This is a genomic window from Luteolibacter sp. Y139 (genome assembly GCF_038066715.1).
Taxonomy (GTDB): Bacteria; Verrucomicrobiota; Verrucomicrobiia; order Verrucomicrobiales; family Akkermansiaceae; genus Haloferula; species Haloferula soli.
In genome coordinates, this window is sequence record NZ_JBBUKT010000008.1 from 1 (window position 1) to 115343 (window position 115343).

Here is a 115343-nt window from a genome sequence, read left to right on the forward strand (position 1 = left end):
TGTCCGGGCTGTTGTCCCGGTTGGTTTCCCTGGCCGGGTTGATTGCCTGCTTGTTCACCACGCTGACCTTGTCCGGGCTGTTGTCCCGGTTGGTTGCCTTGACCGGGTTGATTGTCTGCTTGTTCACCACGCTGACCTTGTCCGGGCTGTTGTCCCGGTTGGTTGCCTTGGCCGGGTTGATTGCCCGCTTGTTCACCAGGCTGGCCTTGTCCGGGCTGCTGTCCCGGCTGGTTTCCTTGGCCGGGTTGATTGCCCGCTTGTTCGCCACGCTGCCCCTGTCCGGGTTGGCTGTCTGCTTGTTCGCCGGGTTCGCCTTCACCGGGCTGCTGTCCCGGTGGATCGCCTTGCCGTGGCTGGTTGTCAGCTTGCTTGCCGGGCTGACCCTGACCTGTGGCTTGTTCCGAAAGCTGTTGCAGTTGATCGCGCGCATAGCGGAGCGCTTGGGCCTCGTCGCCGAGCACGCGCTCGGCGGCGCCTTCAATTCCTTGTGTTAGATCGGCGATGCCCTCGGCTGCGCGTTCGGCGGCGGGACTCTTGGCACCGGCTTGCTCCATTTGCTCGAGAGAACGGGCGATCTGGTTTTGCTCTGCTCCGCGGAGTGCCTCGGAGAGATCTTTGGATACTAGGGGCTCCGCACGTTCCGCGGATTGGGCGGTCTCGCGGACGTTATCCATCAGCTTCTGGAGGTCGTCACGTTGTCGGGCGATCTCAGGTGTGGCGGCCTCCGATTCGCGCAGACGAGGACTACGGGGCGCTTCCTCCTGAGCACTCGATTCGGCGAGCTGCTGCTGTCGCTCCTTTAGAGCGCGGGCGTCTTGTCGCAGGTCGCGAAGTTGTTCCGCCAGTTGCGCGGCGCTGTTCTTGCGGAAATCTTCATGCTCTTGCTCCAAGGTTTCTTGCGTCCTGCGTCCTGCCGCGAGCGCCTCGCCAAGCTTGTTTTCGGAAAGCTGCTCGCTTGCCTGCTGTGCGCGTTCGCGAGCTTCGTCGAGGGCCTCGCTCTTGGGCTGTTGGGATCCGTCGCGGGAGGGGTCATTTGTTTGCTCACGAAGCTGGTCCACATCGGCAAGCAATTCGCGCTGCTGCTCGCGGAGTTGCTTGAGCTGGCGCTCCACCTCGGCGCGCTTCTCGGGTGTGTTGGCTTCGGCAAGCGCGTTTTGGAGGGCTTGTATTTCCTCATTGAGATCGCGCTGGCGTTTGGCGAGTTCTTCAAGCTTGCGGAGCGTGTCCATCGCTTGGGCTGCTTCACCGGCCGGGGTTTCGGGACGGGCCTGCTTTTCGGCCTGATAGGGCGTTTCTTTCTGCTCCAGCTCGAGTTCGTCCCGCTGCATTTCCTCGGAGGATGATGACGATTGTTGCCCGGCGTTCTGGCCGGTCATGATCATCGTCTCCGAACTCATGAGCTGATAGAGATGGCGTAGCGCGACTTGCTCATCGCTGATTGCCTCCTCAAGAGGAGCTGCGGAAGTCTTCTCCTTCGCGCTGGTGAGCTCGCCGAGCGCGTCCTTCATCGCGAGCCGCGCATCGGTCAGATGCTGGCGGACGGATGGGTTGGTCTGCTCCGCTTCCAACGCGGTTGCGGTTTCAATGGCGATTTCCTGCGAGCGGCGGAGAGTTTCAAGCTCATCCGATTCGGGTGGCGTGTCGTTGATTTCTGCGTGATCACGGCGAATCGCCCAAGTGGCGTTGAGGATCTGCGTCTCCGTCTTGATGAGATCTGCGGCACCGCCAGCAGGCTCGCCTTCGGCTCCTGCTTGTTGTTCCTGCTCCCCACCGGGTGGAGCGGCTTGCTGACGGAAGGTCTCGTCGAAGTCGCGGACGCGGACGATGTGGATGTCGCCGTTGACCCGGCGCTTTTTGCCGTCGGGCCCGAGGTCTTCGGCCCAAGCATTCCACATGAGGATGTCCTTTGGCTTCGCTCCGGCTGCTTCAAGATCGATCAGCTCGGAAAGAGGTGCCAGCTTTCCTCCTGCGGCGACCGGAGTTTCAAGCTCGTGCCACTTCTCGCCATCGAGCGTGTAGCGGAGTCCCTGTGTGAGCAGGCCGGTGTCGTCGGTGATCTTGGCTTCGAGGCGGACCTCCTGGATCGGCGTGGCCTTGTCGTTCTTGCGAGGCAGCAGGACCTTCACGACGGGTGCCTTGTTAGGGAGCACCTTGATATCGAGCAGGTCCTTGCGCGAGTTGCGGCGTCCAGCGCTATCAGTGAGGACGAGTTCGTAGCGGGCGCTCTCCTTCGGCGTGAGGTTCGCAAGATAGCGCGCGGGATTGGCGGGGTCCGCGGTGAGCTTCACCGGTTGCTTGTCCTTTGCATTCAGCGTGGCAGTCAGGCCGGGGAGATTCGCCGTGAAGGAGAGTGCGATCGATGTGCGCTCAGGGACTTGGATGGAGCGCGGATCCTTGATCGTCTCCGGCTGCTTGGCGAGGTGCTCGGGAAAAGTCAGCACGGCTTGCGAACTGACCAGCGCGGGAAGATCGAAGACGCGAACCTTGAAGGAACGGCTGCTCCCGCCGGCGGTCACGATACGGTAATCCATCGGCCCGGGGACCGCGGAGAGCCGGGCTTGAAAGACGGGATCCGTAAACGGCCGGGTCATCGGAAGAGAGCGGACTTGCCCCGACTCATCGGTGGTCTCGAGCGATGCCTCGGCCGGGATGTTGATGCCAAAGCGTGCTTGGATCGTCAGAGAGGTGCCGCGCTCGATCTCGATGTCGCCGGGTTCCACCGAAATATCCAGCGGCGTGGCGGCGGCGATCTTTTCCTCTGCCGGGGTGGTGTTGGCGACATGTGTCCCGGTGGGAATCAAGGTCGACACGAGCCCCAGCCCGAACAACGCGATGCCGATGAGATTCAGCGTGCGCAATCCTTTCAGCCGCGGCTGGGGAACGAGCTCGAGCCACTCGTCGCGCTCGGCGGCGGCGACCGACTCGACGAGCAATCGAAGTTGGAGGTAGTTGAACGAGCCTCCTTCGGGATGTTGGTCGAGTGCGGCGAGCAGCGCGGTTCTCAGTTCGGGGTATTTCGTTTCCACCAGCTTCGCAACCTCACGGGGATTGCCCAAGCCGCTGCGGCTCCACCACCAGACTGCGGCAGAAGCGACAGCCAAGAGCGGCAACAAATCCGTGGCCAAGGTGCGCGCTGGAACTCCAGAGCGCCACAGGAGGATGGCGGCGAAGAGGCCCAGCCACCAGGTCACGGCGAGTCCGCCGTGGAGGCGTTGCTGCTGCCGTCGCCGCGCGAGCTCGGCAAGGATGGCGTGCAATCGGCGGATCATGACGTGGCGGGGTTGGCGCGGTTGCCCGCCAAGGCAGCCCACGCGGTTTCAGCGAGATAGAATAATGCGGCGGCGACGAGCAGCCACCAGCCAGTGCGTTGGCGGCTTTCCTGCTCGGCACTGGAAAGGGTGGCGGTCATCGCGTTGGCCTTTGCGATCACCGGTTCATCGAGAGGCAGGCCGAGTGCGCGGAGATCGGCCTCGGGCAAGGGTGTGAGCTCGGATTCAGCGGGATCGATCTGGATGGCGATCCGCCGGTTGCCCGAGGCGTGGATGCCGGGGGCGTCAATCCCGTCGTAACCGACGAAGTAGACGCCGCGACCTTGGCCAGCGTTTGCGATCAGCGAGTGAAGCAGCGGCGCGAACTTGGTTGTTAGGGCGAGCTGGCTATCGGCGGGGCGCCAGGTGGTGGTGAGGACGTGGAGGGTTCCCTTGCCGAGCGGATAGCTCAGCCATGCCGGATCGCCATTGTCGAAGCGGGCGAGCACCTTGCCTGGCGAGACGAGCTTCTCGGGAAGCACGCGATATTTCCAGATACGGATGCCGCTGAAGTCCGAGTAGCGGGGATCGGCAAACGGCGCGAAGACCGGTGACTTGAAATCGATCTCTCCGAAGCGGGCGTGGTCCTTCACTTTTGCTTCGGTCGGTGTGGCATCGGTGACTTGGACGAGATCTTCGAGAACCTTGGCGGCTGAGACATCACGCAGGGTGAGCAAGGCGGTTCCGCCATCCTCAATCACCTTGCGCAAGGCGGAGACATCTCCCGGTTTCCCATCCGTGATGGTGAGCGCGGGGGCTTCGGTGGTAGGCGTGTCGATGATCTCGACCGAATAATCCGCGGTCGGCTGCATGGCACGGTGGAGGAAGTAGGTGGTCTCCGTTGTATCAGTGACTTCGCTGGGACTCGGATGCCAGATCTTCACGACGGGCAGAGCCGAGGTGGTCCACGAAGCTTCGTTGTCGAACGCGTAGTCGTCTCCGGTGAGGGTGACCTTGCCTTCGGTAGGAACTCCCTCGGGCGCGTCGAAGATGGCGCTTTCGCCGGCCGGAACCGAGATTGTGGTCTTCACCGCGGTGCCGCTCCACTCCAGCGTGAACGCGGACTTTGCGGAGCCCGCGGCATTGGTCACGCGGGCGCGCCGGACTTGCTTTTCCGGTGGTAGCATTTGCACGCCGGCATTGGTCCTGCTGTCGGCAGGAGCGGTGGGATGAAGGACGATGCGCAGGGCGTCCGGCCATGATTCATTGCGCAGGCGATCCAGTGTGGAGCCTTTCTGAAAGTCACCGAAGAGGTGGAGGTGAAGCGGTGTGTCCCCGCCGGCCGCGGCGACGGCGGAGAGGATGGCATCGTCGAGATGGGTGGCCTGCCAATCGGCCTGCACCTCGCCGAGCAAGGCCAGCGCGGTGGACTTGCGTTCGCCGGGCACGAGGCCGCGGGCGCGTTCAGGATCTAACAAGATGTGGAGACGATCCGAGAAGGTTGCGACCGCGATCGCATCATCCTTTGGCAACTTCTCGATTTCCTCGCGCGCGGCGGCAATGGCTTTCTCCTCCGGTTCGCCGCGCATGCTGGCGCTGGTGTCGATGAGGATGAAGTGCGTGGTGGCACCGGTGGGCGGGGCGGGGGAGTTTTCCTTTGCGGGGAAGAATGGCCGGGCAAAGGCGAGGACCATCAGTGCGAGTGCGGCGCAGCGCAGGATGAGCAAGAGGATATCCTGCAGACGCGCGCGGCGCTTGGTGATGGGCGGATGATCCTCAAAGAACATCAGCGAGGAGAAGGCGACCGTTTCCTTCGGGCGGTTCTTCCGCAGATGCAGCAGGACCGGCAGCGCGAGGGCTGCCAGTCCGGCGAGGAAGAATGGAGCGAGGAAGGCCACGGTTCAATTCATGAGCTGCTCTTGCGGACGATGCGTTGGCCGAGCGATTGGCGATCGGAAAGGTAGGTGTGGAGGGCGGTCTCCAGCGGCTGGCCGGTCGGCAGCAGGTGATGAAGGATGCCGAGTGTGTCGCAGAGTGACTTGAGGCCCTGCTGGTGCTCGCTGAACTTCTTTAAGTAGCCCGCGCGCAGACGGTCGGGATCGGCGGGCAGGACGCGGCCGGATTCCATGTCCTCGAAGTTCACGGTGGAATCGAAGGTGAAGTGGATCTCGGCCGGATCGAGCGTCTGCATCAGGCTGACGTCGTGTCCACAGGCGGCGAGTGCCGATAGAGGGGCTTTCAGTTCTGTGAGAGGCGTGAGGAAATCGGAAATGACGAAGACCAACCCACGCATGCGGCCGCGGGAGAGGATGGCATCGACCGGGGAATGCAGCGCCGCGCCCAGGCCGAGGGCAGGACGATCCAGCGCGGCGAGGATGGCATGCAGGTGTCCGCTGCGATGACGCGGCGGGAGATAATCGCGTGCGACTTCGTCGAAGGTGAGCAAGCCGATCTCGTCGCCTTGCTGATGAAGGAACATCGCCAGCGTCGCGGCGAGGGTGCGGGCGTATTCGAGCTTGGTGTAGGACTTCGAGCCGTAGCCCATCGAGCGGCTCAGGTCTAATAGGACGTGGCAGCGGACATTGGTTTCCTCGCGGAATTTCCGGATGAAGGACTTGTCGCGGCGGGCGAGCACTTTCCAGTCGAGATAGCGGATGTCATCGCCCGGGACGTATTGGCGGTATTCAGCGAATTCGGCGGAGAAGCCGTGCCGCGGACTGCGGTGGAGGCCTTTCCAGAATCCCTCCACTACCGTGCGTGCGCGCAGTTCGAGGCTGCGGACGCGCATCAACGCCACCGGATCGGCGAAGTTTGATGAGCGCGGGGATGATGGATTAGGGTTCATTATTTCACTCTCGGATCGAGGTGTCCAAGCAAGTCTGGATCGTCAATTTTCCACCAATACTCATTCTTCGTTCTGGGTTGGTGGAATTCGTGGATGGAAACCAAACCGAGAAGTTGAATTGGGTCGTCTGCTAGAAAGTGCCATTCTGCATTCCGAGCATGCCACCATTCCCTTTCCTGCTCGAATTCAAGAGACCATCCTTTGCGCTCAAGGATTACGAGGGCGGTGTTGTAGACGTTCAGGTATGCTCCAATGTCTGGCATCTTGATTCCTTGGATTACGGAAGTGGCACATGCTTGAGCAGGCGATCGACGATACCCTCGGGCGTGACGCCCTCAGCCTCGGCGCGGAAATTCGGTAGGATGCGATGGCGGAGCACGGGATGGGCGAGCGCGCGGATGTCATCCGGTGTGACGTGGGTGCGACCGGCGAGGAGTGCTCGGGCCTTGCCGCCGATGACGAGGCATTGCGCGGCACGGAGGCCGGCGCCCCAGTTTACCCATTCGTTGATGAAGTCGGGGGTGCCCGGGCGGTTCGGGCGAGAGGCACCGACGAGGCGCACGGCGTAGCGGGCGGTTTCCTCGGCGATCGGCACCCGCCTCACGATTTCATGGAATGCCAGCAGGTCCTCGCCGGTGAAGAGCGCTTCGATGGGCTCCGGGCGCTTCGAGGTGGTGCTGGTGACCACCGCCACCTCATCGTCCTCACTGAGGTAGTCGATGCGGATGTCGAACATGAAGCGGTCGAGCTGGGCCTCCGGCAGGGGATAGGTGCCTTCCATTTCCACCGGGTTCTTGGTGGCCAGGACGAAGAACGGTTCTTCCAATGGATAGCGCACACCGGCGGCGGTGACCTGGTGCTCCTGCATCGCTTCTAACAGCGCGGACTGCGTCTTCGGCGGCGTGCGGTTGATTTCGTCCGCGAGGATGAGATTGGCGAAAAGCGGTCCCTTCACGAATTCGAGTCGGCGGCCACCATCCGGAGAATCGCCGAGGATCTCGGTGCCGGTGATGTCCGCGGGCATCAGGTCCGGGGTGAATTGGATTCGGTTGAAGGAGAGGTGAAAGAGCCTGGCGGTTGATTGGATGAGCAGCGTCTTCGCAAGTCCCGGTGCGCCGGTGATGAGCGCATGGCCACCGGAGAGCAGCGCGATGAGCAGCAGCTCAATGACGTCGTCCTGGCCGCGGATGACCTTGGCGAGTTCCTTGCGGATGCGGTCCCGCCCTTCCGAGATGCGGCGGACGAGCTGTTCTTCCGTGGCTAGTGAATCGTTGGCGGTGATCATGAGATAAAGTCAGTGGGTCATCGAATAGACGACGATGTTGATGCCCATCGGAAAGGCGAGCTTCTCGCTGAATTCGGCGAAGTAGAAGGGGTCCTCGCCTTCGCGCTCCCAGCCATCGCCGAGGTCGGTATTCTGGCAGATGATGACCATCAGGCGGCCCTTGGTATCGAAGATGCCGTGGAAGTGGGCACCCTTCGCACCCTTTTCCCAGAAGACGCCGGTGTAGCGTCCGCGGAGGGCGACCTCAATCGCCGGGATCTGCGGCTTCACCTTCATCGGGAAGACCGTGCTGAAGATCGGGTGGTCGAGTTCCAGCTCCTTGATCGGCAGGTCGGGGAAGACCTTTTTCATCTGGTCGCGGGTGTTCTCCCACTCGTCATCGCCCCAGAAGTCATCGATCATCAGGAATCCGCCATTGAGCAAATGCTCGCGCAGGATCTTGGTCTCTTCTTCCGTCAGGTCGAGTGAGCCGGTCTCGAGGGTGTAGAGGAAGGGATACTTCTTCAGTTCGGGATCGAGGATCGGGAGGATGATCGGCTCCGGATTTACGCGAATCGCGGTCATCTGCTGGAGGCGGAACGAAAAGTTCAGGTCGCTGTCCGGGTAGTCCGTCGCCCACTTGTAGTGATTCTCGGGGCGCAAGCGGACGAAGCGGAAGGTGTCGTCCGGAAAACGCGGGTCATTGTGCCAGCGCTCCACGCCATTGCGGTCGCCAAGGGTGGGTTCGCTCCGACGGCCACGACCCCAGCGGCCTTGACCGGAGGAGTCCGCAATGAAGGCGAAGAGCAACAAGCTGGCGATGGCGAGCGCGGGCTTCATTCGGCAGGAGGGAAAGTGGTGAGAAGTTCCAAGGCGGCCTGAAAGCGCGGGTTTTCTTCCAGAGCTTTCAACACCTGCCTACGGGACTCCTTGGGATCGGACTTTCGCAACAGGGTCGCGAGATCGAAATGAAGGCGGCCCGCGTCGCGTGGTTCGAGCGCGAGCAAGGACTCCAGTGACTCGCGGGTGCGCCTTGTATCGCCGGATTCCTTCGCTGCTGCGGCCAGTGTGCGGTAGGCCTTTTCCTGGAAGGGATTGGTCTGGAGCATTTGGTCGCCTTGGGCCGCGCGTTCGGCGGCGGGAAGTGTGCCGCCGAGTTCGAGCAGGCGTGCCGCGGCGTCGGAAACGTTCGAATCGATGGAGAGCAGCTTCGTCAGAGCGGCGCGTTCGCCCTCTTCATCGTTGAGGCCGCGGCAGGCGAGGGCGAGAGACCAGTAGGGATTGAATGACTCGCGGTTGTTCGGTTCGGCGCCGATAATCTTTTCTAACAATGCCTTCGACTCCTTCCATTTCCGCTCTTCGGTGAGCGAAGAGACGAGCATCATGGTGGCGGCGTAGCGCTTGGGGTTCGCTGCCACCCATGCGGCGGGATCCTTGCGATAGGCGACGTATTCCTCGTCATCTAGTGGCTTCCAATCGAGATCCGGTCCGTAGGTGGAGGCGATCTTCTTGGCGTAGTCGAGGAAGGACTTGTCCAGCTCCTCGATCAGCTTGGTGTGGTTGGCGATGGCATCGGCCACCGGCTTGCCATCGGAGAGGTCGGCGAGAATGGAACGCATCGCTCCCATGCCAAAGGTGCGGACAATGTATTCCGCAACGAGCGAGGCGTGATAGTAGCCGAGCATGATGTCCTCGCCGGCGAAGGACTCATCGAGCCGGGTGATCGACGGCACATTTCCATCAAGGAAGCGCTGCCGGAATTCCGAAGTCATGCCCTGGCCCCACCCGGCATGGACCTCCCGCTCCTCGAAGACGCTGATGCCTTCCGAGAGCCAGCGCGGGATGCGATGGCGGCTGGCATCGAGGGTGATGGTGTGCGTCATCTCGTGCCACAGCACCGATTCCCAATTCGAGCGGCCCAAGCGACCGCGGGGGCTGGTCATGGTGATCAGCGGGCCGAAGCAGACGCCGAGGAATGACTCACCGCCGGGCAGCCCGAAGGTGCGGATCGCGAAGTCTTCCTGCTTCGGCAGGATCTCCACCATCATCGGCGCGGAGAGCTTGATGCCGTATTTGTCGGCGAGAGTGTTTTTCGCGCGGGCTGCGAGATTCAGCGCGCGAGTGCCGAAGACGGCCATGTCCTCGGGCGACATGCGAAGGCGGACGCCTTCTTTGTTTCGCACCGGGTAGTCGCGCAGCTTGTCGCGCAGGGTGATGAGATTGAAGGCGGCGACGTTGTAGGGGTCCAGCTCGTGTGCTTGGGCGACATTCTCCCAGCCGGGTTCAAGCTGGCCGAAGCGAAGTTGATTCGAACCAAGCTCGAAGAGGATGGAGGGTGACACCGGATCGAGCTGCCGTGCTTCCTCCAGATACTTGATGCCTTCCTCAAAGCGATACTGTCCTGCCAAGGTCGTGCCGATGATCTCGGGGACGCGTGGGTTCTCTTCGTAGAACTTGTGAGCCCGTTCGATGGAGGCTTTCGCCTCCTTCTCATCATCCTGCACGAGAGCGATGGCAGCGAGATCGGCCCATGCCTCGGGGTGATCCGGATTGATGGCCAGCACCTGTTGAAGGACGTCCTTCGCTTCCTTGAAGGCTTTGCGGCCAGTGAGGAGGGTCGCCTTGTGAAGCAGTGCGGCGGTGTGCTTCGGATTCGCCTTTAGCGCGAGGTCGAGATAGCTTGCGATACCGGGCTCACGGTTAGCCGCGGGGAGTTCGAGGCCCGACTGGTCGAGTCCGAGGTTGAAATCCGGATCGCCGGGGAAGCGTTTCAGACCCTCGCGAAAGTATTCCGCAGCGAGTTGGCGGTCATGATTCGCCAGGGCGAGCTTGCCGAGGGCGAGGTAAGGTTCACGACCTTCGGGGTCGGCCTTTTTCGCCGGCTCCAGCAAACGCTCGAGCACCATCTTCGCATCGACACGGTGATCTAACAGAAGCTCCGCGTAGGCCGCCGTCTTGCGCGAGTTACCCTTGGTCGGGTGGTCCGGCTGGAATCTCGCCGCGCGCTCGGTCAGCGTGGTCGCTTCCTCCACGGCACCGGTCGCCCGGTAGGCGCGAGCAGCTTGCAATGCGAGCTCGGGATCGAAGGCGGCTCCCCGGCCGAGTTCATTCGCGCGCTCGGCCGCTTCATGATACTTGCCGGTCTCCAGCAGCGTGCGGATTTCCAGCGCGGCGAATTCCGGATAGTTGTCATTCACCGGGGTGCCTTTCTTCGCCGCTTCGAGACTGGCTGCGTAGTCACCCTTCAGAAACGCGCTTCGCCCGGCATCGAGGGTTGCGGGATCCTGAGCGATGGCCGCGGCATGCATCGCCGTCATCGCCAGTGCGACTCTCAAGCTGCGCTGAAAGCCTGATTCCCACGTCATAGCCCGAAGGGTAGCACTCGGCATGCGCACGGCACGGAAAACCCGGGCGTACGGGAAAATTCCGGAAAGAGAGAAATCATCCGTGAGAAGAGGCAATTCTCCGGGCCGCATTCCGACAAAGTGATACGCCACCGAAAAGAACGCGGCCCGGGGGACGGCCGCGTTGCTTTTTCGGGGGAGATTCACTCATTCCGACAGCAAGCCTGCTGCCGCTTCGGGGATATCGAAGGTGGTGGAGCCGACGCCGGTGAAAGATACCTTGGTGGTGCGATTCACATCGCGGTCCTCGCCATTGAAATTCATTTTCCCGGTGAGCGTGAGTTCGTAGCCGGTCAGCACGCCATCGGTGACGGTGAAGCTCACCGAGCCACCGGCTCCGGAGACTTCCGGCGGCCCGCCATTTCCGCCACCTTGGCCACCGCCGCCACCACCTCCGCGACGGCCGCCGAATCCGCGGAACGAGATCAGCTCTTTCGCGGTGGCTTCATCGAGCGTTCCTCGGATGCTGCCGTTTTCGAGCTTCACGTCCTTGGCCTTGGAGACCAGGTCTTTGGCGTCGGTGGTGGGTTCGTGGAGGTTTTGCACCATGCGCGCGACCCAGCGGCCGGGGCCTTGCTCTTCGGTATCGGGATTCGGCACGACCCAGGCGCCATCGCGCTGCATGGCGGCCTTGCCCTTGCGGGCGAGGACCTGAAACTCCTGATCGCGGCCTGGCATGGTGACGAGGATGTAACCGCCGCTTCCCTTCTTGCCACTGGTGGTGCGGTCGCCGAAATTGCCGCCGAAGGAGGTCGTGTTGCTCCAGGCGTAGCTGGTGGCCGCGGCGAGTTTCTCGGCGGCGGCGGTGAGGTCAGCCGCGGGATTGGCGGCGGGCTGCTCCGGCGCGGCGGGCGTTTCGGCCGGGGTTGCCGGAGGGGTTTCCTGAGCCGGGGCGACGGCGGTCGCGAGGAGGACGAAGGTCAGCGGGGCGAATCGAAAGGCTTTTGGTTTCATGGCTGGTTGGAGGAAAGGTCCAATGAGATGAAACAGGCGCACCCGGAGAGAAGTTGCAGGGTGTTTTGTCATGAATTTGAAGGGGGAATTCCGGACTGCCTGCTACTCCGGCCACTTGATGTCCGGTGCTGTGCCTTTCCAGAAGGGTTGGCGCGGGTCGAAGATGTCCATGCCGTTGAGCTGGACGTGGCCGTGCTTGTCGACGGGAAGATTTTTCCTAGTCCCATCGACGAAGAGAACCACTGCTTTGTCATCGTAGTTGGCCCGCCGCTCAAAGCACCGCTTCATTGAATTTACGGGTGCCATCAGGACCGGCGAAGTCGGATTGCTGGATGAAGATAGGCCTGCGATGTAAGCAAAAGCGCACTCACCCATTTCCAGTGCATGGCTTCCGCTGATGTTATTGTCAGGCTTGTGCGGGGTAATCGAACTCGGTGCCCAAAAGATCCTCTCGCTCTTGGTTCCAGCTGCGATCAGTTGGCGGAAAATTTCGTTCGAAGACGAGGCACCCAGTGGGAGGGGCGTGCTGGTGGCATCCTTGACGTCTGCGATGGTGGATGCGTTGGGAAAGCTTCCGTAGTCGTTGTCGAAATCAAGAAGGGCGAGATGAAGGCTTTTTGCGTTGTTGATGGCCTCCTGCCGCTCGGGGAATAGACGTCCTTTGAAGAGAAGCGGCGAGAGAAGTCCTATCGACAGTGCAATGGAAAGACCTCCGAAGGCTAAGATGCGGCGAAAGATAGTCTTGGACCTAGCCGCCTCCGGTCCCGCTGGCGGGGCGGGGACATCGGGAGGCGGCTGGGGTGTCAGTTCCATTGGCTAACATTCACCTCGAATGAATCCGGGGGCAAGCTGGCCAATTCACAAGAGCCGCTTGGCCACCTCGCTTTGCACGGGGATCGGCTACTCCGGCCACTTGATGTCTGGAGCCTTCCCCTTCCAGAAGGGTTGGCTGGGGTCGAAGAGGTTCATACCGTTGAGTTCGACTTGGCCGTGGTTATCGACAGGCAAGAGTTTCACGCTTCCATCGATGAAGAGAATCACTGCTTGATTGTCGTATTCCTTGAACCGTTGGAAGCAATGCGTGCTAGGAATCACAGGAGTCATCAATAACGGTGCCGTAGGACCAGCAGAGTTCACATAGGCGAAGGAGCACTCACCCTTTTCCAAGGCGTGGCCGGCGCTGATGTTCTCGTCCGGCTTGCGCGGTGTTGCTGGGGACCATGCCCAAAAGATTTTCTCGGTCTTGTTGCCGGCCGCAATCAGCTGGCGGAAAATCTCATTCGAAGACGATGCGCTTGGAGGCAGGCTTGAGCCTGTGGCGTCATTGACATCGGCGATGGTGGAATCGTCGGGAAAGCTTCCGTAGTCATTGTCGAAATCGATGAAAGCGAGATTGATCTGCTTCGCGTGGTCGATGGCTTCGGTTCTTAGAGAGTAAGGATCGGATTTTCTGATAAGGAGTCTCGAGACGACGCCGAACATGAGAAGGCCGAGAATGGACAGAGTCCCGGCGATGATGATCCATTTCATGACATGTCGCGACCGCATCGCCTCGGGTCCCGGTGGCGGAGCAGGGGCGTCGGGCGGCGGTTGTTGAAGCAAGTCCATGTCGATCTTTTGCTTTCCGGATCGCTGAAACGAAGAGGCCCCTCGACCCTAGAGAGGGAAGAGGGGCTTGGAAAGTCAGAGACTCGCGGCGGATAGCCGCGGCTCGATCACTTGCTCACGTTGAAGCGGAACTCGATCACGTCGCCGTCCTTCACGACGTATTCCTTGCCTTCGATGCGGAGCTTGCCGGCTTCCTTGGCGCCGTGCTTGGTGCCGGCGGCGACGAGGTCGTCGTAGTGGACGACTTCAGCCGCGATGAAGCCGCGCTCGAAGTCGGTGTGGATGACGCCAGCAGCGGCGGGTGCCTTGTCGCCTTCGTGGATGGTCCAGGCGCGGGTTTCCTGCACGCCGGTGGTGAGGTAGGTGCGCAGGCCGAGCAGGTGATAGACGGCGCGGATGAGTGCGGACACGCCGGAATCGGAGATGCCCATGTCGGCGAGAAGCTCAGTGGCTTCCTCGGGGGTGAGGTCCACGAGTTCCTCCTCGATCTTAGCGGAAATGACGACGGCTTCGGCACCGTGCGCTTCAGCGGCGAACTTGCGGACCTTGGCCACCATCGGGTGCGAATCCGGGTCGGCTTGGGCGGCGGCCAGTTCGTCCTCGGCCACGTTGCAGGCGAAGATGGTCCTTTTGTCGGAGAGCAGGAAGAAGTCCTTCATCAGCTCGCGCTCGGTGTCGCTGAGCTGGAGCGTGAGCGCGGGCTTTTCGGCGTTGAGGTGCGGCAGCAGTTTGTCGATCAGTTCGACCTCGGCCTTGGATTCCTTGTCGCCGCTCTTGGCCTTCTTCTCGCGAGAGACACGGCGCTTCTCCATGGCGGCGATGTCGGCGAGGATCAGCTCGGCATTGATGATCTCGATGTCGCGGATCGGGTCGACGGTGCCGAGCTCGTGAATGATGTCGTCATTCTCGAAGCAGCGGACGACCTGGACGATGGCGTCGGTCTCGCGGATATTGGCGAGGAACTGGTTGCCGAGGCCGGCACCTTCCGAGGCACCCTTCACGAGGCCGGCGATATCGACGAACTCGATCGCGGTGGGGACCAGCTTCTGGGAGCCGGAGATCTTCGAAAGCACGGCGAGCCGGGAATCGGGCACGATCACCATGCCTACATTCGGATCGATGGTGCAGAACGGGTAGTTCGCCGCCTCCGCCTTGCGGGAGCGGGTGACGGCGTTGAAGAGGGTGGATTTTCCGACGTTCGGGAGTCCGACGATTCCGGCTTTGAGCATGGCGGGGCGAGGGGTAGGGCATGCCCGGCGGCTTGCCAACGTCCGAATGACTGCTTCCCGCTGAAAATGAAAAAGCCCGGCGGAGGAACCGACCGGGCTTTTCCACGGGTATGAGAGAAGGTGAGGCTACTTCCGGCGGCGCAGGAGGGCGAGCAGGCCGAAGGAGCCGAGAAGGGCAGCGGCCGGTTCCGGAACCACCGTGAAATTGAACGCGTAGTTCGCCGTGCTGTTGTTGATCGTGTGGGTTCCCGAGCCGCCGGTGAAGGTGAAGGGCGCGGTGTAGAAGACCTGGAGCGTGTGATCGCCATTGCTCAGGCCGGTGAGCAAATTGACGTTCGCTCCTTCGCCATACCACCGCTGGTCACCGCCTGCTCCGTTCACGTTGTTTTCGTTGAAGGTCAGGTTGAAGGTCTGGAACGAGCCTCCGTCGATGCGGTAGTTCAGGACCGCGCCGGTGATATTATCGGTGCCGTTCTTGAAGGTCAGCACGTCGCCGCCGCGAAGCACCAACGTATCGCCCACGGTGGGATTGAAGGTGCCGACCGACGACGGGATGCCGTCCAGATCAAGCGTGGGTGCCGTGACATTGATGGGAACGTGACGGTTGTCGTTCAGCAACGTCGTCGCATAGAGCGTCTTGGTTCCATTGACGCCAAGAACGGTGCCCGTGCCGAAAATTCCTGAGGCGGCCGAAGCGACCGGGAGAGTGCCCAGCACAGCGAGGGCGAGGAAAGGGAGGGTTTGGGGTTTCATCGACGCTTTCCGAATGTGGCCGTTTTCTCCAGGGTTTAGAAAAAACGGTCGGAAAAATCGTCGAGGCCGCAAATCACTCGTCCGCGGGCGGCGGAGGCAGCAGCTCGCCGTCCATGATGCCGGCATCTGCGGGGAGCGCTGGCTCATGGAAATCCACGGGACCGCGGAACATATTCCAGAAGCTGTTGCGGCGGGTCTTTTCAAACGCGACCGCTTGCTCCTGCCCGGTCTTCACCGGCTTCAGGTCCTTTTCGCGGACTTCCACGACGGGGATCTTGGGCGGCATGATCTTCGCCATGGTCGCATCGGTCGCGCTGGCAAGGCCGCTGGAAACCTTCGAAAAACCGCCAACGGTGGCGGTCTTCAATTGGCTGACCTGGGCGCAGGAAGCGAGAGACAGGGCAGCGATGGCGCAGCAGAGGGGTTTCATAGGCATCGGGGGATGGCGACCTTGGTTTGCGGCAGACGTCTAGCATCGACGCGCGGAGCTGTCCAAAAGTGAATCCGGCAGCCCCGGGAATGCCCTGATTTCAACGGCTCGCGGCGATGATCTCACCCTCCGGTGAAATTTCACATAGGTGAACCAATTTTCGAAAATCCTCAGCGCCGGGGGACCAGCACGAGGAAGTTCCGCACGGGCTTATTCCAAAACGGGCGCTGGGAGACCGGTCCGCCCGGGACGGACGAGGCCACCCACAGGTCGGAGGAGCGGCCGCCGTCGAGATTGAGGACGGTACGGACTTTCACCCCGCCGATTTCCGCTCCGGCGAGCCCCTGGCCGAGGCTGGCGAGTGAGCAGGCGCCGGTCCGTGCGATGAACCAGCGACTGCCGCCATCCCAGCCGAGGACGCTACGGGCGGTGGAGCTGTCCTGGCTGAGGCCGGAGATCACGTGGCCATTTTCGACGAGGAAGGGGCCGCTCTGGAGGATCTCCGGAGCGCTGGTGGAGTGGCCGCGCCGCTGGAGGGTGAGGGAGGGGCCGCCAATGAAAAGACCTGCGCCGAGCGAGGACGAGTTGTTCACAGGGCTGACCCGCTTGCCGCCCGTGACCACGAGTCCGAGGGGCTTGCCCTCCGGGGTGAAGAAGCCGGCGTTCACGGCGGCGATTCCGCCGAGCTCTCGTCCGGCCGCGGCAGCATCTGGCCACCGCGATCCGGGGCCGCCGGCTTGGTCGGCGATGGAGAGGTGGTGGGTGCGGCTGTCGAACGTGACCGCGGTGATGGTGATCCCCGACCGAGTGACTTCGACGACCCGGGTGGCTTCGGCTGGCTGCTGATGCTGCGGAGGAGGGGTGGAGTGAGAGGTATCAGTCTGGTCTCGAGACGCCGGGGTCTGAGATGCGCCCGGAGGTTCCACAGGGATCCCCGGGAGCGTGACGCTCTCCGTTTTCCGGGTGCCGCAGGCGGCGAGACTAAGAGCGAGAAGCAGCGGCAGGTGGCGAAGCACGAACCGAACGAATACGGATTCGACCAACGGGTCACGCCAGCATTTGGAGATCCGCAGCTTGAAGCAGATGGGAGGCAAACAAGCCATTGCTTAAAGCATTCGTGTCCCGGGGTGGTGGCATTGTGAATAAATTGGGGATAACTCGCGCGAAGTTAATTCAAGCGAACGATTGACTATTGGGTGGTGTTGTTCGCTGTAATTGTTTCAAGCGCATCATTGTGAATTGATGTGAATAACTCTATTACTTTCATAGAGTTATCGAATCTCTATCGTTTATCCGAAATAACTGTGAGCGGAGTGCGACAACAAATGGCTCTAGATCGCCGTTCGACCAACAAGCGATTCAAGCAATTGTGAGGTGAGGCTTCTTGGCGACGGCTGGCGGCGTTTGAAAGTGCGGTGGTTCCGACTCGCGATCCGCCCCGGCGGTCTCGACGTTCGCCCGCCGTCCTCAGCATTGCATCCAGCTCGCCCTCGTTTGTTGGGATGAATCTGCGCTACGAGGTGATCCTCCCGGCCTCCCGGGGCGCTTTCTCCAGGCTGCCAGCTTGGTGAAGGGCCTGCCGTGGAGTCGCTATCGTTTGCCTGAGATGCGGGTGAGCGGGCGCGAAGCCAACACAGCTCGATTCAAACGATCGTTAAGCTGGCTTTTTGGCTACTGCCAGCAGCGTTTGAAAGTGCGGCGGCTCCGACTCGCGATCCACGACGGCGGTCTCGATATTCACAAAGCCCGCCTTCTCTAGCATCGCGGCCAGCTCGCCTTCGCTGAAGCCGAGCCAGACGTCGGCGTAGAGTTCGCGGGCTTGTTCAAACGTATGTTGGAGTAAATCCAGCACCACCAAACGGCCGCCGGGCTTCACGATCCGGAATGCCTGTTGGAGCGCCTTCTCGGGGCTGCCGGCGTGGTGGAGGGCTTGGCTCAGGAAGGCGAGGTCCACTGAGGCGTCGTCGAGTGGCGGCTCTTCGATGTCCCCGAGGCGGTATTCCAGATTCGGCAGCTCGTGCTTCACCGCGAGCTCGCGGCCGAACTCAACCATCTTTGGCGAGAGGTCCACGGCGATCACTTGGTCGGCCTGCCGGGCGAGCATCTGGGCCAGCGTCCCTTCGCCAGCTCCGAGGTCGGCGACCACGCCTTGGTTGGTCACCTTGAGGAGGGCTTCTGCGAGACCCTTCCACGAGCGGCCCGGGACGTAGTCCTTGCCGAATCGTCCGGCGAGTTCGTCGAAATAGGCGCGGGTCTTGTCCCGGCGCTTCCGCTGGAGGTGGCGCAGGGCGGAGGTGTCTTTCTCGACCTCGGGGACCTCCTTGGCGGCTTCCTTGGCGAGCTTGAGGAGGTCGGGACCCATCTCGGAGCGGTAGAAATTGTGCTTCCCGCTGCGTTCGTCGGTCACCAGGCCACCAGCCTTGAGCTGGGAAAGCTGCGTCGAAATCCGGCTCTGGCCCATTCCCAGTAGCTCCTGCAGGTCGGCCACGCTCAGCGCCTCCGCATCCAAAAGGAGCAGGATCCGCAGCCGGGTCGGGTCGGTTAGAAGCTTCAGGGATTTCAGCATTGACGCCATGGCCAACCGGATACATCAACCCATCGCGATTTGACGATACGAAAATTAACCGCCCCAATGAGCACCTACATTTTCTCTTCCGAGTCCGTCGGCGAAGGCCATCCGGACAAAGTAGCTGACACCATCTCTGACGCGATCCTCGACGCGCTGCTTGCCCAAGACCCGAAAAGCCGGGTCGCCTGCGAAACCTTCGTGAAGTCGAACATCGTCGTCGTCGGCGGCGAAATCACCTCCAAGGCGAAAATCGACTACGAGCAAGTGATCCGGAATGCCGTCCGCGGCATCGGCTACACCAACAGCGACGACATTTTCCATGCCGACACGCTGTTCATTAACAACTACCTCACCGGCCAGTCGCCCGACATCGCTCAGGGCGTCGACGCCAAGAAGGCCAAGGGCAAGAAGACCGCCGAGCAAGGTGCCGGCGACCAGGGCATCATGTTCGGCTACGCCAGCGACGAAACGCCGGAGCTGATGCCCGCCCCGATCATGTATGCGCACCGCCTCGGCCGCGAGCTGACCCGCATCCGCAAGAGCGGCAAGGTCAAGTGGCTCCGCCCGGACGCGAAGTCGCAGGTCTCCGTCGAATACGTCGATGGCAAGCCGACCCGCATCGTGAACGTGGTCATTTCCACCCAGCACGCCGCCGGTGTGGAACACGCGGTGATCGAGAAGTTCTGCATCGAGCAGGTCATCAAGAAGGTGCTGCCGAAGAACATGCTCACCAAGCAGACCGAGTATCTCATCAACCCGACCGGCAACTTCGTGATCGGCGGCCCTCAGGGCGATTCCGGCCTCACCGGCCGCAAGATCATCGTGGACACCTACGGTGGCATGGGCCGCCACGGTGGTGGCGCCTTTTCCGGCAAGGACCCGTCGAAGGTGGACCGCTCCGCCGCCTACATGGGCCGCTGGGTTGCCAAGAACGTCGTCGCCGCCGGCCTTGCGAAGAAGGTTGAAATCCAGTTCGCCTACGCGATTGGTCACCCTCTCCCGGTCAGCGTTCACGTTGACACCTTCGGCACCGGCACCAAGCCCGACGCCGACATCCTCGCCGCGGTCCTGAAGGTCTTCTCCTTCAAGCCCGCCGACATCATCAAGCAGCTTAACCTGCTTCGCCCGATCTACGGCAAGTCCACCAACTACGGTCACTTCGGCAAGGATGACGCCGACCTGACTTGGGAGCGCACCGACAAGGTCGCCGCCCTCAAGAAAGCCATCAAGTAACTCACGAACACCATGTCCACTACCTTCACTGACTATAAGGTCGCCGACATTTCCCTCGCGGATTTCGGCCGGAAAGAAATCGAGATCGCCGAGCACGAAATGCCCGGCCTCATGGCGACCCGCGCCAAGTATGGCCCGGAGAAGCCGCTGCAGGGCGTCCGCATCATGGGCTCACTGCACATGACCATCCAGACCGCGGTGCTCATCGAGACCCTCGTCGCGCTCGGCGCCGAAGTCCGCTGGGTTTCCTGCAACATCTTCTCCACCCAAGACCACGCCGCCGCCGCGATCGCCGCTGCCGGTGTCCCGGTCTTCGCTTGGAAGGGTGAGACCCTCGAAGAGTATTGGTGGTGTACCTGGCAGGCGCTGGTCAATCCGGCTGGCCTTGGCCCGGAACTCATCGTCGATGACGGTGGCGACGCCACGCTGCTCATTCACAAGGGCTACGAGCTCGAGAACGGTTCCGACTGGGTCAATACCCCGTCCGGCAACCACGAGGAGCAGGTCATCAAGGACCTCCTCAAGGACGTTCACGCCAAGCAGCCCGGCATCTTCGCGAAGATCGTGAAGGATTGGAAGGGTGTCTCCGAAGAGACCACCACCGGTGTCCACCGCCTCTATCAGATGGCGAAGGCCGGCACCCTGCTGGTGCCCGCCATCAACGTGAACGACTCCGTTACCAAGTCGAAGTTCGACAACCTTTACGGCTGCCGCGAGTCGCTGGTCGATGGCATCAAGCGTGCCACCGACGTGATGATCTCCGGCAAGGTCGGCGTGGTCTGCGGCTACGGCGATGTCGGCAAGGGTTGCGCCCAGGCTCTCCGCGGCCAAGGTGCCCAGGTCGTCGTCACCGAAGTCGATCCGATCTGCGCCCTGCAGGCCGCGATGGAAGGCTTCCGCGTGCTGACCGTCGAGGACACCCTCGGCTGGGGCGACATCTACGTCACCACCACGGGTAACTTCGGCATCATCCGCCTGGAGCACATGGAGAAGATGAAGGATCAGGCCATCGTGTGTAACATCGGTCACTTCGACAACGAGATCGAGATCGACAAGCTCAACAACGCCCCCGGCGTGACGCGCACGAACATCAAGCCGCAGGTGGACAAGTACACCTTCCCTACCGGCGACAGCATTTACATGCTGGCCGAAGGCCGCCTGGTGAACCTCGGCTGCGCCACCGGCCACCCGAGCTTCGTGATGTCCAACAGCTTCACCAACCAGACGCTCGCCCAGATCGACCTCTGGAAGAACAAGGACACCTACAAGGCCGGCGAAGTGAAGGTGCTCGACAAGAAGCTCGACGAGGAAGTCGCCCGCCTCCACCTCGCGAAGGTGGGTGCCAAGCTGACCAAGCTCACCCAGGAGCAGGCAGACTACATCAGCGTGCCGGTGGAAGGTCCTTACAAGGCCGACCACTACCGCTACTAAAGCGCTCCGCTAGTTCCCTTCAAAGCCCCGCTGGTTCGTCCGGCGGGGCTTTTTCTTTGCTGGAGCTGGTTTCTGGGTTCTCTTGATCTCGTGCCGCCGAAAGATCACGAGACCAAGCTGGGAACCGTTCTTGTCCGCAATCCGACCGTTGCCGACATCCCGGCGATCCTGGCGCTTCATCGTCGCTGCTTCCCTCGCGAGAGCGATGCGGGTGGGCCGTGGAATGAGAAGCATCTGCGCTCCCACCTTCATGTCTTTCCAGAAGGGCAGCTGATTGCGGAGAAGGATGGGAAGATCCTGGGGGCTGCTTCGTCGTTGATCGTCTCGCTGGGGCGCAATCCGCTGCGGAAGCACACCTACGACGGCGTCACGGATGCCGGCTATTTCTACAATCACGACCCGCAGGGCGACACGCTTTACGGGGCGGATGTGTATGTGGATCCGGATGCACGGAAGTTCGGGATCGGGGCCGCGCTTTATGCTGCCCGACGCGATCTGTGCCGCCGACTGAATCTTCGCCGCATTCTGGCGGGTGCACGCTTGTGGAATTATGACGAGCATGCCGCCCGCCTAACGCCGGAGGAATACGTCTGGCAGGTGCAGGACGGAAAAATCCCTGACCCGGTGCTCGGCTTTCAGATCAAGCAGGGTTTCGCGGTGCGCGGCATCATGCCGAACTACCTGCACGATCATCGCTCGCGCGACCACGCGGCGCTGATCGAGTGGATCAATCCGGAGTATCAGGCGCCCGCCGAGCAATCGACGAAGGTCCGCGTCGCCTGTGTCCAGTATCACATGCGGAAGGTTGCGGACTTCGATGACTTTGCCAGCCAGGTCCGCTACTTCGTCGAGACCGCGGGAGAAGATTACGGCGCGGAGTTCGTGCTGTTCCCGGAGTTCCTGACGGTCCAGCTGCTCAGCGCGCTGCAACCGCTCGGCTCGCGCGAGGGGATTCGCAAGCTCTCCGAATACACGGAGCAGTTCATCGAGCTGATGAGCGGCCTCGCCCGGCAGCAGGGGCTTTATCTCATCGCGGGATCGCATCCGGTGCCGCAGCCGGATGGACGTCTGGAAAACACGGCGATGATTTTCAAGCCGGATGGCACCTACGCCTCCCAGCCGAAGCTGCACATCACGCCGTCCGAGAAAACGTGGTGGGGGATTTCCGGTGGTGACTCCTTGATCGTGCTCCAGACGCCTAAGGCGAAGATCGGCGTGCTGATTTGCTACGATGTCGAGTTCCCGGAAGCCGCGCGCTATCTCGCTGACCGCGGCGTGGAGATCCTCTTTATCCCGTATTGCACGGACAATCGCCAAGGCTACCTGCGCGTCAGCCTGTGCGCGGCGGCACGGGCGATCGAAAACCAGATCTTCGTCGCGACCGCAGGTGTCGTGGGCAATTTGCCGGATGTGCCGGCGATGGACATTCACTACGGCCGCGCTGCGGTGTTCACACCGAGCGACTTCGAGTTTGCTCGCGATGGCATCCAGGCCGAGGCCGATGCCAACGTGGAGACGATGCTCGTGACCGACCTCGACATCACGGATCTCTATCGCTCGCGCCTGAGTGGCAGCGTGACGCCCGTGACCGACCGGCGGACGGATCTATTCGAGTTCCACAACAAGCTCTCGAACGAGATCATCGCGCCGGGCGTGCAGGAAGGGCACTTGTGATCACAGGCGGCTACGATTCTTCCAGCCACGCCATCAAAGGCCGCAAACGGAAGAGGCAGGTATCCCCGTGAACGAGGTTCTTTAAGAGCGGCATCGCGGAGTGTTCGGAGCGGAACGCTGCGGCCACTGCGGGGCGTTCGGTCTTGTCTAACAAGCGCAGCGAGATCTCGGAGAAATACAGCGCGGCATTCATCCGCAGTTCGGGATGCAAGGGATCGGCTATTACTTCCGCAAGGGATTTGAGAGCCACCTGATAGTTGTGGGATTGCGCTGCGACCGCAGCTTGCAGGACGAGGATGTCCGAATGGCAGCGACCGCCGGGGAAGCGTTTTTCGTGGGCATCCAGTTCCTTCGCCAGCGCCCGCATGGTGGCTTGGTCTGCCTCGGGAGCGGGTTTGAGTCGCTTGTAGCCTCGCGGGATGGGCGAGTCGGGAAAGAAGAAGGCTTCCACTTGGGGAACCGGGTACGCAGCGCGCACTTTCAGGCGCAGCAGACGCAGTGAGGCGGCTTCGGATTTCGGCCCGTTCGGGAAGTCGCGCAGGTATCGTTCCCATGATTCCACGGTGTCATCGCTTAACTCCGTATGGCCATTGTCCTCCACTTGGACGGGTCGGACGCGGTCGAGGAAGGCTAGCCACGGGGCGAGGGGTGCCCATTCGCCGGCAGCAGGAGGAGGCGTGGTCTTCCCCCGGCGGAGCGTGGCGTAGCGGCCGAAGAGATCCGGGGTGATGGCGGGGACTTGCGCTGCAGCGGTCAGGTCATCGAGGTCATCGACCAGAGCGAGCACGTCACCCTCGTCCAGCAGGTGGCGGGTGCGGTTGAAGTCAGCGCGGAAATCGGCGAGCCCCTTGCGGATGGCAGTCATGTCCCGATCCGGAGCAGCGATGAGATTGGCAAAGTCCTTCTGCAGTCGCTTGCCCTCGTCGGTTCCCGGGTCCGGTCTCCACTCGCGCCAGCGCCCCAGCTTCGGATCCAGCGCGTTGGACCGGATCTCCTCGGCGGAGTTGCTCGGCGAGTAGTCTCCCGGCATCCATCTGCCTAGCAAGGCTGGCGGGGTGAAGGTCCACCTGACCGCACGAATAGCCTCGGGGCTGTCAGGGAAATCCTTCCGCAGCCGTTCCACGAGCTTGCGCGACAATCCGGTGGCGTCCGTTTCCGCCGCCCGTGAGCAACGATAGAGGGAGAACTCCGCCAAGCGGAACAGCGCGTCATTGGCCTCCTCCAGCGCGGGCGCTGCCACATCGGGATCGCTGCTGTCCGCCGCGGCGAGGAAATGGCGCAGCGCGTGGTGAAGCTCATCGCGAGAGTCGAGTTCCGCGGTCACGGCTTCGGGCTTGAAGCCGAGAAAGGAGGCATTCTTCCGTCGGAGCTGCTCGAGCTTTTCGTTTTCGCTCTGCGAGTAGTCGAAGAGATCGTGAAGCGGCAAGGTCAGGCGACCGCGCAGCTCCTTCCACCGGCGTGCGATCTGGAGGTGCTTGCGCGCCTTCTGATCGGCAGGCGCCTGGTCTAACAACTCGGTGGCACCGGCGAGGGATTCGACTTCCTGCTGCCAGATCGCCGCGGTGAGGCCGATCCCGCGCGGCAACTCGCCGAAACCGTAGCGCTTTTCGTCATTGGTATCGCCCGCTGGATCCAAGTAGCGGCGGGCGAGGTTGAAGTTCTCGGCGGCCAAGGCACGGCTGCGAACGATCGTCCGCAGGAGCCTCGTCTGGGGATCGCCTTCTGGAAGTCGCGCCAGTGGTGCGGCGAGCTGGTCCAGCGGCGCGAACTGCGCGATGCTATCGATCCATTGCGACGGCTCGTGTTCCGGATGCAGCGGCGCGGTGGGCAGGTAGGTGCCCTCGGGCTGCATGGCGTAGAGCATGAGCAGCGCCTCGCCTGCCTCTCCGGCGTGAAAGCGCGCGATGGCGTGATCGAAGGCGGAGTTCTTCGTGATGGGACTTTCGGGAAACTTGCTCGCCAGCGCTGCATAGGCATCGGCCGCCTCTCGATGACGGCCGAGAGCGGTGAGCGCCAGCGCCCGGCCCTGGATGATCTCTTCGCCTGGTTGGAGCGCCTGTGCCTGGTCGAACAAGGCAAGAGCCTGCTCCACCTCTCCCTCGCGGTAGGATGCCCAGCCGAGGATGAGCAGGGTGAGCGCGTCAGGCTTTGACACTCCGCCGCTCTGCACGATGGCAGCTCCCAGCTCGGTCAGCGACCGCCTGGCCAACGGCTGGGGGCGAATGATCCGGCGGTGAAGGAAATCGAGCGTGTCGCGGTCGCTTTCGAAATTCTCATTGGCGGCAGGCAGGGCTTCCAATGCCTCAGGATCGAGGGCATGTCCGACAAAGAGGCGCGCCACGGCGGGATGCTTCGCCATCAACTCGAAGGGCCAATAGCTGACGCGACCGTCTTCGTCGTAGGCGTATTCGAAGCCCCGGTCTCCTTGGAAGACTTCCGTGAAAATCCGGTCGCATTCCCGGAGGACGGAGCGTGTCACCTCGCGGGTCGGCTGTAGATCCAGCCGGGCAAGTTGCCGGCGCAGGGCTTCGTTGAAATTGTGATGCTGCAGAGCCACGGCGGCGAGCCAACCGGACGCATCCGCGGCGAAGCGGCCACCGGAGTTGACGCAGGACTCGAATTCTTGGGTTGCTTCCTTCAGTAGCTCGTCAATGCCGTCCTGTTCCTCACGGGTGAGTTGCGGTTTCTTCGACTCCGCCTTCGCCAACTCGAGCAAGCAGCGCCCGAGCATCAGACGGGCGGGCTCGGTCCGCGGATGATCGGGGAAGAGGCCGATCATTCCCGTGAACGTATTCCGGGCCTTGGTGTAGTCACCGTAGTCCATGGCGAGGGCACCGATCTGCACCATCAGGTTGGGGTGCAGCACCGCGGGACCTGCCGCCATCTCGTGGTCCAGCCATTCGGAGGCTGCGGCTTGGTTCTTGTTGTAGTCGCGGGTGGCGGCCTGGAAGTCGGCGTCGCTCATGTCCCAGTTCTTGACCGGAGCGCGGACGATGAGTCCGGCGGGATCTCCGAGTCGTTCGAGACGCCACTTCAAGTAGCTGCTGGCACTGCCGAGGGTGGCATCGTCGGCGGCGAGTTCGCGCAATTCGAGGAGCAGGTTCGAGGTGCGGAGGCGGAAGTCTCCCTCGCGGTTGCGCGTGAGGAGGGCATCAATCTTGGAGAGCCGCTCCGCTGGGGTGAGCTTGGGCAGTTCTTCGACGAGAGCCTCGCAGGCGTCGATCAACTGCAGCGAGCTCGCGGCGTCGGCGGGTGCGGGTTTCGTCTCGGCGAAAATATCGCGCCAGCCCTTGCCGGGGATGCGCTGGGGATAGCTTTCGAGCGGGGGTGGTGCCTGGTAGAAGAATGGACCGCAGGCGAGGAGTAGGGGCGCCAAAACAAGGACGCGACGTTTCATGGGAGTGGAGCGGGAGAGGAGTCGTCAAGAGACCACTGGAGTTCACGGCCACCCCGCACGGGGATCAGGCCGGATTCGCTCGCGATTTCTTCACCTACGAGCAAGCGCGGAAAAGATAACACAATATTGTGAGAAAATTTCGGCGGAAGGGGAGTGGTGATTTCGGTGAACTCACCGGGCCCTGTCGCGGTGAAGGTGCCGGCTTCATCCGTGGTCAATTCAAGCCGGTGAAGTGGAGCGCCGGGAGCCAGTGAAAGGTCGCCCGGCCCATCGTTTCGCAGGACGATGCGGCCGTCGCTTTCGAGCTTCGCATGCACGCCGTGAGCGGGAGCTTCGCCGCGCGCCAAGGCTGCGAGATGCGATGGCGAATGCGCGGCACGCAGGCCGGGTCCGGGCAGGCTAAACCAGACGATGCTGCTCGCTCCGGAGTCGAATGCGGTCTTGATCAAAGCGCGCAGGCTATCTTCGTCCGGTGCCCGCCAGACGAGGAGCTGCGATGACTTCAACTGCGTGCCGTAGAGGATCGTGTCGCGTTTGATCCGGTAGCCGGTGCCGCCGGTGAATTGCGGAAGCGTTTCGAGAAAGTCCGCTCGAGCGATGCTCTCCGGCTGCCACTGCTTGAGATGGCCGACGAGCTTGCCGTCGGCCTCGAACAGCGTGAGTCGCTCGAAGTTCGCCAGTCCGGCGCGCCATGGAGTGCGGCAGGATTTCCAGCGGGTGATCCACGATGCGGCCTCGGAGCCGGCCATGGGCTTCGCCTTTCCGGCGACGATGTCCTGCGGGGGATCGGCGGTCAGGTCATAGAACATCGGCACGAGTTCGTCCGCGGCTTCGCCGAGTTGCTTGAATTCGGGTGAATCGATCCAGCCGGCGAGCGCGGTGATCGAGATCTCCTTCAGGCCAAGTTCGCCGCGCAGCTCGCGGAGGAAGGTGGCGTAGCGCGGGAGCAGGCGCACGGAGCAATCGTGGTCGAGCTGGAGCGAGGGCGGGACTTTGTCTTGGAAGTGATGCCGCAGCCACTTCGCGAGCATCGGGGCGGCGTCGGGGCGTTCGAGGACGGCAGGGCCGGGGTCGAGGCGGACTACCGGGATTTCATTCTCTAACAGGGCCTTCGCCTCCGTCACTGGTCGCGGTGACCAAGATCCATCGCGCCAGCCGAACTCGGCGATTTGGCGGTAGAGTCGTCCGCCTGTCGGCACGGAGTCCTTTTCCTGCGTGGTCAAAGCCGACGACCGGTGCCAAATCCAGAAGGCTGGCGTGTGGTCGGGAGCGGCCGGGGAGGCAACGGACGGCTTGCGATCGCAAGCCGCCAGAACGCAGACGATGAGCCCCAGGATGGAAGGGTGAATGCGCACGGCTAGCGCCACTCCTTTACGTAGCGGACCTGCTCCGGTGTTTGGGGCGAGCGGGGATGGCGAACCACCTTTTCCATGCCGGAGGCATAGAGGCGCTGCACTTCATCGAGCGCCGCGGTGGCATCCAGGCCGGATTCCTTCAGCCAGCAGCCGATCACGGTGCCGGTGCGGCCGATGCCTCCCCAGCAGTGGACGTAGCAAGTGCGCCCGGCATCGAGCTCGGCGCGAAGGAGGTCGAGGATGCCGCGCATCACCTGCGGGGTTTCCGGAATGCTCAGGTCGGGGATCTTATGGGAATGGCGCTTCAGGCCTTCGCCGAGTTCGCGCAGGACCGGTTCGTAGGGATCCAGATGATCATCTGGCGTGGTGAGATCGATGAAGGTTTGGACGCCTCTTTCGAGGAGGGACCTCAGGCGATCCTCGGTGACCTCCGGCGCCAGACTTCCCGGATACTCTCCCGCGAACAGGCGGTCGTGAACCTGATAGTGCTGCACGCTGCTACTGATGATCATGGCATTCACTCTGGCCATGGAATCCGGCCATGGAAATGCCATTCGCTTCACCGCGGCTATCTAATGCCAATCCCTCACGTAGCTCAATTGGACCTCCTGCTGCGGTGAGCGCGGGTAGCGGGCCTGCTTCTCGGGATCCATGTGGGCGCTATAGAGACGCTGCACTTCCGCCAGTGCGGCGTCGCTGTCCATTCCGCGTTCCTTCAGCCAGCAGGCGACCACGGTGCCGGTGCGGCCGATGCCGCCCCAGCAGTGGACGTAGCAGGTGCGGCCGGCGTTCGTTTCCTGATGCAGCAGATCGAGGATGCCTCGCATGACCGAGGGATCTGCTGGGATGCCCATGTCGGGAATCGAGAACGAATGCCGGACTGGTTGGCTGCCGGTCGCAGCGTGGATGTCGGCGAAGTGTTGGTCGTAGGGGAGGAGGCCGAGCGAGCGATCCTCCTCGGAAGTCAGGTCGATGTAGTTGAGGACGCCTCGGGCCGCGAGTTCGAGCAGGCGGGTTTTTGTGAGGTCTTCGTCGTGATCGTGTCCGGGATACTCTCCGGCGAAGAGTGCGGGTTGGACGGGGTAGTGGCACACCTTCACGGCTCGACTCTGACGATGGAATCCGGCCATGGAAATTCCATTTGCGCGGCGGGCTCTCAGGAGGCATGGTCCGGCCGTCAGCAAAGGGGGCGTACCGGTTTCGACGGGATGTTCAAAGTGCTGGCTGCACGTGGAGGTTGATCGGCTGGCCTCCTAAAAAGCCGTTCAAAACAAATAAATGCAGACTCTAACGAGCTCGCACTGGCTGCTTAATTGACAGCCACGCCTGAACCCCGACGCCTACTGAGGGGGACGGCGAACACTTAGCAGGCTGGCCAGGAAGCCGGGGAACCGGGCCTTTTGGTGAGATCAAACAGGATCCTAGGAAAGAAAACGCCGCCGACGGGCCGAAGCTCTCCGAAATACCAGACCGTCGGATAAACGTGTAGATGCCTGTGCTAAAGACGTTTCGGACACGGGTTCAACTCCCGTCGCCTCCACTCTTTCGATCCCCCTTCGTTCCGGCGAAGGGGGATTTTTTGTGACTGGATGTAGGCCTTTCAGATCCGTCCTTTGCCAGGTTGGTGGGGCTTCGGCGGGGCGCTGCCTGCCGGACCGGGAGGAGAGAATCACTCCAATAATTCCACTATATAGGCATATGGGAATAGTGGAGTTCGGTGGCTGGGCCGCAACTTCAGGTGAGTCCAATTCCCGCCCGGAATTATCCTTCCGGGAAAGCGATCTCCCGCTAGATTGGCCCTTGCCATGTCCGAGTCGCCCTCGTCGCCGCCTCCTGTTCCACAGAAGAAGTCCTGTCTCGTGCCGGTATTGATCGGCATCATCGCCGTGCTGGTTGCCGTCATCGGCGTGATCTGGTGGAACAATCGTCCGATCAAGCCGGTGCAGCTCAGCGCCGAGGAGAAGATGGTGGTGCAGCAGAAGGTGGAGGCGATCCAGCAGGTGGAGAAGGGGAGCGCTCCCACTCCGCCAAAGCCGGGTGAGCCGACTTATGAGAAGGGCAAGAAGGAGATCGTGCTTACCGAGCGCGAGCTCAATGGCCTGCTCAATGAGCACACCACCCTCGGTCAAAAGCTGAAGCTGGAACTCGCCACCGACGCGGTGCACGCGCGGTATGAGACGGATCTGGATCCCGACGTGCCGATCGTCGGCGGCAAGAAGCTCAAGGCGCGGGCGCGCTTCATCGTAAAGACCGCGGAGGGCAATCCGAGCTTGGTGCTGGATGATTTCACCCTGTGGGGCGTTTCCCTGCCGAACGAGTGGCTCGGCCAGCTCAAGGGGAGGGATATCCTTCGCGAGATCCTCGGCGGGAAAGGTGGCAGGATCGCCGGGATTGAGGAAATGACGGTTTCCCCAGGTGAACTGAGGATCAAGCTGAAGGAGTAGTTGCGGCGGGGTGCCGAAGTATCCGGCGAACCTACCGGCCGAGCGGGATGAATCCCGCGTTCCCAGTAAAGAAAACGGCGGACAGTGAAGTCCGCCGTTCTGCTATGATCTGATGTTTCGTGCAGCCGCTTCTCAGCGCTCGTCGATCGGGGTGATCGGCAGCGGTCCCTGAGGGCCGGTGTAGAGCGTCAGCGGGCGATACAGGCGGTTGTCGCGGAGCTGCTCCAGCACCTGCGCAGTCCAGCCGGAGGCGCGGGCGATGGCGAAGATGGGGGTGAAGAGGTCGGTCGGGATGCCCAGCGAGTAGTAAACGGTGGCCGAGTAGAAATCGACGTTGGCGTTGAGGCCCTTGCGGTCGCGCATGATTTCGGCGATGCGCTCGGACATCTGGATCCACTTCGGCTCGCCGAGTTCCTCGGTGAGCTGCACCGCCAGCTTGCGGAGGTGGGGGGCGCGGGGGTCGAGCACCTTGTAGACGCGGTGGCCGATGCCCATGATCTTCTCCTTGCGGGTGAGACGCTCCTCCACCCAGGCATCGACCTTATCGAGCTCGCCGATGCCTTGGAGCATGTGGATCACGCCTTCATTGGCACCGCCGTGAAGGGGGCCTTTCAGGGTGCCGATGGCCGAGGTGACGGCCGAATACATGTCAGAGAGGGTGGCGACGGTGACGCGTGCCGAGAAGGTGGACGCGTTCATGCCGTGGTCGGCGTGGAGGATCAGCGCGACGTCGAGGGTCTTGGTGGCGACGTCGGTCGGGGCTTCACCGGTGATCAGGTAGAGGAAATGGCCGGCTTCGCTGAGGTCGGTGCGGATCGGCGGCAGCTCCAGGCCTTGGCGGAAACGGTGGAAGGCGGCGACGATCGTCGGGATCTTCGCACAGATGGAGAGCGCGATGGCGGAGTCCTTCTCGAGGTCCGGCGTGCCAATGGTGGCGCGCTTGTCGTAGAGGCCGAGCATGGAGACCGCGGTGCGGGTCACATCCATCGGGTTCGCGTCCTTTGGCGCGGCCTTGAGGAAATCGATCACGCCATCCGGCAGGCCTCGCTCGGCACGCAGGCGGGCTTCGCCATCAGCGAGTTCCGCGCGGTTCGGCAGGCGGCCGCGGTGGAGGAGGTAGACGACTTCCTCGTAGGTGCAGTTTTCGACCAGATCTTCGATGCTGTAACCGAGGTAGCTGAGGCGGCCTTCGGCACCCTCCACGTTGCTGAGGGCGGATTCATTGGCGATGACTCCTTCGAGGCCTTTGGCGTAGTCGGTCATGGAAAGCAGGGGTTACGGGTCGGGTACGGGTGCTGAATTTGCACGGAAGAAAGCGGGTCCGCTGGGGGGCTGGCAAGGGGAGAATCCGCGGTGGGGCAGAATGGCCGGTGGGGAAAGGGTCTGGGCTGGATTGCGGGTTGCGGGGCGGGCGGATTTCCGGATGCTCGGGGGCGTGCCGGACGCCGCCCGATTGTTCATAGAAAGTAGCACTCCCCGTGCCTCGCTGGCCCTGCTGCGTGGCAGCGCGGTGGTCCACGAGGAGACTTTCACCGGCGACCGCAGCCACAATGCTCTGCTGTTTGCCCCGCTGGAGCGGGCGCTGGCGGTGTTGGAGACCGGCGAATCGCTGGCCGAGGTGGTGATCGGCACCGGTCCGGGGAGCTACAGCGGCACCCGGGTGGGAATCGCGGCGGGCCAAGGTGTAGCGCTGGTACATGGCTGCCCGGCCGTGGGGCTCAGCTCGCTGGTGGCGGTGCCGTCGGCGAGACCGGGGGCGCTGGCGGTGGGGGATGCCCGGCGCGGGAGCGCGTGGCGTGCGGGATTTGGCGAGGAGCCGGAGCTTTGCGGCGTGGAGGAGCTGGCGGAGGAAATCCGCGGGGTTTTATCGGGGGGGCACGCGGTGTTTTCGTTGGAGACGGTGGGGAAGGTCGGGCTGCCGGGGGATCTGGCGGAGCGGGTTTTGTTGGAGCAGCCGACTGCGGCGCTTTTGGCGAAGGCGTGGCTGGGGCTTTCAGCGGAGGAACGGGCGAGGCTGGCAGCGCTGCCGGTGCAGCCGGCTTACCTGAGGCCGCCGCATGTGACGGAGGCGAAGGGCGGGCATCCGCTGTTACGAAAGTAGTCGCTTCCAAGCCGTGACCATCGAGGCGGTCCACTGGAACTTCCGGGCGGTCTCGCGGATCAGGAAGGGCTCGTCGTTCACCGAGATCAGTTCGAAATGTCCGCCGAGCTTCTCCTTCAGCCAGTCCAGCGTGCTGCCCTGGGGCCAATTCTGCGGTGGCGTGTATTCGCCGAGCCAGGTGCAGGGCGTGGCGATCACGAGTTCACCACCGGGGCGCACCAATGACGGCAACCGTTCTAACAAGCGATCCGGCTCGGTCAGGCGGCACAGCAGATTGGCAGCGTGCACACGGTCGAAGTTCTTGAGGTCGGCGCGAAGGTTCATCGCGTCGCCAGTCTCGAAGCGAACCTGGTTCGGCGGCAGGCCTTCCGGCAGACGCGCGAGCAGGGGCGTCCGCTTGTGGGCTTCATCGAGGCGGGCGTAGGGCAGGGGAGCGCCTGCCATCGCAGCGGCGGCGCGGACGAAGTTCTGGGAAAAATCGATGCCGAGCGTTTCCTGCGAACTACGAGACATCTCGTAGGTGGAGCGGCCCACCGCACAGCCGAGGTCGAGCGTGCGTTCCACCGTGCCGGGTGAGAAATGCCGGGTAGTCCGCACCGCGAAGTCGAGTGCGTCCCGCATGCCGGCGGGAGCGGACCCGGGCAGGATCTCTTCAGCGGTGCCGTAGTGGAAGAGCAGGTATTCCGAGAGCAGGCGCTCGGTTTCGTAGGGATTCGAATTCGCGCTCACTCGTTCAATGGACAGGTGTTTCACCGGGTTTCGCCGCGGCTTCGTCGTAGTAGAAGTCGGCGTCGTCGTGCTTCGGCACGGGGATGTTGAGAATCTTCATTTTTCCGATCGCGCGATGGCGGCAACCGGGCCGGATCATCACCGCGCTGAGCGGCTTCACCGGGACCTGCTCGCCATCGAGTTCCAGGAAGCCTTCGCCCTCTAACACCACATAGATCTCGGTGGTCTTCAGGTGGTAGTGGCTGGTCGGCTCATCCTTCACTTCCAGGTAGTGCGCGGAGGCCGGGGCGTCCGGCAGATCGACAAAGGCCCGCCGGGTGGTGCCGCAGCAGCAGGCGATTGGCGGCAGCTCCGCGAGGTGGACGGGGTGGTAGCGTTTCATGGGAAGGGAGGCTCAGTCCGGCTGGCACCATGGAATGGTCGCGGAAACGCTCCGGCACAAGGGGCATTTTGCGAACATTTTGCACAAGTTTGATCGCCGTTTGGCGCACGCATTCCCAAGAATGGCTTCCATCGCCACGGAGCATGAATCCGCTCCGCCCCAACGCATGAAAACCATCCGCTCATTGGTCCTGCTTTTACTGGCGATACCCCTCGCGCTCTGTCCTGCGCAGGAAGAAAATCCCTATCTCACCCAATCCGCACCGAAAGCCCCCGCCGGCCCCGGCGGCGATAGCTTCCTCACCCTCACCGAGCACATCATCGTTCCGTCCGACCTGTTGGACTCATGGCTCGCCAACCACTCGATGGCAAAGGACGCCAGCGAACTCCGCACCGCTGCCCAGAAGTGGATCGAGGAAGGCACCGCCACCATCGATTCCACCGCGCTCACCGCCGGCACCGTCGGGCCGTCGCTTGCCAACGAATCGATCGTCGAGCAGATCTACGCCACCGAGTACATGCCCTCTCCATCCCCTGAGGATTGGACCTTCGCTACATCCTTTGAGACCCGGAACTGCGGCTACTCGATCGATGGAAACTCGGTCCGCGAGCAAGGCGAACTCGTGGTCCGCGCCGAAAACTACTTCGTCCGCATGCTCCCCCATCGCGCCTACGATCGGGTGAGCGAAAAGACTCGCCAGCCCGACGATATCTTCATTCCCCGGTTCCGCTCGATCGCGACCCACCAGGCTCTCGCCGGTTTCGACGAGTCATACTCCGACGACCCCTTCGCATCAGCGAGCCCGCCTCCCCGCACCAAAACCCGCCCCAGCTATCCAGCGGGAAAAACCCATCTCGCCCTCCGCGTCGATGAAGATCTCCCCGAGCCCGCCATCAAATGGCCACTTGAGGAGAAGCGTGACGATGAAGCCGCCGATCCCCTCCCTGAGGATCGCCCGGTACGCCTGATCTTCGTCCGCAGCGACAAGATCGACAGCCCACCGGAGAGTACCGAGCCGCTTCCAGCGGACTACCAGCTTTCCGTGAAGCTTGTCTCCGTGGATCACCTTACTCTCTCCGCTTGGCTTCAGGGCCGCGACTTGGCAACAGCGGCCAAGGAAATGAACGAGGTCATCGAGACATGGAACGAAGATGAAAAGGTCAACCTCATCAGCACCCTGACCGGTGGCGTCCGGAACGGAACCAGAACCTTGCTCGAGGATATCAAAAAACTGGAATACCCCACTTATTATAAGCCCGGCAAGCGCGAGCCCTCGGCCGATGGAAAGTCCACCCAGCTGGGCCTCGCCGTCCCGGGAGATCTCGAAACACGGAACCTCGGCATCAGCCTCGAAACGGAAATTTCCCCAGGTGCCGGTGACCCGGTGATGCTCCTGTCCTTACGCCGCGTTCTCCTCGGCTGCTACACCGTCCATCATCGGGTCCTCCGCGATGGGGAATGGATCGCGGATATGACCATGCCCCGCTTCTCCGAAAATAACTGGCTGACTTCGCTGCGTGTGAAGAAAGGAGAGTGGATGTTCGTCGGCAGCGGCTCCGGCTTTGGAGAAAAGGGCGAACTCGATCCCAGTCGCGCGGTGCTCGCCTTCGTCAAGGTCGACTAACAGAAGCACGAAACCACCGAACCCCAACTACCCATGAAAACCATTTTCTCATCGGTGCTTCTGTCCCTGGCGATTTTGCTCGCGCCCTGCCCAGCACAGGAAGCGAATCCCTACCTAGGCCAACAGGAAGAAAAAGCCCCTCTCGGCCCCAGCGGCGATAGCTTCCTCACCCTGACCGAGCACGTGCTGGTCCCCGCAGACCTGCTCGACTCATGGCTCGCCGGCAATCCCACGAAGGAGGATGCCAGCGAGCTCCGTGCCGCCGTTCAGCGCTGGATCCATGAAGGAAAGGCAACTTTGGATCACTCGGCTCTCAGCGCTGGCACCGTGGGACGAGTGTTCCGCAATGAGTCGACCCTTGAGCAAATCTACGCCACCGAGTACATCCCACCGTCATCGCCCGAGGAGTGGGCAGGGCCCACCTCCTTCGAAACCCGGAACATGGGCTATGGCAGCAATGGAGACGCCGTCCAGAGAAAGGGCGAATTGACAATCCGCCAGAAGGCCGAGCTCTGTAAGATCATGCTGCCTCATCGCGTGCCCGACAAGGTAAGCGAAGAGAGCAGTCAGCCTGGAGACATCTTCGTTCCAAACTTCCGCGTCTTCTTTGCCGGCCACGCTCCGTGGACAAGGGAGGATAGCCCGGATGACACTTTCGATGCAGAGTTGTTCCAGCGCCACAGAAAGAGTGCCCCCCCGAGCTATCCGGCGGGAAAGATCTACCTCGCCCTCCGCGCTGATGAAGACCTCCCCGAGCCCATCGTCAAAAAATCGCCAGACGATAAATCCGCGAGCGAAGCTCCCACGCCCCTGCCCGCAAATCGTCTCCTGCGTCTGATCTTCGTCCGAAGCGACATGACCGGAAGCACTCCCGGAAGCAGCGACCCCTTGCCAACCGACTACCACGTTTCCGGGAAAATCATTTCGGTCGACCACCTCGCCTTCTCCGATTGGCTCCAAGGCCGCGACCTCGCCACCGCTTCCAGCGAACTGGACCAAGCCCTCGAGACATGGAACGAGGACGGCAAGGTCAAGATCCTCCGCAACATCTCGGGAGGAGGTCGGAATGGAACGCGAACGTCGCTGAGTGACATCAAGGAAGTGATCTACCCCACCGAGTTCGAGCCCGGAAAACGGGAACCCGGAGCTGACGGAAAATCCACACAGTGGGAATTCGCTTTGGCCACCGCCTTCGAAACACGAAATGTGGGCGGATCTCTCGATACCGAGATCGAGTCCGATGAAGGCGGTCCCCTGTTGAACTTGGCATTCGACCGCGTGGCGCACGGCGGCTTCTCGGTTCATCACCGGATTCTGCGCGATGGAGAGTGGGTGCCAGACATCACCATGCCCCTCTTCTCCTGCAACAATTGGAATACCTCGCTGCGCCTGAAGCGGGGCGAGTGGATGCTCGTCGGCAGCGGCTCCGCCTTCGGTGAAAACAGCCAGTTCGACCCGAGCCGCGTCGTGCTGGCCTTCGTCAAAGTCGAGTGACATCCACCTGATCGAATGATGTGATGATTGGAATGCGAAACGCTCCTCCACCCTGGGCCTGGACCCTCGCGGTCTCGGCCCTGCTGGCTGCCATGGTGGCAGGGGCGGGCATCGTCATGGCGCGGAAGGTGGAGCACTTCGCCGAGAAGCCGCCGGGCAACCGGGTGGACGATTCCTTCCGCGAGGTCGTCCGCCGGATTGATGCCATGGAGCAGTTCTGGGAGCAGGCGATCGCGAGCGAGGCCGAGCGTATGTTGGGTCGCGGCATGGATGCTGAGGACTCCCGTGTCGCGGGGGTCGTCCAGTGCTCGTGGCTCAATCCGAACTTCAATGACCCGGAGCGATCCCAGAAACGTTTTGATGGCGGATCCATCGAGTGGCGGCCGGTGCTCGATCGCCAGGCCAAGGGCGAACCGGGAGAGTGGAAGTTCTCCGACAAGGACATGGCCTCGGGTTCCGGCTGGATCGAGACTCCGGGGCGTCCGCTGGCATGGCGCATGGCGAATGGCCGCAATGCCGTCGTCCTTCAATTGGATCCGGTGGCAGCCGTGCCGCTCGTGTTGGAAGACCTGGCGAAGCGGAACATCTTGCCTGAGGATGAAGCGGGCTCGCTCACATGGACCAGCCCGTTTGGCAAGGCATGGCACACCTCCGGCGAACCCAATCCCACGGGCAAGCCGGATGAAATCCTACGCCACGTCTCGCGCTTTGGCGATTGGGCATTGATGCGCCACTATCCGGTGCGAACGGTTGTCAGCTATCGCATGCCCGTCCTTGCCGGAGCGTTCTCCATTTCCGCTCTGCTGATCGGCGGAGCGGTCGCAGTCGCCTCGTGGCAGCGGAAGGCGATCCGCCTGGCGGAAGAGCGGGTAAGCTTCGTGAACCGCGTCTCTCACGAACTCCGCACGCCTCTAACAAATCTGCTGCTGAATACCGACCTCGCTCTCGATGGCTTGCCGGTCGAGGATGCCAAGGTCCGCCGTCGCCTCGGCCTCATCCGCGAGGAGACATCGAGGCTCTCGCGCATCGTCGATAACGTCCTCGCCTTCGCCCGCATCGAACGCGGTACCGCCGAGTCTCACGCCACCTATTGCAATGTCGGCCAAGTGGTTGGTGAAGTCCGCGAGAACTTCGCTCCGCTCTTCCAGCGCAAGTCCATCGTATGCGACTATGATGAGGTGCCCGACGAGGAACTCCGCCTCGATCGCGATGCCCTCTCGCAGATCCTTTCCAACCTCCTCTCGAACGTCGAGAAATACGCCGGTGAAGGAGCTCGCGCCACCATGCGCTTCACCGTCGAGGCCAGCACCCTGCTCATCGAAGTTGAGGACGATGGGCCCGGAGTGCCACCCGATGCACGCCGTCGCATCTTCCAGCCCTTCGAACGAGCTGGCAGCCGCGTCGATGAAGGCGTCAGCGGCACCGGGCTCGGCCTGGCCATCAGCCGTGAACTCGCCGAGCGGATGGGCGGACGGCTGGATCTGATGGATGCCAAGCGCGGCGCGAAATTCCGTCTTGTGATTCCGATGGGGGAAAGGAGCCACGCATGACCATACTCGTTGCCGAAGACGATGCCGTAACGCGCGAGGCGCTCACGGAGCTGCTCCAGAATGATGGTCACGAGGTGCTCGCCGCCCGCGATGGGCGCGAGGCGCTGAAGCTCTGGAAAAGCCACCGTCCCGGCCTCGTGCTGCTGGACATCATGATGCCGCATGCGAGTGGCTACGAGGTTTGTCGTAGCATCCGTAGTGAGGACCGCCGCACGCCAGTGGTGTTCCTTTCGGCGAAGTCGGAGGAGGTGGACGTGGTGTTGGGACTCGAACTCGGGGCGGATGATTTCTTGAGGAAGCCGTTCGGAAAGCACGAGCTATTGGCGCGGGTTCGCGCGGTCTTGCGCCGTTACGAGGAACCGGGTGAGGGGGATGAGCTTTCGTTCGGAGGCTGGAGCGTGTTTCCGAAGCGCCTCGTTGCGCGACAGGGGGAGAGGGAGATCGAACTGACGGTGCGCGAGGTGAAGCTCATTGCCCTGTTAGCCAGGCGCCGGGGCGAGGTGGTGACGCGGGACGAGTTGCTCAATGAGTGCTGGGGCCTCGAATACTATCCGGAGTCGCGCACGGTCGATCAGCATGTGCTGAACCTGCGGAAGAAGGTCGAAGCCGACCCGTCGAAGCCGCTCTTGATCGAGACCGTGCGCGGGGCGGGCTACCGGTTTCCCTGATGGATGAGAGTGAGAGCGGCGACGCCGTCAAGATGCGCGACTGACGCCGCCGCTTTCACACAACCGAAATGGGATGACAAGAGTGGCGATGCCGCGCCGGATCGCGGACATCTGCCGCACTTGGTAGCAGGCCGAAGATGAGAAACCGGTGAGTCACGTGCGCTCGCTTTGGAGTCGTTCAAAGGAGCTGGCTCATCAATCTCTCATGAACCGTCCGGTAAGGTTCGCACGGCTCTGTGCGCTACCACACATGACTCCTGAATCTTCTTCTGCTGCCGACATCGCTCACTTTCCACGCCGCCTTGAAAGCGCGGCTCCCGCCAGGGAAAAGCTCGATCATGTCTTCGCCAAGGAAGGCTCCGGCTCCGCGGATTTCACCTTCAATTCCGAGACCGCCGCCGTCTTCGACGACATGGTCGACCGCTCGGTCCCTTACTACTCGGAAATCCAGCGCATGTGCTGCGAGCTGGCGGCAGACTTCGCCACTCCGGGCTCGAATCTCTACGACCTCGGCGTTTCCACCGCCACCACCTTCCTCGCCCTTGATGGCAAGGTCGACCCGTCCATCCATTTCATCGGCGTTGACAACTCCGCGCCGATGCTCGCGGAAGCGACCGCCAAGATCAAACGCTCCGGCACCACTCGCCCGATCCAGCTCATCCATGGCGACCTCCACGAAACCCCGGTCATCGAGAACGCGTCGGTGGTGATGCTGGTCCTGACGCTCCAGTTCATCCGCCCGCTTTACCGCGAGCGCATGATCCAGCGCATCTACGACGGCCTGAACAAGAACGGCTGCCTGATCCTGGTCGAAAAGATCACCACCGAGAACACCGTCCTGAACCGCCTCTTCATTAAAAACTATTACGACATGAAGCGGCGCGTGGGCTACTCGGACATCGAGATTTCCCAGAAGCGCGAGGCCTTGGAGAACGTTCTCATTCCTTATCGGCCTGAGGAGAATTCGGCGCTCTTGAAGCAGAGCGGCTTCCACTGCGTGGAAGAATTCTTCCGCTGGTATAACTTTACCGGCGTGATCGCCCTGAAATAATCGCGGCCCTCTCATGAACCTCGTCTACCTCTGGGGCAGCTTCCTTTTCAAATATCGCAACACCGTCTTTCCGGTGTTCCTGGCGATCCTGTTCGTGATCTTTCCGCCGGTGCTTTACGGGGGCACGCTGGATAGCGATTTGCGGCTCGACCTCGTCGGCATCGGCCTTTGCGCCCTCGGCCAAATCATTCGCGGCGCGGTGATCGGCTTCGCTTACATCAAGCGCGGTGGCCTGAACAAGAAGGTCTACGCCGATACCCTCGTGACCAAGGGGATCTTCGGGGTGACGCGCAATCCGCTCTACGTCGGCAACCTGCTGGCCGCCGCCGGCATTCTGGTGGTCCACAATCATCCGATGGTTTACCTGATCGCGGGCCTGTTCACGCTGGTCTCCTACCAGGCGATCGTGCTCACCGAGGAACGCTTCCTGCGGAACAAGTTCGGCGAGGAATTCGAGCAATACTGCCGTGAGGTTCCACGCTGGCGGCTGAAACTTTCCAGGCTCCGCGGAGCCACCGACGGGATGACTTTCCAATGGGGGAAAGTGATCCTGAAGGACTACAGCACCTGCTGCACGTGGGTGGTGATCACCACGCTGCTCTTCATGTATGAGGGCTACCTCTACGGCGGTGGAACCGGCTCCGGCCGCCTGATCATCGGCGCCATCCTGCTTGCCGGTGCAGGTGCCTTCAGTCTGGTGGTCCACTCGATCAAGAAGAGCGCCTCGCGGAAGCGTGCCGCCCAAGCCTGAGCCGGTCGCCGGAAAAGGAGCCCGGGCGCGAAACGGGGCTTGGAATGTCCGGCGGGGAAAGCAGTCTCCGGCCCGTGCCCAGGAGACCAACCGATGTCCTGAAAATCTTCGCCTATGTGGCTGCCGCGCTCGCCTGTGGCGCGCTGCTGGCCCCGTGGCTTTATCAGGCTGGCAAGAACCTGGCTGAGGCCAAGCCGGCATCCGGTCCGCTCAAGTTCCTGGCGTCCGCTGCCGGGCGTGCGGATTTCCCGACGTTCTTCAACCGTGGCACCCTGCTTTCAGCGCTGGTCCTCATCTTCCCGCTGACCCGCTGGCTGCGTGCCGGTCAGACAGGGGTCCGCTATCGCGACACGCCGTGGTCGCTGCGCCGCCCGGACGAGAGCGTGGTGCTGGACCAGGGGCAGCCGCTGCGGCGGAATCCGCGGGGCTGGCGGCAGCTTGGCATGGGATTCCTGCTCGGTGCGGGTCTACTGCTGCTTGGCGGCTGGGGCATGGAGCAGGCGGGGTTTTTCGTGTGGAAGGACGCGGCGTTTTCCACGCAAGGGGTGCCGAACAAGTTTGTGGGCAGGGTCGAGCTGCTCAAGGCGTTCAAGACCGTGTTGCCCGGGGCGATGATTGTGGCATTGATCGAGGAGACCTTGTTCCGCGGGGTGCTGTTAGGGATCTTCCTGCGGGCTCTGAAAGCGGTGCCGGCGATCGTGCTGCTGTCGCTTCTGTTCGCGTTCGTCCATTTCCTGAAGCCACCGGACGGAGTCAAGATCGTGAATCCCGGGGCGGCTGGTGCAGGCTTTGAGTTGTTAGGCATGATCCTCAGCCAATATGCCGAGCCGCTGTCGCTCATCTCACGCTTCACGCTGCTGGCGATGGTCGGTGGGACGCTTGCCTACGCCCGCTACCGCACGGCCTCCCTGTGGCTGCCGCTGGGCATTCACTTCGGCTGGATCGTGGGTGTCGGTCTTTTCAAGGCGGCCACGTGGCCGGTGGTCGGCTTGCCGGAATCCGCACACTGGTGGGTGGGGGCCAGCCTGCTGGAGGGCGTGCTGCCATTGGGGATCGTCGCCATCACCGGCGTGATCGTTCACTTCGTGACGCTCAGTCCGCGGCGGGCATCGCAAGCGTGAAGCGGAGGCCATCGCCGGACTTTTCCGCCGAGAGCGTGCCGCCCATCGCGTGGGCCGCATCACGGCTGAGGGTGAGGCCGATTCCCAGATGCGATGCGGCATCATGACGCGAGGATTCGCGGCGGAACAGCGGCTCGAAGAGACGTTCGACGTCACCGTTGTAGTCCTCGGCAGGATTGGAAACGGAGATCTCGATATCGCGCTCCGTGTGACGGCCGGTGAGGCGGATCTCACTGCCATCGCTCGCGTAGGAGACGGCATTATCGAGGAGATTGTTGAAGACGATCCGCAAGAGTGCGGGATCGGCGGGTGCCAGGAGCGGCTCGCTGCCGAGCTCGTCCTTTATCTCCAAGCCACGTTCCCGGGCACGGTGGGCGAATGGTTCCGAGCACTCGCGAAGCAGGTGCGTGAGATCCACCGGCTGGTGGGAGGTGGCACCTGATGGCTGGCCGATCCTCGCCAAGGCGGAAAGGCGCTTCACCAGCTCACCCAGCTCGTCCGCTGTCTTCTGGCAGGTCATCAGATGCGTCGCATAGGAGGCGGCATCGCGTGTCTGGGACAGGGCCAGGTCCGTGGTCGCCCGCAGGCCGGCGATCGGTGTCCGCAGCTCGTGGGCCGCGTGGCGGATGAAGTCCCTCTCGCGCTGGCGGATCAACGCCACCCGCTCTAACAGGACATTGAAGTGCGTGGCCAGGCTGGTGAGTTCGGAGGGCAATGCCTCGGGCAGCTCCAGCGGTTCATCCAGCCGGTGCTCGGCGCGATCCTTCACTTGCAAGGACAGCTGGTGGATGGGGCGCAGCGAAGAGCGGATCGCCCGGTCGATGAGCGCGAAGCCGATGCCCAGGGTGAGAACTCCACCTCCGGCGAGCATCCATCGCAGGCGCTCCAGCGTTCGGCGGATCGGTTCGCCATCGCGCGCCACCACCAGGACCTGGGGAAGTGTTTTCGGATCGATGACATTGCCCCGCTTCGTCATGGCATCCACTTCGTCCTGCAGCACGAAGGGATAGACCCTCAGTCCCACGGCCCGCGCGTAGTGACCATCGGGAAGTTGGAGGCTGCGCATCAAGGGCGCGCCATCGACGCCAGTGAACCGCGGCAAGTCACGGTGGCCCAAGGCCGGTGAACGCGTGGTGGTGCCGTGGACCTTGTCCCAGAATTGGAACAGCGTGTCCTCGGTCAAGCCGCGGTTGGTGCCGATGCCTTCCTGCCACTCGTAGTTGATCGCCTCGTTTTCCAATTCCACCTGGTTCGCGAGGATGGCAGCGGTATCCCGGATCGAGTCATCGAGCTCCTGATAGAGGCTCTGCCGGATCATCAGGTAGACGCCCTCCGAGAGCAGCGCCAGCAGGAGTCCGATGCCGATGCCGCAGCGGATCCGCAGGGAACGACGGATCGAGGGAATGCTCATGGCTTCGATACTTCGAGGACGTAGCCTTGGCCGCGCCGGGTTTGGATCAAGTCCGGCTCCTTCGCGGCATTCAGCTTCTTGCGGAGGTAGCCGATGTAGACGTCCACGGCATTGCTGCTGCCGCCGCTGCCGTCTTCGAAGACGTGCTCCCAGATCTCCGTCCGCGAGACCACCTCGCCGGCCCGGTAAGCCAGATACTCCAACAGGCGGTATTCCAAGGCGGTGAGCTCGATGTCGCGGCTGCCCCGTTTCACACCGCGGCGCGAGGGATCGATCTCCAAGTCTCCGATCGCGATGACGGGGGATTTCTTGCCAAAGCTGCGCCGCAAGAGGGCCCGGGTCCGGGCCAGCGCCTCGGCGAGCGGGAAGGGCTTCACGAGGTAGTCATCCGCGCCGGCATCGAGCGCTTCCAGCCGGTCTTCCAGCCCGTCCCGGGCGCTGATGACCAGGATGTGGATCGGGTTCCCTTGGGCGCGAAGTTGCCGGAGGATGGTCATGCCATCGACGCCGGGGAGCATGAGGTCGAGGATCACGAGATCATATTCGCTGCCTTCGGCGGCCCAGAGGCCTTCATCGCCGGTGGCCTGGCTGTCGACGAGGTAGCCGGCTTCGCGGAGGAATTGGCAGAGTCCCTCGCGCAGGGCGGTGTGATCTTCAATGACAAGCAAGCGCATCCGGTCCCAGCGAAGCAGGCCCGGGCGTCATCCTGCAACTCCCGAGTTTCTCACAAAGTCGTCATGAGACCGCCGGATTGCCGGTGGACCTCCGAACCGACCTCAGCCAAGGCCTTACGCGGAGGGGTGGTTGGCGAGCTCGAAGCGGAAGGTGAGAACTGACTTCTCCTCGCTCCAATCGAGCTCAATCGATCCTCCCAGCCGTTGTGCAATCTCCCGTGCCAGTGCGAGTCCGAGACCGGCTCCGCCTGTATTGACCGAAGTCTTCCGTCCCCGTTGGAAGGGGCGGAAGATCCGCTCGGCATCCTCCGGATGGAAGCTGCGGGCGTCATTCGCTACCGTTAGAACGAGGCCATCCGGGCCCGGTGAGGCCTCGATCCAGATTCGTCCGCCATCCGGACTGTGCTGGAATGCATTCTCAAGCAAGATGGAGACGAGGACTTTGAAAAGCCGCTCGTCCCCGATGAGGAGCAATGGTTTCTCCGGCAGGGTCACGCCCAGGTGCCGGTTGCCTTGATGCCGCTCTTCCTCGCCGATGAGATTCCTGAGGACGGCGATGGGATCAAAGGGCTGCCGGACGATATCATCAATGCCGCCTCTCAACCGCGCGAGGCTCATGAGGCTCTCCACGGTCCCCCGCATGTCGCGGGTCACCTCCAAGGCGCGCCGGATCCGCTGGCTGAGGGTTTCGGCGTCACGAGGCCGGGAGATCGCTTGCTCGAGAACGGCGTGTATGCCCGCGATCGGCGTACGCAGCTGATGCGCCGCGCCGAAGGCGAAGTCCTTTTCATGGGCGCGGGCCGTTTCGACCTTCTCCAGGGCGACCCGGAATGCCGAGGCCAAGGGAACCAGCTCGCGCGGCAAATCCGGAGGGATCTCGGGCAAGGGAGTGGCCACCTCGGTGGATCGCTTCAAAAGTGATGATGCCAGCCGGTCCAGCGGGCGCAGCGTCCAATGGGTGATCAACAGGATCGCCAGCCACACGGCAAGGAGTGTAAGCCCTCCGCTCCAGAGCAGATCCCGCTTCGTTTCATCAAGCCGGTATTCGAGGCCGGTGGTCTCCCGGGCACAGACGATCACCTGTGGATAGTCACGGGGATCGAGGATATTGCCACGCCGCCGCATTTCATCGCGGCCGTATTCATTGGTGAAAGGCAGATGGAGGAAGCCGATCGCGCGCAGCGGCTTGCCATTCGCCAGATGGAGATCCTGATAGACCGGCTGGTTGATTTCACCGTGGAAGAACTTGAGATCCGCGGTTCCCAAATCGGGGGACCGGCTGGTGGTGCCGGTCTTGAGATTCCAGAATTGGAACAGGCCTTCGATCCCGAGACCCGCAGTGGACTGGAGCGCCTCCTCCCATTCGTAGATGACGCCTCCGGCTTCGAGCTCCGCGGATTTCGAGAGCAGGATCGCGGAATGGAGCAGCTGCTCATCGAGTTCCTGGCGCAGGGACCGCTCGATCTCGCGATACATGGTGACCTTCGAGAACAGGAGCACTCCGGCGATCACCAAGGTGCTTCCGAAGATGAGCCTGACCCGGATGGATGGGTTTTTCATGCGGTCTCCGCCGAGATCACGTAGCCGAGTCCACGGATGGTTTGGATCAGGTCCGGCTCGCCACCGGCATTGAGCTTGCGGCGGAGGTAGCTGATGTAGACGTCTACCTTGTTGCTATTGCCACTGTCGTGATCCTGATAGACGTGCTCGCCGATCTCCGCGCGGGAGACCACCTGGCCTTCGCGATGGGCGAGGTAAGCGAGGATGCGGTATTCGAGGCGCGTGAGTGAAATCTCACGTTCCGCCCTGAAGGCGCGCTTTCGCAACGAATCGATGATCAGGTCGCCGATGCGGATCGTGGGTGACTCGCGATCGTAGCGGCGCCGCGTCAAGGCCCTGACCCTGGCAAGCAGCTCGATCAGTTCGAACGGCTTCACGAGGTAGTCGTCCGCTCCGGCATCCAGTCCATCGACCCGCTGCTCCACGGCATCACGCGCGCTGATCAGGATGACGGGGGTCTTGTCATGCTGCTTGCGAAGGCTTCGCAGGATGGTGAGTCCATCCACCTCGGGGAGCATGATGTCCAGAATGATGACCTCGTATTCGTGGTTCTCAGCGCTCCACTGTCCTTCGTCGCCCGAGCCGTAGTCGTCGACCACATAGCCCGCTTCCCTGAGGCATTCGCGGATGCTCTCACGAAGCGGAAGGTAGTCTTCGACGAGAAGGCAACGCATTGTTAACGAGCGAAGATCGTAAGGAACCGGCGATTCATTGCAACTTCGATCCCTTCCGCAGGGCTCACTTAAAAACGGAGAAAGTTGGAGAATCTCACCGTTTTCTAATCCTCGCGGTGATACTTCCGATTCGAAAGGAACGAACAGGTGCGCTGCTTAACAGGATAGCGCACGCGGCGTCCTCCGAACCAGGGGTGGGGAGGAGGGCGCCCCCCTGTTTTCCCTCACGCTTTTTGGGGGGACGATTGGCGAGGCACTCGTGTTTTTGTTGCCGCCGTAGTTTGCCACCGAGGCCGGCTGTTCGCTGGGAGCGAACTGCGCGCTGAAGAACGGCGAATGATGCCGTGTGCCGAATAATCGAGCTGGTTAGGACTCGGAAAATCAACGCTCCACTCTCGATGATGAGATTCAATCTCATTAATTTCCGAATTCTAATCACTTTCTAATGATTGGGCGGCTACATCGGCGGGCACACCAAATGAGCCTTCCGTCAGAACAAAACAGTCTCCGTTCGTTCCGCCTGCCCGAGGGGTTTGCGATGACTTCCCTTCTCGCGCTTACTCAGATTCCTGCCGCCCATGCGGTCGAAAGCGCTCCAGTGAAGGATGAGAAAAAGCCTGAGGAGTTTTCGGATCTTGTGGTGCAGGCCGACCGGGATAAATCGCTCTACAAGCCGGAGAAGATCGCTTCGCCCAAATACACCAAGCCGCTGGTGGACGTCGCCCAGACGGTGACGGTGGTGCCGAAGGAAGTGATTCAAGAACAGGGGGCGACCACGCTTTCCGAGGTGCTTCGCAACGTGCCGGGCATCACGATGCAAGCTGGCGAAAACGGCGGTGCCCACAGCACCGCGGGCGACATGTTCACCCTGCGTGGATTCGATGCGGCGAACAGCATCTTCACCGATGGCGTCCGCGATGACGGCCTGATTTCACGCGACACCTTCAATCTGGAATCCGTCGAAGCGTTCTTGGGGCCTGCGGGTTCGGACGTGGGTCGCGGCACGGCCGCTGGATACGTCAACATGCAGACCAAGGTGCCGATGATCGGGAATGCCTATGCGGGATCCACCGCATTCTCAAGCGGCGACCGGATGCGGAATACCATCGATCTCAATCAGAACCTCGGTCTCGGCAAGGAAGGCGATTGGCTCGGTGGGAGCGCCTTCCGCCTGAATGGACTCTATCAGTTCGGCGGTGTCGCCGGCCGGGATGAGGTGGAGCGGAATACCTGGGCGATCGCTCCGTCGCTTGCCTTCGGCCTCGGAACCCCCACGCGGGTCATCTTCCAGTACCAGCACGTGGAGCAGAACAATATCCCTGACTACGGGATTCCCGCGTATCGCGGCCGGCCATTGCCGGGGATCGATCACGAGTGGTTCTACGGCTACGTCAATGGCGACTTCGAGGACACCACCCAGGACAGCTTCACCTTCCGCATCGAGCACGATTTCAACGAGAACCTGAAGTTGCGCAACCAGACGCGCATCAACTCGACCAAGCGGGACGACGTCAACAGCGGCCTCCAGTATTTCCCGTCGACCTACGTTCACACGACTCCGACGAGCGGCTTCCCGAATACCGTCCGGGTGCTGCGCCAGAGCGATATCCGCGAGAATGAGATCTTCTCGAACATGACGACGCTGAATGCGGCGTTCGACACCGGATCCTTCAAGCATGCGCTGGTGGGCGGACTGGAGTTCACGAGCGAGAAGCAGGATGGCTACCAGTATCTTCCTTCGTCGCTGGGTGCGGTGATCGATCTCCCGGCGCCTTACGTTCCGAATCCCTACATCAATCCGCCGGGCTACGCGCCGCGGCTTGACCCCAGCTTCCACACGCGGGGCACGGTCGAGAATGTGGGTCTCTATGTGTTCGACACCGTGGACATCACCGATCGCTGGATGCTCAGCGGCGGCATCCGCATGGACAGCTACGATACGGACTACATCTCCCGCGCCACGGTCACCAGCGGTGGTGCACTGGGTGCGGTCACGGGGCCTTTCAGCGCCTCGGACGAAGTCTTCAGCGGCAAGGCGGCGCTCAGCTACAAGCCAACTGCGGACAGCTCGGTGTATCTGGCCTATGGCCGCACAGTGACGCCTCCGGGCACGGCGAACTTCTCGCTGAACAACACCACCAACGCGGGTTCCGGAGCGATCACCAGCAACGCGAACATCAATAGCGATCCGCAGGAGTCCACCAACATCGAGCTGGGTGGGAAATGGGATGCCCTGGATGCAAAGTTGAGCCTTACCGGTGCGCTCTTCTACACCCGGAACGAGAACACTATCTATCAGAACGATCCCACCGACCCGACCTCCTACTCGCAGGACGGGGCGCAGGATGTGTATGGTGCGACGATCGGAGCGGCGGGCTCGATCACGGAGAACTGGAATGTCTTCGCGAATGCCACCTATCTGGACGCGACGCTTGATCAACCCGGAGCAACCACTGGCACTCCGGCGATCCCGATCGATGGCAATCGCCTTACCCGCACGCCGAAATTCTCCGGCACTGTCTGGAGCACCTACAAGCTGCCCAAGGGCTTTACGGTCGGCGGTGGCATCCGCTATCAGGGGCGCACCTACACCAGCACCAGCAACCTCATCGATACGGCAGCCTATGCCGTGCTCGACGGCATGGTGCAGTACGACGTGAACGAGAACATCAATGTCCGCCTCAACGTCTATAACCTCCTCGATCGCGAATACGTCGCCAGCTCCGGTGGCGGTGGTGGCCAAGGTGGTGGTGCCGTTGGCAATCCGGCCACGGCGACCGGCGGACGCGTGAACATGGGTCAGCCAATCTCCTTCATGCTGAGCACGAACTTCTCTTTCTAAGGGTAACCGGCTGTAGCTGCGAAGCGGACAAGGAGACTCATCCTTGTCCGCTTTTCTGTAGCCGGGAGAGTCGCAGGTCGGCGGCTTTCAACGCGTCGATGATGGCGAGTTCCTTCGCATGATCCTCAGGCTGCAAGGTGGAAGACGCACCGCGCACGAGGGCGTCATCGAGTCCTTGCTTGATCGCCACGGCTGCGGCTTCGAGAAAGCGCGGATCATCCCGGGGTGCTCCGGGTGTTGTCGCAGGATCAAGCGATTCCAGGATGAATTCCGAAAGGAAGTGGGGTTGGCAAACGCGGTAGATCCTCAGGCCGAGGACAAACAATTCGAACGCGATGGTCCGGAAAGCGCGGATGTCACGGGCTGCCCAGTATCTCTCCAGCGAGAGCGCATCCTCGACCGTGTCGCTCGCCTCGGCGATCCAATCGCCGTTTTCCGCCGGGGTGCCATCTTCGAGTGACTTGACCAGTGCGCGGCACAAGAGGTGGCGGGCATGAAGTCCGACCTCTGCCATCGCGGGATAGCGGCGTTCGTTTGCCCGGGTGATCGCGATCAGCGCCCTGGCATCCGTTTGCGCGAGGGCCGTGTCGCCGATCTTCGAGAGATGTAGTAGTCCGCGGTGGAGCAGCGCATGGCAGCGCGTGAGCAGATGTCGGTCCGAGCTACTGTCTGCCAAGAGGTCGATGCCGCGGGAAAAGCAGGCAATCGCTTCATCCGGGGATCCGGTTGCGAGCCCGCGATTCGTCCAGGCGAGTGCCTTTCTCTGGAGGAGGTCGAAGCCATCGCCGGGGCCGATGTGATCAAGCTCGGTAATGGCCAGGTCGTAAGCTTCCCGGGCTTCCCCGGTGGGGCCATGCAAGCGGGTCAGGGCATCGCCGCGATTCATGTAGGCGGCGGCCAGTCCCCAGCGCGTGCCGGGGTAACCTTCCAAGGGAAGCCGGGAGCGAATGCCGATCGCGGCGTCGAAAGCCTCAAGGGCACTGGCGACATGAGCGGGTGTGGCCAATGTTAGATCGCAAATGCCGCGGTTCATCAAGGCATCTGCCAGAGTCTCCTTCGCGGCGACGCTTCCGGTGTCGAAGGGCTTCGCGATTTCAACGGCCCTCGCGAGATAGGGAAGAGCCTCGAATGGCTGGCCGTGATCGCGGAGCAGGATTCCCAGCGTCACGAGACACTCCGTGAGTTCATGCAGGGATTCGCTCCCTTTTTTCTCCTCCAAGGCTTCGATCATGGCTCCGACCTGACCGATTGCTTTCCGCAGATCGTCGGACTGAAGCGGGAACTCTGCATGGCGCCATCGTGCAGGAGCGGACACGGGGTCGATTGTCGTGATCCGCACGGACTCTACAACTCCGGGGAATCAATTCCGGAGAGATCCCGTGGAAATCTCATGATGAGCTTGGTGGATTGCCGCCGCGCTCCAGGAGTTGCCGGAGCAGCTCGGTCTGGATGTTCTGGATTTCCAGAAGGCGCTCGCCGTGGTGGTGGAGCAGGTGATCGAGCTTTTCGTGGAGGTGACGGATCTCGAGCTCGGCCTTGAGATTGATCTGATAGTCCTGCTCGGCGCGGCGGCGGTCGCGCGCTTCGCCGCGGTTCTGGCTCATCATGATGACCGGCGCCTGGAAGGCGGCGAGGCAGGAGAGCAGCAGGTTCAGCAGGATGAAGGGATAGGGGTCCGGCGGCTTGGCGATCATGATCGCCACGTTCAGCAGAATCCAGCCGAAGATGAAGGTGCCGAAGATGATGATGAACTTCCAGCTGCCACCGAAGCTGGCGATGCGGTCGGCCAGGACATCGCCGAAGGTGCGCTTCTCAAGTTCCTCGGCATCGTCCGGACGCTCGGAGATGATCTCGTGCTCGCGGAGACTGTCGATGACGTTGCGCTCGAGGTCGGTGATCTCGCCGATCTCCTCGCTAAGTGCTTCCTCGACGAAGGCGGCTTTCAGTTCCGGAAGGATGTCCCGGGCGATGCACTCGCCCATGCCGAGGTGGGGATGCTTCTTGCGGATGAATGCCAGCAGCGAGGGGCGGAGCGAGGCGCAGGGGATGCAGTCGCTCGCTGGGACCGTCTTTCCGGATATGGCACAGGTGCGTGTGGCGGAGGAGTCGGTCATGAATCTGTTAGAATCAGGTCTTGGACAGGGTCTTGCGCAGGCCGCCACCGATGAGAGCGGTGGCATCAAGCAGGGCCGGGGGCAGGGACCAGGCGCTGGGCACGGCGATGTAGCGCGGCAGCCACTCGGGATCGAACTTGTCCTTGAAGGAGCGCAGGCCCTGGAAGTTGTAGAAGCTTTCGCCGCGGTGGAAAATGCGCGCGGCCATCCGGTGCCACAGCGGTGCGAGCGCGTGGGTGGAGAGGCCGGACAGGGGAGCCATGCCGAGGTTGAAGTGTTGGTAGCCCTGCTCGCGGCCCCACAGCATCAGCTCGATGAAGACGGCTTCCATGACACCCTGTCCCTCTGGCAGCGAGCGCATGAGGTCGACGGAAAGTTCCGCCTTGTCGGTGGTCTCCCAGATATTGGTGAAGGCGATGACCTTGCCCGATGCGTCGCGGACGACGGCGCAGGAGAAGCGCTTCACGTAGTCGTCATCGAAGCGTCCGAGCGAGAAGCCTTTCTCGCCGGCCTTGTGCTCGCCGAGCCATGCATCCGAGATCGCGCGCAGGGTGGAGAGTTCTTCGGCGACCTTGGCCTGAGGCCACATTTCAAAGGTGAGGCCGTCGCGCTGGAAGCGGCCGCGGGCCTTGCGCAGTTTCTTGCCAGTGCCGCCCTCAAGGGTGAAGTCGCCGAGTGGCACGCGTGCTTCCTCGCCGAGCTTGAAGAGCTTGAAGCCCATGTCCACCAGGCGCGGCATCTCGGAAACGGAGATCTGATAGAAGACGGGACGCCGGCCTTCGTTCTGCGCTTGTTCGACGAACCGCCACAGCAGGTCATCCGCGGCTTCGGAATCGCCGAGCGGGTCGCCCATGACGATGCGGCTGCGGCCCTGGTCGGCATGCATCAGGGCGCTGCGGCCATGACGGGAGACGGTGAACTCCTTGTCGTCGAGGTAGGCGAGGGCGGCGTAGGTGTGATTGCTTTCATGCACCAGCCGCTCGACCGTTTCCGGATCGGTGGGCTCGATATTGCGCGGGCGTCCGGGACGCAGGGCCTGCGCGATGGCGATGAGGATGAAGACACAGCCCGCTCCGACGGCGGCACGCATGAAGCGGGGGACATCGCCATCCATGGTGAACTGCCACCACAGGTGACGGTCGTAGGGGACATGGCGTGCGGAAAAGAAGCCCAGCCATACCGCGACGCCGACCAGCGACAGCAGCATGAGCCACCAGCCAAAGGTGAAGCGCTGAGTCCACAGCGGGGCCTGGCGGTGGAAGTAGCTGCGGAAGGGAACGAGGAAGGAAAGCATCACCGTGAGCAGCACGGCCTCTTCCCAATCCAAGCCCTTCACCAAAGAGAACGGGATCGCCGCCGACATCAGGACGACGGTGAGCCACCATGCGGCCTGCACGCGGCGCTGCAGGCCACGGGCTAACAGAATCAGCAGGGCGCCCGCGAGACTCGACATCAGGTGCGATCCTTCCACGAAGGGCAGCGGCACCCAATCGGCCATGCCTTCACGACGTGCCGGCTCCATCGGGGTATTCGCGGAAAGCAGCAGCATGAAGCCGCCGCCCAGTGCCATCAGGGAAGCGAGCCGTGGTGCGACGAGGCTCCAGCCGCGGATCACCAGCTTGCCGCCCTTTTGAATGGCCGTCTGCCGCAGCCGCATCTCGCGGATGCCGAGCATCAGGATCGCGATGAAGAAGGGCAGCAGGTAGTAGAGCAGGCGATAGGTGACCAGCGCACCGGCCAGCACCGGTGCGGCGATGGCTGCCCCGAGCGCCTTCGTGATGGTCAGCTCCAGCACGCCCACACCGCCCGGGACGTGGGTGAAGGCGGCGACGGCCTGGGCGATGACCACGATCGCGACGAAGGACGCCGCGTCCATCGGCATGCTGCCGGGAAACAGCGACCACATCGCGAGCCCCGCGCCCAGCCAATCGATGACCGAGATCGCCAGGGTGAGCAGCGCCAGCGGGGGCGATGGCCAGCGCAGCCGCGAGGCGCGGATGTCTTCGACAGGATGAGAATGGTCTTCGTCAGTGGGCTCGGCGGGCGGGGGGGGCTGCGCAGGCCTGCCCCAAAACAGGCCACCGAGAACCGCGATGAGCGGCACGGCCATCAATACCACGCCGATGCCCTTTGCGGCGCTGGCCGGCAGCCAGTCGAGCGGCGGGGAGGCGAAGGTGAGCAGCACGCCGCACAGGAAAATATGACCCGCCCAACCGGCGAGGCCGCCGAACATCATGATCTTCCCGACCTGGGAGACGCTCAGCTCCTGCGATGCCGCGAAGCGCATGCGGATGCTGCCGCCGCCGAGCACGGTGCCGCCGGCATTCATGCTGAAGGCGCTGGAGAGATACGAGATCCACGCATCCCGCCACGGGTGACGCAGCGGATGACCGAGCCAACGCTCCGCGATGAGTGTCAGCCCCGCATTTGCCGCATAGCTCAGGGCAGTGAAGCCGAGCGCCATCGCCAGATGCTGCGGGCCGATGCGTGCCAGAGCATCATCCAGATCCGTGAGGTGAAAGCCGGACCACTCCTTGTGCAGGCCGTAGAGCGCCCACGCGCAGACGGCCACCCACAGGACCGCGCCGAGACGGGTCAGCCGCGCCTTCCAGACGGGAGGCGTTGCGGCTTCAGTCAGATCCAGCTCGTGAGTCAGCGACGGGTCTCGAGGGTCCATGCGATGGCTTCGTCCAGCTTGGCTTGAAAATCCGGTCCAGCGCCACCCATATCATGAGGCTTTCCTGGAAGCTTGAAGATACGGTGGGGAACGGAGATCCTCTCAATCCAGTCCGTGTCATCCATCGGATCCAGTCCGGCGGCGAATTGGGCGACGGCCACGCCGGAGAGCTTCTTGGCCATGTCTTCCAGGGCGAAGGTATCGGGACCGCTGGGGTCGGCACCTAGCAGGTCCCCGGTGGTGATGCCGTAGCGGGCGTGGGTGCCGGGTGCGGCGAGGAGCAGGCCGACGAGGTTTTCCGGCCGGTCGGGAGAGGTGGCGGCGGCCACGGATTGCTCCGCGCCGGTGGACCAGCCGCCATACCAGACCGGGATATCGTCATCCGAGTGGGTGCGCTTGATCACGGCTGCCACGGCGGCATTGAAGCCTTCCTCGAGCTCCTTCTGGCCGTATTTGCGGGTATCGGCGAATTTCCGGCAATCCCAGCCGCCGACCGCATAGCCCTTCTCCATCAGGTGCTTGGCGGTGTTTTCCTCCCAATACGACCAGCCGCCGTCGCCGGTGCCGACGATGACGATGCCGATCGGGGGCTGGCCATTGGTGAAGCACGGGACATCGAAGGGCCCGCCTGCGAGGTTCAGGTGCAGCATTTCACCGCTAGCGGCGACATTCCGCGGCAGCAGCAGGTGCAGGATGAACTTCACCAGCAGCGCGACCACGACTGCCAGCAGCAGCCAGAGCACGCGACGCCATTTCGACTTTGGTTTCCCCTTCATGAAAAATGGTTCAAAGGATGGTCCACACGAACAAGCCGCAGGCAACGGCAAGAATGGTCAGGCCTAACAAGAAAACACCATCCGCAAGTGACTCGATGCGGTGCATCCGCCGTGAGTGTCGTGCCCGTAACACGGCGTAGCTGAGAAAGCAGGCGACCAGGAAGACCATGGCACCGACGGCGATCAGGTCATCCACGATGGTCTTGAGCTGGCCGGTCTTCGGAAACGAGCGGACCACGCTGATGATGGTCAGGCACAGGCCCACCATCACCGAGGAAGTGGTGAAGATATGGGCGGCGATGCCCCGCTCGCGGGAGCCGTCGCTTTCCTGCGAACGCTCGTCTTCGGTCATGAAAGAACCCCGGTAAACGCCCGGGGCACGAGAGTAAAGCGAGGCTGGCCGCAAGATTTTTCCGCTAATGACGGGTTGGCTCTGTGTGTGGGTGTAGATTGTTGAATTGGAGCGGAATGTGACGATCTTGTCGATTCGTGAAGCGGAGCGCGGAGTTTCCCCTTGGCGCGCTAGGCCCGCATGCCTCACAGCTAACACGTGTCCTCGCTTCTCCACCGCACCGGGCCGTTTGCCCACCGGAATGCGCGGCTTTATGTGCTTTTCACGGTGCTCTACAATGCGCGGGCGTATTATCCCGTGCTGGCGGTGTTTTTCGTGGATCTGGGGCTGACGCTGGAGCGCTTCGTCTTCCTGAACCTGATGTGGGCGCTGGCGATTTTCACGCTGGAGGTGCCATCGGGCGCGCTGGCGGACACGCTGGGGCGGAAGAAGCTGATGGTCTTCGCCTCGGTGCTGATGGTGATCGAGATGACGATCCTGCTGTTCGCGCCGAAGAATGGCGGGACGCTGTTGTTCGCGCTGTGCATTCTGAATCGCTTGCTCTCCGGCACGTCCGAAGCGGCGGCGAGCGGGGCGGATGAGGCGATCGCGTATGATGCGCTGCCTGAAGAAGGCCGCGACCAGGCGTGGGATGAAGTGCTGTCCGCGGCGATGCGCTGGCGTGCTGCGGGTTTCCTGATCGCGATGGCGCTCGGTGGCCTGCTGTATGATCCGGTGTGGCTGGCGAAGCTCGGTATTCACATTCCGGTGGAGATCGCGCATCGCTTGCCGGCGGCGGTGGTGTTTTGCCAAGGCATCGCGTGTGTGATCATCACATCGCGGCTGGAGGAAACGCCGCGGCATGAGGAGGGGACAACGGGCGAGCGCTGTCGGACGGCATTCCGGTTGACGATGCAGACGGCGAAGATGGCATTCACGACGAGGTCGATCGCGGTGGTGATCGTGGGTGGGCTTCTGATCGATTCGGTGGCGCGGAACTTCGCGACGGTGAACAGCGAATACTTCCGGCTGATCGGGATTCCGGAGTGGGCGTTCGGGTTCATCGGGGCGGCGACGGGGTTGACGAATTTCTTCGTGCCGGAGATCGCGCGGAAGCTGAATGCGCGCTTCTCGCCGCTGGGGGTGCTGGGAATTGCGGGGGCGCTCGCGGTGTTGGCGCTGGCGCTGTTGGCACCGGCATGGCCGTGGTTTGGCATCCTGCCGTCGATGATGCTGATGACTTTGTTAGGCTTGGTGGGGTTCACCGTGAGCCGGCATCTGCATGGCTGTGCGGACTCATCGCAGCGAGCGACCTTGCTGAGCGTGCGCGGGCTGGCATTCAATGTCGGCTACGGCTCGGTGTCGCTGGGGTTCTCGCTGCTCTTGGCGAAGATGCGGGAGGTGCATGGGGACGATGCCTTCCGTCAGGCGCTGCTATGGCAGCTGCCGGTGATCGCGGTGGGGATCGCGCTGTTCTTTGCGTGGGCTTGGCGGGTGAAATCGAAGTCGGGTCGCTAGGCGCGCGGCATTCTTGTCAGCGTGGCCGGATCCTGCTTGTTTCACCGGGATGGAAGGATCGATCCGGAAGCCTCTGGCACCTTGGTTAAAAGGGGGTGCGCTGGGCGCTGCTGTGTTCTCGATCTTTTGGGCGGGTGTCATCTTCGGCTCCAAGCGGGAGCGAGCCGCTCAGGCCTCCGTGCGGTTGGCTTCCTCGAAAGCGGAGCATCAAGTTCAATTCGCCAGCGAGGATCGTGACCGCAATCCGCCAAAGCGAGTCGAGCGCTCGGATAAAGCGCCGCAGAAACGCAAGTCAGTGGATGCGATTCTGGCCGAGTTCAGCGGTCTCCGCGAACGCCTGACAGGACGCGAGCTGGAACAGGCCCAATTCACTCTCATTGATGAAGCCAAGAGCTCGCTGCGAGGCGAGGACGCCTTGAGATTCCTTGAGGAGCTGATGGCGCACGGTTCTGACAATGCGGTCGTCTACGGGATCCAAATGTGTGCGATGGACATTTTACTCGGCGACCTCCCCAAGGGCCTCGAGTTGATCTTGGCCAAGGAGGCCAATCCGGACAACCTGAAGCTGGCCAGGGCAGCAGGTTACGGTGTTTCGTCCTGGGGGCAGTATGACGTGGGGAAGCTCCTGCAGGGATATCCAGACTCGAAGCTCAGGGACGCGATTGTAGCTGGCTATCTTCAATCCCGGGCACGATCGGGCAATATCTCGGCAGAGGACGTCCGGAAGTTTTGGACTCTGGTCGAGCAAGGGCTGGCCCGAAACAAGGATGTGTACTCGACCTTGGCGGAAGCCGGCAAGGATACGGACTTCGCGGGTATCCTTGCCAAGGCGACCCAGCTCGATGAGGGGCAGCGTGCCGAGACCTCCCGGGCTGTGGTCGCTGGTTGGTCGCAGGAGAATCCGGCAGCTTGTGCTGTCTTCTTGAAGGGGCAGATCGGGCAGCTTGCCGGTGGCGACAATCAACCGGCGAAAGAGCTCGTGCAGCAGGTGGAGTTGCTAGTCACTAACTGGGTGCCCAACAACTCGCGGCAAGCTGCCGAGTGGGTGAGTTCCCTGCCCGCCGGTGAGTTCTATGATGCCGGCGCAGGAAGGCTCTCGATGAAGCTGATGAGCCGGAATCCCGAAGAGGGACTGGCGTATGCGTCATCCATTTCGGATCCGGGGCTCAAACGGAGTGCGCTGGAACTTTCCCGGGACTGGGCGAGCCGTATGAATGATGCGAACTTGCTCGAGAAGGTGAACGGACTTCTTTCCACACTCCCGGAGGGCGGGGAAGAAGCCGAGTAGACATCCGGTGGCTACTTCTTTCCCGTGCTCGTCAGCGCCAGCACGATCAGTCCGACCACGATTCCTGCGGCCAGCACCAGCCAGAAGCCGGGAGCTTTGATGACTTCTTCGGGAGGACTCATGCCGAAGATGGCGACCAAGGTTGCCAGCGGGAAGAAGGTGGCCACGAGACGGTTCAGCTTGCGGGCCTCGATGGCGGCTTCATGAGCGAAGCGGGATTGTTCCTCGGTGTTCTCGGCGAGGGCGAATTCCATGCCGTCCTTGGCATCGGTGGCGACGAGGTCGATGGCTCGATCCAGGTCGACTGCGCGGTCGCGGAAGTTGATGAGGCGGCGTTCATCGGGTCGGGCATCGCGCGCTTCTTGCATCACCGCGAGCATGTTTCGCGTGGCACGCAGGAGCGGGTTCACGTGCTTCATGATGTCGAAGTACTGGCGCGGCGATTTGGCGGCCTCCACGGCGGTATCGAGCGCGTGGATGGTCTTCGCGTAGCTCTCCATGTGGGCATCGAGCGCGGCGAGGCCGCCGCCCTCGGGCGAGCTTTTCCACTCGCCGGTTGGCTGGCCCCAGATGAGGACCGCCTTGCGGACTTCATCGTCCTCGGGTTCGGGTGGTTGGTGGAGGATGAGGAGCAGGTGGCCGTCCTCATCCATGAGGCGCTGGCGGCCGGCGGCGTCACCGAGGCGGCGGCGAATCGATTCAGGGAGTTCCCATGACTTGGGAATGAATGCGGGTTTCTTCGTTTCCACGTGTCCCGGTCTATCCGGCCGGGCGTCCGCAGGCAAGCGCGCGACCATTGGGAGAATCGGGGGTTTTTCCCATGGTGAAGCTGCTCCTGTTCTGTTTGTCTCTGATGCTCGCGACCCATGCTCCGGCGAAGGTGGTGCGCGACCTGCCGTATGCGGGGAAGGGGAGCGGTCCGCTGCGCACGCTGGACCTGCACACGCCGGATGAAAAGCGCGAGAAGCCGCGGCCGGTCTTTATACTCATCCACGGTGGCGGCTGGCGTGTGGGCGACAAGTCGAACGGACACTTCGCCGAGCCGAAGACGCAGTGGTTGTTAGATGCGGGCTATGACGTGGCCTCGATCAATTACCGGCTCTCACCCGCGGTGGAGCATCCCGCGCATGTGGAGGATGCGTGCAAGGCGATCGCGTGGGTGCAGGGGCACGCTGCGGAGTTCGGCGGCGATCCGCAGCGGATCTATCTGTTAGGCCACAGTGCGGGTGCGCATCTGGCGGCCTTGGCAGCGGTGGATGTCGAGAGGTTGAAAGCCGCGGGTGCCGATCCGGCGGGGATCATGGGCGTGGTCTTGTTGGATGGTGCGGGGTATGACATTCCGCTGGAGTATCCCTCCCTGCGCGAGGGCTCGGTGATGCAGAAGATGTATCGCGATGCCTTCACGAGTGATCCGGAGAAGCAACGCAATGCCTCGCCGGTGTATCGGGTGACGGTGAAGCCGCCGCCGTTTCTGATCCTGCACACCACCCGTCGGTTGGATTCGCCGCGGCAGTCGAAGCTGCTGGCCGAGGCGTTGCGGGAGAAAGGTGGAACTGTCGAGGTGGTGCCGGTTCCGGGGAAGAACCACGGGACCATCAATGCCGACTGCGGCAAGCCGGGTGATCCGGTGACGGTGGCGATTGAGAGGTTTCTGGCGCCGAAGGGGAAGTAGCGCTCACTACTTCAACCGCTCCAGCGCGCGCTGCTTGCCGGGGCTGTCTGGCAAGGCTTCCACCCACTTTCTCGCGGCGGTGGGATCAATGCAGTTCCACGTGGCGGCGGCATTTGAAATGGCAGCCTCGCGGAGATCGCCTTCAGGCAGGCCCTCGACATGGGTGATCGCTGCTGATGGGTCCTGATGCGTCCACACGATCATTCCCGTTTGGAAGGCCTGATCGCGGCTGGCTTCTTCAGGCAGGGCTTGTGCCCATGCGACTGCTTCCGGTGCATTCTTTTGAGCCCAGGTTTCCACGATCGCGGGAGCCCATGACCGGCGCAGGGCCAGAGGTTGGCGGTCGAGCCATTCGCCGACGACGGGGCCATAGAGGAAGGGACCTTCGGCAAAGCCGGTGGTGGGAACTTCGGGGATGACGCCGAGACGAGTGACCTCCGCTCCCAACTTCTCCAAGGCCGGTCCCCAATTTTCCGGACTGCGGGAAGGGATTTCCCCGAGGACATGCTCCATCCCGGCCTTCCGTGCCTCTAGGTTTCCCTCGCGGGCGATTTCCTGGAGAGTCTCTTCCGGGTGGTCCTCCAATCTCTTGAAAAGCGTGGATCGCGACCCGCCCTTGCTCCGCTCATAGTTGGCAAGGGATGCAGCGGCGGGGTCGGGTATGGATTCAGGTTCGGGATCGGCTCGATCTGCGATGAAGGCGGCCTCTTTTTCGGACAATTTCCAAAGTTCGTGAACCTTGTTCCGCAGGCCGTCGTCGCTGAGGCATTCGAGTAAGTTTTCTCCCAAGCGCCTGTCGATCCAATCGTCTTGGTCAGACGGCCCGGCTCCGGAACTTGCCTCGGGGTTCTTGACCCGAATCGTTTGGCCGAACAATTGATCCAGGTAGTGAAGCTGCCATTGCCTCGGCTTCGAGCGGATCACTTCAGCGACGAGCTCCGGCTCGGCCTGCTCGCCATGCTTCAGGGCTTCGCAGAGGCAGTCATTCGCGCGGTAGTTCGACTTGGAGAGGAAATAGCGGATCGCTTCGGCTGGCTTGGCGTCCGCCCAGGCAGCGGCGACCAGGTTGCAAAAACTGCCACTCGAGACGGGATTGATGAGGAGTTGGTCCAAGGCTGCCACCGGGTCGGTCGCCGCGATGCGGGCGGCATCATCGTCCGTATAGCTGCGCCCGAACGTGGTCAGTAATCCGGCGAGCGGCATCGCCTGCTTCTTGTGTTCCCACCGTTCGCTCTTCTCCAAGACAGTGTCCGCCAGCGCATTCATGCGCTGCTGGCGGCGTGTTTCGCGATGGGCCTCGACCGCGACTGCGACCGGGGGCGATGCCGATGCGGAGGACTTCGAGGGCAGCCACGATCCTGCGGCGAAACCCGCTACTGCGACGGCGAGCATGCTCCAAGGTTTCATGGCGTGGCGAACTCCCGGTTGATGCGTTCCTGCCAGTGCTCCTGTTCTCCGGGAGGCAGGGTGGCCACGATTTCTTGCAAGGACTCGAGTGTCTTCGGATCGTGTGCAAGCCGCAGGTCCATGCCGAGCGCGTTGAAGACGGTTTCCAGTGAGTGGCGACGCATGTCCGGATCGTGAAGCGCGGCTGCCCATGGGGCGGCTTGCAGCGGATCGGTATCGGCGGTGGCCGTGACGATCGAACGGATCGCTGCCTCGCGGGCGGACCCCTCCGCTTGGACCGCGATGGCTTCGGCGGTCGCGCCCGGGTCATCCGAGAATGCCTTTCCGCAGACCGCTTCCCAATCGGCAGGGGTTGCCGACGCATCGGTGGCGAGATGCATGAGGGCTGCCTGCGAATCGGCGCTTGCCCAATTGTGGTAGATGTCCGTAACCGGTTCTGCCGACTGACTGGCAGAGCGGGCATAATCGAGCGCGGCGAGAGGATCGGTTTTGACGAGTTTTTCGACCGCCCGGCCGACTAGGACATCCCGCACCGATCCTTCGGGCAAGGTCGCGATCAGGTCCGGCAGGGCCTCGGTGTCGGGCCAGTCCCGGGGAAGCAAGGAGACGGCTTCAACGATGTCATCTGCGTGGCCAAGCTTGCGGGCAAGCCATGGAATGGCGGTATCGGGGTCCTGGCCCGCCCATGACTCGAAGGCCCCCCGGCCGGAGTGCCAGAAGTTCCGGGCGGGGATGATATCGAGGTGGTGGATCGCCTCCGCGGCATCGGTGTCCATGAGGCCTGCGAGCAACTGGGACTTGATGCCGGCAGGGGACAGGAACTCGAAGTTCCTGATCGCGTCCGAGTAGTTGCTCAGAGCGTGGGGATCGCCTGTTTCTGACCCGGGCCGGACTTCCAGATGGGGGAGGATCAAGCGCTGGAGGCCTTTTTTCTCGGTCGCGGGATCGACGGCTCCGAGGATGGCCCATGCCTTGGTGAAATCGGTGAAGGCCGCGACGGAGGCGATCCTGCCGAGGGATTCGGCACGCATCGTTGCATCGGGAATGACACGGGCCGCTTCCTTGGCGGCGAAGTCGGGATCGTGGAAGGCGAGGCTTTCCAAGATGAGCTGGATCGAGCTGTTCCGGGCATTGCCGACGGGATAGGCGTCCGCGATGAGGTCCATCAGGGCTGGCCGGTAGTGCTCGTGATGGCCTTGGATGAAATGGGAGAGGCCGTCCAAGCAGCCCGCCGGATTCTCTTGAGCGGCCAACCATTTCTGCACGGAGGCGGGATCATACATCCAGCGGCCCCAGAGCAATTGACCCCGCAGGGCATAGAGGCCGAATCGCTTCAGCCACGCTTCGGCAGCATCAGGATCCTGACTGGCGAATTCAGCGAAGCGGTTTGTTTCGTTCTGGAAATGACCGGCGGTGATGACATCGACTGTGGCTCCGGCGGCGAGTGCTTCTTCCAAGAAAAGAAATGCCTTTGCCATGTCCTTTTGGAGCGCTCCGTTCACCAGCGCCGTCCACTCGGTGGCCGAGGGAGATGCCAGTGCGGCACGTGCTGCGGTGGTATCAAACGCGGCCCATTCCTCCAGGGCGATGTTGCGTTGTGCGCCTTCGGTGGAGGCGAAGGCCCATGCGGCAGATGGGTCTTTCTCGAACCAGCAGGAGAAGAGGCCGTGCCATGCCTTGTCATCGAGTTCGGGGACTTTCGTGAGGCGGGTGGCGATGTCTGCGAGCTGGGTGCTGTTAGAATCAGTTAGATGATCGGCGAGCCAGATACGGGTGGCGAGGTCGTCCATGCCCTCGGGCATCGGGGGCATAGATGGGGCGGCTGATGCGGAACTCCCGTCTGTTGCCTTGGCGGACTCGTCCTTCGCTTGGCGCACCATCCAGCCCGCGAACATAGCGAGGATGAAGCAGCCGATGAGGAGCAGGGGACGGGGAAGCATGTGGAGCAGCTCATGGTTGCCAGAGCGTGCGGTGAGGGGCAAGGCGGGAGAGAAGGCAGGGAAGGAGATCAGGCGTAGGCGCGGTGGTGACACCGCGGAAGCTGTGGGCGAGGCGGGCTGCTCGGGACCACTCCGCATTCTCACGAATGCGCCTACGGTTAGAAACTGAAGCTCAGCGTTTCCGCAGCTCGATTCCCTCGGGCATCCAGCCCTTCGGCATGCGGGTGATGCTGCCGGGCTGGGCTGGCTCTTGCGCGGTTGGCTGCTGGGGCTTCGTGGAAGAAGGGGTCGCGGCGTGAGTGGCGGGCGCTGGCGTGGAAGCGGGCTTGGTCGCGGCGGTCGCTTGGGACGCGGGAGGGGCGGCGACGGGCTCGACCGCGGAGGTCGGGGTGATCGCGGGGGCCTCTTCCGGGGCGGCTGCGGATGCCTGCGCGGTTTTCGGAGCGGGTGCCGGGAGCGCGGGAGGCGGCGGAGGGATGATGCCGGAGGCAGAGCCGGATTCATCCGCGGGGAGGTAGGCCATTTCGAGGCCGGGGGTGGAGGTCATGGCGACCCGGCCGCCCTTGCGGAAACGGGAGGTCACGGCGACGTCCGAGATCAGGATCGCGAGGAAGGCGGTGCCGAGCAGCAGCTGGAAGGACGCCAGGACCCGCGCGGCGAAGCCCTTGATCTCCGCATCACCAAACATCGATCTCACCACGATGCAGCCGAGGCCGCCGGTGAGGGGACCCCAGAGGAAGGGATCGGCGAATTTCGCGGTCTTTCGCACCCAAATGCGGACGCCGCTGAAAATCAGCGCGATTCCGCAGATTGCTAAAATGATTGGGACGAGAAGCGTTTGCCACATTGCGGTCTGACGAGGGGTGCTGGGCCCGCGCGGCGACTTGCAGGTGAGAGAGGTTTAGTTCGTTTGTTGCTGATTGGCAATGGTCAAAGATACCAGATTGTTCGCTTTTACTTATGGAGTCATTAGAGTGACGGGTTGAAATGAAGGCTCCGAATGCAAGCTGGCGCTAAAAAGTTTGGCCGCGGAATCACGCTGGAGAATGCGAAATTTGAAAAAGGAGGGTTAGTGGCACCCGAAAAGCCGCCTCGTTCAAGCCGACAGGCCTCGCCTCAGGGCCGCGGCCGCAGCTGGATCCCTTCCGGTTTCCAATCCTTCGACATCCGCTCGATGGTGCCGGGCTTTTCCGGAGTCCGTGGTGCTGCGGTGGCTGGCGGTGCCTGGCCGGCTACAGGAGTCGGCTGGACTGCGGCGACTGGCGGGGCGTCCGGAGGGATGATCGGGGCGGCGGGGGCGGATCCGTCTGCGGGGAGGTAGGCCATTTCCCGCGCGGGCTCGGCCTCGCGGGGAGGCTGCTTAGCGAAATAGACGGGCCACACGCCGAGGAAGAAGAACATGGCAAGCATGAGCGTGCCGAAGAACATCTGGAATAGCGCCACCATCCGCGCGGGGAAGCCCGTGATCTGCTCATCACTGTAGAGAAATCCCACGATAAAGCAGCCGATGCCGCCGGTGAGCGGCCCCCACAGGAAAGGATCCGCCACCCGTGTGGACTTGCGGATCCAGATCCTGATGCCATTGCCGATGGGGACGATCCCGAGCACGAGCAGCAGGACCATTTTCCAGTTGGTGAGGACGGCAGGCAGGGTCACGGGAGCCTCTGCTTAGCCCCATCGTTTGGTGATGACAATAGTCGATCTGAGTTAAGTGATCCGGCTGGACTCACTCGAAGTAAGTATCCTCATGCCGGTACGGCGGGGCGCAGCAGCAGAGGAAGCGCAGGGGCTCGGTGGCGGTGATCTGGTGCCACGCGCCGGCGGGGATGAGGATGGCATCGCCGGGGCCGACCTCACGGGTCTGGCCGTCGATTTCCATGGTGCCGCGGCCTTCGAGCAGGAAGTAGAATTCCTCACTGTCCCGGTGCCAATGGCGCTGGGTCGAGCCGCCGGCAGGGATGGTCGCCTCGGCCAGGCTCTGGTTTTTCACCGGGGCATTGGCCGAGTCGAGGATGCTGCGGATGGTGGAGCCGTCCTTGGTGGTGAAGGGTGGTTGCTGGTCGAGCGCGCGGATTTCCATGCGCGGGATTCGAGCGTGAAATCAATCGCCGAGGAAGACGAACTCTTCCGCCATCTTGTTCAGGGACAGGCGGGCGAGTGGCAGGGCCTCGGCGAGTTCGCCGAACATCTTCCGCGGGGCATCCTGCGGGGCGGCGCGGTTGTCCGCGGCGTCGCGATAGGCCCGGCGGGCGAAGTCCTCGTAGAATTCCACGCCCGGGGCACCACGGCGCTGGCAGCGGCGATTGATGAAGCCGGGGAAGAGTCCGGTCAGCACCAGGAATTGATTTCCCGCCTCGAGCTGCAGGTGGAAGCGCATGCGGCCGTGGGCGGACTGGAGGATGGCGACGAAATCGGCCGCATGGGTCAGCCCGGCGGGCAGGCTGCGTAGCGGATCGCCGGTATCACTGGCCAGGCGCTGGCACATGACGCCCGCGACGTAGTCGGCCACGCCCGGGTCATTGATGCCCGCATCCAGGAAGGAGTGGCGGACCAGCACGTAGAAATAAAAGGCGGGTGATACACTCAGGGCGGCGGTCGAGTCGATCAACGCGCGCAGCACGTCCTTGAGGTCCAGCATTTCCCTGAGGGCTTCCGGGTCTTCCCAGAGAGTCCACAGGTGACGACGTTCTCCGTGGGGCGAAAGAACGGCGGTGAGGTAGGTGAAGTCGGACGGGGTGAACCGGTCGCGGCAGGAAGGGATCCACGAGCTCATAGCACCCTTCCTCCTAGCAAAAGCGGGGCCGAAATGGAGGAAAAAGTTTAAGGTGTCTTAACTATATTCCCGTAAGGTATTGAATATTAAAAAATTAAGGGGTTTCACAAAGTTGCAGATCGGGCTTGCTGCCTGCTTTTCTAACCCCTACACCCCGCGGTCTCGCGTTCAGCGCGAGGTAAACCACCGACACGAAACCATGACCCGGAATAAAAAGTCCGTGGCCCTGGCCATCGCCGGAGCCCTAATGCTACCATCCTGCTCCACGCAGGCTACCGCCTCCAACCGGTTCGCCGGTCCGACGGAGTGGAAGGTTTCGTCCGTACAAACGGGCCAAGCTTCCTGGTATGGAACCCGCTGTAATGGCGGAACCCGCACCGCCAGCGGTGAGCGTCTCAGCAACAGTGCTGCGACCGCCGCTCACAAGACCCTGCCGCTGGGCACGCAAGTCCGCGTGACCAACATGTCCAATGGCAAGTCCGAGGTGGTGCGTATCAACGATCGAGGGCCCTACACCAAGGGCCGTGTGATCGACGTCACTGAAGGAGTCGCCCAGCGGCTCGGCTTTTTCTCGCGGGGCGTCGTCTCCGTGAAGGTCGAGGTGCTGAAAATGGCGGACGAAGGCTGATTTGATCGGGTCGATCCACAAAGGATCGATTGGATCGTCTCAGAACCAAACACTAGCCAGACCCCGAAGGTTCGCCCTTTATCAACCTGCCCTCTCCCGGAAACGGGAGGGGGCTTTTGTTTGGATGGGGGAGGAGGTGGAGCGATTGCCCGGTGATCTGCGACAGACCCGTTTTCAAGCGCCGAAGGTGCGGCAAGCCCTCAGCCCCGGCCAGCGGCCGGGGTCACCGGTGCAGATCATCCGGAGGGCTGAAGGCCCGATAGATCGTGAAATGATCGAACCGGCCTCGCCGAATCTCGCGACCCTTCAGGCCGCCGTCACTCGCGCATCGATCACCCCGGCCGATGGCCGGGGCTGAGGGCTTGTCGCACCTTCGGCGCTGAAGAGATCCACAGATCGGCGCCGATGGGCATGACGCAGGGGAGGCGGGGCCAGCGCCGCAGGGCAGGCCTCCCGATTTCGAGCCCCCACGAGTCCAGCCTTGATCCGGAAACCATGATTATCCCAATCTCTTCACCATAACTTGATTTAGCCAATCCGCAGCCGAAGTTCGGGGGCCAGTCACCCTGCCCCTGGCAAGCTGGATTCACCCCAACTGCAGATCGCCGGCCTGCGTCGCCTCAAGCCGCAGCCCCGGGCGACCCACGACACCCCGACAACGATGAGCACCCACTCTCTCCGTCCGCTGCTTCTCCTGCTCGCCTGCTTCAGCCTGATTTCCGGTCTGCGGGCGGCCATTCCGGCCATCGCGGCGGGAGACTCCCACAGCCTGTTCCTGAAAGGCGACGGCAGTGCCTGGGCCTGCGGAAAGGGGAGTGAGGGCCAGCTCGGCAACGGCTCGAGCGTGAACATCAGCTCCCCGGTGCAGGTGTCCGGGATGACCAGCGGCGTGGCGGCCATCTCCGCCGGAAACGCCCACAGCCTCTTCCTGAAAAGCGATGGCACCGTCTGGGCCTGCGGAGCCAATAACCAGGGCCAGCTCGGCGACGGCACCTCGACCACCCGCAGCACCCCGGTGCAGATCACCTCGCTGAGCGGAGTCGAGGCGATCGCGGCGGGGTATCGGTTCAGCCTGTTCTTGAAAACCGACGGCACCGTCTGGGCCTGCGGGGACAATGGCAACGGCCAGTATGGCAATGGCAGCCTCTCCTCCCTGAGCACCCCGGTGCAGGTGATGACCGGCGTCCAGGCCATCGCCGCAGGAGGAGGGGAGAATGGCTGCTACAGCTTGTTCCTGAAAACCAACGGCAGCGTCTGGGCCGCTGGGGAAAATAGCTCCGGCCAGCTCGGGGACAATAGCACCGGCGACCGCATCACCGCGGTGCAGGTCTCCGGGATGAGCAGCGGGGTGACCGCCATCTCGGCGGCAGAGGCATACAGCCTTTTCCTGAAAAGCGACGGCAGCGTCTGGGCCTGCGGATCGAATGCTTCCGGCCAATTCGGGAATGGCACGTTCACCAGCTCCAGCACCCCGGTGCAGGTCCAGACCGGCATCCAGGCGATCGAGGCAGCCTACCGGCACAGCCTGTTCGTGAAGACCGACGGCAGCGCCCGCGCCTGCGGATACAATCAGAGCGGCCAGCTCGGTGATAACTCGAACATGACCCGCCAGACCCCGGTGCAGCCCACCGGGATGACGAGCATACTGGCCATCTCCGGAGGTGGCGGCATCTCGGGAAGCCACAGCCTGTTCATGAAAAGCGACGGCAGTGCCTGGGCCTGCGGACTCGGCAGCAATGGCCAGGTCGGCGACGGGACTTTCAATTCACGCAGCATCCCGGTGCTGGCCCTTCAGCTCGTCGATACCCCGGTCGTCATCGCTCCCAGCGCGACCGCGATCACGGCCACCACCGCCACGCTCGGCGGGAGTGTCTACAGCACCGGACTCAGTGCCGCCACCGCGCGCGGTGTGGTGCTCGCCGCCACCGCGACGAATGCGAATCCGGCGATCGGCGGCAGCGGTGTGACGAATCTCAGCACCACCGGCGGCTCCGGCGCTTTCACCGTGAATGCCACCAGCCTGGTGCCCGGCACGGCCTACAGCTTCCGCGCCTACGCCACCAATAGCCTCGGCACCGGCTACTCCAGCACGGTCACCTTCACCGCGCCCAGCAATGTTGCCACGCTCTCCAGCCTTTCCCTCGATGTCGCCGCGCTCTCGCCGTCCTTCAATAGCGCCACGCTCTCCTACACGGCCACGGTGCCTTACTTCTACTCCAGCGTCACTGTCTCTCCCACCCGCACCCAGGCAAATGCCACCCTCACGGTCAATGGCACCACCGTCGCCTCGGGAAACAACATCTCCATCCCGCTGACCACGGGGAGCAATACCATCACCATCGTGGTCACGGCCCAAGACGGGACCACCACGCGGACCTACACCATCGCGGTCACCAAGCAAGGGCTGCCTCCGGTGATCTCCACCCAGCCGCTCAGCCGGAGGGTGAATCCCGGGTCGCCCGTTTCCTTTAGCGTCGCCGTCACCGGAGATGGCCCGTTCACCTATCAGTGGAAGAAAAACAGCACGAACATCCCCGGTGCCACCGGCAGCACCTACAGCATTGCCAGCGCCGTCGCCGGAGACTCCGGTCCCTACAGCTGCTACGTCACCGGATGGGGCATTGCGATTACCAAGCCGGCCATCCTTGTCGTGGGTCCTTATAATTCGGCGCTGGAAGCTGCGGCGATCTCGGCAGGTCATCCGCAGAATGGATTGTCGCACTGCCTGTTCCTGAAGACCGATGGCAGCGCATGGGCCAGTGGCGGGAACTTCAATGGCCAGCTCGGCGATGGCACCACCACCCTTCGCAATATCCCGGTGCAGGTCTCAGGAATGACCAGCGGCGTGAAGGTCATCACCGCAGGATACGCGCGCAGTTTCTTCCAGAAGGCCGACAACAGCGCATGGGGCTGTGGATTGAATGACCTCGGCCAATTCGGCGACGGCACCGTCACCCCTCGCAATCCCGCCGGGCAGGTGATGACCGGCGTGAAGGCCATCGCGTCGGGGAAATTTCACAGCCTGTTCCTGAAGACCGATGGCAGCGTCTGGGCCAGCGGAGGAAACACCCACGGCCAGCTCGGCGACACCACGAACACCGCCCGCAATCCCCCGGTGCAGGTCTCAGGGATGACCAGCGGCGTGACCGCCATCGCCGCCGGAGGATCGCTGAATGGCGGCCACAGCTTGTTCCTGAAAAGCGATGGCACCGTCTGGGCCTGCGGTCTCAACAATCGCGGCCAGCTTGGCGACAGCTCGACCACGAATCGCAGCACGCCGGTGCAGGTCTTGAGCGAGGTCCAGGCGATCGCCGCGGGCGGACCGCAGGGTCAGGATGCCGGCCACAGCCTGTTCCTGAAATACGATGGCAGCGTCTGGGCCTGCGGGGACAATAGCTTCGGCCAGCTTGGCGACAGTGCCTCGTATGGCTCCTATCAGTTCGCCCCGGTGCAGGTATCCGGGATGACCGGCGTGCAGGCCATCGCGGCGGGCAGCACCTTCAGCGTGTTCTTGAAATACGACGGCACCGTCGGGGCCTGCGGCGACAATGGCGCCGGCCAGCTGGGCGATGGCACGAACACGACTCGCAGCACGCCGATGCAGGTGCCGGGCATGGCGAATGTCCAGGCCATCTCGGCGGGAGAATACGACACCCTGTTCCTGAAGACCGATGGCTTCGTCTGGGCCTGTGGCTCGAATTCCTCCGGCCAGCACGGCACCGCCGGGAATACCAATCACAAGTCTCCCGTCCAATCGCTGCAACTCATCGTCTATCAACCGGGCGCCTGGCAGCAGTCGAACTTCGGCGCTAATGCCAGCAACGAGTCCATCTCCGGCTGGGACGCCGATCCCGACCGCGATGGCCTGCCCAACCTGTTAGAGCGCGCCTTCAATCTCCCGCCGCTCACGCCCAGCGTCCCCATCGTCACCCCCACCGGCACCTCCGGCCTGCCGCGCATCTGGGTCACCCAAGGCCCCGGCGGCCCGCTGCTCAATATCCAATACCTCCGCCTCAAGGCCTCCACCGACCCCGTTGGCCTCACCTACTTCCCGCAGTTCTCCTCCGCTCTCGGCGAAGCCACCTGGACCGCCGCCACCGGCACTGAATCCGTCGCCTCCATCGACGCGAATTGGGAACGGGTGACGATCACCGACACCCTCAGCGGCACCACCCGCTTCGCGAGGGTCAAGGTGGTGATCCAGCCGTAGTGGGCTCCTGAGTTTCGGGTGCTCGCATGCTGCTTTTGCGGTGCGCTCGCCGTAATAATTGTGGCCTCTCGGGAGAGGGCTTTTGATTTCTACTCAAGGTACAGCTGCTCATTCATCAAGTGCGAGCTGAGAATTGGCAAACTGCTGAAGCCAGAAGCCGTGAAGCCTGCCTTGGCGATAGTCTCCCGCTCCGGCTCGCAGATCACGGATTCGGTCGCGAGCGGTTGAGGTTAGGTCTCGAAACGCCGCGTTTCTGTTCGCGGCACTATATCGAGTGAGGAGCTGCCTGCCGATGAGATGAGCCTTCAACCACCCGTCTCGCCGAGAATCGACAATGAACTCCTGATTGTCCTGTTCGGTCACCGCAAATAACACCTTCAGTTGCGCTGTATCAAGAACGATGAATCCATGCTGGTGAGCTTTCTCGCCGTAAGGAAGCTGTTGCACCTCCACCAGTAAAAGGAACCCGTCGGGGCGCAGGACTTTTGTAACCTTGCCTTCCTCTCCAAAAAGCCCGTTCCAATCCGAGGGGTGGATCTCGTGGAGGACGTTGCACATCACCACGACGTCGAATGATCCAGCGTCGAACCGGGCTCTGAGTTCCGTCGCATCGTGGAATAGGCGACCCTCGGCGTCTCCGCAGAGCCTCGAAATAGCGGATCTACATTCACTGGCATCGCTTGCGGAGGGATCGAAAGCTACGTAGTCAATCGAGCGTCGGACCTCCTCAGTCCAGCTTTCAGCAAGCTCGGATGCAAGGCGCCCTTTTCCGGCCCCAAAATCCAAAATGCGAAGTGAGCCACGTGTCTGTCGTAGGCGGTCGAACATTTCGCGAATCTGATTGGTCTGCGGGTCGTCTTCCCTGTGATCGACCGTGATCGGAGGGACCAGGCATTCAGCAGCATAGCGATTGCTCGCGAGTGCGAAGGGAAGGTCGAGGAAGGAGGCCAATTGCTCTCGCCTCTTCTCCTCACCCAGCAGTCCAGTGAGAACTTTTTCGGGGGTGCTGCCTGCCTTGCCGATTGTGTTGCCCTCCATCCACCAGATTGAAGACGCATCGACAGATGCGAGAAGCGGTACGGAATGGGTCGCAATCCAGAGTTGGCCGTTTCCAATATGTGATTGTACTGCCTCAATCATATCCAGCAACGCGGCCGGATGAAGGTGGTTTTCCGGCTCGTCCATGAAGATGATCAGATCGTTCAATCTTGCTCCCTGCGCGTGGATCGCAATGCAGAGCTGTACGATTACTGATTGCCCTGCCGATAGATTGGTGCTGCCCAAGGGAAGTCCAAACAGGCAGGCTTCACCGTTCACTGACCTAGTGATTTCGGTATTTAGGAATTGCCTCACGATCAGATTGAGGCGTCCAAATTCCTCTTTGGCTGCCGTAACTTCATCGCCCGATATCGTGGTGGCAGGGTGGGTTGCCTCCCAATATCGATCCTGAACGTTTTGGATTTTGGAGAAGCACCCACGCGAAAGGTGAGCTATGCCAGGTAGTTCTACCTTCTTTGATTGGGTCAGGATGTCTCCCTTCGCAAGTTGGCTCGGATCAGTGAGACCAATTTGTGTGGGTACGAAAGGAACTATTACCGGGCTTCTGTCTTCGCTCAGCTCGAATTGGCGTCGGTACTTGAGTTCGGCTTGAGCCTTGATAAGGGCATCAAAGAAGTCCTTATGGCGGGCAGGGTTTCGATTCTGCGCCAATGCATCGGTAAAACTTTGGATGCGCTGTTCAATGGGCGTGATTTTGAGCAATTTCTTGGTCGCAATCGTGATCGTGTTAAGGAGCCGCGATTTGCCTGCGCCGTTGCGACCAGCGATCACCACGACCTGCCCAAGATTGTTCATCCTGATGGGGCCGAGATTTACATCTGGTAAGGCAGGCAAGTCGATAGATATGAATTTCATGAAGGGGAGGATGCCGAGCAGATTTCAGCCCGTAGATTATTGGTTACTAGAAGGGTTGCAAATCTTTACCCAACGTTTGAAAGACGTAGGTAGTTCAGTTGAGCTGCCCGCAGTGGCGTGTGAAATTCATCCACCAAAGGATCGATGAGTTGTCCCGGGTCTCCAAAGAGCAAAGAGCACGCAAACCCCATTATTAGAATAATGGGGTTTGCGTGCTCCTTGGTTTGCTCAAAGCGCAAGCAGCAAACCAAGGCGCAAAACGTCAGATGACTTCTTGCGGCTTGCGGTCTGGGAGGCAGACCCAGGTGAGGTTCTTTCCACCGCGCGGGTTCTTTTCCGAATAGGTGTCGATCAGTTCTAGGGCCTTCGCTTCGGAGTAGGCGGCTTCTACGGAACGCAGGCCGCAGTGGTGATCGCGGGCGAGTTGTTCTAGCAGGGCTTTGCGTTGCATGTCTCCGGTGGTGACGGCTTGGACGACGTGGTGGGGACCGACCTTGCGGGACTTGGTGTTGCCCTTGGTGGCTTGGCCTTCGCTGATGAGGGTTTCGGCTTCGTGGGGGGTGACGGGGAGCCAAGCGGGGCGGGAGGGGTTGTCGGTGCGCTTGATGAGGTAGCGGTCGGTGTAGCGGCCGTCGGGGTCCTTCCAGCCGGTGGTCTTGCGCTTGCTGACGTGGAGGCAGTGGAGGCCCTTGGTCTTGGTGGGGGCGAGGGTGAGGATGGAGCGGGGGACATTGGCGACTTCGCCGCCGCCGATGCCGGAATAGGTGAGGTCCATGTGAAAGAGTGAGCGGAGGCCCGGGCTGTCCGAGGGCAGGAATATCGTCGCTCCTTATTTTGCTCGCTCGGCCATTGCAGCCGGGGCGCGAAACCGGGAGGCTGGGGCCGCATGAGCGAGATTCCCGATGCCATGGAGCCGAATGTCGCGGCTCGTCCGTTTGCCATGATCGTCGCCGCGGTATTCGCGGTGCTGTCGACTTCTCTCGCTGGCGGTGCGCAGGAGGTGGAGGCGAATGCGAAGCATGGGCTGCGTGCGGATTTCTACAGTAGCTCGGAGAGCAAGCCATTCGACCGGCTGCGCAAGATCACGACCCATAGCGGCATCGCTTTCGCGGATCTGGTGCCGGAGTTGCGGCAGGTGGTGGGGACGTCGGATTCGACGGCGATCCGATGGGTCGGACAGATCGCTGCGCCGGGCAGTGCCGACTACACCTTTCATCTGACGGGCGATAACGGTTTCCGCCTTTGGATCGACGGGCGCTTGATCATCGATCACTGGCTGCCGGATTGGGACAAGGAGCAAAGCAGTGCGCCGGTGCATCTCGACGCGGGATCGAAGCACGAGATCAAGGTGGAGTATTTCAATGTCGGTGGTGGGGCGAGCTTGAGGCTGTCGTGGTCGACGCCGGATACGCCGAAGGAGACTGTGCCTGCGGTGTGCTTCTACCTGCCGGAGCGTTTTTACACGGTCGCTGATCTCAGGTTTTATGTGGATGATGTTGTCGCCCTTCAGCGCAACGCGACGGTGGGCAAGGCGATCGGGTCGTATCCGCAGGCGGCGATGGATGCGCTCACGCTCGCGATCGACAAGGCGAAGGCGCTCCAGTCAGACGAGCGCGTGGCCTCCGCGGGGATCGGCGAGCAGATCGATGCTCTGAAGACGGCGCGCGATGCCTTCAAGCGATCCGTGGTCAAGGAACCCTACGATGGGGTCGGCACCGGCAACCCGGTCTTGCCCGGCTATTGGGCGGATCCGACGGTGTATTACGACGCGCCATCCAACGCCTTCTATTGCTTCGCGACGGTCGATGGGGTGGATGCCGGTTGGCAGCATGATCCGCACTATGCGGTGTCGAAGGATCTGGTGAATTGGAAGATCGTGCCGATCGACTTGCCAAAGGTCTGGCCGCTGCCGGTCGCGGGGAAGCCACGTGCGCTGTGGGCGCCGAGCATTGTGCGGAGCACGAAGAATGACCGCTACTACCTGACCTACTTCATCGAGGGCAGCACCTACATCGCCTCGGCGGATAGCCCGATGGGGCCGTGGAAGAACGCGACCACCGGAACGACGGCGGAGACTTGCCGGCTGAGCGACGGCTTCGATGCGCAGCTGTTCATCGACTCGGATGGCGAGATGTATCTGAGTCACGCTGCCTCCGAGTTCAAGCTGTCCCACTTGAACGTGGCGGCGGATGGCATGGTCTCGGTCGACAATGGCCACCCGCAGGCGACGGAAGGCGACGCCTACAAGTTCAAGACGATTCACCGGATCCGGGTGTTCGGCGAGGGGACGGCCTTGTTGAAGCACGGGGAGAAGTACTACCTCTTCTACGCCGAGTTCGGCAGCCAGAACTATTGCGTGAAGTATGCCACCGCGCCGTCCGTCTGGGGGCCTTACACGGAGCAGCCGGGATTCGTGATGGAGCGCGATGCGGTCCGCGACATCCTGGGGCCGGGTCACGTGAGTCTATTCGAGTATGGAGGCGATACCTATATCGGCTACCATCGCCAGCACTTCCCATTCGTGGATTCGAAGCGGCAGACCTGCGTCAATCGGATCACCTTCACGGGAGATTCGGTCGGCTTGGATGTGCAGAACCATTCCGGCATGCGGGCGGGGAATGGGGCGCTGGAGCAGCTGGTCGCCAAGGCGCTTGGGGAACGTGAGGCGAATTTGGCGCTTGGGAAGGTGGCCATTGCTTCGAGCGTGTCCGACTACAAGGGCGGGGAGTTTGCCGATGAGCCGTTCGCGCCGATCCCGGGGTTCTATAAGGCGGGGTTTGCGGTCGATGACAATTGGGGCACGCGATGGATGGCGGGCACTGATCAAGCGACGCCGTCATCGCTCATCGTCGATCTTGGTGCCGACACGGAGATCGGGAGGACGGAGACGGTGTTCGAGCATGTGAGGAAGGTGTATCGATACAAGATCGAGAGCTTGTCGCAGGCCGATGCCGCGGACGTGAATGCGGCGAGCAAGTCCGACCGGTGGGCGATCTACGCCGATCGTAGTAACAACGCGCAGAAGCAGTCGCCGGTGGTGGACTCGAAGCGGGTGTCGGCGCGGTATCTGAGGATCACGATTCTTTCGGCGGATCTGCCAACGGCGAGGGAGAGCACGAGTCCGGGGCGGACGGATTATCTGGATCGGGTGAGCGTGGTGGAGTTCGGGGTGTTCGCGAAACCTTGAGGCGGGAATCGTGGGGAAGGCGGTCTCGTCATATGCCTTCGTGACCGCGCTGGGACCAAGGCCGCGAGACGCATGAGGCGTCCATTCAGGACGCGATGGTCGCCGCATATCCACCCGGCACTCTCGTGCCGGGCTTTTATGAGCCGTCGCGTTGCGACGAAGAGTTTGCCTGAAACGGGCCATTGCAGCCGGGGCGGAAAATAGGGAGGGTGAAGCTGCATGCCCGAAGCTCCTCCCGATTCAGCCGAGCTTCCCGAACCAGTTCCGGAAGATGCGGCCGAGGTCGCGCGGATCAGGATGTGGAATCGCTTCTACAAGATCGCGGTGATCTGGATGATCGGCTGGGTCGGGTTGATCCTGGAGAAGATGTTGAAGCTCGATAGCGTGGTGGACGGGCTGCGGGAGGGATTCATGAAGCGAGCATTCGTAGCGCTGCTCCTGCTTGTCGTGACGCTGCCTTTGGGATGGCTGGGGGCGAGGATTGGGTCACGGGAGAAATGGCGGAGGTGGCGGCTGTGGTTCACGTTTGCGCTGCCAGCGCTCTATGTGTTGGCAGTGGTGGCTTGGGCGCTGCATGGGCGGTATTTTCCAGAGGGGAGATTCAAGCGGGATACCGGCGTGGAGTTTCCGCGTGAGGGTCGAATGGAGCGATGTGTTTTCGACGATGGATACGGCTTCTTCGACGAGTGGGGACGCACTTACGACTTCACCTGTCCGGCGGCGGAGACGGATCGAATGGTCGAGGAGATGAAGCTGAAGAGAGAGTCGTGGAGTTACGTCTGGCCGACCCCTCCGCCACCGTCGAGCGGGTGGACCAGCTACGACACTTGGAATGGAATCGGGGCGCATGGAGGGATCAGCGTCGTGTTTCAGGCGGATGGCTCTCACACGAAGGTGCATATTCTCTGCTATGGGGGGTATTGAGGAGGTGTCCTTTGCTAAGGCAGCCGGGGAGCGTTCTGCCGGCCTGGAGACCGGCGCTCCCAGAAGCAGGTGCCCTAAAACGACCAATCCAACCACCCGCCGGAAGGAATCTCGCGAGAGATCGCGCGACCGGCAGGAGATTGGATTGGATAGCGGGTCTTGCGACCCAAGTTCTCCCCCCAGAGAACAGCTTTTATTGGCAGGCCGCGTGCCAGATGCGGGCAGCGGGGTGTAACCTGCGGAAGGCGAGTGGCTTAAAGTTTCGGACGGGGGAAAAGGATTGGCGGTGGATTGCTATGGCCTGAAATAATTTCAGGGATCGGTGAAGTTCTTACAGGGTTCTTAAATTTCTTTCAGGCTTCTTAAGCACCCGCGGTGAGGATCAGGTAGGCGGCGGAGTGGGGCAGGAGCAGGAGGAAAAGGCCGAGCGCCAGGGTCCTCAGGGAGGATCGGAAGGTGGAGGAGGCGGGGCCCTTGCCGCGGAGGTGGAGGAAGCCGAAGTAGAGGAACAGGAGGGCGAGGTAGAGGCCCAGCACCTCGAGCGCGGGAAGGCTATCGCCGGTCCAGCGGGCGAGGAGCTTGCCGCCGATGAAGCCGCAGGCGGTGATCAGGACGGCGATGGCGGTAAGCTCGGGCAGGAACAGGGTGGGGGCGGTGGCTGTTGCTGCCGTGGCTCCGGTTTCGGGAGGACGCGGAGTCTCCCAGGCAAGGGAGGTTTCCGAGGGGTGAGGGGCTTGGACGGGGAGCTCGGGGAGAGGACGGGCCTCGGTCCAGGGCTTGAAGGTGGGATGAGCTGCCGGGACGGCGTCCGCGGGGCGTGCGAGGTCGTTGGACGGGCCCATGGCATCGTCCATGGCGTCGAATGGATCCGAGGGCAGGGGGACGACTGGCTTGGCGGGCGACTGGAGCTTTTGCCGCCTGGTGACCGGGGTAGCTTCCGCGGCAGGAGAGATGATGAGATGAATGGGGAGGTCTGAGGCTCCGCCTCTCTCCACGAGACATGCTTTTCGCGGCAGGACCTTGAGCGGTCTGGGTGGCGGGGAGCCGGTGGGGCGGTGCATGTCCGGGTGGGGAAAAGGTTCCTTCTCACTCCGGGGAAAGACTGCCGTCCATGCCCAACCTTCACCGCCGGGGGGGCCTCCGGAGAGACCATCCGCCCGACGGTTTGGTTGTTGCATTGCGGGGCCTTTCAGCCCCAGTTCTCCCCCCAGAGAACAGGAACCTTCTGGCACCCGCGATGCCAACTATACCGACATTTCCTCAGCGCTTCATGTTCAACGAAATGCAGAAACAATTCGTAGATCTGCGCAGATGGGGGTAATTGAAAACTCTGTATGATTTTCAACATATACGGAAAATCATGCAGGAGATGCGTTTTGCCTGACTGGGGCTAATGGGGTGATTAGCGGGTTTCGTGCGGATTGACCGGGTGGTGCAGGCGCGGTGGTGGGGCCGTGGGAGACGGCTTTGCGGGACCACTCTGCATTCTCACGAATGCGCCTGCGTTGGGAGGGAGTGTGGACGTGCCATCCACACCGCGTCGACGGAACGTCGACAACCCTTATGGGCCTTACTTCAGGCCGTGGCGTTCGAGGAGGTTGTAGACGGTGCGTTCGGAGACGCCGAGTTCGCGGGCGGTGCGGGCCTTGTTGCCGCCGGTGCGGCGGTAGGCTTCCAGAAAGGTTTCGCGCTCGAGTTCGTGGAGGGTGCGGACCTTGCCACCGGCGTTGGCGGCGTGGCCGTCGCGGCGGGATTCGAGGAGGGGAACGAGGTCCTTTTCGCCGAGTTCGTTGCGGTCGGTGAAGGCGGTGGCACGTTCGAGGACGTTCTCGAGCTGGCGGATATTGCCGGGCCATTCGTAGGCGGCGACGGCTTCGCTGGCGGCGGGGGAAAGGGTCCAGGTGTGGGTGCCGCGGCGGGCGGCGATGCGGCCGAGGATGGCGGCGGTCAGGCCGGGCAGGTCGTCCTTGCGCTCGCGGAGCGGCGGGATGTGGAGCTCGATGATATTGAGCCGGTAGTAGAGGTCCTCGCGGAAGCTGCCGTCGGCGACCTTTGCGTGCAAATCTACATTGGTGGCGGCGATGACGCGGGCATTGGTGCGCAGGATCTTGCTGCCGCCGACGCGGAAGAACTCACGGTCCTGGAGGACATTGAGCAGCTTCGGCTGGAGCTCGGGCGGCAGGTCGCCGATTTCATCGAGGAAAAGGGTGCCCTTCGAGGCTTGCTCGAAGCGGCCGGCGCGGGTGGCCACGGCTCCGGTGAAGGAGCCCTTCTCATGGCCGAAGAGCTCGGACTCCAGCAGCTCGCGCGGCAGGGCGGGGCAGCTGACCGGGATGAAGTCCTCATTCGCGCGCGGGCTGAGGCGATGGATCTCGCGGGCGAAGTAGGTCTTGCCGGTTCCGCTTTCACCGGTGAGCAGAATGGTGCTGTCCAGCGAGGCGGCCTTTTCCATGCGGCGCAGCAATTCGCGGACGCGGGCGTCGGCACTGCGCAGGCCATCGGCCGGGGCGAGCTTGGCACTGGCACCGGTGACGGCGATGACGGGCCCGGAGCGATCCACACGGATCTGCCGCAGCAGGTCAAAGAGGCGCTTCAGCTCGAATGGCTTCGTCAAATAGTCGGCCGCACCGGCACGCAGCGCGCGCACGGCAGTCTCGGCGTCATTCAGACCGGTGAGCATGATCACCGGCAGGTCCGGCTGAGCAGCGCGCAGGCGCTCCAGGGTCTGCAAGCCATCGATGTCCGGCAGGCCATGGTCCAGCACCACGGCCTCAATGCTATCGTCCAGCGCGTCCAATGCGCCCATGCCGCTGCCAGCGGTGCGTGGGCGCCAGCCATGATCCTTCGCGGCGATCACCAGCAGACGCTGGATGGTTTCGTCATCATCAACGATCAAGAGGTTCGCGTGGTCTTCTCTGCTTAGAGACATCAGGATCAGTAAGGTGGGTGGGCTTCAGGGCTTGTCCAGCGAGGGATCGTAAGGTGCCGAGAAGCGTTCAAGGTGACAGGAGGGAATCTACGCATCAGAAATGACGCGTTTGAGAACTTTTAACAACGTTTCTGCGCTGCATGGCTTAGGCAAAAAGTGACGGACGCAGCTGCTTGCCTCTCGCGCACGGGCGTCGTGACCGGTCACGCCGCTGGAAGCGATGATTTTCACATCGGGGTGAATCTCCACGAGCGCACGGATCACTGCGGCTCCGTCCATGCCGGGCATCATCATGTCGGTAATGACTACAGAGATCTGCGCGTGATGCTGGAGGAAAAGTTCTAGCGCTTCGTTGCCATTTGCCGCGAGCAGGACATTGTAGCCGAAGGATTCCAGCGTGCGGCCGGTGACGCGGCGGATGAATTCCTCATCGTCGGCAATGAGCACCGTCTCGCCATCGCCGCGGGGCAGGGGGCCTTCGCCTTGATCGGGAGCAGTGTCGCCGGTGCCGGGGAGGCCGGGCAGGAAGAGATCGAAGCGCGCACCGCGGCCGGCCGGGCTGGCGGCACGGACGAAGCCACCGTGGCTCTTGATGATGGCGAGCGAGGTGGGCAGGCCGAGGCCGGTGCCCTTGCCAACCTCCTTCGTGGTGAAGAAGGGCTCGAAGATTTTTTCAAGGTGCTGCGTGGGGATGCCGGAGCCGCTGTCTTCCACGCTGATGCGGACATAGGGGCCGGGCTTGGCATCGGGCTCGCGCGCGGCCTCGCGGGCATCGAGGTCGAGATTCTCGGCGGCGATGGAGATGCAGCCGCCATGGGGCATCGCATCGCGGGCATTCACGCAGAGATTGATGAGCACCTGATGGAGCTGGGTGGGATCGCCCTGGAGCGTCCACAGGCTGCGGGGCACGCGGATATCGAGCGTGATGTCCTTCGGGAAGGTATCGCGCACGATGTTCTCCACGTCGCCGACGAGTTGGCGGGCATGGATTTCCACGCGGCGGCCTTCCATGCCGCGGGCGAAGGAGAGCACCTGGCTGACCATGTCCGCACCACGCCGCGCGCTGCCGGCGAGTGTGGCTAACAGCTCGCGGCCGCGTTCCGAGGTGACTTCCGAGTGCAGCAGCTCGATCGACATGCTGATCGGCGCTAGCACGTTGTTCAGGTCATGGGCAATCCCTCCCGCGAGGGTGCCGATGCTCTCCAGTCGCTGCGCGCGCAGGAACTGCTGCTGGAGCTTCCGGTGCTCGGTGATGTCGGTATTGATCGCGAGGATGTACTTCGGTGCGCCGGTCGGATCATGGAGGAGTGTCCAGCGGCCTTCCACGGTGATCTGTCTGCCATCGCGGGCGAACTGCTGGAGTTCACCGAGCCATTCGCCGGTTTCCAGCACGGTGCGGCAGGCGTCCTTGAATTCGGTGGTGTCGCGATAGAGCAGCGTTTCCACCGAGAGCCCGAGGGTTTCCTCCGCGGTCCAGCCGTAGAGGCGCTCGGCGCTCTTGTTCCAGTAGGTGATGCTGTGATCGAGCTCGCGGACCATGATGGCATCGCGTGCTTGATCGAGCAGCGATGCCTGTTCGCGGATGCGTGCATCGGCGAGCTGGCGATCGAGCTCGGCGGACGCGCGGGTGGCGAAGATCTGGAGCGTGGATTGCACCAGCGCGGTCTCTTCCAGCGGTGTCTTGAAGAGCACCACCATGACGCCGGCGACCGTGCCATCGCGATGTCGCAAGGGGATGCCCGCATAGGCATGGATGCCATAGACGACGAGCAAGTGATCTTCCGGGAAAAGCTCCTGCACGCCTCGATCGAAGATGCAGACCTTGCCCTCGGTGACGTTTTCACAAGGCGTGCCGTAGAGGCTGTAGGTCACGTTCTCCTCATGCTTGCCATCCATCACGAAGGAGAGCGTGGTGATCGAGAGCTCGGCGGGATTCAAGCTGCCGATCACACCGGCGTGCGCGCCGAGTGCCTCGACCATGTTCATGGTGAGCAGGTCGAAGAACTCGGTGCCGGTGCCGGAGGTGACGGCCTGGGCCACTTTCAGCACGATCTCCTCGGTGCGGCGCATTTCCTGCCGCGAGCGCAGCGTGCCGATGCCAAACGCGAGGTCGTCCGCGAGCTGGCGGAGCAGGTCGATCTCATCATTCCCGGCCTGCAGGACTTCCGGTGCGTAGAGCCCGAGTGTGCCGAAGACGCGGTCGCCATCGCGTAGCGGGAGGAAGATCACGCTGCGATAGCCGCGGTCGGTCGCCTCGCCCAACCAATGGAAGAACGCATTCTCCAAGGTGATGTCGCGGCAGACGATGATCTCGCCGGTGCGGATCGAGCGACCCGCAGGGCCTCGTCCGGTCGGGCAATTTTCATCCCATGTGAGGAGGATCTTTTCCAGGTAGCCATCCTCGGCTCCGGCCCATGCCATGGCCTCGATGCTCTTTTGCGAGTCATCGCGCGCGTAGCCGACCCATGCCATGCGGTAGCCGCCGGTATTCACGGCGACGCGGCAGATCTCCTCTAACAACTGATGCTCGCTGGTCACGCGGGTGACCGCTTCGTTGGAGGCGCTGAGCATTTGCAGCGCACGATTGAGGCGGGCCAGGTCCTGCTCGGCTTCCTTGCGCGCGGTGAGGTCGGTCATGCCGCCGACCATGCGGATGGCGCGGCCGCCTTCATCGCGGATCACGAAGCCGCGATCGAGCACGTAGGCATAGCGGCCATCGGCCTTGAGGAAGCGGTATTCGTCCGACCAATGCTCGCCGCCTTCGGTGATGATGCGGCGGATGCCGGGCAGCACGCGCCGGGCATCGTCCGGATGAATGCGGTGATACCACGACTCGGCGGACGGCTCGATCTCGCTGCGCTTGAAGCCGAAGAGCGTCTCGAAGCCCTCGTTCCACCAGATCTCATTGGTGGCGAAGTTCCAGTCCCACACCGCATCGTTGGTGGCGCGGGCGACGACCTCGAAGCGCTTGCGGGTTTCGCGTGCGGCATCCTCGGCACGCTGGCGTTCGCTGCCTTCCAGCGAGAGCGAGACGAGATTCGCGACGGCGGCGGCGAAGGTCTTTTCATCGCCGGTCCAAGTGCGGATGGGGCCGACGTGCTCGCTGCACATCACGCCCTCGATGCTGCCGCCGAGATGGATCGGCGCGTCTAACATCGAGGTGATGCCCAGTGGCAACAGGTAGTTGTTGGAGAACTCAGAGGTGCGCGGATCGGTCATCGCGTCGTCCGCGGCGATCACATGCGTGTCCTCCATCGCTTGGAAATACGCGGGGCAGGTGCCGGAGGTGATCACCATGCCGCTGCTGTGGCGATGGCTCTCCAGTTCGTAGAGATCCACGCAGCGGATTGCTTGTCTGTCGGCGGTGTAGCGCCAGATGCTGACGCGTGCCACGCCGAGCGCCCGGGCATGGCCCTCGGTGATGCGGTGGAAGGAGCTCTCGTCGTGATCCAGCGCGAGCGGCGGCATGTCGGTGAGGGCGATCAAGGCATTCCGCTGCCTCACATAGCGCTCCTCGGTGGCGCGGGCTTCATCCTCCGCGCGCTTGCGCTCGGTGGCGTCCCGCATCACGCCGACCTGATAGGCGACGCGGCCCTCGGCATCGTTCACGGGCACGATGTCGACTTCCAGCCACAGCTCCTCGCCGTTCTTCTTGAGATTGAGCAGTTCCGCCCGCACCGGATCACCGCGCATCAAGGCGAGGCGGATGCGGTCAAGCTCGGCACGCTGGGTCTTCGGACTCTGGAGGAAACGCGGCGACTTGCCGAGTGCCTCCTCGCGCGTGTAGCCGGTGACGCGGGTGAAGGCATCGTTGACGAAAAGGATGCGCGGCTCCGGTTCATCCCAAGCGCCGGCGTTGGTGATGATAACCAGGTCATTGATGCGGGCGACGCTGGCCTCTAACAGCCGCAGCTGCTCGCGGGACTGGCGCTGCGTGGTGACGTTGCGGAGATAAACCGCCAGCCCTTCCTCCGAAGGAAAGGCGCGGATCTCGAACCACTGGCCGAAGGGCTGATAGAAGAACTCCTCGAGAACGCCGAGCCGGCCTTTCTCCATCGCCTCGCGATAAGTGCGTTCCACGGCCGTGCCGCGCACATCGGGGAACAAGTCCCAGATGACCTGACCCAGGACTTCGCCACGCTTTTGCCGCAGGATGTCCTCGGCCTCCGAGTTCAGGTAGGTGAACTGCCAGTCGCGGTTCAGGGTGAAGAAGGCATCGGTGATGCTTTCGAGCGTGGCGAGCAATCGCTCGTTCAGATGAAGTGCCCGGTGCTCGGAGGCCTTTCTCAGCGAGATGTCCTGGAAGGCGCCCTGGATGCGGCGGATGGTGCCATCGGCATCCCGCACGGCTTCGCCGCTGGAGCGCACCCAGACATGGCGGCCCTTGGCGGTGATGAGTTCCGCTTCTTCATCGAAAGGCTCGCCGGTGCTTACGCAACGCTCGAAGGCTTGGAGGATGCGCTTGCGCGAGGCTTCCTCATAGAAGGCGAATGCCTCGTCTCCGGTTGGGATATAATCCGGTGCCGCCTCGTGAATCGCGCGGACTTCATCGGACCAGGTGATGAGCATTTCCGGGACGTCCACTGTCCAGCCGCCGAAGCGCGCATTGCGGCCGGCGATCTTCAGCAGCGTCTCGTCCTGGCGTGATTTCGCAGCAGCACGTCCGCGTTCGATGGCAAGCGCCACCAGCTTGGCCGCGGACTCGGCGCGGGAGAGTTCGTCGGGGTGGGGGAAGCGATGCTCGCGGTGATAGATGCCGAGCGTGCCGAGGACCTGTCCCGCGGTGGAAAAGACCGGCACCGACCAGCACGCCAGCAGGCCATGGCGGATCACCAGCTCGCGGGCCGAGGCCCAGTCGGGATGAGTGGTGATGTCCGCGATCAAGACCGGCTCGCCACGGGCCGCCGCACTGCCACAGGAGCCGAAGCCATCCAGGATCGGCAACTGGCGTGCCGCTGCGGTGAATTCCTCCGGTAGCCCCGGTGCCGCTGCGAGCGTCAGGGTGGTGCGCTTTTCATCCGCCAGGAAGATCGAGCACAGCGCGCCATCATCCGACATCTCCTCGATCCGCCGGGCGATCCTCTCTAACACCTCCTCCAACGGCAATCCCGAGAGGATCAGCTCGAGCGCTTCCGCCTGACCGGCCCAGAAAGCCTCCCGCCAAGGTCGTTGCGGGCGCTCGCGGTGATGTTCTTCAGGTAGGTGGCTCATGGAGTGCGGGACGCCTCTCTGGGGGGAGTTCCCGCCGGGATTTCCCGGAAAGTTTGTTAGAAAGTGTCAGGGTGCGCGGCCGGTCTGCGCCACGCGGTGCAACAATCGGGTGCGGGGCATGCCACGGACGGCGCAAACATGCAAGACCCGCTCGGCGAGGGGGGAATTGACGGGGGATGGACGAAATAGTCCGGGATGATGAAAACTGTAAAAAATGTCAAATACTGCCATTAAAAGTATTTACTTTGACCAGATTGGGCCGGTTCTGATACGCGTATTTGTCCTACATCTCAGAAATGTAGGACGGAAACCCTCGCAAAAATCCTCGAACCCAAGACCCATGACCTCCAGAGCCTCCCTTCAGGCGCTGGCGTTGCTTTGCACCGCTGCGCCCGCCTCCTTCGCCGCGAATCTTTACTGGGACAATGTCGGCGGCACCGCCAACGACTGGTCCGGAGTTTCCAACTGGTCGACTGTCGTCGGCGGTGGAACCGATCCCGCGGCCGTGCCCGGTGCGAGTGACCTGGCGATTTTCAGCGCCTCGACCGTGGCCGCCGCGCAGACGGTGAATTTGAATGCCGACCGCCCTGTGCTCGGCTTGAGCTTCACCTCCGGCCAAGCGCATTCGCTGCTGGGCGGTGGCACGAACCGGACGCTGACGACCGGCGCCAGCGGCATCGATAAGACCGGAGCGGGCGCGATGACGATCGGCTCCGCGACGGCTGGCCAGCAGGTGGCAATCACGATCAGCGGCGCGCAGACCTGGTCGAACAGCAACAACACCGGCGCGATCGTGGTGCAGAACAACATCACGCCGTTGAGCGCGGCGGCAGGCACTGTCTTGACGCTCGGAGGGACGAGCACGGCTGCGAACCAGATCAACGGGGTGATCGCCAACAACACGGCGACCGGCGTGACCAGCATCGTGAAAAGCGGTGCGGGCCAGTGGGGACTGGGTAATACGACCACCGCGGTGGCGAACACCTTCACCGGCGGCGTCACGATCAACGCGGGCACGCTGCGCATCGAGCGGCCCACCGCAGCGGCGACGCTGACCACGCTCGGCACCGGTGCAGTGACGGTGAACAGCGGAGCGACGCTTCATTTCTTCACCGGCAGCTCGGCGAACAATCTCACCCATGCAAATGCGATCACGCTCAACAGCGGCACGATCTTCTTCGAGGATGGCAATACCGTGCTGTCCGGCACGGTGGGTCTAACCGGGAACAACACGATCCGCGGCCGTTGGGATGACAAGGACCTGACGATGTCCGGCATCGTTTCCGGCAACGGCGGCATCACCAAGATCAACACCACCGCCACAGGTGCGGTGGAATTGATCCTGTCCGGAGCGAACACCTTCTCCAGTGCCTCGACCGGTGGCGTGCTCACGGTGAACGGCGGCTATGTCCGTCTCGCCAATGCCAACGCGCTCGGCAACACGCCGACGATCTTCGCGAACAACACGCAGGCGGCCTCGACGGTCGGCGTGAGGCTTGCCGGTGGCATCACGATCGGCTCCGGCCGCACCCTGATCCTGCGCAATGGCACCAACGTGGCCAACGACCAGCGCGCCGCGCTCGACAACATCACCGGCAACAACACGTGGGCCGGCTCGATCGTGGTGGAAAGCCCGGTGGCCGGCGTGCGCAACCAGACGCTCACTTCCTCCGCGGGCACGCTCACGATCACCGGCAATGTCTACAACAGCAACGTGCTGCCCTCCGCGGGGATCTTCCTGCGCGGTGCGGGCACCGGCGTGATGAACGGCAACTTCTACCTCGGAAGCGCCCAGATCGCGAAGACCGACGGCGGCACGTGGACGATCAACTCCACCGGCAACAACCAGGGCTCGACGACCGTCGCGGTCGGCAACGTGGTGCTGAACAACACCAACGCGCTGGAGCCTAACAAGCCACTGGTGCTCGGCCAGGGCGATGCTCAGAACGGCACACTGACGATCAATGCCGGCTTCACGCAGCACTTCTCGACCATCGATACCGCCACCGGCACCAATGGCGCGCATGTCATCACCGGTGCGGGCTCGCTGGATACCGGTTCTTCGCCGGTGACGGTGACCGTGGTCGATGGCACCGCAGCGGATGACCTGACGATCGCTTCCGGTGTGATTGGCACGGGTGGCATCAGCAAGGTGGGCCCGGGTGCGCTGGCGCTGAATGGCAACACCGTGAATGCGCCGTTTGCAGTGAGCGCGGGTGCGATCGGTGGCAATGGCACCTTCGCCAGCAATCTTTCCGTGAACTCCGGTGGCACGCTTCGTCCCGGCACCGCGACCAGCGCGGGCACGATCAATGCCAGCACGCTTACCCTGAACAGCGGCGCGCTCGCCGTGAACCTCGGCACGGGCGGCAATGACTTGATCAACGTGACCAGCCCCGGCGGCCTGAGCAAGAGCGGCACGACCACGATCAACATCACGCCGCTCGGCACGATCAACACGGCCTCGACGTTCTATCCGATCATTTCCTACACCGGTGCCTCGCCGGGCACCTCTGGTCTCGCGCTCGGTGCCTTGCCCTCGCGTGTTGCAGGCAGCCTGACGGACAATGGTTCGGCGATCGGCCTCACCGCGACCAATGATCAGGTCCGCTGGGTGGGCAATCTTTCCAATACCTGGGACGTCAACACGACGCAGAACTGGCAAACGGTGACAGGTGCCGCCGCGACGAATTACCTGCAGGGCGACTCGCTGCTCTTCACGGATGCGAGCTCCAACACCTCGATCTCGCTCGGCGTGGCAGTGACTCCGGCGCAGGTGGATTTCCAGAACACGTCCGGCGGTCCGGCCTACACGCTGTCCGGTGCCGGCTCACTGAGCGGCGGCATGAACTTCATCAAGAGCGGCACCGGATTGGTCACGCTCAATGGCACGGCGGCTCATTCGTATAGCGGCACCACCACGATCGGTGCGGGCACGCTGGCGGTGAGCGGAGCTACCAGCAGCCTCACCGGCACCAGCGGCGTGGATGTCGCGTCCGGTGCGACGCTGCGCTTGTTCTCGGCGAATGCGGACTTCGGCTTTACGCGTCCACTCAGTGGCGCGGGCATCGTGGAGATCGATGCGAATACCAGTGGCACCGCCGGTGCTCGCAATGTCACGCTCACGGGCACCAGCCCGGGCTTCAGCGGCACGCTGCGGCTGAATCCATCCGGGAACCTCGCGGCCAATGGCAGCTTCCGCTTGAACAGCGTGACGCAGGGAGCCCTGGGCACTGCTTATGTGGAAGTGAACCCGCGCGGCCAGCTGTGGGTCAGCGGCACGGTGGGGAACAATGCCACCATCAGCGGCTACGGTTATCAGGAAGCTGGCGGCGGCACGGCAACCGCCGTGGCGACCGGAGCCGATGGCAGCTCGCCGACTCTTCCGAGCGGCACCTATGCCGGCAATAGCGGCGTCGGTGCGATCCGTCTCGATAACGCGACGATGACGGGCAATATCCTGCTCTCGGGCGATTCGAAGATCTCGGCGCTCAACAACACCGGCACGCTGGCGGGAAATCTGAGCAATGTTTCCTCGAGCGATGATCTGGTCGTCGGCGGTGGCAACAACGGCACCACCATCCAGCTCACCGGCAACAACTCCGCTCTCGAGCGCATCTGGGTGAATGGTGGCGGCACCACCGGCACCAACACGCTCGTGGTGGGCAACAACACGACCACCGGCACGCTCGGCACCGGCGATGTGGTTCTGTTCCAGGATGCATCGGCTGCGGGCCTGCGCGTGCAGCGCAGCGATGGCTACTCGATGCCTGCGGGCGTGAACGTCATCGCCGCACGCGATGCCACCGCGACCAACCTGACCAAGTCCTTCCTGCATGCGAACAGCACCGGCACCGGACTCACCATCGGCGGCCTCGGCTCGAACATCATCGACCTTTCGGATGGCACCAATGGTGGCACCGTGAGCGTCGGCACGAATCTAACGGGTGCCATCCTCAACATCAATTCCGGCACCACGATGGAAACCCGCAGCTTCTGGGTGGGTGAGGCGGCGAACAACTCCGCCACGGTCAACCAGAACTCCGGCTCGGTGGCGCTCAACGGCGTCAACACCGATACCAACAACAACCTGCGGCTCGGCCACTGGGGCACGGAGACGTCCACCTACAACATGGCGGGCGGCACCCTGACCTTCGGTTCTCCCGCGCCTGCGACCACGCCTTCGGCCACGGGGGAACTCGCCGGCGGCATTTACGTCGGCGTCGATGGAACCGGCGTCTTCAATCAATCCGGCGGCACGGTTTCCACGAACTTCGTGGTGCTGGACAACCGCGGTGACACCGCCGCCGGCACCAACATGCCGACCGGCATCGACCAGTTCAACATCACCGGTGGCGCGCTCGAACTGAAGTCTGCCTACGGCCTCATCGCCCGCAATGGCACCACCGCGATCAGCTTCGGCGGCGGCACCGTCCGCAACACTGCGGGCGATGGCACGGACGTGGCGATTAACGGCATCGTCGGCACCTCGGGCAACACCACGCTCGATACCGTCAATGCCACCCGCAAGATCAGCCTGATGAACAACATCACCGGCACCGGCACGCTCACCGGCACCGGCGGCGGCACGATCAACCTGAACCCGGACAGCAATGCGACCCGCACCGGCACCTCGACCGGCACCGGCACGCAATCGATCACCGCAAACCTGGCGGGCTCGAACCCGGTGGCCAAGCAGGGCATCGGCACCACCACCCTTGCGGGAACGAACACGCTCACCGGTGCGACGGCGGTGAACTTCGGTCGCCTCAATCTCACGGGCACGATTGCGAGTTCCGCGCTGACCGTGGACAATGGCGCCTTGCTCGGTGGCGAAGGCACCGCGGCCTCGGTCACCTTCGGTGCGACCGCCGGGGATAGCACCGATGTCTTCATCGACGGCCTTACTTCCGGTGCGCTCACGTCCACCGGCGCGTTGACGGTGAATGGCACGCTCTACGTCAATCTGAACGGCACGCCTGCCAACTCCGGCACCATCACGGTGCTCAATCACGGCGGCACTACGGCGACCGCGTCGAACTTCCTCCTGATGGACGCCGCGGACTATCGCTCGAGCACCTTCAACGTGACGGCGAACAAGGTCACGCTGGACTACTCGAAGAAGGATCTGGTCTGGGATGGCAGCACCGACACCTGGGAAATCGGCGGGGCTGACAACGACTGGAACAATGCTTCTAACGACAACTTCTTCACCGGTGACAAGGTGACCTTCGGGGACAGCTTCATCTCGGGGAACCAGACGCTGTTCATGGCCGGCGCGCTGAAGCCGAGCTCGGTGGTCTTCTCCGCGAACACCTTCGACTACGACCTGTCGGGAACGCCGGGCAATGGCATCGGTGGCACGGCTTCGGTCAGCAAGACGGGCGATGGCAACTTGACTCTGGGCGGTGACAATACCTTCACTGGCGGGCTGACGATCTCCAATGGCACGGTGAACCTTTCCTCCGCGACGGCCCTCGGCGCGACCGGTGGACAGATCACGGTGACCGCCGGTGGCCAGCTGAACATGAAGGGCTTCAGCCCGGCTTCCAGCGGCCGCAATTACTCGCTAACGATCGCGGGCGACGGCTCCGATGGCTTTGGCAATGGAGCGATCACGAACGACATCGCCTCCGTTGCCGTCAATTCGGGCCTGCAGAACCTGACGCTGAGTGGCAATGCGACCGTCGGCGTCTACAGCGGCACGCTGCCGAATGGCAACCGCCTCGACTTCGGCGTGGGTGGTGCGATCAACGGCAACGGCTTCATCCTGACCAAGACGGGTGACGCCATGGTCGGCCTGCGCGGTCCATCGACGAACATTTCCTACATCGTCGCCCAGGGCACGCTGCGTGCGGAAGACAACGACCTCGCGTTCGGCAATGCGGTGCAGGTGAATACCGGAGCCACGCTCGACAGCTGGACCAACCGCACCTTTGCCACGCCGGTCACCTTCAAGACCGGTTCCACGTTGCTCTCCTCGAGTGGCACGGCGAACTGGACCGGATCGCTGGTGGTGGAAGGCGACCTCACCCTCGGTGGCGCGGGCAACGTCAACCTCACCCAGCCGCTGATCGACGTCGGCACCGGAGTGCTCACCAAGAGCGGTGCCGGCACGGTCATCCTCTCGTCGGGCAACTTCTTCAACCGCAAGGTCAACGTCACCGGCGGCGTCCTGCGGATCCCGACCGATGATGGGCTCGGTGTGGCTCCCGGTTCTCCGGTGGCCGACTCGCTCACCTTGCAGGGCGGCGGCAAGATCCAGGCTGGCAATGCCACCACCGGTGTGGACATGACGCTGAACACCAACCGCGGGATCACCCTGCCTTCCGGCGATGGTGGCTTCCAGGTGTGGACGGGTTTCACACTGAACTACGCGGGCGCGGTCACCGGTGTGGGTAACTTCGCCAAGGCCGATGGCGGCACGCTGAACTACACGGGCACCGCTTCCCACACCGGCGCCACCAATTTCAGCGCGGGCATCACCAACCTCAACGGCGCGTCGATCCCGTCCACCAGCGGCTTCAATGTGACCGGCGGCACCACGAACCTGAACGCGGGCTCGGTGGTGACGACGGCTGGCATTACCAGCCTCGGCACCGGCACGCTGAACATCGCGGGCGGTTCGCTGACCACGAGCAAGTTCATCGTGGATGACGGAGCGAATACCTCGACCACCGTCAATCACACGGCTGGCTCGGTGACCATCACCGGCAACGTAAATACCAATGACAACCAGGCGTCGTTCCTCTTCGGCCACTGGGGCGGGGGCAACCTCGGCACGTATAACCTGAGCGGCGGCACGCTGACCTCGCTCGCTGCGGAGATGAGCTTCGGCTGGGATTCCACCGCATCGGTCTTCAACCAGACCGGCGGCACCGCGAACCTGCTGGGCGTCGACTTCGGCAACGGCCGCAACAACAACGCGGTCTACACGCTGAACGGCGGCCGACTGAACCTGGGTGCCAATGGCATGACCACGAATGGCAACAAGTCGTTCAACTTCGGCAGCGGCACGCTTGGAGCCTTCGCCGATTGGACGTCCGGCCAGGCGCTCTCGATGAGTGGCACGGTCACGCCATCGACGATCAACACGCTCGATTCGGTGGACGGCACCACCGCGCGCAACGTCACCCTCAGCGGCTTGCTTTCCGGCAACGGCGGACTGGTGAAGAGCGGCGCGGGTGTCCTGACACTCAACCGCACCGGGGCGGCTTCCAATACCTTCTCTGGCGGTCTTACCGTCAATGCGGGCACGGTGAAGCTCTTCGGCAACAACGACGGCGCCAGCGTCGCGGGCTCCGGCACGGTGACCATCAATGCCGGTGCCACGGTGGAGGCGAACAGCGCCAACACCCTCGGCCTCGGCACGGGCGCAGCGCTCGCACCGGTGGTGATCAATGGCGGCTCCTTCCTGGCCGACCAATACAGCCACATGAACTCCATCACGATGACGGCCGGCACGGTCGGGGTGCGCACGGGAGTCACTCAGGTGGATGGCCTGGACATGCGCGTTCGCAACACCGTCAACCCGGCGGTGACGAGCCTGGCCAGTGCCTCGCTTGCATCGATCAGCTCGAAGATGACGCTCACCAACAACCTCACCGTGACGGTGGCGGATGGTGCGGCGGCGACCGACTTGCAGGTCAGCGGCGTGATCGTCGGCGGAGGCACCTTGACCAAGGCGGGCACGGGCACGCTGGAACTTACCGGCGTGAATACCTACACCGGCGCCACCAGCGTGAACGCCGGCCTCCTGAAGGTGAATACCGGCTCGCTCGGCAATACCGCCGTGACCGTGGCTACCACCGGCACGCTCGGTGGCACGGGCTCGATCGCTGGTGCGACCACCGTCCAGAGCGGTGGCACGCTGGCTCCGGGCAATAGCGCGGGCACGCTGAACTTCGGCTCGACGGTGAACCTCCAGACCGGATCCACCTATGCGGTGGAGATCACCGGCGCTGTCACCTCTGACAAGGTGGTGGCCACCGGAATCCTCACCGCCAATGGCACCATCGCCGTGACGCTGAATGGCTACACCCCGACGGGTGGCGAAACGTTCGACATCGCCGATGCTGCCAGCATCACCGGCACGCCGACCTTCGACTTCAGCGGTGCGGTGCTTGGCGGCGGCCTGACGTGGGATACCACGGCATTCGCCACCACCGGCGTGATCAAGGTGTCCGGCGGCAGCGATCCTTACACCGCCTGGGCTGCGCTCTACGGTGCGACCGGTGGCAAGGCCGGCGACGATGACAACGACGGCGAGAACAACCTGCTGGAGTTCGCCACCAACTCGAACCCGGTCAGCGGCACCTCCCGCTCCCGCGCCTACGGCAGGATGCACGTCCTCGGTGCCGAGAATGTGCTGACCTACACCGTCGCGGTTCGCAAGAGCGCGGTCTTCGCCTCCGGTTCACCGGATGCAAGCAAGCGCGAGGCGACCAAGGATGGCGTGAAGTATTCGATCGAGGCGTCCAACGAGGTGGGCATCTGGAACGTGGTCGTGGTCACCGAGCTCGCTCCGGTGGATGCGGCTGCGGTGCAGGCTGCCTTCAGCCCGGCGCTGCCGACGCTGGATGCAGATTGGGAATGGCACACCTTCCGCACGGATGGTGGCGCCCCGGCCGATCCGCGCGACTTCGTCCGCTTGAACGCGACCCAGGCACCGTGACCTGACCGGGTCTAACAAGACCTTGTTTCACTCCCTGCATCCGGCGACGGGTGCGGGGAGTTTTTTTTGTTGGGATAGGAAGGCGGGCGGTTTTCACGGGGAATGAGGGGATGGATGGACCGCCTTGACCGTCCACCGTGCAAAGGATAGTCACTTGACCGCCGTGTCCCCGTCGCCGTTGCCTCATGATCCCAAGAAGCGGCGGAAATTCTCAATGCCCCTCCCCATCGTGCTTGTGGCATTGGCCGCCATCGTTGGCGTGGCCATCCTGGCCGCGACTGGTGGTGTCGTTGTTGGTAAGATCTATCGCGTTTTCAATCCCCCGACGAAGCCGGACTACTACGAACCCGGGAGCAGGCAGGCGCCACAGCGGTGAATCATCGGCCAAACGGTGCCGCTGGCTTGGGCACGACGATTCGCTGAGCCTTTACGGGAACTTCTTCCAAGCCGGCTCCGAAACGAAGCGGAAGTAGCAGCTTCTGCCGCTGGCCAGCGGGATCACGTCGGTGAATTTAGCCTGCGTCTGGCCATCCGCAGTGGTGATCGTGGTGCGGGTCGAGCTGACGTCGCGCCAAGTGATCAGGTCGTTGCTCGCTTGGGCTCCGACGAGCATCCGGTCATCCACATACTTGTTGATCTGGACCCGGACGTAGGGGATGCCGCCGGTCGAGGAGAAGAATGGAGTCGGTGCAACGTCTGCCTTGTCAGGGGCGGTGCCATTCCAGAGCTCGAAGAAGTTCGCCATGCCATCGCGGTCGGGATCGGCATCGAAGCCGACGACCGCGGGATCGGTCTGGCCCTCGAAGGGTTTCCCCGGACCGGTGAGCAGGAGGCTGACGGCAGCGCCATTATCCGCCGGAGGGGGATCGTAGGTGATGACCAGTTGGGCGTCTGCGAAGGTTACTTCCTTCTTGGTGGCCAGGCGGGTGGAGATCGCCAGGCCGAACTTTTCCGTCAGCTGCGTCGAAGCATTGGAAAGGTTCCGGCTGAAGAGGGTGCCATCATGGACGGCCTCGGCCGTGAAGGTGGAGCGTGCGAGGGGGATGTCCTTGGCGGTTTCGCCGACGTTGCCCGTGTAGTACCAGAGGTAGGTATAGCCGGTGTCGGTGGGGAGGAAGCCGTTCTGAGCGGCTCGGAATTCCATGCTGTGCATCCCGAGCACGACGCCAGGGGGAATCTGGAATTCCATGCGTGCCTCCGACTCAATGGCTGCGTCGGCGGTGCCCATGTAGCCATTGCTGTAGAGCCGTGGCTGCTTGTCCTGATAGACGCCGCCGGAGAGATTCTTGACCGTGTAGGCGACGCTCGGGCGGATCACGGTGGTCAATGGCTCCGCTCCGGCCTGGGCGAGCAGCCAGGCTGAAATCATGCCGATGCCACGGCAGACGGGAGGGAGGAGGCAGGGCTTCACTGTGGCTACGATGTGATTCCGTAGGTCGGTAGCAAGGGGAAATTGCCCGAACGGGGGAGCTGAGACTCTAACTCCTGGTCTCGCTCCGGGGCAAGCCTGTCAGTAAGGATACGCAGTCCGCTTCACGGTGACCCGGAAGAACCGGCGCTTGGTGGCATTCGGGATCGCTTCGTTGTAGAAGGCGGTGAAGGTCTTCAGCTCATTCGGGAACAAGCCGGTGGCGGACGACTGCGCGAAGAACAGCTGGCTGCCGGTGCCCAGTGGCGTCCACGTGGTCCTGTCGGTGGAGGTCTCGACCCCGTAGGTGAGATTCTGGGTGGCACTGATGAGCCCGGTGCCATTCGCGATGGTGGAGCCGATGGTGGGGATGGTGAACTTGAACTTGTTCTCGGACAGCGGGAAGCCGGCGGCGGGTAAGGCCGGATTCAGGATCTGGATGCCGGCGGTGCTGGAGTTGAAGGCATAGTCGATGAGGTCCTCGCGGCCGTTGCCATCCGAGTCGCGCTCTTCATCCGGGAAGGCGATGAAGGCGGCGGTGGGGCTGTTCTGGTAGAGCAGGTAGGGCTTGTCGTTGGCATCGAAATGGAGCCCGCGCACCTCGGCGATGGCGCTGGTTCCTTTCACGGGATAGCTGACGTCGAAGGGATCGGTGCCCGCGCCCGGCTTCAGGTAGTTGAGCTTCTTGCTGATGCCGTCCGACCAGACGATGCGCTGCTTGTTATCCGGGCCGGGCTTGCAGATGATGCTCGTCGGCAGGCTGAAGCCGATGTTCTGGATGGGGTCGGTCAAGCCCGCTTGCTTGAGACTCCAGAAGCCCTGCTGGGCTTGCTCGGCGAAATAGTAGACGCGGTCGACGCCGCCGAGCCGGTTGCCTGCGATGGCCTCGGCGATGTTGGCGCCGGGCGTTTGATTTCCGTCGCCCGCCGCATTGACGATCAGGTTATTCGCCACGCTGACCCGGAGGAGAGTGGTGGTCGAGCCGGTCTTGAACGAAGCGTAGATCTTGCCAGCCCCGCTTCCCGACGGGAGCATCGCGGTCTGCCGGATGAACTGGCTCAGCGTGGTGAGGTCCACGGCAGTCGCCCGTTTCCAGGTGCCGGAGGCGGAGCGGAAGGCGTATCCGAGCTTTTCCGTGGTGGTATTGGGGTTCCCGACGTAGGCGACGTGGAGGCCGTTCCCCGTGTCCAGCGCGGCGCTCAGTCCGATCGAGGAGATCGGCATGGTGTTGTCGATGATCTCGCTGATCGTGGCCGTTCCCGCGGCGTTGAAGAAGGTCATCCGCAGGACGTTGTTGTGCGGGGCGATGAAATAGATGCCGTTCACGAACGGCACGACCACGCCCTGCTTGTTCATGTTGGAGAGGGCGGTCGCTGCGCCCGTGGTCCAAGTCGGCGGGCCGCCCGAGAGGTAGCGGTAGTTCACCTTGGCCGTCGTGCCGGTCGCCTTCACCAGGACCCGCGGATTCTTGGAGGAATCGGGGTGGAAGTACCAATTGCTCTCAACGCCCGTGGTGGCGCTGGCCAGCTGCGCGGTGCGCCAGGTGGAAATGTCGACCTGCGCCTGCGCCGTGAGGGTGGCGAGGGCCGAAAGGAGCAAGAGTCGGGGGAGACGGGAAATCACGCGGCACGGCCTCTCAGGAAGACCGGCCGCGTGCAAGGCCGCAGGCGGGAATTTTGCTAACTGACACTCAACTTGCCCGGTTGCGGAACGCACTGCGGGCCGCTTCCGTCGTATGGGCGTTTCGCTTCAAACACCTGGCGAGGCACATGCCCGGTGAGGAGTGTGGACGGAACGTCGACACTCCTTATTTCCGGGGCTGTGCTGTTGATGCTTAGCGATCCACGCGGGCCGAGCCGCCGCCGACGAGTTTCTTAACCTCATCGACCGTGGCCATGGTGGTGTCGCCGGGGGTGGTCATGGCGAGTGCGCCGTGGGCGGCACCGTATTCGACCGCCAGCTGGGCGTCATTGAACTCCATGAAGCCGTAGGCGAGGCCGGAGGCGAAGGAGTCGCCGCCGCCGACGCGGTCGTAGATTTCGAGCTTCGGGCGGTGGGTGGCTTCGAAGAACTCGCCGGCGTGCCAGCAGACCGCGCCCCAGTCATTGATGGTGGCGCTGTGGACATCGCGCAGGGTGGTGGCGACCACTTGGAAGTTCGGGAAGTCCTTCACCGCGCGCTCGATCATGTTCTTGAAGTTATCCACCTCGATGCCGGTGATGTGCTCGCTCACGCCTTCGACTTCGAAGCCGAGGGAGGCGGTGAAGTCTTCCTCGTTGCCGATCATCACGTCGACGTACTTGGCGATCTCGCGGTTCACTTCCTGAGCCTTCGCCTGGCCGCCGATCGACTTCCAGAGGGACGGGCGGTAGTTGAGGTCATAGGCGACGATGGTGCCGTATTCCTTGGCCTTCTTGCAGGCCTCGATGGTGAGCTCGGCGGTGGTTTCCGAGAGGGCGGCGAAGATGCCGCCGGTGTGGAACCAGCGTGCGCCGTGCTTGCCGAAGACGTCATCCCAATCGACATCGCCGGGCTTCATCTGGCTGGCGGCGGTGATGCCGCGGTCCGGGGTGCCCTTGGCGCCGCGGATGCCGAAGCCACGCTCGGTGAAGTTCAGGCCGTTGCGGATGGTGCGGCCGATGCCATCGAAGGGCTTCCACTGGACGAAGCGGGTGTCCACGCCGCCCTGCAGGATGAAGTCCTCGATCAGGCGGCCCACGTCATTGTCGGCGAAGGCGGTGACCACGGCGGCGCGCTTGCCGAAGCAGCGGCGCAGGCCACGGGCGACGTTGTATTCGCCGCCGCCTTCCCAAGCGGTGAACTGGCGGGTGGTGCGAACCCGGCCGTCACCGGGATCGAGACGGAGCATGATTTCACCCAGCGAGATGATGTCGAACTGGCAGGAAGCGGCGGTGCGGAGGGTTAGAGACATGAAAGGCGGAAGTTTTCAGTGTTCAGTTTTCAGGAAAAGGCAGGGAGGCGGTTTCTTTGGAAATTGAAATTAAGGAACCGGCTTACTCATCGGAAGGAATCACGCCATTGGCACAGGCGATCGGGCCGTTGCCAGAGAGGAAGTTGAGGAGGTTATCCAGCGACTTCTTCGCCTGGCGCGGCACGCTCTCGAAGGTCCGGGAGCCGATGTGCGCGGTGACGATGACCTTCGGGTGAGAGAGCAGGGGATGATCGGCCGGCGGGGGCTCTTCTTCCATCACATCCGTCCCATAACCGGCAAGGCGGCCGGAATCGAGGGCTTCGAGAATCGCGGCGGAATCGGCGAGCTCGCCGCGGCCGGTATTCACGACGTAGGAGCCCTCCGGCATCAGCGCGAGACGCTCGCGATTGATGAGGTGGTGGGTCGCCGCATTCAACTTGGTGTGCGGGCTGATGATATCCACGGCGGAGAAGAGCGACTCGACCGTGTCATGGCGGATCACGCCGTATTGCTGGGCGATATCGTCCGGCCAGAAATTGCCGAAGCCGTGGATTTCCATGTCGAAGCCGTGGGCGCGGCGGGCCATTTCCTGGCCGATGCGGCCCATGCCGATGAGGCCGATGCGCTTGCGCCAGAGCTCGTGGCCGGTGATGCGCAGCCAGTTTCCCTGGCGGGTGGCGTTGACGGTTTCGACGAGGTTTTTCTGCATCGCGAGCAGCAGGCAGAAGGTGTGCTCGGCGACGGTCGTGTGGTTCACGCCGGGGGTGAAAAGGACGGGAATGCCGAGTTCCTTGGTGGTGGCGACGTCGATCTTGTCGAGGCCGATGCCGTATTTCGAGATCACGCGGAGGCGCGGCAGGCTTTTCTCAATGACGGCGCGGGTGATGGCGTCGTCGCCGCAGAGGAAGGCGTCGAACTCACCGGCGAGCTCCAGCATCCGGGCCTCGCTCAGCGGGCCGCGTTCGCGGACGATTTCAAAGCCCTGGCTCTCAAGCTGGGCGTGATGGGGGCCGGGAGTGTCCTGAAAGCTGCAAGTGGTGAGTAATACGCGGGTCGGCATGGCGGTCGGGGAGGATTTTTGGGGTGACGAAGCTGTCATACAAGTGGGAATTCAGCCATCGTGGGAAAAGGGTTTCTGCATCGACGGTGTAATTACGTGAATTTTACATGAAGAAGGCAGTCAAACGTCGACATCACTTATGGCACATGAAAGAATCCGCCTTGTAAATCGTTCGTAACACCGTTCCAACTTCCCGCAATGAAGGCGTTAACTCCTCCTCGCCTGTTAGCTGCGACCGCAGCGACATGTTTACTTCTCCCGTCCTGCGAAAGGAATACGGAGGCGAAGAATGATCCCCAGTGGTGGCGGCTCGAGGCCGAGCGCTCCGACCTGGCGAGCCAAGTCGAAGTCTGCGAACTGAAGCTCTCCAAGGTGAAGGGCGGGGACCAGGGCCTCGCCGGCTTGCAGGCGGACGTGGCGCGCAGTGTCGCCAAGCGTCGCGAGCTGGCGGCGCAGCGTGATGCCCTCCGGGATGAGATCTCGATCGCCCGGGCGGACATGGATGCGACCAAGCTCGAATGGATGCGCACGGCCCGCGCGGCAGCCACCGGACGCGAGTTTGCAAAATTCACCGGAGCCCGTGGACGGACCTATGAAAACGCCGTCATCACCAAGGTGACCGACGTGGGCGTCGAGTTCCGCCATGCCACCGGCACCGCACGGCTTGCCGCGAACGATCTGACTCCGGCCCAGCACGATATGTTCGGCTTGGACTCCGAGATCGCCGGAGCGGCGATCCGCGAGGAGCAGCAGGCGGCGCTGGCCTATCACTCGTATGTCGACGAACGCGTCGCCGCCAATGCGGAGACCGAGCGGGCAAATGAAGAGGAACGCGTGGCGATGGCGCAGGAAGCGGAGCCCGCTCCCGTGGTCGCCGCCACCCCGCGGATGTCGTCTTTTTCCCCTACCTCCTTGCAGTCGTCCTCGCGTCTGGGCGACCGGACCAATCGCTACAGCGGCAGCGATACCACCATCTGGTATTCCGGCTACAGCCGTCCCTCCTATCGCTACTACAGCGGTGGCTCGGCGGTCCGCTCGACCCCTTCGGTCGGTGTGCTCTATGATCCCTACTCCGTGGATGGCAGGCCGCCGCGCGTGAATGCGCCGACCTACAACTACACGCCCCGGGTCTCGACCCCCAGCACCGGCACGAGCTCGTCCTCGGGCAATGTCATGCGTTCTCCTTCTTCATTTACTCCCTGATGAAATCCGAAATCACCCTGGGCCTCCGTTGTGCGGCTGCCCTCGTCTTATGTGTCGCCCTGAACTCCTGCGGCGACGACCCGGAACTGGTTCGCAAGCGCGAAGAACAGAAAGCTGAAATCAGCAAGCTCCAAGGACAGCTCTCTGTCCTCAAGGAACGACTGGACCAGATCCCCGAAGGGGACAAAACCGCCAAGATCGAAGAGCTGAAGCAACAGGCCGACGACAACCGCGCCAAGATTGCCTCGCTGGAGAACGAGGTGGAGGCACTTGGCAAGGAAAAGGCCCAGGTCGAGAAGGACCACGAGAAATACAAGCACAAGTACATCGCCAAGTAGTCGGGACTTCATCGTTTTTTCCAACCTCCTCATTTTTCCATGGGCTTTTCAGACCTCCTCACCAGCAGCCGCGGTCCCGGCGTCATCGGTACCCTGCTGGCTCTCCTCGTCCTCGTCGGCTTCGGCACCCTCTATCTCTTCGCCTTTGATAAGGAATTAGGGGGCGGCAAGAAGACGATCGCCGCCGTGATCCGCGATCAGGGCATGGAGATCGACAGTCTCCACATCGAGATCCAAAACAAGGAGCAGCAGATCGCTGACCGGGAACTCGCCAAGACCAAGGCCAAGGAAGCGTCCGAGCTGAGCAGCCGGAATGATGTCCTGGTCAAGCAGATCGCGGAACTCACCGCGTCGCAGGCCGCGGCCGACGAAGCTGTAAAGCAAGCCCAAGCGAATTGGGAGAAGTACAAGGATGAGTATCGCAAGTCCGAATGGGCTGCCGCCGTCGGGGAAAAGCTGCCCGATTTCACGACTCCGGCCGGCGTGGTCTTCACGAAGGTCGAGATCAAGTCGGTGAGTCACACGGGGGTGAAGATTTCCCACTCCAATGGCGTCGGCGAGATCGAGCCGAAGGACTTGCCGCCGGAACTTTTCGACCGCTTCCAGTTCGACATGGCCGCGAACCAAGCGATCAAGGCGGCGGAAATTGCCGCCCGGGATACCCACATCACGAACGTGGAGTACACCACTCTCGATGAGAATCGTGCGGCGAAGAACGCGCAGGCTGCCGATCTGGAGCAGCAGAATTTCTTCCTGGCGGCCGAGGTCAAGAAGGCGACGGATGGGATACTCCTCAACCAGCAGGCAATCGCCAACCAGAAGGCCGCCATCCAAGGCGAGAAGATCAAGAACATCAGCCACGCTCCGGAGATGGCGGCGAGACTGAAGGCGATGGAGGTTGCGGCTGAGAAAAACAAGAACTCCATTCCGGAGAACAAGAAGAAGATCAGCGACAACGAGAAGAAGATCAAGGACCTCAAGAAAGAGGTTAAGGACATCAACGAGAAGATGAAGAAGATCGAGGCTGACTACAAAGCCAAGAACGAAGGTCAGACTTCAGCTCCTCAGAAGTAATTTCAATGCTCACGGAATCCAGTGACCAGTCCGGGACGGTAGGCTTCCTGGTCGGTATCATCGTGCTGGTGTTTGCCGGCATCTGCTTCTCCATGATGGTGGACAAGCGCTTCAAGTTCGCCACTGGCAAGGCCGATCTGGAAGCGGCGATCTTGGATGAGGGGCACCAGTTGGAGGACTTGCGCCGGCAGGAGAAGACCGCCCGCGATGAGCTGGAGCAGAGGGGCCGGCTGAAGGACCAGCCCGCCGAGCTCGAGAAGGCGAAGCAAGCGGCATCCTCAACTACCGAGCAGCTCAAGGAACTGCGCGCGCAGCAGGCGTCCCTGGCCGAGGCGGTCAAGGCGGAGAAGTCGGAGTTTGCGGCGTACCGCACCACTTACCGCAAGCAACTCCGGCAGGCGGCTGCCGGGGAGAAGCTGCCGGAACTCCAGGTGATGAGCGGGAAGGTCTATCGTGATGTCACCATCCGCCGCGTGACCGCGACCGGGATGGAAGTATCCCATGCGCAGGGGAGCTCGAGTATCGCTGCGGATGACCTGGCGGATTCCTGGCGCGAGCGCTTCCAGTGGAATGCCGAGGAAATCGCGGCGGCCCTTGAGGAGGAAAAAGCGAACGAGCCGAAGCCTGACGCACGCCCGGTGCCGGTGAAGCAGCAGAAGCCGGAGAAGGGATTTTCACCGGCAAAGCAAGCGCAGCAGGACGCGGAGAAGAAATTCGCCTCGCTCCGGCGCGACATGGCGGAAGCCAAGCGCCGGCTGGATCGCGCTGAAACGGAAGTTTCCCGTGCCCGCAATGAGGCGCTGACCAACAAGGGGAAGACGGTTCCGGGGAGCCTTGAAACGTGGCCCGAGCGGATTACCCGGCTGGAAGCTGCCAGTGAAGCCTTCCGGGCCCAGTATGTGGATGCCCGCGGCAAGCTGACGGCGGCGTCTCCCGACGACGCCGCGCTGCGCGACAATGCCCCCGAATAAGCGGAGGGTGCTCTCAGGCAAGCGTCAGGCGGGAATCGCCTTCAAGCTTGGCCGTGAGGGTATCCCAACCGCCGGGGCGCTGGAGATTGAAGACATTCAGGTAGAGCGTCACCACCTTCGGATCATAGGCACCCACCAGGGTGTCCACGGCGCCGTCCAGCTTGGCGGCGTCGACTTCCGTCGGCAGGTCGCCGGTCACGGAGCCCTTGCCATCGTGCTCGATGCCCATGGCATCGCAGAACTTCGCCAGCATTTCCTGGTTGCCGGCCATGAACCATGCCTGGAGCAGGTGCTCGCCGATGGTGTCGCACTGCTTGCTGCGCAGGGTCTTCAGGATCCACGCGTATTGCTCGCCCAGCGGCTTCTTTTGGATGAAGACGAGGCGCAGCTTCTTGCTCTGGGCCAAGGTGGCGACGGCGGACTTGTAGACATTCCGGTCGTTGTCGCGGAACCAGTCGAGCATCTGGGTGACGAGGGCGGGATCGGCGGCGTTGAAGAGTTCGTGTGCTTTCACAATACGGTGGAAAATCGGCTGGCAGGGACTCCACGCGATGCCGCCGGAAATGCCAAACACGGATTTACGCAAAATCCTCGTTCCGAACGCGGTAGGAATCCCCACTTGCGGGTGCATTTCCGCACTTTCTAGTCTCCACGACCATGTCCACCCACCATCCCGAACTCTGGAAGACGCTGCGCTGGTTCGCGCTGCTGGTAGCCGTCGTGTTGCTGGCGTGGCTGGGGATGCGGACCTTCGAGCGGGGAGTGGGCGGCACCGTGAACGGATTGGAGAAGGTGCTGGGTGCCATTACCAACTCCAGCACCCACATCGTGGAGGGACGGGCGGAGATTCTGGAGAAGTCCGAGATCACCGAACTCGCGCTGGTGGAGATGAAGATGAGTACCACCCGCACCTTCGAGAACGAGACCTTCGTTTTGAAATACTTCTCCGGTGGCAAGAAGCGGCTGATCATCCAAGGCGAGTATCGCGTCACCGCTGGCTATAAGCTCGAGCCCGGGGTGTCCTTGCGAATGGACGGGAATACCCCGGTTGCGAAGTTCCCGAAGCCTGAGATCTTGTCGGTGGAGCTGATCGACTATCAGCCCTTGAGTGAGGAAAGCGGGTGGTGGAATGGCATCACACCGGAAGACCGCTCACAGCTCCTGCGAGAGCTGCGCCAGCAGATGAAGATCAAGGCCCAGGAGAGCGGTGTGCTCGATATGGTAGAGAGCACCTTGCGTACGCGCCTGAAGGATTTGTTGGGAACCGGCAATGTGCGGGTGGAACGAGCGGAGAATTGAATGATCCGGCAGAGCTCGCGCCCTGCCGGACCGATGCGTGGTGATCAGGCTCCCACTGTCACCTTGGTCCGCAATGCCTTCGCCGCGGCGACGAGATTCTCCAGCGAGGCCTTGGTCTCTTCCCAACCGCGGGTCTTGAGACCGCAGTCAGGGTTCACCCACAGACGCTCGGCGGGAAGCACGTCAGCCGCTCGCTCTAACAGGGCCGTCATTTCTTCCACCGAGGGCACGCGCGGCGAATGGATGTCCCATACGCCGGGGCCGACGTCCGAGCCGATGCCGCCGGCGGTGACGGCATGCAGTGCCTCCATGCGGCTGCGCGAGGCTTCCAGCGAGATGACGTCGGCTTCCAGTGCTGCGATGGCGCCGGCCACGTCGTCGAATTCCGCGTAGCACATGTGGGTGTGGATCTGCGTTTCGTCGCGGACGCCGGCGACCGACACGCGGAAGGCGCGGACCGCGGCGTCGAGATAACTTTCGCGTTCGGCGGCATCCAGCGGCAGGCCCTCGCGCAGGCCGGGCTCGTCGACTTGGATGAACTTCAAGCCGGCGGCTTCCAGGTCCACGACTTCCTGGCGGATTGCCAAGGCGAGCTGAAGCGCGACCAAGGCCCGTGGAAGGTCATCGCGCACGAAGCTCCACTGGAGGATGGTGATCGGCCCGGTGAGCATGCCCTTTACCGGCTTGTCGGTGAGCGCCTGCGCCTTCGCGCTGACGTCCACGGTCATCGGGCTGGGGCGGACGATGTCACCCCAGATGACCGGCGGCTTCACGCAGCGCGAGCCGTAGCTCTGCACCCAGCCATTCGCGGTGACGGCGATGCCCTCTAACATCTCGCCGAAGAACTCGACCATGTCCGTCCGCTCGAATTCGCCGTGGACCAGCACATCGAGGCCGAGTTCTTCCTGAAGGCGGATCGTTTCGCGCGTCGCGGTATCGAGCCCGGCTTCGTAACCGGCGACATCGAGCTCGCCCTTGCGATGGCGTGCGCGCAGGCGGCGGATCTCGGCGGTCTGCGGGAAGGAGCCGATGGTGGTGGTGGGGAAGAGCGGGAGCTTGAGCGTCTGCCGCTGGAGCTTGAGGCGTTCTTCCAAAGGGCGTCCACGGTTGGCGGCGGCTTGATCCAGGGTCGCCACCGCGTCGCGGACCTTGCGGATCTTCACTCCCGGGTGAGCGCGGCGCGATGCGAGCGCAGCCCTGGCGGCGGCATTCGCATCCGGCTTGGCGTTCTCCGCGGCGACGGCGATCAGTTCGCCGACCTTTTCGCGAGCGAAAGAGAGCCATGAGCGAAGGCCGGAATCGAGCGACGTTTCCGCATCCAAATGATGCGGCACATGCTGGAGGCTGCACGAGGTGCCCAGCCACAGCTGTTTCTCGCGGAACGAATCCGCCAACGCGCGCAGCACCTCGATGTCCGCACGCCAGATGCTGCGGCCATCGATGAGCCCGAGCGAGAGCGCACGATCCTTCGGGAAGTTCGCATGCAACCATGGCAGGTCTGCTGCGGCGCGAGTGGCATCGACGTGCAGTCCATCGAAACCCAGCGCACAGACTCGTGGCAGGGCATCGCCGAGGCGACCGAAGGGCACGGCTAACAGCAGCTTTAATGGGGCGGCAGGGCGCAGCTCATCCCATGCTTCTTCAAGCGCCGAGAGCACCGCTTCATCACGACGGCTGGCAAGGATCGGCTCGCTGATTTCCACCCACTCCGCACCGGCTTCGGCGAGTGCTTGCAGGAGTTCGCGATAGACCGGCACCAGTCGTGAAATGAGAGACAGCGGATCGCCGCCTTCCATCTTCGAAAGCGCGAGGAAGGTCACGGGGCCGATCACCACCGGCTTCGGCGTGAAGCCTGCGGCAATGGCTTCCTTCGTCTCGCGCACGGCTTTGTCCCATGCGAAGCGGAAGCTTTGTTCCGGCTGAAGCTCGGGCACCAGGTAGTGGTAGTTCGTGTCGAACCACTTGGTCAGCTCCAGCGGCACCACGTCCGGCGCGCTACCCTGGCGGCTGCGGCCGCGGGCCATGCGGAAGTAGCGCTCAAGCGTCATCGGCGACTCCGCCGGGCCGAAGCGCTCGGGGATCGCGCCGAAGGTGCAGGCGAGATCGAGCATGCCATCGTAGAGGCTGAAGTCGTTCGTGGTGACGAAGGAGAGTCCGGCCTGCTCCTGCCAGTGGCGGAGGCGCAGTTCCTTCGCAAGGTCGTCGAGACCCGCGGCATCAAGCTTGCCGCCCCAGAAGGCTTCGAGCGCTTGCTTCAGTTCGCGCTTCGCGCCGATGCGCGGGTAGCCGGAGACGTGTGTGGTTGCATTCATCGTCGCGCAGCATGGGGAAATCCGGGTCATGAACAAAACGCGGGTTCTTCACGGTGATTGGCCGTTGCATTCATGATGGGGCTGTGGGAATGCTTCCGCGTGCTGGAGATCCGCCACCTCGATTCCCTGATCGCCCTCGCTGAGACCGGCAACCTGACCCGTGCCGGTGAGAAAGTTTCGCTCAGCCAAAGCGCGCTGTCCCACCAGATGCGGGGGCTGGAGGAGCACTATGGGCTCGATCTCTTTGAGCGGAAGACCAGCCCGCTGCGCTGGACCCGGGCGGGCGAGCGGCTGTTAGTGCTGGCCTATGAGGTCAAGCGGCTGGCCCGCGATGCCGAGCGTGACCTTGCGCGGATCGGGCAAGGGACTGCGGGTACGCTGCGGATCGCGGTGGAGTGTCACTCGTGTTTCGACTGGCTGATGCCAGCGATGGATTCGTTGCGCGAAGGCTGGCCGGATGTGGAAATGGACATTGTCTCCGGCTTCCATCCGGATCCGGTCGGCTTGCTCGATGAGAATCGGGCGGATCTGGTGATTGTTTCCACGGCGAAGCGGCGGAAGGGCATCGAGCATCATCCCTTGTTCGAATACGACATGCCCGCGCTGCTGGCGCACGATCACCCGCTGCGGGAGAAGCCGTATCTAACGGCCCGCGATTTTTCGCTGGAGACGCTGATCACCTATCCGATCCCGGACAATCGCATGGACCTGTTCCGCCAGGTGCTGGAGCCGGCAGGCGTCGAGCCGCGGGAGCGCCGCACCACCGAGCTGACGGTGGCGATCCTGCAGCTCGTGAAAAGCCGCCGCGGGATTGCCGCGCTGCCGCGCTGGGCGGTGCAGCCATATTTGGAAAAGGACTATGTGGCCGAGATCCCGATCACCGCGAAGGGCCTGCGCGCCTCGCTGCACGCGGCGACCACCCGGGAGGCGGCGGGGCAGGCCTTCATGCAGGAATTCATTGAGACCGTTAGAGTGACGGCGGCGAAGCAGTTCGACGGGATCCGGCTGTTGGACTGAGGAGCGGGCGTGGCCTGCTTGCGTCTTGTCAGGCTGCGGAGGCCCGGCTTTCCTTGGCGCGTGCGATGGCTTGAACGGATCGAAAGACGCTTGGACTGGCTCCACTTCCCGGGCTTGTTCAAATACCTGACCTTCCTCGGTGTGATCGCCTATGCCTTCCAGTGGACGGGGAAGGACATCGCCGAGATCTTGGAGTTCGACTGGGACAAGATCCTCACCGGTCAGGTGTGGCGGCTGTTCTCATTTCTTTTCGCCCCGATCGGGCTGCAGAGCTTCACGGCGTGGGGAGTGTTCATGCTGTTTTTCGCGGTCCAGTTGGCCTTCATGATCAGCGACTCGCTGGAGGAAGCCTGGGGCACCACGCGGACCACGCTTTATATCCTCTTGGGATGGGGTGGCCTGCTGGTCGTGCAGCTCCTGCTATCCCTGTTGGTGGGCTTCTCATTCTCCTTGCCCTGTGGGCTGCTTTTCTCGGCATCGATGTTCTTTGCCTTCGCTACCCTGTATCCGAAGGTGGAATTGATGATCATGTTCATTCTTCCCGTGCAGGTGCGGATCCTGGGGTGGATCGGGGGGATCGTCATGCTGCTGACGGTGATTACCAGTCCTTGGAGCTTGGTCCTGATCTTTCCGGCGATGCTGCCCTATTTGCTATGGGTGCTGCCGGACGTGATCCATGGCCGCAAGTCGCTGGTGAAGGCGGCCCAGCGCCGGCGGAAATTCCAAGTCGCCAGCCGGCCCGAGGCGCTGGCCTTCCACCGTTGCGAGTCCTGCGGGCGGACCGAGCGGGATTCGGAGGATCTGCAATTCTACACGCTGCCTGACGGCAAGGAATACTGCCAGGAGCACCTGCCGCCGCAGGCCTGAGCGTGTTTTTTCCCGTGCAATCGGCGCGGTCCTCGGTTCCCTTGCCCGCACATGGCACTCGATTCTGTCACGATCCGCGCTGAATTCCCGATCCTCGCGCAGGAGGTGAATGGCCGCCCACTGGTCTATCTGGACAATGCGGCGACCACCCAGAAGCCGCTGGCGGTGCTGGATGCCTCACGCCGCTACTACGAGGAAATCAACGCGAACATCCACCGCGGCACCCACCATCTGGCCCGCGCCGCGACCTCGGCCCACGAGGCGGCACGCGAGACCGTCGCCAAGCACCTGAATGCCGCCGAGACGGCCGAGGTGATTTTCACCGCCGGCACCACCGACTCGATCAATCTGGTGGCCTCCATTTTGACCCTGTCCCCGGGGGATGAGGTGCTGATTTCCACGCTGGAGCACCACTCGAACATCGTGCCCTGGCAGATGCTGTGCGAACGCAGCGGCGCGACCCTGAAGGTGATCCCGGTTCACGACGACGGCACGCTGGATCAGGAGGCTTTCCGCGGGCTGCTCACGGAGCGGACGAAGGTGACGGCGTTCAACTGGATCTCGAATGCCTTTGGCACTGTCAATCCTGTGCTCGAAATGGTCGCCGCTGCGAAGTCCGCGGGCTCGCTGGTCTTGATCGATGCCGCGCAGGCCGCGCCGCACCTGGCCATCGACGTGCAGGCGCTCGGTGCCGATTTCGTCGCATTGTCCGGTCACAAGGTCTATGCGCCGACCGGGATCGGCGTGCTGTGGGGCAAGCGTGCGGTCCTCGATGCCCTGCCGCCGTGGCGCGGGGGGGGCGAGATGATCAAGGAGGTGACCTTTGAGAAGACCACCTACAATGAGCTGCCTTTCAAATACGAGGCTGGAACGCCGAACATTGAGGGCGCGATCGCCCTCGCGGCGGCGCTCGACTTTGTCCACGGCATCGGGATCGAGGCGATCTCGGCGCATGAGAAGAAGCTGATCGCCGCTGCGGCTGAGGGCCTTTCGTCGCTGCCGGGGGTGAAGCTTTACGGGCCGGCCGACCGGGCGGGGGCGCTTTCGTTCGCGATCGAGGGGGTGCACCACTACGACCTCGGGACATTGATCGACCAGATGGGTGTGGCGGTGCGGACGGGCCACCATTGCTGCCAGCCGCTGATGGCGCGCTTTGGCATCACGGGCACCACGCGGGCGTCCTTTGCGGTCTATAATACTGCGGAGGAGGTCGAGGCTCTGGTGACGGCGGTGGACCGGGCGTGCAGTATGCTCCGCTAAAGTTAGGGATTTCCTTTGGCAGGGGACTTGCCAAAGCTGTGCGGCATGAAAGTGCTGTTCCCCCTGCTGCTGGGACTTCTTTGCTCGCTGCCCGCCTCCGCCCACAATGAGGTCACGCCGTTTCCGAAGGTGGTGCAGGGAGGGGTGCCCATTGCCGGGCTGACGTCCACCGAGCCGCATGCATTGATCGTCTATCGGATGGAGGTGCCGGTCGGCACCCAGCGCCTGACCGTGACCACCAATGGCGGCAGTGGAAATCTGGATCTCTATCTGCGGAGGAATGTCTATCCGAGCTACAATGGTGGGGACGCGGACTATAGCTCGGCCTTTCCGGGAACCCGCCAGCGCATCCAGGTCGATTCGCCGCAGGACGGCGTTTGGTACATCGGCGTCCAGGGATCAGAGACCGGCTACAGCGGCGTGCAGATGCTGGCGGTGACGAAGCTGGTGAAAGGAGCGCTGTCCAACGTCACACTGACTCCGCCACCGGGCATCTACACCGGCGGCACGACCTGCAAGCTCGCGGCCAAGGGCGGGACGATCCGCTATACGCTCGATGGCAACGACCCGACTGCCGCGTCGCCGGTCGCACCCGCCAGCCTTTCCATCACCGGGGACACCACGGTGAAAGCCCGGATTTTCGCATCCGACGGCCGTGAGGGACCGGTGGCCGAAGGTTTCTATCAAGTCCATCCCACCGGCGAGGTCCGCGAGCTGGACAGCCTCGGAGTGGTCCATCATTTGGGCAGCGCGAAGGGTGGCCGCCACCTGTTCAAGATCGCGGTCGGCGCGGGCGAAAAGCTGACGGTGATTTCGGAAGGCGGGAAGGGGACGTCGACCACCTCCGTTCGACATGGCAGCATCCCGCCGACGGGGAAGCCGGCCAAGGGCGATACCTCTTTCATTCGCGGCACCACCCGCGTGACGATCCCGGAGACTGAGGCCGGCGACTACTTCATCGCCATCGATGCCTCCACGGCCTACTCGGGCCGCTCGGTGATGGCCTATGTCGCCGGTGACGGCGCGGACCTGATGCCGTGGGGCGCGGTGCTCGATCCCTATGTGAGTGTTGAGACCTTCGATCCCGTTTCGTGCGAGGTGCAGGAGGGAATGATCGATGCCGGCGAGCGGCGCATCCTCCGCTACACCACCGAGATCCGGAATGTCGGCGGGCAGGACATGGTGATGCCCGATCCGGTGGGTAATCCATTCTTCGAGTATCAGGAGTGCCACGGCCACTACCACTTCAAGGGCTTCGCGTCCTCGCGCCTGCTCGACCTGCAAGGCAACGAACTGAAGGTGGGCCGGAAGGTGAGCTTCTGCCTGCTCGATACGATCCGCTGGGACCGCGCGTCGGCAGTGCGGCCGCGTTACCATTGTGATGCACAGGGCATCCAGTCGGGCTGGGGAGACGTCTATGACAGCGGTCTGCCGGGCCAGTGGATCGAGATCGGCGATCTGGCACCGGGTGACTATCAGCTCGAACTCACTGTGAATCCGGATGGCATCCTCGCGGAGACGAATTACGAGAACAACCGGGTGGTCATTCCGGTCACGATTCCCGAAGGGGAGTAAGCCCCGGCTAACGGTGATACGGTTCGCCGCGCCTCAGCGTGGCGACGCGGTAGAGCTGTTCCAGCAGGACGACCAGTGCCAGCTCGTGCTGCATCGTCAGGCGGGAGAGCGACCAGACGGCATCGCAGGTCCGGCGCAGCTCTTCCGTGTGGCCGTCCGAGGCTCCGATCAGGAAGCTGACGGCCTTCACGTCGCCGCGCATTTCGAGGCTGGCGAACTTGTCCGCCCATGCCTGGGTGCCGAGCACTTCGCCGCGCTCGTCCATGGCGATGCGGAAGTTTCCCGCCGACCGCTCTAACAAGGCGGCGGAGACCGTCGCGGAGTCGCCGGCCTTCAGATAATCCAGTTCGTAGCTGCCGTAGCGGCCCAGGCGCTTGAGATACTCTTCCACGCCGCTCTTGGCGTAAGCCAGGGCAGGTTTTCCGGCGGCGAGGATGCGGACGCGCACGGCGACAGGATTTCCGGAGGTGATGACCGGGTCAACCCGCTTTCCCGCTTGTCCCGGCGGGGGCTTTCGGAAAGAACGTCTGTGGATGAAACGCCTCGCCTTGCTGCCTTTCCTGCTCGCCGCTGCCTCCTGCGCCAATCAAGAGGAACACACCGAGGCCGCCCAAGGCCGCAAGATGATGTCGCTGTTGGAGAAGTTCGACCGCTTCGACTACAACGGCAATGGCAGCCTGACCCGCAAGGAGATCGACCAAGGAGTCAGAGAGGCCGGTGCCGGCACGACGAAGCTTTCCCCGGCCGAGCTCGATACGATGATGAAGCACTACGACGTCAACAAGGACGGCAAGGTGACTCGCTGGGAAGCCGAGCGCGTGATCGACCTGCCGGTGCCGGAGGTTCATTGATCCGGACGCCAGATCCGGACAAACTCCGAAAAGAAAAAGGGCGCGAATCCATCCGGATCGCGCCCTTGCTGTTTTCAGAGTCTTGCTTAGCGCACGCGCTCGAGCAGCCACGTGAGCAGCGTATCGATCTTAAGGCGCTCCTGCTCCATCGAGTCGCGGTGGCGGATGGTGACGGTGTCCTTCAACTCAGGGCCGTTTTCGCCGATGGTGTCGAAGTCGACGGTGATGCAGAAGGGAGTGCCGACTTCGTCTTGGCGACGGTAGCGGCGGCCAACGGCGCCACCATCATCGTAGAAGACATTCATCCATGGCTGGAGCTTCTTCTGGATCTCCTTGCAGATACGGACTTGCTCCTCGTTCTTCTTCAAGAGCGGGAAGATGCCGACCTTGATCGGGGCCATGCGCGGGACGAAGCGGAGCACCTCGCGGGAGTCATCCTTGCCCTTGTCATCGGTGAGCTTTTCCTCGGCGTATGCTTCGCAGATCATCGCGAGCACCGTGCGGTCGCAGCCGGCGGATGGCTCCACGACGTGAGGGAGGAAGCGCTCCTTGGTCTCCTCGTCGAAGTATTCCATCGTCTTGCCCGAGCCCTTCTGGTGGACGCCGAGGTCGTAGTCGGTGCGGTAGGCCACACCTTCCAGCTCCTGCACGCCGAAGGGGAACTCGTATTCGATATCGTAGGTCTTCTGCGAGTAGAAGGCGCGCTCACCATCCGGGATGTCGAGGATGTGCAGCTTCTCGCGCGGGATGCCGATCTCGGCGTAGAAGTTCAGGCGGGCTTCCAGCCACTCATCGGTCAGGCGCAGGCCATCTTCCGGGCGGCAGAAGTATTCGATCTCCATTTGCTCGAACTCGCGGCTGCGGAAGGTGTAGTTGCGCGGGTTGATCTCGTTGCGGAAGGACTTGCCGATCTGCGCGATGCCGAAGGGCAGCTTGATGCGGTTTGAATCGAGCACGTTCTTGTACTGCACGAAGATCGACTGCGCGGTCTCCGGACGGAGATAGGCGTCGGAGGACGGATCGTTGTCGTCCGCGGAGGCACCCATCTTCGTTTTGAACATGAGGTTGAACTCGCGCGGCTCGGTCAGGAGGCTGCCATTGTCCGGATTGAAGGAGGTGGTGCCGGTGACTTCCTCGCGGCGGTCCTCGATGAGCTCGAGCTCCTTCGGAGAGATCTTCTTGTCCGGCATTAGCTCGCCGTAAAACTTGCGGGCGGTCTTGTGGGACTCGATCGGGTCCTTGCCCGGAGCCACGAGGACCGCGAACGGGCGCTCAATGCTCCAGCTGGTCGCCTCGTGCTTGGCACCCTTGAAATAGACGGCGGTGCCATCCTGAGCGGGCACCTGGTCGGCGCGGAGACGGGCCTTGGAAAGAAGGCAGTCGCACATCGGGTCGCTGAAGCTATCGAGGTGACCGGAGGACTTCAGGACCTGCGGCATGGTCAGGATCGCGCCGTCCATGCCGAGCACGTCATCGCGCTCCTGGACGGTCTTGCGCCACCAATATTCCTTGAGGTTGCGCTTCAGCTCGGCACCCAGTGGACCGTAGTCCCAGCAACCGTTGAGACCGCCGTAAAGCTCGCCTGCTTGGAAAATGAAGCCGCGGCGTTTGCAGAGGGAGACGATCTTCTCCATGCGGGCGGGGTCGGTGCTGTCCTTGTTGGCCATGTTCGGTTGCGGTTGGGGCGCGGATGGAATCAGGCGGCCCGCCGGGCGGCAAGGCGGGATTCTGCCCCGCTTTCGCCCGCGGCGGGTTGCGCGGGGCCGGCTTTTGGCTAGCGTCGGAGCCTGATGAAACGGTCATTCGGTGGATGGGGCGGAATCCTGGGGATCTTCTTGGCGGCGACGGCGGTCTTGCCCGCCGAGACGGCGAAGCTTGAGGAGGTGGCCTCATTTGGCCGGAACCGGCCGATCGGAATGGCCGTGGCCTCGGACCCGAACCGGGTCTTCGTGTCGTTTCCCCACCAGGACCCGTTTCTCTACGCGCTGACGGAAATCGTGGGCGGCGAGCGCCGGCCCTATCCCGACGAGGAGTGGAACAAGCGCCTGCTGGAGAAGCCGGAGAGCCATTTCGTGAACGTCCAGGATCTCTTCGTGGACGGGAAGAATCACCTGTGGGTGCTGGACTCAGCGCCGGGAGCGGCGGCTTCGATCTTCGGCAAGGAAAGCGGGCGGACGGGTGGCTATTTCAAACTGGTGAACATCGACGTCGCGAGCAACTCGGTGAAGCGGGTCTATGACTTCCCCGATCTGCCGAAGGACAAGAGCGGGCTCAATGACGTGTGCGTGGATCTTGGACATGGGCTCGCCTACCTGTCCGATCCGGGGCTGAAGGCGATCGTGGTGCTGGATCTGGAGAGCGGCAAATCGCGGATTGTGCTGCAAGAGCACCCCGCGACGCTGGCGACGCCGGGATTCAAGCTGCACCTCGATGGCAAGGACGTGGAGGATGGCGAGGGGCACCCTTTCTCCTCGAACGTGAATGGAATCGCTCTAACAAAGGACGAGAAGCATTTCTATTTCCGCGCGATCAACCAGACGAAGCTCTACCGCATCGAGACGCGCTATCTCGCGGACGCGGCGCTTTCGTCGGAGGATCTGGGCAAGCGCGTGGAGACCGTCGCTGAAACCGGCGTCTGCCACGGGATGGTGGCGGATGCGAGAGGCTACGTGTATTGCACTGACTCGGCCGATAAGGAGATCAGGTATGTGACACCGGATGGGAAGGTGAGCACGTTGGTCAAGGATGACCGTCTGATCTGGCCGGATTCGATGGGCATCGGCTCGGATGGCTATCTCTACCTGACCTGCGCGCAGATCAACCGCTCGGCGAGGTACAATGGGGGAGGGGACAAGGTGGAGTATCCGTATCGAGCTTATCGCGTGAAGTTGCCGTGAGCCGTTGCTTTTCCGGTCGCGAGGTTTCAAGCTCCGCTCATGACCCGCTGCCCTTGGCTCCCCGTCGATAAGCCGCTCTACGTCGAGTATCACGACACCGAGTGGGGCGTGCCATCGCGGGATGCGCGCTACCTCTTTGAGATGATCAATCTGGAGGGTGCCCAAGCTGGCTTGTCGTGGTGGACGGTGCTCCAGAAGCGCGAGCGCTACCGTGAGGTCTTCCGGAACTTCGAGCCGGATGAGGTGGCGAAGATGAAGGATGCTGCACTGGACAAGCTGGTGCTCGATCCCGGCATCATCCGTCACCGCGGGAAGATCTTCGCGGTAAGGGAGAACGCGAAGGCATGGCTGGCCCTGCGCGAGCGTGAAGGGGATCCGGTGGAGTGGCTGTGGAGCTTCGTCGGCGGGAAACCGAAGGTGAATCGCTTCAAGGTGATGTCCGACTTCCCGACCCAGACGCCGGAGTCCGATGCGCTCAGCAAGGCGCTGCGCAAGGCGGGCTTCAATTTCGTCGGGTCGACTACCATGTATGCCTTCTTGCAGGCCACCGGCATGGTGAATGATCACACGGTGACGTGTTTCAAGAAGAAGGGATGATGGCCTTCGCGGAGGTAATGTGAGGAGTGTGGACGTTTCGTCCACACCGCGTCGACGGAACGTCGACACCCCTTATCATATACCCCTCACCACGTGTAGTGCGCCGTGTAAGTGACCTTCTTCTCCTCGTCCGGCGCGAGCTTCACCGTGAACTCGATCTTCTGCGCGTCCTTCTTCTCGAACTCCGCGGAAGCATCCTCGATCTTCCATTCCAGCCAGCGCCACAGGTGCTCGCGGACGATGATTTCCTTCGGCTCCTTCGAACGATTCTTCACGGTGACCTCGACGGTTTCCTTCAGCCACTCCGCCCGGTCATCGAGCTGGAAGTTGGTGATCTTCCGCTCGCCGACGAGGTCGAAGGCATTGCCGGTATAGACCGACACGGTTTCATTGCGCGGCGTGTGGTCGATGTCGTTCTCGCCGACGAACTCCAGGTTTCCGTCCTGACTATCCGATCGATAGCAGCGGACGCGGCCGGCTGGCAGCGGCACGCCGAGGCCATTCGCTTCGTCATTCTTGAACTCCCAATAGATCGCCACGTCCTTCGGGAACTCCTGTCCTTGCATCGGCTGTGTCTGTGGACCACCGCGTCCGAAGAAACGCATGGAGGCGGGATCATAGACGTATTTCTTTTTCGCCTTCACCTCGGGGGCGCGGAGGAATTCGACCTGCTTGGTTTCCTTGTCGCGGATCGTCAGCGGCCGCTGGAGCGTGTAGAGGTGGAAGTCATCGAAGGCTTTTTCCTGCACGGCGGGAGCACTGTCCTTCAGGCTCATCCGCATGCTCTTTTCCATTCGGTCCATAGGGGCGTTCGGCTGGACGATATTCACTTCGCCGGCCACGAGCTTGACCTTGGCCTCGTTGAATCCGGTGCCGCTCTGGTTGTTCACGGTGACCCAGCCGGTGAGCGTGACGGTTTCGCCTTTCTCGGGTGCGACGAGGTTGTAGTCCGCTTCCCAGGAGAACCCGTTACTGAGGTAGGAGAGCTGGGCATCGAACTTGGCGTCGGCTTGGCTCTGGATCTGCCAGCCGAGGGTAG

At 62.7% G+C, this 115343-nt stretch carries 84 protein-coding genes, 1 other RNA gene and 1 pseudogene (1 of these 86 running past the window's edge); 35 read left to right on the forward strand and 51 right to left on the reverse strand.

Translation table 11 applies throughout. The features are described 5' to 3' along the window. The 14 genes and pseudogenes from WKV53_RS18730 to WKV53_RS18795 form a co-directional block, all read right to left on the reverse strand. Positions 1-3269, reverse strand: a pseudogene (locus WKV53_RS18730) (hypothetical protein); the annotation flags it as partial. Then, positions 3266-5146 carry a BatA domain-containing protein gene (locus WKV53_RS18735; RefSeq protein WP_341406316.1) on the reverse strand — a complete coding sequence of 627 codons (1881 nt, stop codon included), beginning with the start codon at positions 5144-5146 and terminating at the stop codon, positions 3266-3268. The pseudogene WKV53_RS18730 and the gene WKV53_RS18735, both read right to left, overlap by 4 nt. An 8-nt stretch (positions 5147-5154) precedes the next feature. Then, positions 5155-6093 carry a DUF58 domain-containing protein gene (locus tag WKV53_RS18740; protein ID WP_341406317.1) on the reverse strand — a complete coding sequence of 313 codons (939 nt, stop codon included), beginning with the start codon at positions 6091-6093 and terminating at the stop codon, positions 5155-5157. A 277-nt stretch (positions 6094-6370) separates the two neighbouring features. After that, positions 6371-7378, reverse strand: a complete 1008-nt coding sequence (locus tag WKV53_RS18745; RefSeq protein ID WP_341406318.1) for an AAA family ATPase — start codon at positions 7376-7378, stop codon at positions 6371-6373. A 9-nt stretch (positions 7379-7387) separates the two neighbouring features. After that, on the reverse strand, positions 7388-8197 hold the full coding sequence (locus WKV53_RS18750; RefSeq protein WP_341406319.1) for a DUF4159 domain-containing protein: 810 nt from the start codon (positions 8195-8197) through the stop codon (positions 7388-7390). Further along, positions 8194-10722, reverse strand: a complete 2529-nt coding sequence (locus tag WKV53_RS18755) for a tetratricopeptide repeat protein (RefSeq protein WP_341406320.1) — start codon at positions 10720-10722, stop codon at positions 8194-8196. Before WKV53_RS18755 ends, WKV53_RS18750 begins: the two co-directional genes overlap by 4 nt. Positions 10723-10908: 186 nt before the next feature. Next, a complete protein-coding gene (locus WKV53_RS18760; RefSeq protein ID WP_341406321.1) occupies positions 10909-11715 on the reverse strand; it encodes a hypothetical protein in 807 nt (268 codons plus the stop codon). A 102-nt stretch (positions 11716-11817) separates the two neighbouring features. Continuing rightward, positions 11818-12003: a hypothetical protein gene (locus tag WKV53_RS18765; RefSeq protein ID WP_341406322.1), complete on the reverse strand. Its 186-nt coding sequence runs from the start codon at positions 12001-12003 to the stop codon at positions 11818-11820. 612 nt (positions 12004-12615) lie between these two features. After that, positions 12616-13245 (reverse strand): hypothetical protein, encoded by a 630-nt coding sequence (locus tag WKV53_RS18770; RefSeq protein WP_341406323.1) that lies wholly within the window; start codon positions 13243-13245, stop codon positions 12616-12618. Between the two features lie 185 nt (positions 13246-13430). Beyond that, positions 13431-14552: a redox-regulated ATPase YchF gene (gene ychF, locus WKV53_RS18775; protein ID WP_341406324.1), complete on the reverse strand. Its 1122-nt coding sequence runs from the start codon at positions 14550-14552 to the stop codon at positions 13431-13433. Positions 14553-14678: 126 nt separating this feature from the next. Continuing rightward, positions 14679-15305 carry a hypothetical protein gene (locus WKV53_RS18780; RefSeq protein ID WP_341406325.1) on the reverse strand — a complete coding sequence of 209 codons (627 nt, stop codon included), beginning with the start codon at positions 15303-15305 and terminating at the stop codon, positions 14679-14681. Positions 15306-15378: 73 nt separating this feature from the next. Next, positions 15379-15735 carry a hypothetical protein gene (locus WKV53_RS18785; protein WP_341406326.1) on the reverse strand — a complete coding sequence of 119 codons (357 nt, stop codon included), beginning with the start codon at positions 15733-15735 and terminating at the stop codon, positions 15379-15381. Between the two features lie 170 nt (positions 15736-15905). After that, positions 15906-16751 carry a phosphodiester glycosidase family protein gene (locus WKV53_RS18790; protein WP_341406327.1) on the reverse strand — a complete coding sequence of 282 codons (846 nt, stop codon included), beginning with the start codon at positions 16749-16751 and terminating at the stop codon, positions 15906-15908. Positions 16752-17389: 638 nt separating this feature from the next. Then, positions 17390-18310 carry an ArsR/SmtB family transcription factor gene (locus WKV53_RS18795; protein WP_341406328.1) on the reverse strand — a complete coding sequence of 307 codons (921 nt, stop codon included), beginning with the start codon at positions 18308-18310 and terminating at the stop codon, positions 17390-17392. A 57-nt stretch (positions 18311-18367) separates the two neighbouring features. Here WKV53_RS18795 and metK point away from each other — a divergent pair, with 57 nt between their 5' ends. The 3 genes from metK to WKV53_RS18810 all read left to right on the forward strand — a co-directional run bounded on the left by metK (position 18368) and on the right by WKV53_RS18810 (position 22642). Continuing rightward, positions 18368-19537 carry a methionine adenosyltransferase gene (gene metK / locus WKV53_RS18800; RefSeq protein ID WP_341406329.1) on the forward strand — a complete coding sequence of 390 codons (1170 nt, stop codon included), beginning with the start codon at positions 18368-18370 and terminating at the stop codon, positions 19535-19537. Positions 19538-19549: 12 nt separating this feature from the next. Beyond that, entirely contained in the window at positions 19550-20968 is a 1419-nt protein-coding gene (ahcY, locus tag WKV53_RS18805) for an adenosylhomocysteinase (RefSeq protein ID WP_341406330.1), read from the forward strand. A gap of 90 nt (positions 20969-21058) precedes the next feature. Next, positions 21059-22642, forward strand: coding sequence for a GNAT family N-acetyltransferase (locus WKV53_RS18810; protein WP_341406331.1), 1584 nt, complete (start codon positions 21059-21061; stop codon positions 22640-22642). Positions 22643-22652: 10 nt separating this feature from the next. Here WKV53_RS18810 and WKV53_RS18815 read toward each other — a convergent pair whose 3' ends face one another. From WKV53_RS18815 to WKV53_RS18830, 4 genes are read right to left on the reverse strand one after another with little or no spacing between them, the layout of a single operon-like run. Next, complete coding sequence (locus tag WKV53_RS18815; protein WP_341406332.1) at positions 22653-26039, reverse strand: tetratricopeptide repeat protein; 3387 nt, start codon at positions 26037-26039, stop codon at positions 22653-22655. After that, complete coding sequence (locus WKV53_RS18820; RefSeq protein WP_341406333.1) at positions 26036-27394, reverse strand: DUF3142 domain-containing protein; 1359 nt, start codon at positions 27392-27394, stop codon at positions 26036-26038. The genes WKV53_RS18815 and WKV53_RS18820 overlap by 4 nt, the downstream gene beginning before the upstream one ends. Before the next feature lie 2 nt (positions 27395-27396). Next, positions 27397-27906, reverse strand: coding sequence for a protein-tyrosine phosphatase family protein (locus tag WKV53_RS18825; protein WP_341406596.1), 510 nt, complete (start codon positions 27904-27906; stop codon positions 27397-27399). A gap of 60 nt (positions 27907-27966) precedes the next feature. Next, positions 27967-28494 carry a protein-tyrosine phosphatase family protein gene (locus tag WKV53_RS18830; protein WP_341406334.1) on the reverse strand — a complete coding sequence of 176 codons (528 nt, stop codon included), beginning with the start codon at positions 28492-28494 and terminating at the stop codon, positions 27967-27969. 85 nt (positions 28495-28579) lie between these two features. On the opposite strand from WKV53_RS18830, the gene ssrA reads away from it, so the two are divergent. Then, positions 28580-28937, forward strand: a transfer-messenger RNA (tmRNA) gene (gene ssrA, locus WKV53_RS18835). A gap of 262 nt (positions 28938-29199) precedes the next feature. Next, positions 29200-29838: a hypothetical protein gene (locus WKV53_RS18840; RefSeq protein WP_341406335.1), complete on the forward strand. Its 639-nt coding sequence runs from the start codon at positions 29200-29202 to the stop codon at positions 29836-29838. 132 nt (positions 29839-29970) lie between these two features. Here WKV53_RS18840 and WKV53_RS18845 read toward each other — a convergent pair whose 3' ends face one another. Continuing rightward, complete coding sequence (locus WKV53_RS18845) at positions 29971-31101, reverse strand: citrate synthase (RefSeq protein WP_341406336.1); 1131 nt, start codon at positions 31099-31101, stop codon at positions 29971-29973. Positions 31102-31273: 172 nt separating this feature from the next. Between WKV53_RS18845 and tsaB the strand changes: the two genes are divergently transcribed. Then, positions 31274-31939, forward strand: coding sequence for a tRNA (adenosine(37)-N6)-threonylcarbamoyltransferase complex dimerization subunit type 1 TsaB (tsaB, locus tag WKV53_RS18850; RefSeq protein WP_341406337.1), 666 nt, complete (start codon positions 31274-31276; stop codon positions 31937-31939). Here tsaB and WKV53_RS18855 read toward each other — a convergent pair. Beyond that, complete coding sequence (locus tag WKV53_RS18855; protein ID WP_341406338.1) at positions 31928-32668, reverse strand: methyltransferase domain-containing protein; 741 nt, start codon at positions 32666-32668, stop codon at positions 31928-31930. The genes tsaB and WKV53_RS18855 overlap by 12 nt on opposite strands. A 4-nt stretch (positions 32669-32672) precedes the next feature. Continuing rightward, positions 32673-33050, reverse strand: coding sequence for a cupin domain-containing protein (locus WKV53_RS18860; protein ID WP_341406339.1), 378 nt, complete (start codon positions 33048-33050; stop codon positions 32673-32675). A gap of 166 nt (positions 33051-33216) precedes the next feature. Here WKV53_RS18860 and WKV53_RS18865 point away from each other — a divergent pair, with 166 nt between their 5' ends. From WKV53_RS18865 to WKV53_RS18895, 7 genes are all read left to right on the forward strand, one after another. Further along, positions 33217-34674, forward strand: coding sequence for a hypothetical protein (locus tag WKV53_RS18865; protein ID WP_341406340.1), 1458 nt, complete (start codon positions 33217-33219; stop codon positions 34672-34674). Between the two features lie 33 nt (positions 34675-34707). Continuing rightward, entirely contained in the window at positions 34708-36168 is a 1461-nt protein-coding gene (locus WKV53_RS18870) for a hypothetical protein (protein WP_341406341.1), read from the forward strand. Positions 36169-36200: 32 nt separating this feature from the next. Further along, a complete protein-coding gene (locus WKV53_RS18875; RefSeq protein ID WP_341406342.1) occupies positions 36201-37718 on the forward strand; it encodes a sensor histidine kinase in 1518 nt (505 codons plus the stop codon). After that, positions 37715-38386, forward strand: a complete 672-nt coding sequence (locus tag WKV53_RS18880; protein WP_341406343.1) for a response regulator transcription factor — start codon at positions 37715-37717, stop codon at positions 38384-38386. The genes WKV53_RS18875 and WKV53_RS18880 overlap by 4 nt, the downstream gene beginning before the upstream one ends. Positions 38387-38636: 250 nt before the next feature. Continuing rightward, a complete protein-coding gene (gene cmoA, locus WKV53_RS18885; protein ID WP_341406344.1) occupies positions 38637-39437 on the forward strand; it encodes a carboxy-S-adenosyl-L-methionine synthase CmoA in 801 nt (266 codons plus the stop codon). 13 nt (positions 39438-39450) lie between these two features. Next, entirely contained in the window at positions 39451-40188 is a 738-nt protein-coding gene (locus WKV53_RS18890) for a methyltransferase family protein (protein WP_341406345.1), read from the forward strand. Between the two features lie 74 nt (positions 40189-40262). Beyond that, a complete protein-coding gene (locus WKV53_RS18895) occupies positions 40263-41309 on the forward strand; it encodes a CPBP family intramembrane glutamic endopeptidase (protein ID WP_341406346.1) in 1047 nt (348 codons plus the stop codon). Here WKV53_RS18895 and WKV53_RS18900 read toward each other — a convergent pair. The 4 genes from WKV53_RS18900 to WKV53_RS18915 all read right to left on the reverse strand — a co-directional run bounded on the left by WKV53_RS18900 (position 41281) and on the right by WKV53_RS18915 (position 45628). Then, positions 41281-42720, reverse strand: coding sequence for a sensor histidine kinase (locus WKV53_RS18900; protein WP_341406347.1), 1440 nt, complete (start codon positions 42718-42720; stop codon positions 41281-41283). The two genes, WKV53_RS18895 and WKV53_RS18900, sit on opposite strands and share 29 nt — an antisense overlap. Continuing rightward, complete coding sequence (locus WKV53_RS18905) at positions 42717-43394, reverse strand: response regulator transcription factor (RefSeq protein WP_341406348.1); 678 nt, start codon at positions 43392-43394, stop codon at positions 42717-42719. Before WKV53_RS18905 ends, WKV53_RS18900 begins: the two co-directional genes overlap by 4 nt. Positions 43395-43508: 114 nt before the next feature. Then, positions 43509-44954: a sensor histidine kinase gene (locus WKV53_RS18910; RefSeq protein ID WP_341406349.1), complete on the reverse strand. Its 1446-nt coding sequence runs from the start codon at positions 44952-44954 to the stop codon at positions 43509-43511. Then, positions 44951-45628, reverse strand: coding sequence for a response regulator transcription factor (locus WKV53_RS18915; protein WP_341406350.1), 678 nt, complete (start codon positions 45626-45628; stop codon positions 44951-44953). Before WKV53_RS18915 ends, WKV53_RS18910 begins: the two co-directional genes overlap by 4 nt. Before the next feature lie 538 nt (positions 45629-46166). Between WKV53_RS18915 and WKV53_RS18920 the strand changes: the two genes are divergently transcribed. After that, positions 46167-48470 carry a TonB-dependent siderophore receptor gene (locus WKV53_RS18920; RefSeq protein ID WP_341406351.1) on the forward strand — a complete coding sequence of 768 codons (2304 nt, stop codon included), beginning with the start codon at positions 46167-46169 and terminating at the stop codon, positions 48468-48470. Between the two features lie 37 nt (positions 48471-48507). Here the strand turns inward: WKV53_RS18920 and WKV53_RS18925 are convergent, their stop codons facing one another. The 5 genes from WKV53_RS18925 to WKV53_RS18945 form a co-directional block, all read right to left on the reverse strand. Beyond that, positions 48508-49701, reverse strand: a complete 1194-nt coding sequence (locus WKV53_RS18925) for a tetratricopeptide repeat protein (protein WP_341406352.1) — start codon at positions 49699-49701, stop codon at positions 48508-48510. 157 nt (positions 49702-49858) lie between these two features. Next, positions 49859-50584: a DUF1003 domain-containing protein gene (locus WKV53_RS18930; RefSeq protein WP_341406353.1), complete on the reverse strand. Its 726-nt coding sequence runs from the start codon at positions 50582-50584 to the stop codon at positions 49859-49861. A gap of 13 nt (positions 50585-50597) precedes the next feature. Continuing rightward, entirely contained in the window at positions 50598-53261 is a 2664-nt protein-coding gene (gene mprF / locus WKV53_RS18935) for a bifunctional lysylphosphatidylglycerol flippase/synthetase MprF (protein ID WP_341406354.1), read from the reverse strand. Continuing rightward, positions 53237-54037, reverse strand: a complete 801-nt coding sequence (locus WKV53_RS18940; protein WP_341406355.1) for an AcvB/VirJ family lysyl-phosphatidylglycerol hydrolase — start codon at positions 54035-54037, stop codon at positions 53237-53239. Before WKV53_RS18940 ends, mprF begins: the two co-directional genes overlap by 25 nt. A gap of 10 nt (positions 54038-54047) precedes the next feature. Further along, positions 54048-54389 (reverse strand): hypothetical protein, encoded by a 342-nt coding sequence (locus tag WKV53_RS18945; protein ID WP_341406356.1) that lies wholly within the window; start codon positions 54387-54389, stop codon positions 54048-54050. Between the two features lie 198 nt (positions 54390-54587). Here WKV53_RS18945 and WKV53_RS18950 point away from each other — a divergent pair, with 198 nt between their 5' ends. Both WKV53_RS18950 and WKV53_RS18955 read left to right on the forward strand, forming a co-directional pair. Then, on the forward strand, positions 54588-55886 hold the full coding sequence (locus tag WKV53_RS18950; RefSeq protein WP_341406357.1) for an MFS transporter: 1299 nt from the start codon (positions 54588-54590) through the stop codon (positions 55884-55886). A gap of 112 nt (positions 55887-55998) precedes the next feature. Beyond that, positions 55999-57174: a hypothetical protein gene (locus WKV53_RS18955; protein ID WP_341406358.1), complete on the forward strand. Its 1176-nt coding sequence runs from the start codon at positions 55999-56001 to the stop codon at positions 57172-57174. A gap of 11 nt (positions 57175-57185) precedes the next feature. Here WKV53_RS18955 and WKV53_RS18960 read toward each other — a convergent pair whose 3' ends face one another. Beyond that, on the reverse strand, positions 57186-57923 hold the full coding sequence (locus WKV53_RS18960) for a hypothetical protein (protein WP_341406359.1): 738 nt from the start codon (positions 57921-57923) through the stop codon (positions 57186-57188). A gap of 71 nt (positions 57924-57994) precedes the next feature. Between WKV53_RS18960 and WKV53_RS18965 the strand changes: the two genes are divergently transcribed. Then, entirely contained in the window at positions 57995-58846 is an 852-nt protein-coding gene (locus WKV53_RS18965) for an alpha/beta hydrolase (RefSeq protein ID WP_341406360.1), read from the forward strand. 6 nt (positions 58847-58852) lie between these two features. Here WKV53_RS18965 and WKV53_RS18970 read toward each other — a convergent pair whose 3' ends face one another. The 6 genes from WKV53_RS18970 to WKV53_RS18995 form a co-directional block, all read right to left on the reverse strand. After that, positions 58853-60253 carry a hypothetical protein gene (locus WKV53_RS18970; RefSeq protein ID WP_341406361.1) on the reverse strand — a complete coding sequence of 467 codons (1401 nt, stop codon included), beginning with the start codon at positions 60251-60253 and terminating at the stop codon, positions 58853-58855. Beyond that, complete coding sequence (locus tag WKV53_RS18975) at positions 60250-62235, reverse strand: hypothetical protein (RefSeq protein ID WP_341406362.1); 1986 nt, start codon at positions 62233-62235, stop codon at positions 60250-60252. The genes WKV53_RS18970 and WKV53_RS18975 overlap by 4 nt, the downstream gene beginning before the upstream one ends. 130 nt (positions 62236-62365) lie before the next feature. Further along, entirely contained in the window at positions 62366-62962 is a 597-nt protein-coding gene (locus WKV53_RS18980; RefSeq protein ID WP_341406363.1) for a hypothetical protein, read from the reverse strand. A 347-nt stretch (positions 62963-63309) separates the two neighbouring features. Further along, positions 63310-63849, reverse strand: coding sequence for a hypothetical protein (locus tag WKV53_RS18985; RefSeq protein ID WP_341406364.1), 540 nt, complete (start codon positions 63847-63849; stop codon positions 63310-63312). 70 nt (positions 63850-63919) lie between these two features. Then, on the reverse strand, positions 63920-64273 hold the full coding sequence (locus WKV53_RS18990) for a cupin domain-containing protein (RefSeq protein WP_341406365.1): 354 nt from the start codon (positions 64271-64273) through the stop codon (positions 63920-63922). Positions 64274-64294: 21 nt separating this feature from the next. After that, positions 64295-64966 carry a hypothetical protein gene (locus WKV53_RS18995; protein WP_341406366.1) on the reverse strand — a complete coding sequence of 224 codons (672 nt, stop codon included), beginning with the start codon at positions 64964-64966 and terminating at the stop codon, positions 64295-64297. Between the two features lie 199 nt (positions 64967-65165). Between WKV53_RS18995 and WKV53_RS19000 the strand changes: the two genes are divergently transcribed. Both WKV53_RS19000 and WKV53_RS19005 read left to right on the forward strand, forming a co-directional pair. Further along, positions 65166-65594, forward strand: coding sequence for a septal ring lytic transglycosylase RlpA family protein (locus WKV53_RS19000; protein WP_341406367.1), 429 nt, complete (start codon positions 65166-65168; stop codon positions 65592-65594). A 661-nt stretch (positions 65595-66255) separates the two neighbouring features. After that, entirely contained in the window at positions 66256-69804 is a 3549-nt protein-coding gene (locus WKV53_RS19005; protein WP_341406368.1) for a cadherin-like beta sandwich domain-containing protein, read from the forward strand. A 108-nt stretch (positions 69805-69912) separates the two neighbouring features. Here WKV53_RS19005 and WKV53_RS19010 read toward each other — a convergent pair whose 3' ends face one another. Both WKV53_RS19010 and WKV53_RS19015 read right to left on the reverse strand, forming a co-directional pair. Continuing rightward, the gene (locus tag WKV53_RS19010) at positions 69913-71718 is read right to left on the reverse strand and encodes an AAA family ATPase (protein ID WP_341406369.1); all 1806 of its coding nucleotides are present in this window, start codon (positions 71716-71718) and stop codon (positions 69913-69915) included. Between the two features lie 262 nt (positions 71719-71980). Further along, positions 71981-72493 (reverse strand): hypothetical protein, encoded by a 513-nt coding sequence (locus WKV53_RS19015; protein ID WP_341406370.1) that lies wholly within the window; start codon positions 72491-72493, stop codon positions 71981-71983. Between the two features lie 111 nt (positions 72494-72604). Here WKV53_RS19015 and WKV53_RS19020 point away from each other — a divergent pair, with 111 nt between their 5' ends. Both WKV53_RS19020 and WKV53_RS19025 read left to right on the forward strand, forming a co-directional pair. Further along, positions 72605-74905, forward strand: coding sequence for a family 43 glycosylhydrolase (locus WKV53_RS19020; RefSeq protein WP_341406371.1), 2301 nt, complete (start codon positions 72605-72607; stop codon positions 74903-74905). A gap of 219 nt (positions 74906-75124) precedes the next feature. Next, entirely contained in the window at positions 75125-75829 is a 705-nt protein-coding gene (locus WKV53_RS19025; protein ID WP_341406372.1) for a hypothetical protein, read from the forward strand. A 362-nt stretch (positions 75830-76191) separates the two neighbouring features. On the opposite strand, the gene WKV53_RS19030 is transcribed toward WKV53_RS19025, so the two are convergent. The 3 genes from WKV53_RS19030 to WKV53_RS19040 all read right to left on the reverse strand — a co-directional run bounded on the left by WKV53_RS19030 (position 76192) and on the right by WKV53_RS19040 (position 83969). After that, complete coding sequence (locus WKV53_RS19030; RefSeq protein WP_341406373.1) at positions 76192-76890, reverse strand: hypothetical protein; 699 nt, start codon at positions 76888-76890, stop codon at positions 76192-76194. A 509-nt stretch (positions 76891-77399) separates the two neighbouring features. Then, positions 77400-78758, reverse strand: a complete 1359-nt coding sequence (locus tag WKV53_RS19035; protein ID WP_341406374.1) for a sigma-54-dependent transcriptional regulator — start codon at positions 78756-78758, stop codon at positions 77400-77402. 87 nt (positions 78759-78845) lie between these two features. Then, the gene (locus WKV53_RS19040) at positions 78846-83969 is read right to left on the reverse strand and encodes a PAS domain S-box protein (protein WP_341406375.1); all 5124 of its coding nucleotides are present in this window, start codon (positions 83967-83969) and stop codon (positions 78846-78848) included. 340 nt (positions 83970-84309) lie between these two features. Here WKV53_RS19040 and WKV53_RS19045 point away from each other — a divergent pair, with 340 nt between their 5' ends. Beyond that, positions 84310-92643 (forward strand): beta strand repeat-containing protein, encoded by an 8334-nt coding sequence (locus tag WKV53_RS19045; protein WP_341406376.1) that lies wholly within the window; start codon positions 84310-84312, stop codon positions 92641-92643. Between the two features lie 214 nt (positions 92644-92857). Beyond that, complete coding sequence (locus WKV53_RS19050; protein ID WP_341406377.1) at positions 92858-93019, forward strand: hypothetical protein; 162 nt, start codon at positions 92858-92860, stop codon at positions 93017-93019. Positions 93020-93070: 51 nt separating this feature from the next. Here WKV53_RS19050 and WKV53_RS19055 read toward each other — a convergent pair whose 3' ends face one another. The 4 genes from WKV53_RS19055 to WKV53_RS19070 all read right to left on the reverse strand — a co-directional run bounded on the left by WKV53_RS19055 (position 93071) and on the right by WKV53_RS19070 (position 98043). Continuing rightward, complete coding sequence (locus tag WKV53_RS19055; RefSeq protein ID WP_341406378.1) at positions 93071-94054, reverse strand: hypothetical protein; 984 nt, start codon at positions 94052-94054, stop codon at positions 93071-93073. A gap of 99 nt (positions 94055-94153) precedes the next feature. Then, positions 94154-95650 (reverse strand): hypothetical protein, encoded by a 1497-nt coding sequence (locus tag WKV53_RS19060; protein WP_341406379.1) that lies wholly within the window; start codon positions 95648-95650, stop codon positions 94154-94156. Positions 95651-95885: 235 nt separating this feature from the next. Further along, entirely contained in the window at positions 95886-96983 is a 1098-nt protein-coding gene (locus tag WKV53_RS19065) for a PfkB family carbohydrate kinase (RefSeq protein ID WP_341406380.1), read from the reverse strand. An 82-nt stretch (positions 96984-97065) separates the two neighbouring features. Further along, positions 97066-98043, reverse strand: a complete 978-nt coding sequence (locus WKV53_RS19070; protein WP_341406381.1) for a phosphoglycerate dehydrogenase — start codon at positions 98041-98043, stop codon at positions 97066-97068. Positions 98044-98241: 198 nt separating this feature from the next. Here WKV53_RS19070 and WKV53_RS19075 point away from each other — a divergent pair, with 198 nt between their 5' ends. Genes WKV53_RS19075 through WKV53_RS19090 form a run of 4 tightly spaced genes read left to right on the forward strand, consistent with a single transcriptional unit; the run spans position 98242 to position 101629 of the window. Beyond that, the gene (locus WKV53_RS19075) at positions 98242-99246 is read left to right on the forward strand and encodes a hypothetical protein (protein WP_341406382.1); all 1005 of its coding nucleotides are present in this window, start codon (positions 98242-98244) and stop codon (positions 99244-99246) included. Further along, on the forward strand, positions 99246-99584 hold the full coding sequence (locus WKV53_RS19080; RefSeq protein WP_341406383.1) for a hypothetical protein: 339 nt from the start codon (positions 99246-99248) through the stop codon (positions 99582-99584). The genes WKV53_RS19075 and WKV53_RS19080 overlap by 1 nt, the downstream gene beginning before the upstream one ends. A gap of 39 nt (positions 99585-99623) precedes the next feature. After that, entirely contained in the window at positions 99624-100658 is a 1035-nt protein-coding gene (locus WKV53_RS19085) for a hypothetical protein (RefSeq protein ID WP_341406384.1), read from the forward strand. A gap of 5 nt (positions 100659-100663) precedes the next feature. Beyond that, the gene (locus WKV53_RS19090) at positions 100664-101629 is read left to right on the forward strand and encodes a coiled-coil domain-containing protein (RefSeq protein ID WP_341406385.1); all 966 of its coding nucleotides are present in this window, start codon (positions 100664-100666) and stop codon (positions 101627-101629) included. Positions 101630-101642: 13 nt separating this feature from the next. Here the strand turns inward: WKV53_RS19090 and WKV53_RS19095 are convergent, their stop codons facing one another. Continuing rightward, entirely contained in the window at positions 101643-102143 is a 501-nt protein-coding gene (locus WKV53_RS19095) for a hypothetical protein (RefSeq protein ID WP_341406386.1), read from the reverse strand. A 143-nt stretch (positions 102144-102286) separates the two neighbouring features. Here WKV53_RS19095 and WKV53_RS19100 point away from each other — a divergent pair, with 143 nt between their 5' ends. Beyond that, positions 102287-102928, forward strand: coding sequence for a DUF4230 domain-containing protein (locus WKV53_RS19100; RefSeq protein WP_341406387.1), 642 nt, complete (start codon positions 102287-102289; stop codon positions 102926-102928). A 44-nt stretch (positions 102929-102972) separates the two neighbouring features. On the opposite strand, the gene metE is transcribed toward WKV53_RS19100, so the two are convergent. Further along, positions 102973-105240, reverse strand: a complete 2268-nt coding sequence (gene metE, locus WKV53_RS19105) for a 5-methyltetrahydropteroyltriglutamate--homocysteine S-methyltransferase (protein ID WP_341406388.1) — start codon at positions 105238-105240, stop codon at positions 102973-102975. Positions 105241-105312: 72 nt separating this feature from the next. Here metE and WKV53_RS19110 point away from each other — a divergent pair, with 72 nt between their 5' ends. The 4 genes from WKV53_RS19110 (at position 105313) to WKV53_RS19125 (ending at position 109959) form a co-directional block, all read left to right on the forward strand. Further along, a complete protein-coding gene (locus tag WKV53_RS19110) occupies positions 105313-106257 on the forward strand; it encodes a LysR family transcriptional regulator (protein ID WP_341406389.1) in 945 nt (314 codons plus the stop codon). A gap of 90 nt (positions 106258-106347) precedes the next feature. Beyond that, entirely contained in the window at positions 106348-107124 is a 777-nt protein-coding gene (locus WKV53_RS19115; protein ID WP_341406390.1) for a hypothetical protein, read from the forward strand. Positions 107125-107175: 51 nt separating this feature from the next. Further along, positions 107176-108384, forward strand: coding sequence for an aminotransferase class V-fold PLP-dependent enzyme (locus tag WKV53_RS19120; RefSeq protein WP_341406391.1), 1209 nt, complete (start codon positions 107176-107178; stop codon positions 108382-108384). Between the two features lie 45 nt (positions 108385-108429). Continuing rightward, a complete protein-coding gene (locus tag WKV53_RS19125; RefSeq protein WP_341406392.1) occupies positions 108430-109959 on the forward strand; it encodes a lysyl oxidase family protein in 1530 nt (509 codons plus the stop codon). A 7-nt stretch (positions 109960-109966) separates the two neighbouring features. Here the strand turns inward: WKV53_RS19125 and WKV53_RS19130 are convergent, their stop codons facing one another. Further along, on the reverse strand, positions 109967-110407 hold the full coding sequence (locus tag WKV53_RS19130; RefSeq protein WP_341406393.1) for a 23S rRNA (pseudouridine(1915)-N(3))-methyltransferase RlmH: 441 nt from the start codon (positions 110405-110407) through the stop codon (positions 109967-109969). A gap of 85 nt (positions 110408-110492) precedes the next feature. On the opposite strand from WKV53_RS19130, the gene WKV53_RS19135 reads away from it, so the two are divergent. After that, positions 110493-110810, forward strand: a complete 318-nt coding sequence (locus WKV53_RS19135) for an EF-hand domain-containing protein (protein WP_341406394.1) — start codon at positions 110493-110495, stop codon at positions 110808-110810. An 86-nt stretch (positions 110811-110896) separates the two neighbouring features. Here the strand turns inward: WKV53_RS19135 and WKV53_RS19140 are convergent, their stop codons facing one another. Continuing rightward, complete coding sequence (locus tag WKV53_RS19140; RefSeq protein WP_341406395.1) at positions 110897-112477, reverse strand: glycine--tRNA ligase; 1581 nt, start codon at positions 112475-112477, stop codon at positions 110897-110899. 123 nt (positions 112478-112600) lie between these two features. On the opposite strand from WKV53_RS19140, the gene WKV53_RS19145 reads away from it, so the two are divergent. Together WKV53_RS19145 and WKV53_RS19150 are read left to right on the forward strand one after the other, a co-directional pair. Beyond that, on the forward strand, positions 112601-113707 hold the full coding sequence (locus tag WKV53_RS19145; protein WP_341406396.1) for an L-dopachrome tautomerase-related protein: 1107 nt from the start codon (positions 112601-112603) through the stop codon (positions 113705-113707). Positions 113708-113746: 39 nt separating this feature from the next. After that, positions 113747-114304, forward strand: coding sequence for a DNA-3-methyladenine glycosylase I (locus WKV53_RS19150; RefSeq protein ID WP_341406397.1), 558 nt, complete (start codon positions 113747-113749; stop codon positions 114302-114304). A gap of 86 nt (positions 114305-114390) precedes the next feature. Here WKV53_RS19150 and WKV53_RS19155 read toward each other — a convergent pair whose 3' ends face one another. Beyond that, positions 114391-115343, reverse strand: partial view of a DUF4139 domain-containing protein gene (locus WKV53_RS19155; protein ID WP_341406398.1) — the 3' portion only. Its footprint extends 469 nt past the window's final position; 953 of the gene's 1422 nt are visible here — the last part of the coding sequence; the start codon falls outside the window, past its right edge; it ends in the stop codon at positions 114391-114393.

Coding starts and splice junctions, on each gene's coding strand:
- WKV53_RS19040 (WP_341406375.1), bottom strand. CDS start 83,969: ATGAGCCACCTACCTGAAGAACATCACCGCGAGCGCCCGCAACGACCT.
- WKV53_RS19015 (WP_341406370.1), bottom strand. CDS start 72,493: ATGGACCTCACCTATTCCGGCATCGGCGGCGGCGAAGTCGCCAATGTC.
- WKV53_RS19125 (WP_341406392.1), top strand. CDS start 108,430: ATGAAAGTGCTGTTCCCCCTGCTGCTGGGACTTCTTTGCTCGCTGCCC.
- WKV53_RS18815 (WP_341406332.1), bottom strand. CDS start 26,039: ATGAAACGTCGCGTCCTTGTTTTGGCGCCCCTACTCCTCGCCTGCGGT.
- WKV53_RS19100 (WP_341406387.1), top strand. CDS start 102,287: ATGTCCACCCACCATCCCGAACTCTGGAAGACGCTGCGCTGGTTCGCG.
- WKV53_RS18825 (WP_341406596.1), bottom strand. CDS start 27,906: ATGATCATCAGTAGCAGCGTGCAGCACTATCAGGTTCACGACCGCCTG.
- WKV53_RS18920 (WP_341406351.1), top strand. CDS start 46,167: ATGACTTCCCTTCTCGCGCTTACTCAGATTCCTGCCGCCCATGCGGTC.
- WKV53_RS19045 (WP_341406376.1), top strand. CDS start 84,310: ATGACCTCCAGAGCCTCCCTTCAGGCGCTGGCGTTGCTTTGCACCGCT.
- WKV53_RS18765 (WP_341406322.1), bottom strand. CDS start 12,003: ATGAAGCGGTGCTTTGAGCGGCGGGCCAACTACGATGACAAAGCAGTG.
- WKV53_RS19035 (WP_341406374.1), bottom strand. CDS start 78,758: ATGTCTCTAAGCAGAGAAGACCACGCGAACCTCTTGATCGTTGATGAT.
- WKV53_RS18890 (WP_341406345.1), top strand. CDS start 39,451: ATGAACCTCGTCTACCTCTGGGGCAGCTTCCTTTTCAAATATCGCAAC.
- WKV53_RS18900 (WP_341406347.1), bottom strand. CDS start 42,720: ATGAGCATTCCCTCGATCCGTCGTTCCCTGCGGATCCGCTGCGGCATC.
- WKV53_RS19120 (WP_341406391.1), top strand. CDS start 107,176: ATGGCACTCGATTCTGTCACGATCCGCGCTGAATTCCCGATCCTCGCG.
- WKV53_RS18780 (WP_341406325.1), bottom strand. CDS start 15,305: ATGAAACCCCAAACCCTCCCTTTCCTCGCCCTCGCTGTGCTGGGCACT.
- WKV53_RS19020 (WP_341406371.1), top strand. CDS start 72,605: ATGAGCGAGATTCCCGATGCCATGGAGCCGAATGTCGCGGCTCGTCCG.
- WKV53_RS19050 (WP_341406377.1), top strand. CDS start 92,858: ATGCCCCTCCCCATCGTGCTTGTGGCATTGGCCGCCATCGTTGGCGTG.
- WKV53_RS18910 (WP_341406349.1), bottom strand. CDS start 44,954: ATGAAAAACCCATCCATCCGGGTCAGGCTCATCTTCGGAAGCACCTTG.
- WKV53_RS18915 (WP_341406350.1), bottom strand. CDS start 45,628: ATGCGTTGCCTTCTCGTCGAAGACTACCTTCCGCTTCGTGAGAGCATC.
- cmoA (WP_341406344.1), top strand. CDS start 38,637: ATGACTCCTGAATCTTCTTCTGCTGCCGACATCGCTCACTTTCCACGC.
- WKV53_RS19065 (WP_341406380.1), bottom strand. CDS start 96,983: ATGTCTCTAACCCTCCGCACCGCCGCTTCCTGCCAGTTCGACATCATC.
- WKV53_RS19030 (WP_341406373.1), bottom strand. CDS start 76,890: ATGCACCGCCCCACCGGCTCCCCGCCACCCAGACCGCTCAAGGTCCTG.
- WKV53_RS19135 (WP_341406394.1), top strand. CDS start 110,493: ATGAAACGCCTCGCCTTGCTGCCTTTCCTGCTCGCCGCTGCCTCCTGC.
- WKV53_RS18860 (WP_341406339.1), bottom strand. CDS start 33,050: ATGAAACGCTACCACCCCGTCCACCTCGCGGAGCTGCCGCCAATCGCC.
- WKV53_RS19005 (WP_341406368.1), top strand. CDS start 66,256: ATGAGCACCCACTCTCTCCGTCCGCTGCTTCTCCTGCTCGCCTGCTTC.
- WKV53_RS18995 (WP_341406366.1), bottom strand. CDS start 64,966: ATGAGCTCGTGGATCCCTTCCTGCCGCGACCGGTTCACCCCGTCCGAC.
- WKV53_RS18760 (WP_341406321.1), bottom strand. CDS start 11,715: ATGAAACCAAAAGCCTTTCGATTCGCCCCGCTGACCTTCGTCCTCCTC.
- WKV53_RS19110 (WP_341406389.1), top strand. CDS start 105,313: ATGATGGGGCTGTGGGAATGCTTCCGCGTGCTGGAGATCCGCCACCTC.
- WKV53_RS18945 (WP_341406356.1), bottom strand. CDS start 54,389: ATGACCGAAGACGAGCGTTCGCAGGAAAGCGACGGCTCCCGCGAGCGG.
- WKV53_RS18880 (WP_341406343.1), top strand. CDS start 37,715: ATGACCATACTCGTTGCCGAAGACGATGCCGTAACGCGCGAGGCGCTC.
- WKV53_RS19140 (WP_341406395.1), bottom strand. CDS start 112,477: ATGGCCAACAAGGACAGCACCGACCCCGCCCGCATGGAGAAGATCGTC.
- WKV53_RS19070 (WP_341406381.1), bottom strand. CDS start 98,043: ATGCCGACCCGCGTATTACTCACCACTTGCAGCTTTCAGGACACTCCC.
- WKV53_RS18940 (WP_341406355.1), bottom strand. CDS start 54,037: ATGAAGGGGAAACCAAAGTCGAAATGGCGTCGCGTGCTCTGGCTGCTG.
- WKV53_RS19075 (WP_341406382.1), top strand. CDS start 98,242: ATGAAGGCGTTAACTCCTCCTCGCCTGTTAGCTGCGACCGCAGCGACA.
- ahcY (WP_341406330.1), top strand. CDS start 19,550: ATGTCCACTACCTTCACTGACTATAAGGTCGCCGACATTTCCCTCGCG.
- mprF (WP_341406354.1), bottom strand. CDS start 53,261: ATGGACCCTCGAGACCCGTCGCTGACTCACGAGCTGGATCTGACTGAA.
- metK (WP_341406329.1), top strand. CDS start 18,368: ATGAGCACCTACATTTTCTCTTCCGAGTCCGTCGGCGAAGGCCATCCG.
- WKV53_RS19145 (WP_341406396.1), top strand. CDS start 112,601: ATGAAACGGTCATTCGGTGGATGGGGCGGAATCCTGGGGATCTTCTTG.
- WKV53_RS19010 (WP_341406369.1), bottom strand. CDS start 71,718: ATGAAATTCATATCTATCGACTTGCCTGCCTTACCAGATGTAAATCTC.
- metE (WP_341406388.1), bottom strand. CDS start 105,240: ATGAATGCAACCACACACGTCTCCGGCTACCCGCGCATCGGCGCGAAG.
- WKV53_RS19080 (WP_341406383.1), top strand. CDS start 99,246: ATGAAATCCGAAATCACCCTGGGCCTCCGTTGTGCGGCTGCCCTCGTC.
- WKV53_RS18740 (WP_341406317.1), bottom strand. CDS start 6,093: ATGAACCCTAATCCATCATCCCCGCGCTCATCAAACTTCGCCGATCCG.
- WKV53_RS18770 (WP_341406323.1), bottom strand. CDS start 13,245: ATGAAATGGATCATCATCGCCGGGACTCTGTCCATTCTCGGCCTTCTC.
- WKV53_RS19090 (WP_341406385.1), top strand. CDS start 100,664: ATGCTCACGGAATCCAGTGACCAGTCCGGGACGGTAGGCTTCCTGGTC.
- WKV53_RS18795 (WP_341406328.1), bottom strand. CDS start 18,310: ATGGCGTCAATGCTGAAATCCCTGAAGCTTCTAACCGACCCGACCCGG.
- WKV53_RS18865 (WP_341406340.1), top strand. CDS start 33,217: ATGAAAACCATCCGCTCATTGGTCCTGCTTTTACTGGCGATACCCCTC.
- WKV53_RS18925 (WP_341406352.1), bottom strand. CDS start 49,701: ATGATCGAAGCCTTGGAGGAGAAAAAAGGGAGCGAATCCCTGCATGAA.
- WKV53_RS19025 (WP_341406372.1), top strand. CDS start 75,125: ATGCCCGAAGCTCCTCCCGATTCAGCCGAGCTTCCCGAACCAGTTCCG.
- WKV53_RS18745 (WP_341406318.1), bottom strand. CDS start 7,378: ATGATCACCGCCAACGATTCACTAGCCACGGAAGAACAGCTCGTCCGC.
- WKV53_RS18905 (WP_341406348.1), bottom strand. CDS start 43,394: ATGCGCTTGCTTGTCATTGAAGATCACACCGCCCTGCGCGAGGGACTC.
- WKV53_RS18870 (WP_341406341.1), top strand. CDS start 34,708: ATGAAAACCATTTTCTCATCGGTGCTTCTGTCCCTGGCGATTTTGCTC.
- WKV53_RS18970 (WP_341406361.1), bottom strand. CDS start 60,253: ATGAAACCTTGGAGCATGCTCGCCGTCGCAGTAGCGGGTTTCGCCGCA.
- WKV53_RS18990 (WP_341406365.1), bottom strand. CDS start 64,273: ATGGAAATCCGCGCGCTCGACCAGCAACCACCCTTCACCACCAAGGAC.
- WKV53_RS19000 (WP_341406367.1), top strand. CDS start 65,166: ATGACCCGGAATAAAAAGTCCGTGGCCCTGGCCATCGCCGGAGCCCTA.
- ychF (WP_341406324.1), bottom strand. CDS start 14,552: ATGCTCAAAGCCGGAATCGTCGGACTCCCGAACGTCGGAAAATCCACC.
- WKV53_RS19085 (WP_341406384.1), top strand. CDS start 99,624: ATGGGCTTTTCAGACCTCCTCACCAGCAGCCGCGGTCCCGGCGTCATC.
- WKV53_RS18965 (WP_341406360.1), top strand. CDS start 57,995: ATGGTGAAGCTGCTCCTGTTCTGTTTGTCTCTGATGCTCGCGACCCAT.
- WKV53_RS18750 (WP_341406319.1), bottom strand. CDS start 8,197: ATGAAGCCCGCGCTCGCCATCGCCAGCTTGTTGCTCTTCGCCTTCATT.
- WKV53_RS18845 (WP_341406336.1), bottom strand. CDS start 31,101: ATGACCGACTACGCCAAAGGCCTCGAAGGAGTCATCGCCAATGAATCC.
- WKV53_RS18930 (WP_341406353.1), bottom strand. CDS start 50,584: ATGACCGACTCCTCCGCCACACGCACCTGTGCCATATCCGGAAAGACG.
- WKV53_RS18785 (WP_341406326.1), bottom strand. CDS start 15,735: ATGAAACCCCTCTGCTGCGCCATCGCTGCCCTGTCTCTCGCTTCCTGC.
- WKV53_RS18875 (WP_341406342.1), top strand. CDS start 36,201: ATGCGAAACGCTCCTCCACCCTGGGCCTGGACCCTCGCGGTCTCGGCC.
- WKV53_RS18840 (WP_341406335.1), top strand. CDS start 29,200: ATGTCCGAGTCGCCCTCGTCGCCGCCTCCTGTTCCACAGAAGAAGTCC.
- WKV53_RS19150 (WP_341406397.1), top strand. CDS start 113,747: ATGACCCGCTGCCCTTGGCTCCCCGTCGATAAGCCGCTCTACGTCGAG.
- WKV53_RS18755 (WP_341406320.1), bottom strand. CDS start 10,722: ATGACGTGGGAATCAGGCTTTCAGCGCAGCTTGAGAGTCGCACTGGCG.